Annotated in this window: 114 protein-coding genes and 2 pseudogenes (1 of these 116 cut by a window edge); 50 read left to right on the top strand and 66 right to left on the bottom strand. The window is 66.0% G+C overall.

Annotated elements, in window-relative coordinates; translation table 11 throughout:
- Positions 1–1565 carry the 3' portion of a glycoside hydrolase family 183 protein gene (locus tag ABQF13_RS21375; RefSeq protein ID WP_448394788.1) on the top strand. 580 nt of this gene lie to the left of the window's left edge, so 1565 of the gene's 2145 nt are visible here — the last part of the coding sequence; its start codon lies beyond the left edge, outside the window; it ends in the stop codon at positions 1563–1565.
- Positions 1566–1569: 4 nt separating this feature from the next.
- Positions 1570–2043 (top strand): hypothetical protein, encoded by a 474-nt coding sequence (locus ABQF13_RS21370; protein ID WP_448394787.1) that lies wholly within the window; start codon positions 1570–1572, stop codon positions 2041–2043.
- Here the strand turns inward: ABQF13_RS21370 and ABQF13_RS21365 are convergent.
- Positions 2040–2693, bottom strand: a complete 654-nt coding sequence (locus ABQF13_RS21365) for a M15 family metallopeptidase (RefSeq protein WP_448394786.1) — start codon at positions 2691–2693, stop codon at positions 2040–2042. The genes ABQF13_RS21370 and ABQF13_RS21365 overlap by 4 nt on opposite strands.
- 80 nt (positions 2694–2773) lie before the next feature.
- Here ABQF13_RS21365 and ABQF13_RS21360 point away from each other — a divergent pair, with 80 nt between their 5' ends.
- The 5 genes from ABQF13_RS21360 (at position 2774) to ABQF13_RS21340 (ending at position 8410) form a co-directional block, all read left to right on the top strand.
- The gene (locus ABQF13_RS21360) at positions 2774–3895 is read left to right on the top strand and encodes an XdhC family protein (RefSeq protein ID WP_448394785.1); all 1122 of its coding nucleotides are present in this window, start codon (positions 2774–2776) and stop codon (positions 3893–3895) included.
- Between the two features lie 97 nt (positions 3896–3992).
- Positions 3993–6362 (top strand): xanthine dehydrogenase family protein molybdopterin-binding subunit, encoded by a 2370-nt coding sequence (locus ABQF13_RS21355; RefSeq protein WP_448394784.1) that lies wholly within the window; start codon positions 3993–3995, stop codon positions 6360–6362.
- Between the two features lie 8 nt (positions 6363–6370).
- Positions 6371–7075 carry an SRPBCC family protein gene (locus ABQF13_RS21350; protein WP_448394783.1) on the top strand — a complete coding sequence of 235 codons (705 nt, stop codon included), beginning with the start codon at positions 6371–6373 and terminating at the stop codon, positions 7073–7075.
- Positions 7072–7947, top strand: a complete 876-nt coding sequence (locus tag ABQF13_RS21345; RefSeq protein ID WP_448394782.1) for an FAD binding domain-containing protein — start codon at positions 7072–7074, stop codon at positions 7945–7947. Before ABQF13_RS21350 ends, ABQF13_RS21345 begins: the two co-directional genes overlap by 4 nt.
- Positions 7940–8410 (top strand): (2Fe-2S)-binding protein, encoded by a 471-nt coding sequence (locus ABQF13_RS21340; RefSeq protein ID WP_448394781.1) that lies wholly within the window; start codon positions 7940–7942, stop codon positions 8408–8410. The genes ABQF13_RS21345 and ABQF13_RS21340 overlap by 8 nt, the downstream gene beginning before the upstream one ends.
- Positions 8411–8507: 97 nt before the next feature.
- Here ABQF13_RS21340 and ABQF13_RS21335 read toward each other — a convergent pair whose 3' ends face one another.
- Both ABQF13_RS21335 and ABQF13_RS21330 read right to left on the bottom strand, forming a co-directional pair.
- Entirely contained in the window at positions 8508–9332 is an 825-nt protein-coding gene (locus ABQF13_RS21335) for an SDR family oxidoreductase (protein WP_448394780.1), read from the bottom strand.
- 39 nt (positions 9333–9371) lie between these two features.
- Positions 9372–10292 (bottom strand): enoyl-CoA hydratase, encoded by a 921-nt coding sequence (locus tag ABQF13_RS21330; RefSeq protein ID WP_448394779.1) that lies wholly within the window; start codon positions 10290–10292, stop codon positions 9372–9374.
- A gap of 151 nt (positions 10293–10443) precedes the next feature.
- Here ABQF13_RS21330 and ABQF13_RS21325 point away from each other — a divergent pair, with 151 nt between their 5' ends.
- From ABQF13_RS21325 to ABQF13_RS21310, 4 genes are all read left to right on the top strand, one after another.
- Positions 10444–10791, top strand: coding sequence for an intersectin-EH binding protein Ibp1 (locus ABQF13_RS21325; RefSeq protein ID WP_448394778.1), 348 nt, complete (start codon positions 10444–10446; stop codon positions 10789–10791).
- 81 nt (positions 10792–10872) lie between these two features.
- A complete protein-coding gene (locus ABQF13_RS21320; RefSeq protein WP_448394777.1) occupies positions 10873–11250 on the top strand; it encodes a hypothetical protein in 378 nt (125 codons plus the stop codon).
- A gap of 34 nt (positions 11251–11284) precedes the next feature.
- Complete coding sequence (locus tag ABQF13_RS21315; protein WP_109747019.1) at positions 11285–11449, top strand: hypothetical protein; 165 nt, start codon at positions 11285–11287, stop codon at positions 11447–11449.
- Positions 11450–12892: an alpha,alpha-trehalose-phosphate synthase (UDP-forming) gene (locus ABQF13_RS21310; protein WP_448394776.1), complete on the top strand. Its 1443-nt coding sequence runs from the start codon at positions 11450–11452 to the stop codon at positions 12890–12892.
- 16 nt (positions 12893–12908) lie between these two features.
- Here the strand turns inward: ABQF13_RS21310 and ABQF13_RS21305 are convergent, their stop codons facing one another.
- The 12 genes from ABQF13_RS21305 to ABQF13_RS21250 all read right to left on the bottom strand — a co-directional run bounded on the left by ABQF13_RS21305 (position 12909) and on the right by ABQF13_RS21250 (position 24734).
- Positions 12909–13391, bottom strand: a complete 483-nt coding sequence (locus ABQF13_RS21305) for a mammalian cell entry protein (RefSeq protein ID WP_448394775.1) — start codon at positions 13389–13391, stop codon at positions 12909–12911.
- On the bottom strand, positions 13391–14083 hold the full coding sequence (locus ABQF13_RS21300) for an Rv1363c family protein (protein WP_448394774.1): 693 nt from the start codon (positions 14081–14083) through the stop codon (positions 13391–13393). Before ABQF13_RS21300 ends, ABQF13_RS21305 begins: the two co-directional genes overlap by 1 nt.
- Positions 14084–15808, bottom strand: coding sequence for a virulence factor Mce family protein (locus tag ABQF13_RS21295; RefSeq protein ID WP_448394773.1), 1725 nt, complete (start codon positions 15806–15808; stop codon positions 14084–14086).
- On the bottom strand, positions 15809–16969 hold the full coding sequence (locus ABQF13_RS21290; protein WP_448394772.1) for an MCE family protein: 1161 nt from the start codon (positions 16967–16969) through the stop codon (positions 15809–15811).
- On the bottom strand, positions 16966–18369 hold the full coding sequence (locus ABQF13_RS21285) for a virulence factor Mce family protein (RefSeq protein ID WP_448394771.1): 1404 nt from the start codon (positions 18367–18369) through the stop codon (positions 16966–16968). Before ABQF13_RS21285 ends, ABQF13_RS21290 begins: the two co-directional genes overlap by 4 nt.
- On the bottom strand, positions 18366–19424 hold the full coding sequence (locus ABQF13_RS21280; protein ID WP_448394770.1) for an MCE family protein: 1059 nt from the start codon (positions 19422–19424) through the stop codon (positions 18366–18368). The genes ABQF13_RS21285 and ABQF13_RS21280 overlap by 4 nt, the downstream gene beginning before the upstream one ends.
- Positions 19417–20454, bottom strand: coding sequence for an MCE family protein (locus ABQF13_RS21275; RefSeq protein ID WP_448394769.1), 1038 nt, complete (start codon positions 20452–20454; stop codon positions 19417–19419). Before ABQF13_RS21275 ends, ABQF13_RS21280 begins: the two co-directional genes overlap by 8 nt.
- Positions 20454–21653, bottom strand: a complete 1200-nt coding sequence (locus ABQF13_RS21270; RefSeq protein WP_448394768.1) for an MCE family protein — start codon at positions 21651–21653, stop codon at positions 20454–20456. The genes ABQF13_RS21275 and ABQF13_RS21270 overlap by 1 nt, the downstream gene beginning before the upstream one ends.
- A 10-nt stretch (positions 21654–21663) precedes the next feature.
- Positions 21664–22506 (bottom strand): MlaE family ABC transporter permease, encoded by an 843-nt coding sequence (locus ABQF13_RS21265; protein ID WP_448394767.1) that lies wholly within the window; start codon positions 22504–22506, stop codon positions 21664–21666.
- A gap of 52 nt (positions 22507–22558) precedes the next feature.
- A complete protein-coding gene (locus tag ABQF13_RS21260; protein ID WP_448394766.1) occupies positions 22559–23323 on the bottom strand; it encodes an MlaE family ABC transporter permease in 765 nt (254 codons plus the stop codon).
- 255 nt (positions 23324–23578) lie between these two features.
- Positions 23579–24529 (bottom strand): 3-oxoacyl-ACP reductase, encoded by a 951-nt coding sequence (locus ABQF13_RS21255; protein WP_448394765.1) that lies wholly within the window; start codon positions 24527–24529, stop codon positions 23579–23581.
- 13 nt (positions 24530–24542) lie between these two features.
- On the bottom strand, positions 24543–24734 hold the full coding sequence (locus tag ABQF13_RS21250; RefSeq protein ID WP_448394764.1) for a ferredoxin: 192 nt from the start codon (positions 24732–24734) through the stop codon (positions 24543–24545).
- 125 nt (positions 24735–24859) lie between these two features.
- On the opposite strand from ABQF13_RS21250, the gene ABQF13_RS21245 reads away from it, so the two are divergent.
- From ABQF13_RS21245 to ABQF13_RS21230, 4 genes and pseudogenes are all read left to right on the top strand, one after another.
- The gene (locus tag ABQF13_RS21245; protein WP_448394763.1) at positions 24860–26041 is read left to right on the top strand and encodes an acyl-CoA dehydrogenase; all 1182 of its coding nucleotides are present in this window, start codon (positions 24860–24862) and stop codon (positions 26039–26041) included.
- 12 nt (positions 26042–26053) lie between these two features.
- Complete coding sequence (locus ABQF13_RS21240; protein WP_448394762.1) at positions 26054–27154, top strand: acyl-CoA dehydrogenase family protein; 1101 nt, start codon at positions 26054–26056, stop codon at positions 27152–27154.
- A gap of 2 nt (positions 27155–27156) precedes the next feature.
- Complete coding sequence (fadD17, locus tag ABQF13_RS21235; protein ID WP_448394761.1) at positions 27157–28680, top strand: long-chain-fatty-acid--CoA ligase FadD17; 1524 nt, start codon at positions 27157–27159, stop codon at positions 28678–28680.
- Between the two features lie 77 nt (positions 28681–28757).
- Positions 28758–29051 (top strand): annotated as a pseudogene (locus tag ABQF13_RS21230) (3-ketosteroid-9-alpha-hydroxylase); the annotation flags it as partial.
- Between the two features lie 30 nt (positions 29052–29081).
- On the opposite strand, the gene ABQF13_RS21225 reads toward ABQF13_RS21230, so the two are convergent.
- Positions 29082–29873 carry an Lrp/AsnC ligand binding domain-containing protein gene (locus ABQF13_RS21225; protein WP_448394760.1) on the bottom strand — a complete coding sequence of 264 codons (792 nt, stop codon included), beginning with the start codon at positions 29871–29873 and terminating at the stop codon, positions 29082–29084.
- 523 nt (positions 29874–30396) lie between these two features.
- Here ABQF13_RS21225 and ABQF13_RS21220 point away from each other — a divergent pair.
- Positions 30397–31938 (top strand): GMC family oxidoreductase, encoded by a 1542-nt coding sequence (locus ABQF13_RS21220; protein WP_448394759.1) that lies wholly within the window; start codon positions 30397–30399, stop codon positions 31936–31938.
- Here ABQF13_RS21220 and ABQF13_RS21215 read toward each other — a convergent pair.
- The 18 genes from ABQF13_RS21215 to ABQF13_RS21130 form a co-directional block, all read right to left on the bottom strand.
- On the bottom strand, positions 31919–32416 hold the full coding sequence (locus ABQF13_RS21215) for a hypothetical protein (protein ID WP_448394758.1): 498 nt from the start codon (positions 32414–32416) through the stop codon (positions 31919–31921). The genes ABQF13_RS21220 and ABQF13_RS21215 overlap by 20 nt on opposite strands.
- 68 nt (positions 32417–32484) lie before the next feature.
- A complete protein-coding gene (locus ABQF13_RS21210) occupies positions 32485–32853 on the bottom strand; it encodes a hypothetical protein (RefSeq protein WP_448394757.1) in 369 nt (122 codons plus the stop codon).
- Positions 32854–32878: 25 nt separating this feature from the next.
- Positions 32879–33313: a hypothetical protein gene (locus tag ABQF13_RS21205; protein WP_448394756.1), complete on the bottom strand. Its 435-nt coding sequence runs from the start codon at positions 33311–33313 to the stop codon at positions 32879–32881.
- Positions 33314–33345: 32 nt separating this feature from the next.
- A complete protein-coding gene (locus tag ABQF13_RS21200) occupies positions 33346–33963 on the bottom strand; it encodes a hypothetical protein (protein WP_448394755.1) in 618 nt (205 codons plus the stop codon).
- A gap of 126 nt (positions 33964–34089) precedes the next feature.
- Entirely contained in the window at positions 34090–34725 is a 636-nt protein-coding gene (locus ABQF13_RS21195) for a hypothetical protein (protein WP_448394754.1), read from the bottom strand.
- A gap of 21 nt (positions 34726–34746) precedes the next feature.
- Positions 34747–35700 carry an MlaD family protein gene (locus ABQF13_RS21190; RefSeq protein ID WP_448394753.1) on the bottom strand — a complete coding sequence of 318 codons (954 nt, stop codon included), beginning with the start codon at positions 35698–35700 and terminating at the stop codon, positions 34747–34749.
- Positions 35697–36689: an MlaD family protein gene (locus tag ABQF13_RS21185; protein ID WP_448394752.1), complete on the bottom strand. Its 993-nt coding sequence runs from the start codon at positions 36687–36689 to the stop codon at positions 35697–35699. Before ABQF13_RS21185 ends, ABQF13_RS21190 begins: the two co-directional genes overlap by 4 nt.
- Positions 36686–37789 (bottom strand): MlaD family protein, encoded by a 1104-nt coding sequence (locus ABQF13_RS21180; RefSeq protein WP_448394751.1) that lies wholly within the window; start codon positions 37787–37789, stop codon positions 36686–36688. Before ABQF13_RS21180 ends, ABQF13_RS21185 begins: the two co-directional genes overlap by 4 nt.
- Complete coding sequence (locus ABQF13_RS21175) at positions 37783–38742, bottom strand: MlaD family protein (protein ID WP_448394750.1); 960 nt, start codon at positions 38740–38742, stop codon at positions 37783–37785. Before ABQF13_RS21175 ends, ABQF13_RS21180 begins: the two co-directional genes overlap by 7 nt.
- A complete protein-coding gene (locus ABQF13_RS21170) occupies positions 38739–39737 on the bottom strand; it encodes an MlaD family protein (protein ID WP_448394749.1) in 999 nt (332 codons plus the stop codon). Before ABQF13_RS21170 ends, ABQF13_RS21175 begins: the two co-directional genes overlap by 4 nt.
- Positions 39734–40648, bottom strand: coding sequence for an MlaD family protein (locus ABQF13_RS21165; protein WP_448394748.1), 915 nt, complete (start codon positions 40646–40648; stop codon positions 39734–39736). The genes ABQF13_RS21170 and ABQF13_RS21165 overlap by 4 nt, the downstream gene beginning before the upstream one ends.
- Before the next feature lie 140 nt (positions 40649–40788).
- Complete coding sequence (locus ABQF13_RS21160; RefSeq protein WP_448394747.1) at positions 40789–41604, bottom strand: ABC transporter permease; 816 nt, start codon at positions 41602–41604, stop codon at positions 40789–40791.
- Between the two features lie 44 nt (positions 41605–41648).
- Positions 41649–42476: an ABC transporter permease gene (locus tag ABQF13_RS21155; RefSeq protein ID WP_448394822.1), complete on the bottom strand. Its 828-nt coding sequence runs from the start codon at positions 42474–42476 to the stop codon at positions 41649–41651.
- 370 nt (positions 42477–42846) lie between these two features.
- Positions 42847–44118, bottom strand: coding sequence for a phosphotransferase family protein (locus tag ABQF13_RS21150; RefSeq protein ID WP_448394746.1), 1272 nt, complete (start codon positions 44116–44118; stop codon positions 42847–42849).
- Positions 44119–44183: 65 nt separating this feature from the next.
- Positions 44184–45917 (bottom strand): N-acyl-D-amino-acid deacylase family protein, encoded by a 1734-nt coding sequence (locus ABQF13_RS21145; RefSeq protein WP_448394745.1) that lies wholly within the window; start codon positions 45915–45917, stop codon positions 44184–44186.
- 31 nt (positions 45918–45948) lie between these two features.
- A complete protein-coding gene (locus ABQF13_RS21140; RefSeq protein WP_448394744.1) occupies positions 45949–46137 on the bottom strand; it encodes a ferredoxin in 189 nt (62 codons plus the stop codon).
- Complete coding sequence (locus ABQF13_RS21135) at positions 46134–47525, bottom strand: cytochrome P450 (RefSeq protein ID WP_448394743.1); 1392 nt, start codon at positions 47523–47525, stop codon at positions 46134–46136. The genes ABQF13_RS21140 and ABQF13_RS21135 overlap by 4 nt, the downstream gene beginning before the upstream one ends.
- A 184-nt stretch (positions 47526–47709) precedes the next feature.
- Positions 47710–49149: an aldehyde dehydrogenase gene (locus tag ABQF13_RS21130; protein WP_448394742.1), complete on the bottom strand. Its 1440-nt coding sequence runs from the start codon at positions 49147–49149 to the stop codon at positions 47710–47712.
- A 312-nt stretch (positions 49150–49461) separates the two neighbouring features.
- Here ABQF13_RS21130 and ABQF13_RS21125 point away from each other — a divergent pair, with 312 nt between their 5' ends.
- Complete coding sequence (locus ABQF13_RS21125; protein WP_448394741.1) at positions 49462–50163, top strand: envelope biogenesis lipoprotein LpqN; 702 nt, start codon at positions 49462–49464, stop codon at positions 50161–50163.
- 83 nt (positions 50164–50246) lie between these two features.
- On the opposite strand, the gene ABQF13_RS21120 is transcribed toward ABQF13_RS21125, so the two are convergent.
- A complete protein-coding gene (locus ABQF13_RS21120) occupies positions 50247–51368 on the bottom strand; it encodes an NAD(P)H-dependent flavin oxidoreductase (protein WP_448394740.1) in 1122 nt (373 codons plus the stop codon).
- Entirely contained in the window at positions 51368–53056 is a 1689-nt protein-coding gene (locus ABQF13_RS21115; RefSeq protein WP_448394739.1) for a medium/long-chain-fatty-acid--CoA/3-oxocholest-4-en-26-oate--CoA ligase, read from the bottom strand. Before ABQF13_RS21115 ends, ABQF13_RS21120 begins: the two co-directional genes overlap by 1 nt.
- A 35-nt stretch (positions 53057–53091) precedes the next feature.
- Between ABQF13_RS21115 and ABQF13_RS21110 the strand changes: the two genes are divergently transcribed.
- Both ABQF13_RS21110 and ABQF13_RS21105 read left to right on the top strand, forming a co-directional pair.
- On the top strand, positions 53092–53901 hold the full coding sequence (locus tag ABQF13_RS21110) for a crotonase/enoyl-CoA hydratase family protein (RefSeq protein WP_448394738.1): 810 nt from the start codon (positions 53092–53094) through the stop codon (positions 53899–53901).
- 70 nt (positions 53902–53971) lie between these two features.
- A complete protein-coding gene (locus ABQF13_RS21105) occupies positions 53972–56677 on the top strand; it encodes a cation-translocating P-type ATPase (protein WP_448394737.1) in 2706 nt (901 codons plus the stop codon).
- On the opposite strand, the gene ABQF13_RS21100 is transcribed toward ABQF13_RS21105, so the two are convergent.
- The 3 genes from ABQF13_RS21100 to ABQF13_RS21090 form a co-directional block, all read right to left on the bottom strand.
- Positions 56674–57867, bottom strand: a complete 1194-nt coding sequence (locus tag ABQF13_RS21100) for a cytochrome P450 (protein WP_448394736.1) — start codon at positions 57865–57867, stop codon at positions 56674–56676. The genes ABQF13_RS21105 and ABQF13_RS21100 overlap by 4 nt on opposite strands.
- Positions 57864–58583: an acetoacetate decarboxylase family protein gene (locus ABQF13_RS21095; protein ID WP_448394735.1), complete on the bottom strand. Its 720-nt coding sequence runs from the start codon at positions 58581–58583 to the stop codon at positions 57864–57866. Before ABQF13_RS21095 ends, ABQF13_RS21100 begins: the two co-directional genes overlap by 4 nt.
- Before the next feature lie 76 nt (positions 58584–58659).
- Positions 58660–59700: an LLM class F420-dependent oxidoreductase gene (locus ABQF13_RS21090; RefSeq protein WP_448394734.1), complete on the bottom strand. Its 1041-nt coding sequence runs from the start codon at positions 59698–59700 to the stop codon at positions 58660–58662.
- Positions 59701–59758: 58 nt separating this feature from the next.
- On the opposite strand from ABQF13_RS21090, the gene ABQF13_RS21085 reads away from it, so the two are divergent.
- Genes ABQF13_RS21085 through ABQF13_RS21070 form a run of 4 tightly spaced genes read left to right on the top strand, consistent with a single transcriptional unit; the run spans position 59759 to position 63891 of the window.
- The gene (locus ABQF13_RS21085) at positions 59759–60763 is read left to right on the top strand and encodes a Zn-ribbon domain-containing OB-fold protein (RefSeq protein WP_448394733.1); all 1005 of its coding nucleotides are present in this window, start codon (positions 59759–59761) and stop codon (positions 60761–60763) included.
- 10 nt (positions 60764–60773) lie between these two features.
- Complete coding sequence (locus tag ABQF13_RS21080; RefSeq protein ID WP_448394732.1) at positions 60774–61841, top strand: thiolase family protein; 1068 nt, start codon at positions 60774–60776, stop codon at positions 61839–61841.
- A complete protein-coding gene (locus tag ABQF13_RS21075; RefSeq protein WP_448394731.1) occupies positions 61838–63013 on the top strand; it encodes a thiolase family protein in 1176 nt (391 codons plus the stop codon). The genes ABQF13_RS21080 and ABQF13_RS21075 overlap by 4 nt, the downstream gene beginning before the upstream one ends.
- The gene (locus tag ABQF13_RS21070) at positions 63013–63891 is read left to right on the top strand and encodes a TIGR03619 family F420-dependent LLM class oxidoreductase (RefSeq protein ID WP_448394821.1); all 879 of its coding nucleotides are present in this window, start codon (positions 63013–63015) and stop codon (positions 63889–63891) included. The genes ABQF13_RS21075 and ABQF13_RS21070 overlap by 1 nt, the downstream gene beginning before the upstream one ends.
- Positions 63892–63893: 2 nt before the next feature.
- On the opposite strand, the gene ABQF13_RS21065 is transcribed toward ABQF13_RS21070, so the two are convergent.
- Positions 63894–64877 carry an MOSC domain-containing protein gene (locus ABQF13_RS21065; RefSeq protein WP_448394730.1) on the bottom strand — a complete coding sequence of 328 codons (984 nt, stop codon included), beginning with the start codon at positions 64875–64877 and terminating at the stop codon, positions 63894–63896.
- A gap of 55 nt (positions 64878–64932) precedes the next feature.
- On the opposite strand from ABQF13_RS21065, the gene ABQF13_RS21060 reads away from it, so the two are divergent.
- From ABQF13_RS21060 to ABQF13_RS21045, 4 genes are all read left to right on the top strand, one after another.
- Positions 64933–65568: a hypothetical protein gene (locus tag ABQF13_RS21060; protein WP_448394729.1), complete on the top strand. Its 636-nt coding sequence runs from the start codon at positions 64933–64935 to the stop codon at positions 65566–65568.
- Positions 65569–65681: 113 nt separating this feature from the next.
- Positions 65682–66836 (top strand): 3-ketosteroid-9-alpha-monooxygenase, oxygenase component, encoded by a 1155-nt coding sequence (locus ABQF13_RS21055; protein ID WP_448394728.1) that lies wholly within the window; start codon positions 65682–65684, stop codon positions 66834–66836.
- Between the two features lie 44 nt (positions 66837–66880).
- On the top strand, positions 66881–67288 hold the full coding sequence (locus ABQF13_RS21050) for a hypothetical protein (RefSeq protein WP_448394820.1): 408 nt from the start codon (positions 66881–66883) through the stop codon (positions 67286–67288).
- A 109-nt stretch (positions 67289–67397) separates the two neighbouring features.
- Positions 67398–68036: a sensor domain-containing protein gene (locus tag ABQF13_RS21045; RefSeq protein WP_448394727.1), complete on the top strand. Its 639-nt coding sequence runs from the start codon at positions 67398–67400 to the stop codon at positions 68034–68036.
- Positions 68037–68067: 31 nt separating this feature from the next.
- On the opposite strand, the gene ABQF13_RS21040 is transcribed toward ABQF13_RS21045, so the two are convergent.
- Genes ABQF13_RS21040 through ABQF13_RS21030 form a run of 3 tightly spaced genes read right to left on the bottom strand, consistent with a single transcriptional unit; the run spans position 68068 to position 71123 of the window.
- A complete protein-coding gene (locus ABQF13_RS21040; RefSeq protein WP_448394726.1) occupies positions 68068–69210 on the bottom strand; it encodes a sulfotransferase family protein in 1143 nt (380 codons plus the stop codon).
- Positions 69210–69995, bottom strand: coding sequence for an SDR family oxidoreductase (locus ABQF13_RS21035; protein WP_448394725.1), 786 nt, complete (start codon positions 69993–69995; stop codon positions 69210–69212). Before ABQF13_RS21035 ends, ABQF13_RS21040 begins: the two co-directional genes overlap by 1 nt.
- Positions 69996–71123: a hypothetical protein gene (locus ABQF13_RS21030; RefSeq protein ID WP_448394724.1), complete on the bottom strand. Its 1128-nt coding sequence runs from the start codon at positions 71121–71123 to the stop codon at positions 69996–69998.
- An 84-nt stretch (positions 71124–71207) separates the two neighbouring features.
- On the opposite strand from ABQF13_RS21030, the gene ABQF13_RS21025 reads away from it, so the two are divergent.
- Positions 71208–72125: an IclR family transcriptional regulator gene (locus ABQF13_RS21025; RefSeq protein WP_448394723.1), complete on the top strand. Its 918-nt coding sequence runs from the start codon at positions 71208–71210 to the stop codon at positions 72123–72125.
- A 55-nt stretch (positions 72126–72180) separates the two neighbouring features.
- On the opposite strand, the gene ABQF13_RS21020 is transcribed toward ABQF13_RS21025, so the two are convergent.
- From ABQF13_RS21020 to ABQF13_RS20995, 6 genes are all read right to left on the bottom strand, one after another.
- Positions 72181–72579, bottom strand: a complete 399-nt coding sequence (locus ABQF13_RS21020) for a hemophore-related protein (RefSeq protein ID WP_448394722.1) — start codon at positions 72577–72579, stop codon at positions 72181–72183.
- 84 nt (positions 72580–72663) lie between these two features.
- Positions 72664–74742, bottom strand: coding sequence for a RecQ family ATP-dependent DNA helicase (locus tag ABQF13_RS21015; RefSeq protein ID WP_448394721.1), 2079 nt, complete (start codon positions 74740–74742; stop codon positions 72664–72666).
- A 15-nt stretch (positions 74743–74757) separates the two neighbouring features.
- Entirely contained in the window at positions 74758–75435 is a 678-nt protein-coding gene (gene trhA / locus ABQF13_RS21010; RefSeq protein WP_448394819.1) for a PAQR family membrane homeostasis protein TrhA, read from the bottom strand.
- A 73-nt stretch (positions 75436–75508) separates the two neighbouring features.
- Complete coding sequence (gene dmpG, locus ABQF13_RS21005; RefSeq protein ID WP_448394720.1) at positions 75509–76567, bottom strand: 4-hydroxy-2-oxovalerate aldolase; 1059 nt, start codon at positions 76565–76567, stop codon at positions 75509–75511.
- Entirely contained in the window at positions 76564–77481 is a 918-nt protein-coding gene (locus tag ABQF13_RS21000) for an acetaldehyde dehydrogenase (acetylating) (RefSeq protein WP_448394719.1), read from the bottom strand. Before ABQF13_RS21000 ends, dmpG begins: the two co-directional genes overlap by 4 nt.
- A 14-nt stretch (positions 77482–77495) precedes the next feature.
- Positions 77496–78281, bottom strand: a complete 786-nt coding sequence (locus ABQF13_RS20995; protein ID WP_448394718.1) for a 2-keto-4-pentenoate hydratase — start codon at positions 78279–78281, stop codon at positions 77496–77498.
- 73 nt (positions 78282–78354) lie between these two features.
- Between ABQF13_RS20995 and kstD the strand changes: the two genes are divergently transcribed.
- The 3 genes from kstD (at position 78355) to ABQF13_RS20980 (ending at position 82013) form a co-directional block, all read left to right on the top strand.
- Positions 78355–80037, top strand: coding sequence for a 3-oxosteroid 1-dehydrogenase (gene kstD, locus ABQF13_RS20990; protein WP_448394716.1), 1683 nt, complete (start codon positions 78355–78357; stop codon positions 80035–80037).
- Positions 80037–80906 (top strand): enoyl-CoA hydratase ChsH3, encoded by an 870-nt coding sequence (locus tag ABQF13_RS20985; protein WP_448394715.1) that lies wholly within the window; start codon positions 80037–80039, stop codon positions 80904–80906. Before kstD ends, ABQF13_RS20985 begins: the two co-directional genes overlap by 1 nt.
- Before the next feature lie 243 nt (positions 80907–81149).
- The gene (locus tag ABQF13_RS20980) at positions 81150–82013 is read left to right on the top strand and encodes an MPT63 family protein (protein WP_448394714.1); all 864 of its coding nucleotides are present in this window, start codon (positions 81150–81152) and stop codon (positions 82011–82013) included.
- Positions 82014–82032: 19 nt separating this feature from the next.
- On the opposite strand, the gene ABQF13_RS20975 is transcribed toward ABQF13_RS20980, so the two are convergent.
- From ABQF13_RS20975 to ABQF13_RS20945, 7 genes are read right to left on the bottom strand one after another with little or no spacing between them, the layout of a single operon-like run.
- Positions 82033–82809 (bottom strand): hypothetical protein, encoded by a 777-nt coding sequence (locus ABQF13_RS20975; protein ID WP_448394713.1) that lies wholly within the window; start codon positions 82807–82809, stop codon positions 82033–82035.
- A 40-nt stretch (positions 82810–82849) separates the two neighbouring features.
- On the bottom strand, positions 82850–84016 hold the full coding sequence (locus tag ABQF13_RS20970) for a 17-hydroxy-3-oxo-4-pregnene-20-carboxyl-CoA lyase (RefSeq protein WP_448394712.1): 1167 nt from the start codon (positions 84014–84016) through the stop codon (positions 82850–82852).
- On the bottom strand, positions 84016–84417 hold the full coding sequence (locus ABQF13_RS20965) for a MaoC family dehydratase (protein ID WP_448394711.1): 402 nt from the start codon (positions 84415–84417) through the stop codon (positions 84016–84018). Before ABQF13_RS20965 ends, ABQF13_RS20970 begins: the two co-directional genes overlap by 1 nt.
- Positions 84414–85379 carry a bifunctional MaoC family dehydratase N-terminal/OB-fold nucleic acid binding domain-containing protein gene (locus tag ABQF13_RS20960; RefSeq protein ID WP_448394710.1) on the bottom strand — a complete coding sequence of 322 codons (966 nt, stop codon included), beginning with the start codon at positions 85377–85379 and terminating at the stop codon, positions 84414–84416. The genes ABQF13_RS20965 and ABQF13_RS20960 overlap by 4 nt, the downstream gene beginning before the upstream one ends.
- Positions 85376–86551 carry an acyl-CoA dehydrogenase FadE29 gene (gene fadE29 / locus ABQF13_RS20955; protein WP_448394709.1) on the bottom strand — a complete coding sequence of 392 codons (1176 nt, stop codon included), beginning with the start codon at positions 86549–86551 and terminating at the stop codon, positions 85376–85378. The genes ABQF13_RS20960 and fadE29 overlap by 4 nt, the downstream gene beginning before the upstream one ends.
- Positions 86552–86553: 2 nt before the next feature.
- Positions 86554–87591, bottom strand: coding sequence for an acyl-CoA dehydrogenase family protein (locus tag ABQF13_RS20950; protein WP_448394708.1), 1038 nt, complete (start codon positions 87589–87591; stop codon positions 86554–86556).
- 48 nt (positions 87592–87639) lie between these two features.
- The gene (locus tag ABQF13_RS20945; RefSeq protein WP_448394707.1) at positions 87640–88890 is read right to left on the bottom strand and encodes a cytochrome P450; all 1251 of its coding nucleotides are present in this window, start codon (positions 88888–88890) and stop codon (positions 87640–87642) included.
- A 130-nt stretch (positions 88891–89020) separates the two neighbouring features.
- Here ABQF13_RS20945 and ABQF13_RS20940 point away from each other — a divergent pair, with 130 nt between their 5' ends.
- Entirely contained in the window at positions 89021–90184 is a 1164-nt protein-coding gene (locus ABQF13_RS20940) for a steroid 3-ketoacyl-CoA thiolase (RefSeq protein ID WP_448394706.1), read from the top strand.
- Positions 90185–90236: 52 nt separating this feature from the next.
- On the opposite strand, the gene ABQF13_RS20935 is transcribed toward ABQF13_RS20940, so the two are convergent.
- Positions 90237–90623: a DUF8021 domain-containing protein gene (locus ABQF13_RS20935; RefSeq protein ID WP_448394818.1), complete on the bottom strand. Its 387-nt coding sequence runs from the start codon at positions 90621–90623 to the stop codon at positions 90237–90239.
- A 35-nt stretch (positions 90624–90658) separates the two neighbouring features.
- On the opposite strand from ABQF13_RS20935, the gene ABQF13_RS20930 reads away from it, so the two are divergent.
- Complete coding sequence (locus ABQF13_RS20930) at positions 90659–91114, top strand: nitroreductase family deazaflavin-dependent oxidoreductase (RefSeq protein ID WP_448394705.1); 456 nt, start codon at positions 90659–90661, stop codon at positions 91112–91114.
- A 92-nt stretch (positions 91115–91206) separates the two neighbouring features.
- On the top strand, positions 91207–92487 hold the full coding sequence (locus ABQF13_RS20925; RefSeq protein ID WP_448394704.1) for a histidine phosphatase family protein: 1281 nt from the start codon (positions 91207–91209) through the stop codon (positions 92485–92487).
- 16 nt (positions 92488–92503) lie between these two features.
- On the opposite strand, the gene ABQF13_RS20920 is transcribed toward ABQF13_RS20925, so the two are convergent.
- Together ABQF13_RS20920 and ABQF13_RS20915 are read right to left on the bottom strand one after the other, a co-directional pair.
- Positions 92504–93409 (bottom strand): SDR family oxidoreductase, encoded by a 906-nt coding sequence (locus ABQF13_RS20920; protein ID WP_448394703.1) that lies wholly within the window; start codon positions 93407–93409, stop codon positions 92504–92506.
- A gap of 14 nt (positions 93410–93423) precedes the next feature.
- On the bottom strand, positions 93424–94200 hold the full coding sequence (locus tag ABQF13_RS20915) for an SDR family oxidoreductase (protein ID WP_448394702.1): 777 nt from the start codon (positions 94198–94200) through the stop codon (positions 93424–93426).
- Between the two features lie 64 nt (positions 94201–94264).
- Between ABQF13_RS20915 and echA20 the strand changes: the two genes are divergently transcribed.
- The 10 genes and pseudogenes from echA20 (at position 94265) to ABQF13_RS20865 (ending at position 101920) form a co-directional block, all read left to right on the top strand.
- Positions 94265–95020 carry a (7aS)-7a-methyl-1,5-dioxo-2,3,5,6,7,7a-hexahydro-1H-indene-carboxyl-CoA hydrolase gene (gene echA20 / locus ABQF13_RS20910; protein WP_448394701.1) on the top strand — a complete coding sequence of 252 codons (756 nt, stop codon included), beginning with the start codon at positions 94265–94267 and terminating at the stop codon, positions 95018–95020.
- On the top strand, positions 95017–95910 hold the full coding sequence (gene ipdA, locus ABQF13_RS20905; protein ID WP_448394700.1) for a cholesterol ring-cleaving hydrolase subunit IpdA: 894 nt from the start codon (positions 95017–95019) through the stop codon (positions 95908–95910). Before echA20 ends, ipdA begins: the two co-directional genes overlap by 4 nt.
- An 8-nt stretch (positions 95911–95918) precedes the next feature.
- Positions 95919–96662, top strand: a complete 744-nt coding sequence (gene ipdB / locus ABQF13_RS20900; protein ID WP_448394817.1) for a cholesterol ring-cleaving hydrolase subunit IpdB — start codon at positions 95919–95921, stop codon at positions 96660–96662.
- A complete protein-coding gene (gene ipdC / locus ABQF13_RS20895) occupies positions 96659–97747 on the top strand; it encodes a (3aS,4S,5R,7aS)-5-hydroxy-7a-methyl-1-oxo-octahydro-1H-indene-4-carboxyl-CoA dehydrogenase (RefSeq protein WP_448394699.1) in 1089 nt (362 codons plus the stop codon). Before ipdB ends, ipdC begins: the two co-directional genes overlap by 4 nt.
- Before the next feature lie 45 nt (positions 97748–97792).
- Positions 97793–98014, top strand: coding sequence for an AbrB/MazE/SpoVT family DNA-binding domain-containing protein (locus ABQF13_RS20890; RefSeq protein ID WP_448394698.1), 222 nt, complete (start codon positions 97793–97795; stop codon positions 98012–98014).
- The gene (locus ABQF13_RS20885; protein ID WP_448394697.1) at positions 98011–98376 is read left to right on the top strand and encodes a PIN domain-containing protein; all 366 of its coding nucleotides are present in this window, start codon (positions 98011–98013) and stop codon (positions 98374–98376) included. Before ABQF13_RS20890 ends, ABQF13_RS20885 begins: the two co-directional genes overlap by 4 nt.
- Positions 98377–98469: 93 nt before the next feature.
- Entirely contained in the window at positions 98470–99120 is a 651-nt protein-coding gene (locus ABQF13_RS20880) for a SatD family protein (RefSeq protein ID WP_448394696.1), read from the top strand.
- Positions 99117–99854, top strand: a pseudogene (locus tag ABQF13_RS20875) (hypothetical protein). Before ABQF13_RS20880 ends, ABQF13_RS20875 begins: the two are co-directional and overlap by 4 nt.
- Positions 99855–99899: 45 nt before the next feature.
- Positions 99900–101015, top strand: coding sequence for an NDMA-dependent alcohol dehydrogenase (locus tag ABQF13_RS20870; RefSeq protein ID WP_448394695.1), 1116 nt, complete (start codon positions 99900–99902; stop codon positions 101013–101015).
- The gene (locus ABQF13_RS20865) at positions 101012–101920 is read left to right on the top strand and encodes a hypothetical protein (RefSeq protein ID WP_448394694.1); all 909 of its coding nucleotides are present in this window, start codon (positions 101012–101014) and stop codon (positions 101918–101920) included. Before ABQF13_RS20870 ends, ABQF13_RS20865 begins: the two co-directional genes overlap by 4 nt.
- On the opposite strand, the gene fadA6 is transcribed toward ABQF13_RS20865, so the two are convergent.
- Genes fadA6 through ipdE1 form a run of 4 tightly spaced genes read right to left on the bottom strand, consistent with a single transcriptional unit; the run spans position 101921 to position 105618 of the window.
- Positions 101921–103090, bottom strand: a complete 1170-nt coding sequence (gene fadA6 / locus ABQF13_RS20860) for a steroid 3-ketoacyl-CoA thiolase FadA6 (RefSeq protein ID WP_448394693.1) — start codon at positions 103088–103090, stop codon at positions 101921–101923. It lies immediately after the preceding gene.
- A 7-nt stretch (positions 103091–103097) separates the two neighbouring features.
- Positions 103098–103685, bottom strand: coding sequence for a TetR family transcriptional regulator KstR2 (kstR2, locus tag ABQF13_RS20855; protein WP_448394692.1), 588 nt, complete (start codon positions 103683–103685; stop codon positions 103098–103100).
- The gene (gene ipdF / locus ABQF13_RS20850) at positions 103682–104470 is read right to left on the bottom strand and encodes a (5R,7aS)-5-hydroxy-7a-methyl-1-oxo-2,3,5,6,7,7a-hexahydro-1H-indene-carboxyl-CoA reductase (RefSeq protein ID WP_448394691.1); all 789 of its coding nucleotides are present in this window, start codon (positions 104468–104470) and stop codon (positions 103682–103684) included. The genes kstR2 and ipdF overlap by 4 nt, the downstream gene beginning before the upstream one ends.
- On the bottom strand, positions 104467–105618 hold the full coding sequence (gene ipdE1 / locus ABQF13_RS20845; protein WP_448394690.1) for an acyl-CoA dehydrogenase IpdE1: 1152 nt from the start codon (positions 105616–105618) through the stop codon (positions 104467–104469). The genes ipdF and ipdE1 overlap by 4 nt, the downstream gene beginning before the upstream one ends.
- A 47-nt stretch (positions 105619–105665) precedes the next feature.
- Between ipdE1 and fadD3 the strand changes: the two genes are divergently transcribed.
- From fadD3 to ipdE2, 4 genes are read left to right on the top strand one after another with little or no spacing between them, the layout of a single operon-like run.
- Complete coding sequence (fadD3, locus tag ABQF13_RS20840) at positions 105666–107216, top strand: 3-((3aS,4S,7aS)-7a-methyl-1,5-dioxo-octahydro-1H-inden-4-yl)propanoate--CoA ligase FadD3 (protein ID WP_448394689.1); 1551 nt, start codon at positions 105666–105668, stop codon at positions 107214–107216.
- Positions 107216–108340, top strand: a complete 1125-nt coding sequence (locus ABQF13_RS20835; protein WP_448394688.1) for an acyl-CoA dehydrogenase family protein — start codon at positions 107216–107218, stop codon at positions 108338–108340. The genes fadD3 and ABQF13_RS20835 overlap by 1 nt, the downstream gene beginning before the upstream one ends.
- Positions 108341–108344: 4 nt before the next feature.
- Complete coding sequence (locus ABQF13_RS20830; RefSeq protein WP_448394687.1) at positions 108345–109310, top strand: acyl-CoA dehydrogenase family protein; 966 nt, start codon at positions 108345–108347, stop codon at positions 109308–109310.
- Complete coding sequence (gene ipdE2 / locus ABQF13_RS20825) at positions 109307–110248, top strand: acyl-CoA dehydrogenase IpdE2 (protein WP_448394686.1); 942 nt, start codon at positions 109307–109309, stop codon at positions 110246–110248. Before ABQF13_RS20830 ends, ipdE2 begins: the two co-directional genes overlap by 4 nt.
- A gap of 3 nt (positions 110249–110251) precedes the next feature.
- Here the strand turns inward: ipdE2 and ABQF13_RS20820 are convergent, their stop codons facing one another.
- Positions 110252–110644 carry a SpoIIAA family protein gene (locus ABQF13_RS20820; protein WP_448394685.1) on the bottom strand — a complete coding sequence of 131 codons (393 nt, stop codon included), beginning with the start codon at positions 110642–110644 and terminating at the stop codon, positions 110252–110254.
- Entirely contained in the window at positions 110641–110943 is a 303-nt protein-coding gene (locus ABQF13_RS20815) for a hypothetical protein (protein WP_448394684.1), read from the bottom strand. The genes ABQF13_RS20820 and ABQF13_RS20815 overlap by 4 nt, the downstream gene beginning before the upstream one ends.
- 56 nt (positions 110944–110999) lie before the next feature.
- Here ABQF13_RS20815 and ABQF13_RS20810 point away from each other — a divergent pair, with 56 nt between their 5' ends.
- Complete coding sequence (locus tag ABQF13_RS20810) at positions 111000–111431, top strand: MerR family transcriptional regulator (protein ID WP_448394683.1); 432 nt, start codon at positions 111000–111002, stop codon at positions 111429–111431.
- On the top strand, positions 111431–112591 hold the full coding sequence (locus ABQF13_RS20805) for a pyridoxal phosphate-dependent aminotransferase (RefSeq protein ID WP_448394682.1): 1161 nt from the start codon (positions 111431–111433) through the stop codon (positions 112589–112591). Before ABQF13_RS20810 ends, ABQF13_RS20805 begins: the two co-directional genes overlap by 1 nt.
- Before the next feature lie 11 nt (positions 112592–112602).
- Here ABQF13_RS20805 and ABQF13_RS20800 read toward each other — a convergent pair.
- Positions 112603–113644: HNH endonuclease signature motif containing protein (locus ABQF13_RS20800; protein WP_448394681.1), on the bottom strand; the 1042-nt coding region annotated here is incomplete at its 5' end.

Genomic DNA, 113644 nt, shown 5'->3' with positions numbered 1-113644 from the left:
CGTCGCTCGACGACCCGGCGTCAGCGGTCCGGCGCACCGAAGCGGTCGCCCAGTTCGTCGATGCGCGGGTGCTGGCTGCGGCCTCGCCGATGATGATGTCGCCGAAGATGGCCGCACAGTCGACCGACGTCACGGAGGTAGCCGCGCCGGCCCCGCCGGAGGATCTGCTCGCAACAGTGACGACCGTGGTCTCCAGCGTGGTCAACTGGGTGCTGAACCCGCTCGCGGGTACGGCGCCGACGGCGCCCACCCAGCCGATGTTCATGTGGGGCCTGCTCGCGTTCGCGCGCCGTGAGTTCGAGAGCTTCCTCACCGGTTTAAGCGGACAGACTTCGGCCGAATCGGCTATCGCCGCCCTGCCCACCACCAGCCTTGCCCTGGCCGCCGCGGCAGCCAACCCACGGCCGGGCTTTCCGAGGCCCGGTCAGCAGCTCAGCGGGTCCACCAAGTTCATCGACTGGGTCACGGGTAACTACCCGACGAACAACACCGCCGACCGGTTCGGCGTGTGGGGCACCGATGTCGGCGTCATGTGGGACAACGGCATGGTCGACGACCCGGAGACGCCGTGGAACGAGAACCAGGTGCTCATCGCGGTCGGCGACACGTTCAGCGGTCCCAACATGTCCGGAATATGGCGGCTCAACACGCTTTTCCGCAGTTCCGACGACGACCTTTCGGACGGCATGACGATTCCGGACGGCGAATGGTTCAACGGCAACATGTTCGGCGGTGCGCCGCTATCGAACCCCACGTTCGCCAGGCAGATCATCCATCCCGCCCCGGGGTTGCCGACCGGGGTGACGCTCATCCCGACTGCAGGCATCGCACTTCCGTCGGAAGGCACCCAGTTCGGCGTCACCCAGTACGTCAGCTTCATGTCGGTGTCCCAGTGGGGTTCACCGGGCCGGTGGACCACGAACTACTCGGCGATCGCGTATTCGACCGACAACGGCGAGAACTGGACCGTCGCACCGACTTCGGTGCGCTACAACGACCCCTGGAGCGGTCACAAGAACTTCCAGCAGTCGGCGTTCGTGCGAGGCGATGACGGTTACGTCTACGTGTACGGCACGCCGAACGGCCGTCAGGGCGCCGCACACCTGGCCCGCGTCGCCGAGGAGGACATCCTCGACGTCAGCCAGTACGAGTACTACAACAAGGGCCAGAAGGGCTGGTTCTGGAGCACCCCGGCCGGATGGTACAAGAACGATCCCGGCAAGGCGACCGCGGTGTTCGGGGTCGACAAGGGCGCCTGCGGAGTCGCCAAGGTGGGCAACCAGGTCAGCGAGATGTCGGTTCAGTACAACGAGCATCTCGGCAAGTACGTTGTGCTGCACGGTGACCAGTTCAACAATATCGTGATGCGCACGGCCGACCGCCCGGAGGGGACGTGGTCGAGCGCGAAAATCCTGATGGGCCAGCAGAACGGCGGCATCTACGCGCCGATGATGCACCCCTGGTCGCCGTCCACGCAGGGTACAGGTTCGGAGCTGTACTGGAACCTGTCGCTGTGGTCGGAGTACAACGTGATGTTGATGAGTACCGACCTCGACAAGGTGTAACCCGATGCGTGGCAGCGTTATCGCACTGGCCGCGGCGGCGACCTTATTGGCCGTACCCGCCGTCGCATCCGCGAATCCCTCTGAGCCGCAACCGAATACGCCATGCCCAAGCGACTTGGCCAACGTCGCCACCGTACCGCAGGACGCCCGTATGCCGTTGACCTGCCACGACGGGCAATGGCAGGCCGTCACCACCCCGCAACCGCCCAACGACAGGTGGTTGAGCTACGGGCCCCCGATAACGTTGCGCGGACAGGGCAAGCGCAACCCTCAAGTCGCTTCGGGCAGCTGGACGGGGACGCCGCAAGATCCGGACAGCCGGTGTAGCGCAGTGCTGTCGGATGTGGTCAGCGCCGGTGTGGTCGGACCCGCCCAGGAGGCCGAAAGCCAGCCCGGCCAACCGCTTTCGATCACGGTGCCGCCGAGGATGTTCGAGGCCACGCTCAGCGGTGAATGCCTGTGGGAGAAAACGGACTAGTTCACCGGCACGTCGAGGACGCGATGGTTGGCATGGGCGTCGGGGGCGTCGAAGTGCCACCACTCACCCGAGTACACCGAGAGCCCACCGATCTTCATCGCCTCGCGTAGCCGGGCTCGATTCTGCTGCGCGGCAGGCCTGACGCCCTCGGTCGCATACGCGTTGGCGCGCGGTGCGAAGTCGTCGAAGTCGGTGCCCATGTCCACGTACGCGCCGTCGCGCGCCAATGTGACGTCGACCGACAAACCGGCCTCGTGGCTGCGGGCGTAGCGTCCCGGCCGCGCCACCCAGCCCGGATCCGAGACCACGTCATACATCCGCTTCTGCACCTCGCGCGGGCGGTAGCAGTCCCAGAACACCAGCACGTCGGGCCGCAGCGCCTCGGCCGCCGCGGCAAGGCCCGCCGCAATCGACTGATGCACCAGACATCGCGCGTCGGACGGATAGAGCTGTTGGCCGACGAAGTTGTTCGGCGTCGCGTAGCGCAGGTCGATCACGGCGTCCGGCACAGCCGTGCGCACATCGAGCAGACCGGCCGCCTGGGCCGCGTCGGAAACCGGCGGCACCGGCTGCTGCGGTGACGCGGCGGCCACCGCAGGCGTCGCGCACACCACAGCCGCCGCGGCCAACGCTGTTACGACCCGTCGCATCGATACCTCCTACGCAGCAACCAGGTTAGCCCGCTGTGCATTTGCACAGCGGACGCGCGCATCCGCGGCATACTCATAGCGTGCGTGACGTACTCGACCAACTGCTATCGGTCTGGAAGGCGGGCGGCACCGCCGGGGTCGCCACCGTCGTGCGCACCATCCGGTCGGCACCGCGTCCACCCGGCGCCACGATGGTCGTCTCCCCCGACGGCACGGTCGCGGGTTCGGTGTCCGGCGGCTGCGTCGAGTCCGCGGTGTACGAACTGGCCAACGAGGTCGTGGCCTCGGGCCGCCCGGAACTGCAGCGCTACGGCTTCAGCGATGACGACGCGTTCGCCGTGGGCCTCACCTGCGGCGGCATCATCGACATCTTCGCCGAGCCGATGTCGCGCGACAATTTCCCACAGTTGCAGGCGATCGCCGACGACATCGCCGCGCACCGCCCGACCGCCGTCGCGACGGTCATCGCTCACCCCGACCCGCAGGTCCTCGGTCGCAGGCTGGTCATCTCGTCGGACTCGGCCGACGGTTCGCTGGGTTCGGCGCGCGCCGACGCCGCCGTCACCGACGACGCGCGCGGACTGCTCGCGGCGGGGCGGACCGCGGTGCTGTGCTACGGCCCCGACGGACAACGCCAGGAGTCCGGGATGGAGGTGTTCGTCGCCAGCCACGCCCCGCGGCCACGGATGCTGATCTTCGGGGCGATCGACTTCGCCAGCGCGCTCGCCGCGCAGGGCGCGCTGCTCGGCTACCGGGTGACCGTGTGCGACGCGCGTGCGGTGTTCGCGACGCCTGCCCGCTTCCCCGCAGCCGACGAGGTGATCGTCAAATGGCCCGACAAGTATCTGGCCGAGCAGGCCGAACAGGGCGCCATCGACGCGCGCACGGCGATCTGTGTGCTCACCCACGACCCGAAGTTCGACGTCCCGGTGCTGCAGGTCGCGCTGCGGCTACCCGAGGTCGGCTACATCGGGGTGATGGGTTCACGGCGCACCCACGACGACCGGACGGCCCGGTTGCGGGAGGGCGGGGTAACCGACGCCGAACTGGACCGGTTGGCCAGTCCGATCGGGCTCGACCTGGGCGCGCGCACGCCCGAGGAGACCGCGGTGTCGATCGCCGCGGAGATCATCGCCCAGCGGTGGGGCGGCGGCGGGCGCCCGCTGACCGAGACGACGGGTCGCATCCACCACGACGGATGAGACAGATCATCCGATAATGTCGTTCTCGTCTTTCGGCATTTTATTTACCGCAGTAGGATAACGAGACTCTTCAAGCCGTCGGATTGGAGCGCTAGCCGTGGCTTCCCCCGCAGGAGGAACCGTCGCGACCCGGTATGCGGGCACCCGCCTCGCACGTGTCGAGGACAATCGACTTCTCACTGGTCACGGCACATTTGTCGACGATGTGATCCGACCGGGCATGCTGCACGTGTGCTTCGTGCGCAGCCCCTTCGCGCGGGCGCGTATCAAGGGCATCGACGCGTCCGCGGCGCTGGCCATGCCCGGTGTGCATGCGGTGTTCACCGCCGCCGACCTCAACCACGAGGTCAAGGAGGCCTGGCATGCGGTGGCGGGCAAGGATATGCCCGACACCCCGCGCCCGCCGCTGGCCGAGGGTGAGGCGAAGTTCGTCGGTGACCCCGTCGCGCTCGTCGTCGCCGACAGCCGGTACCTCGCCGAGGACGCCGTCGAACTGGTCGACGTCGACTACGAACCGCTGCCTGCGGTCGCCGACTTCCGCAAGGCGATCGGCTCCGACGTGATCGTGCACGAGGCCTACCCCGACAACGTCGCCGGCGGGATGGGCGGTGCGCCGCCCGACGAAGAGGTGTTCGCCAACGCCGCATACGTGGCCGAGGCCGACATCTATCAGCAGATCCACGCGCCGGTGCCGATCGAGACACGCGGCCTGGTCGTCGAATGGGCGGCGTCCACCGGCGAGTTGACGATGTGGGCGTCCACGCAGACCCCGCACGAGCTGCGGGCGTTCTGCGCCCGACTGCTCGGCATCCCCGCGCAGAACGTGCGGGTCATCATGCGCGACACCGGCGGCGGCTTCGGGCAGAAGGTCGTACCGATGCGCGAGGACATGTGCATCATGTTGGCCGCGCGCAAGGTGACCGCGACGTCGAACGCGCCATCGGGCACAGGGACGTCGGGCGTAGCGCTGAAGTGGATCGAGGACCGCCGCGAGAACCTGATGTCGGCCGGGCAGGCCCGCCACGTCGACGGCAAGGCGCGCATGGCGTTCGACGAGGACGGCAAGATCCTGGCCGCCGACATCGACTTCACCTACGACGTCGGCGCCTATCCGACCCCGTATCCGGTGCTGACCACCGCCGCCGTCGGAATGTTCTTTCCCGGGCCGTACCGGGTGCCCAAGGCCAGCTTCAACTACAAGACGGTGTTCTCCAACACCGCGGGCCTGCACGCCTACCGCGGCCCGTGGCAGTACGAAACCCTGGCTCGGGAAATACTTTTCGACATCGCCGCACGCCAAATGGACATCGACCCGGTCGAGTTGCGCCGACGCAACATCCTGCGCGGCGACGAGATGCCGTACGTCAACCCCAACGGCATGCCCTACGACCACGTCGCGCCGGCGGACACCTTCGAGCAGGCCGTGAAAATCCTTGACCACGAAGGCTTTCGCAAGGAGCAGGCCGACGCGTTGGCCGCGGGCCGCTACCTCGGCCTGGGCTTCTCGGCCTACATCGAGCCGACGGGTGCGGCGACGGGTCACCTGGCCACCGAGGGCGCCACCATCCGGATGGAGCCGACCGGCAAGATCAACGTCTACGTCAACGGCGGCTCCACGGGTAACAGCCTGGAGACCACCGTCGTTCAGCTAACGGCCGACGCGCTCGGTGCCGACATCAACGACGTGTCCACGATCCAGGGCGATACCGCGGTCACCCCGTACGGCGCAGGCACCCAGGGCAGCCGCAGCGCGCCGATGACGGCAGGCGCCGTCGACGAGGCAGGCGCGATGTTGCGCAGCCAGATCCTCGCCATGGCCGCGCCGCGTCTCGAGGTCGACGAAGCCGACATCGAGCTCGCCGGGTCCCGCGCGGTCGTGCGCGACAACCCCGACAAGAGCGTGAGTTTCGCCGAGCTGGCGTACCGCGCGTACTACGAGCCCCAGCAGTTGCCGCCGGGGGTGTCCGCATCACTGGAGGCGACCGCGCGGTTCACCTCGGAGGCGCCCATCCACTGGGCCAACGCCACGCATGTCTGCTCCTGCGAGGTCGACGTGCAGACCGGACGGGTCACGTTGACGCGCTACATCGTCAGCGAGGACGTCGGTCCGATGATCAACCCCAACGTCGTGGAGGGCCAGATCGCCGGCGGCACGGTGCAGGGCATCGGCGGTGCGCTGCTCGAGGACATGGTCTACGACGACGACGGAAACCCCCTGTCGTCGACGTTCGTCGACTACCTGCTGCCGACGGCCACCGAGGTGCCCGTCATCGAGTACGGCCACGTCGAGATTCCCGGCCCGGGTGTCGGTGGATACAAGGGCTGCGGTGAGGGCGGCGCGATCGGGTCGACGCCCGCGGTGATCAATGCGATCAACGACGCGCTGGCGCCGCTGGGTGTGACGCTGACCAAACTGCCCGCCAGCCCCGCGGTGATCGTCGACCTCATCGAACAAGCCACGAAGTAAGGGAGAGAATGGAACTGAACAACGAGTTCCGCGTCGCGGTGCCCGCCGCGAAGACGTGGGAGTTCCTCACCGACGTCGAGCGGGTCGCGCCGTGTCTGCCCGGTGCGACCCTGCTGTCCGTCGACGGCGACGAGTTCACCGGCAAGGTCAAGGTGAAAGTTGGCCCGATCACCGTGTCGTATCAGGGCGAAGCGGCGTTCGTGGAAAAGGACGCCGCAGCGCAGCGGATGGTGCTGAAGGCCAACGGTAAGGAGACCAGGGGCAACGGCAACGCCGCGGCCGTCGTCACCGCGCAGCTCAAGAGCGAGGGCTCCGGCACCCAACCTGCAACCAGCGTGCTCATCAACACCGACCTGACCATCTCCGGTAAGGCCGCGCAGTTCGGCCGGGGCGTACTCGCCGATGTGGCAGGCCATCTGATCGCACAGTTCGCCAACAGCCTGGAGACCGAGCTGCTCGGCGGCGGCGCCCCCGTTGCTGCTGCCGAATCATCGACTCCCACAACGGATGCCGCATCAGGTGCCGAACAGGGCGACGTCATCGACTCCCTGGCACTGGCGAAGGCCGTGGCACCGGGGATGGCCAAGCGTTACGCCCCGGCGGCCGGCGCACTCGCGGCGGGTGTGCTGATCGGGTTCCTCGTCGGCCGCAGGCGCAACCGCGCCGGCGCCACCGAGGATCTGCAAACCCTGTTGGCCCGGCTGGTCTCATGAAGCCCGCCCCGTTCGCCTATCACCGGGCCGAATCGGTGAAGGATGCGGTGGAGATGCTCGCCGAGTACGGCGACGACGCCAAGGTGCTCGCCGGCGGGCAGAGTCTGGTGCCGATGCTGGCGATGCGGCTCACCCACTTCGAGAACCTCGTCGACATCTCCCGTATCGACGAGCTGCGCGGCATCGACCTGGTGGACGGCGCGGTGCGCATCGCCGCCGGCACCCCGCACTCCTATGTCGGCATGGATGACGAAGTGGCCGAGTCGGTTCCGCTGTTGACTCTGGCCACACCGCACATCGGCCACTTCCAAATCCGTACCCGCGGGACGCTCGGCGGGGCGATCGCCCACGCGGATCCGGCCGCCGAGTACGCGGCGGTGGCGCTGGCGCTCGACGCCCGGATGGATGCGGTGTCCCCGACCGGATCCCGCGAGATCGCCGCCAAAGATTTCTTCACCGGGCTGTGGGAGACCTCGCTGCAACCCGCGGAGATCCTGACCGCCGTGCACTTCCCGATCTGGGGTGCGCGCTCGGGTTTCGCGATGGAGGAGTTCGTGCGCCGCCACGGCGACTTCGCGATCGCGGGCGCGGCCGTCGCGGTGGAACTCGACGACGACAACCGGGTGAACCGCTGCGGCATAGGGCTTCTAGGCCTCGGCTCGACACCGCTGCGCGGCACACCGGCCGAAAAGGCGATCACCGGCCGACCGGTCAGTGAAATCAGCGCCGACGAGATCGGCGAACTCGCCCTGTCGGGTATCGACGAGATTCCGTCCGACCTGCAAGGTTCGGCCGCCTACCGCACCAGAATCGGCGCGACGATGGTGGCGCGCGCCTGGTCCAAAGCCACTACGGAGGCATTCGATGCATGAGCAACCGGTCGAATTGACGGTCAACGGACGCACGTACCGCGCCGTCGTCGAACCGCGGCTGACCCTCGCGGACTTCCTGCGCGAGAAGTGCGGCCTGACCGGCACACATCTGGGCTGTGAGCACGGAGCGTGCGGTGCGTGCACGGTGCTGCTCGACGGTGACGCGGTGCGGGCGTGCCTGGTCTTCGCCGTGCAGGCCGAGGACACCGAGGTGACGACGGTCGAGGGTATCGCGGGTCCCGACGGTGAACTGTCGCCGGTGCAGGCCGCGCTGCGGGACTGCCACGGGCTGCAATGCGGTTTCTGCACACCGGGATTCGTCACGAGCATCACGGCGCTGCTGCGCGAGAACCCCAAGCCCACCGACGACGAGATCCGCGAAGGGCTGTCGGGCAACTTCTGCCGCTGCACCGGCTACCAGGGCATCGTCAACGCCGTGCACCGCGCGGCGGAGATGAGCTAGGTTCCCTACTCCGCCGAGCGTGCGGTTGTGTCACGCTCAAGCGCCCGCAAGCGTGCGTCAATCCCACGCTCGCGGGAGTAAGGGCTAGCCGCAAGGGTTAGGAGACCACGCCGCGCAGCCCGTCGGCACCGAAGACCGGCTCGAGCATCGCCGACATGTCCGGTCCGCGGCGCAGGCCGTGGCCGCCGTCGACGTTGATCACCTGCCCGGTGATCCAACCGGCCGCATCGCTGAGCAAGAACACCGCCGCGTTCGCGATGTCCTCGACCTCACCGACCCGCGGCAACGGCGTACACGACGCGTAGTCGGCGCTGATTTCCGGTGAACTCATGATGGGCTCCACCAACTCGGTGCGGATCAGCCCGGGCCGGATGCAGTTCACCCGCACCCACGACGGGCCCAGTTCGTCGGCCGCCAGCATCATCAGATGGTCCACGGCCGACTTGCTCACACCGTAGGCGCCGAACCACCGGTGGGTGTTGCTGGCCGCGATCGAGGAGATACCGATGAACGATCCGCCGCCGCCGCGCACCATCTCGCGGGCCGCGTGCTTGAGCATGTACATGCTGCCGTTGACGTTTAGGTCCACCGTGCGCCGCCACGCCTCGGAGTCGATCTGGGTGATCGGGCCGATCGTCTCGCTGCCGCCTGCGCAGTGCACGACGCCATACAGTCGCCCGGTCCATGCCGTGGCGGCCGCCACCACGCGGGCCACTTCGTCCTCATTGGTGACGTCGGCGGGTTCGTAGCGCACCGCACCGGTGCGGTCGGCGGAGAGTTCCTCGACCGCGGCGGCCAACCGGTCGGCGTTGCGGCCGACGAGCATCGCGTTGCCGCCCGCCGCCACCACCGCGGCGGCCACACCCTTGCCGATCCCGGTACCACCACCGGTGACCAGTACTGTTCGACCCGCCAATGACACCGCAGACTCCTTCGCTGATCTAATTAGGATAGTTATACGTCACGGCTCGTCCCGGCGGGCGGGCTTGGGTGCGCCCAACGTGCGCCAGTCCGGAACGTTGGGCGGCAGCCCGACCGGATAGCGATTCTCGTTGTGCGCCGCCCAGTGCGCGTGCCCCAGTTCGTGAATGTGGAAGGCGTGCCGCAGGGCCTCGGTGAAGCCCATCGCGTCGGCTGCGGCGTTGACCGAATCCTTGACCAGCAGCGCCGCCATGGTAGGACGTTCGGCGATGCGCCTGGCGAATTGCAGCGTCTTGTCCTCGAGTTCGGCACGCGGGAACACCTTGGAAACCATGCCGAGGCGGTAGGCCTCCTCGGCGTCGATCGAATCACCGGTCAGTAGAAGCTCTTTGGCCTTACGCGCACCGAATTCCCATGGGTGCGCATAGTATTCGACGCCGGGCATGCCCATCCGGACGGCGACGACGTCGCTGAACTTCGCGTCGTCGGAGGCGACGATCAGATCACACGCCCAGACCAGCATCAGCCCCGCCGAAATCGCGTTGCCCTGCACCTGCGCGATGGTGATCTTGCGCAAATCACGCCAGCGGCGGGTGTTTTCGAAGAAGAAGTGCCACTCCTGCAGATAGGTCCGCTCGGCGATCGCCGGCCGGGTGGCACCGAACGCCTGAAACGTCGGATGTTGATCCGGCCCCGGTGTGCGCTCGAGCATCGCCTCTTCGGAACCGAGATCATGGCCAGCGGAAAAGTTCTTGCCGCGCGCGGCCAGGATCACCACCCGCACCTGGTCATCGGCCTCTGCCCGGGCGAATGCCTCGTCCAATTGCACCAGCAATGTGCGCGACTGGGCGTTCTGCGCATCGGGCCGATTCAGCCAGATCCGGGCGATCTGGCCGTCCTCCAGTGTTTCGTATGTGACCTGCTGGGACGCACCGTCAACAGCGGGTTTCGCGCTTGTCACGCAGACCACCTCGTTCGCTCTCGTTCGACTACGTGCACATTACGGTGCCTGTCGACGGCTTGTTTCGGCGGCTTCGCTCGAAATCCCAGGCGCCACTTAGCAAGCTCCGCGACGAACTACGCAAAAGCCACGAGCTCTCTAGAATCGCGAGATGACTTCATCGTTGGCCGTCCGACGGCAGTTCGTGATCGGCGTGTTCATCCTGGCGGCGGCCGCCGCGCCTGTCGTCGCGGCTCAGTCCGCGCCGCAGGCCGGTAATCCGCTGGCTGAATGCACTTCGGGGGAAGAGTCCGACACCTTCACCACCACGTGCGTGCCGTTCATGGTGCCCAAATCGCCACCGCTGTTCACCACCACCGCGGCCAATCCCGACGTGCCCGAGATCGACGGCATCCCCTGCATCGGGCACAACGGCGGAGGATGCATCGGTTTGGCCGAGGACGCGGAGATGGAAGGCCCGCCCGCGCAGCCGAAGGTCACCATCAGTTCCAGCCCGTAGCTCCCGTAAGTTGTGCAGAAAGCTCGCGGCTTCCATAGAATCTTGCCGACGACGCGATTGATCACCACAGAAAGCGTGACGATGGCAACCTTTCAGCTTTCAGCTCGACGACTGCTCCTTGCCGGTGGCTTTGCCGTCGCTGTTGCCGCCGCGCCAGTGATGGCCGTCGTTGCAGCGCCCGTGCCCACCATGACCCCGACCGCCCAGGACTGCCCCTCCGGCGAAGAGGCCGACCAGTTCACCGGCGTGTGCGTCCCCCATACCGTGCCTAACGCCGGTTCGCCGTTCACCACCACCGCGGCCAACCCGGACGTCCCCGAGGTGTTGGGTGTCCCCTGTCTCGGGCACAACTCCGGAGGGTGCATCGGCCTGGCCGAGGAAGCCGAAGCCATGACGGTGACGCCGCCACCGGATCCGGTGGTCGGCCACAGCCCGACGGTGACCGGCCATAGTCCCTGAGCAGCGGTGACGGCCGCGCAGCTAGAGTTGTCCTATGGCTGCTAAATCTGACCACTCCGAGCTCGGCGACGTCGAGCCGCTCGCCGACAGCACCGCGCGCCAAGCGCGGCGGGTTGTCGCCGCGTACGCAACCGACGCCGACGAGTGCCGGGTCTTTTTGTCCATGCTCGGTATTGGGCCCTCGAAGCTCGAGGCGTAAGTGAGTCCGCAGGCCGGCACGGGGAACTCTGACTTCGTCGTGGTGGCCAACCGGCTGCCGATCGACATGGAACGGCTGCCCGACGGCAGCACGACGTGGAAGCGGAGTCCGGGCGGTCTGGTCACGGCGTTGGAGCCGTTGCTACGAAGCCGTCGGGGCGCGTGGATCGGCTGGCCCGGCGTTCCCGACGCCGACGAAGATCCGATCGAGCAGGACGATATGGTCCTGTACCCGGTCACGCTGTCGGCCCACGAGGTCGCCGAATACTACGAGGGCTTCTCCAACGCCACCCTGTGGCCGCTGTACCACGACGTCATCGTCAAGCCGATCTACCACCGCAAATGGTGGGACTCCTACGTCGAGGTGAACCGGCGCTTCGCCGAGGCCACCGCCAAGGCCGCGGCCCAAGGCGCCACCGTGTGGGTCCAGGACTACCAGCTCCAGCTGGTACCGAAGATGCTGCGCACGCTGCGGCCCGATTTGACCATCGGCTTCTTCCTGCACATTCCCTTCCCGCCGATCGAGCTGTTCATGCAGCTGCCGTGGCGAAGCCAGATCGTCGACGGCCTGCTCGGCGCCGACCTGGTCGGCTTCCATCTGGCCGGCGGCGCACAAAACTTCCTGATCCTGGCCCGACGCCTGGCGGGTGCCAGCACGTCGCGCGGCTCGATCGGTGTGCGAGCGCGCTTCGGTGAAGCCCAACTCGAGGACCGCGTGGTGCGGGTCGGCGCCTTCCCGATCTCCATCGACTCGGCCTCGCTCGACCAGCAGGCGCGCAGCAAGGCGATCCGCAAACGCGCCCGCGAGATCCGCGCCGAGCTGGGCAACCCGCGCAAGATCCTGCTGGGTGTCGACCGGCTGGACTACACCAAGGGCATCGACGTTCGACTGCGGGCGCTCGCCGAACTGCTCGCCGAGAACCGGGCCAGCCGTGCGGACACCGTGCTGGTGCAGCTGGCGACCCCCAGCCGCGAACGCGTCGAGAGCTACATCGAGATGCGTGAAGACATCGAACGCCAGGTCGGGCACATCAACGGTGAGTACGCCGAGGTCGGTCAGCCGATCGTGCACTATGTGCACCGGCCGGTCCCCCGCGATGAGCTCATCGCGTTCTTCGTGGCCGCCGACGTCATGCTGGTGACCCCGCTGCGCGACGGCATGAACCTGGTCGCCAAGGAGTACGTCGCCTGCCGCAGCGATCTGGGCGGAGCGCTGGTGCTCAGCGAGTTCACCGGCGCCGCAGCCGAACTGCGTCAGGCCTACCTGGTCAACCCGCACCACCTCGAGGGCGTCAAGGACGCCATCGAGGAGGCGTTGACGCAGACGTCCGAGGAAGGTCGACGGCGGATGCGGGCCCTGCGCCGCCAGGTGCTCGCCCACGATGTCGACCGCTGGGCGCGGTCGTTTCTCGACGCGCTCGCCGCCACGAACACCAACGCGTGACGGCGGTCCGGCCGGCTCAGATCGGGGTGATGTACTCGATCAGCCACTTGCCGTCGATCTTTTGATAGTCGACGCGTAACCGGCTGCCGTCGTAGATCGGCTCCTCGGCTTTGTCGGTGATCGTGCGGTTCATGTAGACCATCACCGACGCCGAGTTGCGTTGTGCCTTCATGACCCCCACACCGACCACGTTGGCCTGGCTGACCAGTTGCCGTTCCCGGGCCTGCGGGATGATGTCCTTGGCGGCGCGATCCTGAAATTCCTGGCGGTAGGCCGGGGTCAGCATCGGGTACACCTCGTTGAGGCTGCGCTCGACGGTCTGATAGTCGTAGCCGAAGACCTGCGGAATCTGCTTCTCCGCCAACGGGGCGAGCTCGGCGCGGGCAGCTTGTTCACCGCGCAACTCCACCCGGTTCCAGTACATCGCGCCACCCACGCCGGCCGCCGTGACGAACGCGACCGCCAACAACCCACACAGCACACCGACCAGCCTGGGCATCAGTTGCCCCCATCGGGGTACTTGAGGTCATAGGCCGTCATGTGGCCGTTGCCGTCCTCGTGCACGATCACCCGCAACCGGTACGGCTGCGACGGTTGATTGTTGCCGTCGATGTCCGTCACGGTCACCCGCGCCGACACCAACACCGCGGCATTGTTCGCGATCTCGTCGATCTTCTCCAGCGCCGCACCGTTGATCACCGTTTCCGCACTGGCGTTGGTCTCGCGGAAAATCATCTTCAGGTTCTCGGTGTTGTTGCCTTCGGTCATCATCGCGCGCAGCGGGCCGCTGGTGCTGTTGACGAACCGTTCGACGCTTTCGTCGATGCTCTCCTGGTCGTAGCTGAACATGTTGACGACGAGTTGGGCGGCGGTGTCGACGAACCGCTGCTCTCGCGCGAAGACCTCTTCGGTGTCGCGCTGCTGGACGTACATCAGGGCGGTCAACCCGACCAGGACCATCACCGCCACCAACGCGGTGGCGGCGAAGATCGCGGCAACCAGCCGGCGGTTCGGTTGCCGCCGGGCCGGTGGACCGGGCTGCCGAGGCAGCCGAACCTTCATCGTGGGTGGCGCTTCCACCCGCACGGCTGTCGCCGTGGCACTACCGCTGGCCGGTCCGGCGGCGCGAGACGCGCGCCGACGCCCGGCGGGCCCCGGCGATCGTTCCGTCGAAGCCGTCTGTTCCGTCATCTACGCCTGCCTTGGAGCCAACATCAGATCAACCCAGTTCTCTGCTGGCGCCAGTGTGTCAGTTGCGTCCGCGAGCACGCCAGTTCCGCCGGCCGGATCGACGAACTTGCCGTCGTCGTCGTAGGTCGTGAACTGCGCACCTGAGGCCATGGGCACCTCCGCGGGCAGCGGCGGAGCGTTGGGGGGTGGCGGTGCCTGCGGCGCAGGGGCCGGCGCGCCCGCCGGCGGCGGCGGCGTTCTGCCGTACGGCGGCACCACGTGATCGGGCGGCGCGAAGAACGGCCACGCCGGCGGCAAGGTGGGCTGCACCTCATTCGGTGGCGTCGGCAGCGGGAACGGCGCATGCGGCGCCGGGCCGGGGCCAGGCGGAACACCCGGCGGCAGCTGCACCACCGGCGGACCCGGATCCGGATCGACCTGCGGCGGGATGTACGGGAACTTGTTGGGCGGCAAGATGTTGCGCCCGATCTCGGTGGTGTCGTCCTCGCGGGTGTCCATCGGCGTGCCGACCGGAACCGGCGGTCCGCGCCACGGGTTGTTGCCCAGCGGCACGTAACCCTGCGGGTCGCGGCAGAGTTGGACGGTCGGTGCCCGCTTACCCGGGTATTCCTGGCACGGGTAGTTACGCGCACCGCGCACGACGGCCGGATCGTTGTGCGGGGTCTTGCAGTACAGGTCCTTCGGCAGCTCACGCAGCGTCTCGTCAGCCGGTGAGCGCATCTGCGAGGGCGGGACGAACCCGGTCAGGCACGGCGGCGGATCCTGCAGGTGGATCTTGAAGTCGAGCTTGCCGCCCTCGTCGGCGGGGACCCCGCCGCCGACTGTCAGCAGCGCTGCCATCAGCGCCGGGAACACCACCAGGGCGTGTTCGATCGAATCGCGGTAGATCACCCCGATGCGGCCGAAGTTGGCCAGGTTGGCGGCCAGGATCGGAAACGACGGCCGGATCCCGCTGAACAGTTCGTTGGCCTCGGCCGTGGCGCCGGGCACCGTCTGCAGCGTGCTGCGCAACTGCGGGTCGGCGTTGGCGACCTCGGTGGTGAACCGGGCCAACCCGTCGGCGAGCGACCTGATGTCATCGCCGCTGCGGATCTGCGCATCCAGGAAGGGTCCGGCCTGGTCGATGAGTTGGTTGATCTGGCCGTAGTTGGCGTTGGCCTCGTCGATGAGAAGGCGCGCGGACGTGATCAGCCTGGCCAGTTCGGGCCCGGACCCGTTGAACGCCTTGAACGTTTCGTCCAGCAGATCCTGCATCCTGCTGTCGTCGACGCTGGAGACCAGAGCCTGGGCTTCAGCCAGCAGGCCGGCGATATCCTGGCCGACCGCGGTGCGCGACACGTCGATGTTGGCCCCGTTGCGCAGCTTCTCCTGCGACGCGTTCTCCGGAGGCACCAGGTCGACGTACTGTTCACCGACGGCCGAGACGCTCTTGACTGTCGCGGTGACGTTCTCCGGCACCGGCGTTCCGCTGTCGAGCCGCATGCGGGCGACCACGCTGTCGTCGGACAGCCCGACCGACTCCACCCGGCCGATGGTCACGCCGCGGTAGGTGACGTTGGCGTTCTGGTAAAGACCGCCTGCCACAACGAAATTCGCCGTCACATTGTAGACGCCGATGCCGAGCGCGGCAGGCACTCGCAGATAGAAGATCGATATCGCGCCGACAGTCAGCACCGTGACGATCGCGAAGATCCCGAGCTGGATTCGGGTGAGCCGGTCGATCATCTAGGGCCCCGCCTCGTGCTGGGTCGCCGTCCCCGGCGGGATCTCGAACGGGTCGGCGGCCTGGCCGGACAGATTCGCCAACGCCCCGGTGAGGAACTCTGGCGGGGTGATGATCTCGTGCATGCGCTTCATGTTCGGGTCCAGCCCCCACGAGGTGGTGAACACCGACTCGCCGGTGCGCCGCAGCGTCAGGTCGAAGGTGGTGTAGACGTTCAGGTAGTCACCGCGCACCGCATTACGCAGGTACTTGTAGTGGAACGGGAAGGTCGGCAACAACTCCAGGTCCTTGATGAGAAAGTCGACGTTGTCGTTGAGTGACTTGACCACCGGGTAGAGGTCGATGAAGTTGGCGGCGAAGTCGTCCTTGGTCTCCTGCAGGACGTGCGAGGCGACGGTGGCGAAGCTGCGCAGCGCGCCGAACGCGTCGACGATGTTGGCGCGGTTGTTGTTCAGGACGGTCAGCGCTTCGGGAAGGGTGTCGAGCGTGCGGCCGAGGCTGTCCTTGCTGCGCGCCAGGATGCCCGCGAAGCGGTTCAGCCCCTCCGCGGCAGCGATGATGTCGCCGGTTTGTTCTTCCAGGGAGCTGGTCAGCTCGGCCAGCCGCGGGACCAGATGTTCGAAGCTGCCCTGCCTGCCGGCTACCGCGTTGTAGGTCTCCTCGGTGATATCTTGCAGCGCACCGAGATTGCCCTTGTTGACGACGACACCCAGCGCGGACAGCACTTCCTCGGTGGTGGGATAGCGTCCGGCGCGGTCGATCGGGATGTTGTCGCCGTTCGCCAGCTTCCCGACGCCCGGCTCGCCGACGGGTTCGGCCAGCTCGATGTGCTGTGACCCCAGCAGCGAGGTCTGGGCCACCCGCACGACCGCGTTGGCGGGTAGCTCGACGTTGCGGTCCAGCGACAGTTGGACCGCGGCGTAGAACGTGCCGTCAGCGCGCTGCACGGCGTCGATGCCCGACACGCTGCCCACGGTGACGTCGTCGACCATCACCGGTGAGTTCTGCGGCAGCGTCGCCACATCGGGCAACTCCACGGTGACCTCATAGGAACCGGCTCCGTGGCCCGCGGTGCCGGGCATGTTCAGCGAGTTCAGACCGCCGTACTGACAGCCGGCCAAGAGCATGGCCAGCGACGAGATCGCCAACGCTCTGCGCATCATCGGCCCCCTGCCTCGGCGGGTAGCGATGCCTGCGGCCCGTGCGCTTCCGGTGCGGCGGGCGCCGCTTCGGGTCCACCGGCGTGCGATGACGAGGCGCCGGTCGCAGCGTCGGGCGTCGGCGGCACGAACAACGAGCTGAGGTCCATGTCGGCCGACACCGGCGGTGGTGTGACGCCCGGCGCAGATTCCCACTGCAGATACGGCACCGGGGTCTTGGCCTTGGCCTCGGTTTCCGGTGTGTCGTAGATGATCTGGCCCTTGTACGCGGTGATGCTGTTGATCGGGTGGAACATCACCGGCGGGTAGTTCATCGAGATGCGCTTGAACACCGGACCCATGCGCTGGCGGCAGATTTCGGTGCGTTTGTAGTTGTCCGTCGATGCCCCGGCCTCGAACGTGCCGCCGCAGATGAACTGCACCGGGTTGGCGAAGTTCGGCAGGGTCAGCAGGCCGCCGACGGTGCCCTGGGCCGGGTTGTAGATGTTGTAGAAGTTCGAAAGGCCGTTGGGCGTGATGTGCAGGATCTGCTCGATGTCCTCACTGCGCTCGGTGAGCAGGCTGGTGAAGTCGGTCAGCTTGGTCACCTGATCGATCAGCGCCTGGTTGGAGTCGTCGAGGAACCCGCGCACGTCGCCGAGCGCCTGGTTGAGCGTGCCCAGCGTGTTGTCCAGGTCGGCGGAGCTGTCGGCGAGCACCTGCGACACCGAGGCGACGTGGTTGGAGAACTGCACGATCTGCTCGTTGCTGTTGGACAGCGCGTCGACGAGCACCTGCAGATTGCGGATGGTGCCGAACAGGTCGGTGCGCGAGTCACCGAGCCGGCCAGCGGTCTGCGAGAGTTCCCGCAGCGCTTGGCGGAACGTGTCGCCGTTGCCGTCGAACGTGTCGGCGGCCTGGTTGACGAACTCGGTCAGCGGGCCCTGCACGGATCCTGGCTGCGGACCCAGTTGCGCGCTGAGGGCGGTGAGCTGTTCTTTGACGTCGTCCCATTCGACCGGCACCGCGGTGCGGTCCAGGCCGATCTGGGCGCCGTCGCCGAGTGCGGGACCGTCGGTGTATGCGGGGGTGAGCTGGATGAACCTGGCCGCCACCAGGTTCGGCGAGATGATGAGTGCCTTCGCGTCGGCGGGTACCTTGATGCCGTTGCGCAGGGTCATCGAGACCTTCACGTCGTTGGCGCGCGGTTCGATCGAGTCGATCTTGCCAACGGGCACCCCGACGATGCGCACGTCGTCGCCGGGATAGAGGCCGATGGCCGAGGTGAAGTAGGCGGTCAGCTTGTCGCCGGTGCGCGACGGCCACACCAGATACACACCGGCGACCAGCGTCACCGCCAGCAGCACGGCCAGCGTCACCCGCAGCCAGCGGCTGCGTTCCAGAATCGGGTTCGCGTCCGTCATGGTGACTTCGGCCTGATGATCAGTCGTTCGGAAATGTAGCCGCGCAGCATGTCAGACAGGCTGTCGGGCAGCTTGCCCGGCTGGAAGTAGACGTCCAAGAGCACCTCGGCGATCGGCGCGGGCGGCAGGCCGTACAGATTGATCTGGAACCCGGGTCCGGAACCGACCACCTCGCCCAGTGCCGTGGCATACGGGGGAAGCCGCTGAAGCGCCTCGCTGATGTGTTCGCGACGCTCGAGCAGGTTGTCCATCACCAGGTTGAGCTTCTCCATTGCGGGCTTGAACTCGCGGCGGTTATCTGCGACGAACCCCGAAAGTTGTTCGGACACATCGTCGATACCGGCGATCAGGTTGCTCAGCGCCTGGCGCTTCTCGTCGAGCGCGGCGAACAGCAGGTTGCCGTCGACGATGAGCTGGTTCACCTGGCCGGCCCGCTCCGCGAGCGTGTCGGAGACCCGTTTGGCATGGCCCAGCAGTTGATCGAGGGCCTCGTCGCGTTTGTTGATGGTGCGCGACAGGTTGGCGATGCCGTCGAGGGCGCCGCGCAACTGCGGGGTGGCTTCCTGCAGCGAGTCGGTCAACGTCTGCAGCGCCTGCTCGAAGCGTGGCTTGTCCAGGTCACCGACATTCTGGCCGAGATCCTGTAGCGCCGTGTTGAGCGTGTACGGAGTCGTGGTGCGGCCCAACGGGATCACCGTTGAATCACCGCCCCCTTGTGGCGTCACCGCCAGCGACTTCTCGCCGAGCACGGTGTCGGTCTTGATCGAGACCAGCGACTGGTCACCAACCCGGACAGCGCGGTCGACGGTGAAGGTCACCTTGGCCGCATCGCCCGCCAGCTCGACGCCGGTCACCTGACCGACCTTGATGCCCGACACGTTGACGTCGTTGCCGGGCGAAATCCCGCCGGCATCGGTGAAGTACGCCTCGTAGGGCTTGCCCTGCGGCCAGAACGGCAGGCTGGTGTAGCCGAACGACACCAGCACCAAACACGTCACCAGGAAGATGCCGAAGATCCCCGTCCGCAAGGGGTTCGACTCGTCGGGTCTACTCATCGACCGGTGCACACCTCCCCTTGGACGGATCAGGCGGTCCACCGAACGGGACCAGAATGTCGCTACCGGCAGGACCGTTGATCTTCAAGCGGGTCGAACAGTAGAAGATGTTGAAGAACGAACCGTAGGCGCCGAGCGCATTGAGCCGCAGGTAGTTTTCGGCGAGCGGCTCGATGACTTTGTTGACGTCGGCCTTGCGCTCGTCGAACCGCTGGGCGAACGGGCGGACGTTCTCGATCACGCCCTGTACCGGTCGGCGTGACTGCACCAGCATGTCGGTGAGGTCGTTCTCGGCGGTGGCAAGCGGTTGGATCGCGCCGGCGATCGGGTCACGGCCTTCGGCCAGACCGGTGATGAGCTTCTGCAGTTGGTCGACGCTGGCGTTGAACTGTGCCCCCTTCTCGTCGACGGTGGCGAGCACGGTGTTCAGATTCGTGATCACGTCGCCGATGAGCTGGTCTCGGGCGGCGATGTTCTGGGTGAACGCGCTGGTGCTCGACAGCAGGTTCGACAGTGCGCCGCCCTGGCCCTGCAGCAGTTCGATGACCGCGTTGCTCACCTCGTTGACCTTCTGGCCGTCGAGGCCCTTGAGCACCGGGCGCAGACCGCCGAGCAACGCGTCGAGGTCCAGCGCCGGCTGGGTGTTGGTCTTCGGAATGGTCGAGCCCGCAGGAAGTTTCTTCAGCTCGCCGGGTCCGGAGGTGATCTCGAGATAGCGGTCGCCGACGAGGTTCTCGTAGCGCACCACGGCGCGGGTGGAGGTGTAGAGCTGGTAGCGCTCGTCGACGTCGAACGCGACGTCGACGGTGTTGTCGGGGTTAAGCGTTACTTCGTTCACGTTGCCGACGGGCACACCCGCGATGCGCACATCCTGACCGGGCTTCAGCCGTGACGCGTTGGCGAACGTCGCGTGGTAGCCGGTTTCCGGCGCGAACCGGAACTCACCGAACACCACCACGAGACCCGCCGCGACCAACAGCATCACCACGGTGAAGATGCTGACGTTGAGCAGCGTGCGGTCGCGCCTCATCAGAAGTCGTCCCTCTCCGCGAACGCGCCGTTGAACAACCACTGCAGCGTCGAGGGTGCGTCGAACTGCACCTCGGTGTTCGGTTGGTACGGCACATAGGCGTTGTCGGTGACCAGGAACTTGGAGCGGTACCACGAGCCGCCGAACTGCTTGCTCGGGACGTTGGGCAGGCCACGGCAGTTGGGCCCGCCGGAGGCGTTCACGATCGGCAAGCTCTCCGGGTAGGTGTAGGCAGGCGAACCCGGAAGGAAGTTCGATGCGACGAACAGGCCCGGACGGATACCACCGATGACCGGCGCGAACCGGTCCACCGCCAGGGCCGTGCCCTCGAGGATGCAGCCGAACTCCGGCGAGTACTCGCCCGCCACGCTCAGCGGCGCGCGCAGCCGCTGCATCGCGGCGATGTAGTCTTCCGCGCCCGGCTCGAGGGTGGCGGTGCCGTTGTTGGCCAGACCCGTCGCGGCGAGCAGTGTCGCGTTGAGGTTGTCCTGTTCGTCGACGATCGTGTTGCTGATCGTCGGCGCGTTGTCGAGGATCCGTGCCACGTCGGGCCCGGCGTCGCCGTAGATGTTGGCCACCACCGCTGTCTTCTGCAGATCCTCCTGCAGCGTCGGCAGCTTCGGGTTCAGTTGCTCGAGATAGTAATTCAAGCCGGCCAGGGTAGCCCCGAGGTCATCGCCGTTACCGCGCAGCCCTTCTGCCAACGCGCTCAGCGTCGCGTTGAGGTGGATCGGGTCGATCTTCTGCAGCACCTTGTTCAAGGTCTGGAACAGCGTGTTGACCTCGAGTTGCACGTCTTTCGCGGCCACCGTCGCCCCGGATTTGAGGTGTCCGACCGGTTCCTCGGGTGGGAGGAACTCCACGGCCTTGGCACCGAAAACCGTTGTGCTCCCGATTCGTACCGGAGCGTTGGCCGGGATGTAGCGCATCTCGCTGCTGTCGATGGCCAGGGTCAGCTTCGCTTCGTCCCCGGTGTACTCGATCTTCTTGACCTTGCCGATCTGCACACCCCGGTACTTGACCTTGGCGTCGCGTTCCATCACCAAGCCGGCCCGCGGTGAGGTGACGCTCACGGTGTCGGTGGGCGTGAACGCGGCGGTGTAGGCCAGATAGGTGAAGACCGTCGCCGCCAACAGGATCGCAGCCAGGATCGCAGCAGCGATCCGTACGTGGCCGCGATTGGCGTCACCGTCTGACATCGAATCCCGCCTAGCCCGAGAGGTTGAAGTTGCCGGACGCGCCGTACACGGCGAGTGAGATGAACAACGTGATGGTGACGACGACGATCAGCGAGGTGCGCACGGCCTGGCCCACCGCAATACCGACGCCGACCGGACCGCCGGATGCGTTGTAACCGTAGTAGGTGTGCACCAGCATCACCGCGACCGCCATCACGATGGCTTGCAGAAAGGACCACAACAGGTCCGTCGGTATCAGGAACGTGTTGAAGTAGTGGTCGTAGAGGCCCGCCGACTGGTCGTTGATGAACACCGTGGTGAAGCGCGCTGCGAAGAACGACGCCAACACCGCCAGCGAGTACAGCGGGATGATCGCGACCATCCCGGCCATCAGCCTCGTGGAAACCAGGTAGGACACCGAGTGCACAGCCATCGACTCGACGGCGTCGATCTCCTCGGAAACCCGCATGGCGCCCAGTTGTGCTGTGGTGCCCGCGCCGATGGTCGCCGCCAGCGCGATGCCCGCGATGACCGGAGCGACGATGCGCACGTTGAGGAATGCCGAGAGGAACCCGGTCAGCGCCTCGATGCCGATGTTGCCGAGCGAGGAGTAACCCTGCACGGCGATGACGCCGCCCGAGGCCAGGGTGAGGAACGCCGCGACGCCGACGGTGCCGCCGATCATCACCAACGCGCCGGTGCCCATCGTCATCTCGGCAATGTTGCGGATGGTCTCCTTGCGATAGCGGGTGACCGCGTTGGGCAGGTAGCGAATCGTCTCGCCATAGAACAGCGCCTGCTCGCCGACGGTGTCGACGACCTTCGGCAGGCCGCGGAAAATCCGGCGGAAACGAAGCGTCGCGTCGTAGCTCATGATTGTCCGCTCTTCGCGCACGCGTCCCCCGCAAGCGGGCGGCACCCCCACATCATCGTTCCAGCACCCGGACCCCGACAGCCGTCATGATCACGTTGATCACGAACAGACAGATGAACGCATAGACGACCGTTTCGTTGACCGCAGTGCCCACCCCCTTCGGTCCGCCCTTGACCGTCAGGCCGCGGTAACAGCCGACCAGGCCGGCCACGACACCGAACAACAACGCCTTGATCTCGGCCATGACGAGCTCGCCGAGCCCGGTCAGCACCGTCAGGCCGTTGATGAACGCGCCGGGGTTCACGCCCTGCAGGAAGACGGAGAAGACGTAACCGCCGGACAAGCCGATCAGGCAGACCAGGCCGTTGAGCATCAGCGCGACGAACGTCGACGCCAACACGCGCGGCACCACCAGACGCTGAATCGGGTCGATGCCCAGCACCCGCATCGCGTCGATCTCCTCGCGGATCGTGCGCGCGCCGAGGTCGGCGCAGATCGCGGTGGCACCCGCGCCGGCCACCACCAACACCGTCACGACCGGGCCCAGCTGGGTGATGGTGCCGAACGCGGTACCGGCGCCGGAAAGGTCGGCGGCACCGATTTCGCGAAGCAGGATGTTGAGCGTGAACGCCACCAGCACGGTGAACGGTATGGCGACCAACAGGGTGGGCACCAGCGAGACCCGCGCGATCATCCACGTCTGATCGAGGAACTCGCGGAACTGAAAAGGTCGCCGGAAGATCTTGGCGAAGGTGTCGAACGACATTTCGACGAACCCGCCCACGGCCCGAGCCGGTGCCGCGAGCTGTTCGATCAACCTAGGCTCCTTTTCGGATAGGTGACTGCGGACTCTGTTGGCGAAGGATCCCGTAGTCCTTGCCGCGGAGGTCCGCCCACCCCTGGTCTAAGCGATGCTCTTAGTGAGCCGGCTCATCCTAACTAGAACAAGTTCGCAGTGTCAAAGAACGGCAGAAACAGACCAAAATGTTATAAACCCGCTGGTCAGAAGCACTGTGACCTGCGCCATTGTAGAACGTGTTCTAGTGCGTGCTGCGCTTTGGTCGACGCAGGCTCAGTCTGGCTGTTCCATCAGCTCCGTGGCCGAGAAACACCGTCCGGCGTCGCGATCAGCAAAGTAGTTTTGCAGCACCGCCGACAATTCGGTGGCTTCCCATGCATCGGACTCCGCATTGAACCGAGCTTCGACGGTAGGCGCGGCCACCAGCGTCACCGTGGGACCGTAGACGATGAACAGCTGCCCGTTGACCCTTTCCGATGCCGGCGAAGCGAGAAATCGAACAAGCTTTACCACGTGCTCGGGCGACAACGGATCGACCTGATCTTCGGCGAGCTCGGGCGCCTCGCCGAACACGTCGGCCGTCATCGCCGTGCGGGCGCGCGGTGCGATCGCGTTGGCGCGCACTCCGTAGCGCTCCAGCGCCCGTGCCATCGACAACGTGAGCGCGGTGATACCGGCTTTGGCCGCCCCGTAGTTGGCCTGCCCGACCGGACCGACCAGCCCCGCCTCCGATGAGGTGTTGATGACCCGGCCGTAGACCGAGCCGGCTTGCCCCGAGGTCGCCGACGGGTCGACTCCGGCCGCCTTGGCCTTCGCGCGCCAGTAGGTGGCGGCGTTGCGGGTCAGCAGGAAGTGCCCACGGAGGTGCACGGCGATCACCGCGTCCCAATCCTCGTCGGACATGTTGAACAGCATCCGGTCGCGGGTGATGCCGGCGTTGTTGACGACGATGCTCAACCCGCCGAGCCCGTCGGCGGTCTCGACCAGCTCGTCGGCCGTCGACCGCGCGGAGATGTCACCCGCGACTGCGACGGCCTTCGAGCCCGCCGCGACGATCTCGTCGATGACGTCGGATTTGTCCAGCGCGGCGGCGATATCGTTGACCACGACGGTCGCACCGGCTTGGGCGAGGCCGATGGCCTCGGCGCGGCCCAGCCCGGCGGCCGCGCCGGTCACCACCGCGACGCGTCCGGACAGATCGGTTGCGGTTTGCTCGGTCGTCACTTAATGAATACCTCTAGTCTTGGCGTTTCAGGGCTGCGCGAGGGCATTCCTCGATCGCGCGCTCGGCCCTCTCCACATGGTCGGCGGGCACCGGGTCAATTTTCACCACGGCGTAATCATCATCATCTAGCTCGAACAGTTCCGGGTCGATTCCTACGCAGATCGCGTTACCCTCGCACCGGTCCCGGTCCACTTCCACTCGCATGACAACCTCCTACCCCTCAGGCGTCTCCACCCTGGACCACCAGACTAGAACGTGTTACAACCGGAATTGGGCCCAGGGTGCACAGGCACCCAGACTACGGCGCGCAGATTAGTGAGGACGACGGAATGCGGATCGGCTACACCCCCGAACAGGAGGAGCTACGCCGCGAGCTGCGCGCGTACTTCACCAAGCTCATGACACCCGAGCGTGCCGAGGCGCTGGCATCCAACGACGGCGAGATGGGCCGCGGCAACGTCTACCGCGAGACGGTGGCCCAGATGGGCAAGGACGGGTGGCTGACGCTGAGCTGGCCCAAGGAGTTCGGCGGTCAGGGCCGCCCGCCGATGGACGGGCTGATCTTCAACGACGAGGCCGCCATCGCCAACGTTCCGGTGCCGTTCCTGACCATCAACAGCGTCGCGCCCACGATCATGGCGTTCGGCACCGACGAGCAGAAAAAGTTCTATCTGCCCAAGATCGCCTCGGGCGATCTACACTTCTCGATCGGCTACTCGGAGCCGGGTGCAGGCACCGACCTCGCCGCGCTGCGCACCACCGCCGTGCGCGACGGCGACGACTATGTGATCAACGGCCAGAAGATGTGGACCAGCCTGATCGCCTACGCCGACTACGTGTGGCTGGCGGTGCGGACGAACCCGGACGCCAAGAAGCACCGGGGGATCTCCATGCTGATCGTGCCCACGAACGCCGAGGGCTTCTCCTGGACCCCGGTGCACACCATGGCCGGCGTGGACACCAGCGCCACCTACTACTCCGATGTGCGGGTGCCCGTCTCCAACCTGGTCGGCGAGGAGAACGCCGGCTGGAAACTGGTCACCAACCAGCTCAACCACGAGCGGGTGGCCCTGGTGTCTGCACAGCCGATCTTCCTGGCGCTCAACGGGGTTCGCGAATGGGCGCAGAACACCAAGGATGTGCACGGCGACCGGCTGATCGACGCGGAATGGGTGCAGCTCAACCTCGCCCGGGTGCACGCCAAGGCCGAGGTGCTCAAGCTGATCAACTGGGAGCTGGCGTCCACCGAGGATGCCGCACCGTCCCCCGCTGACGCGTCGGCGGCCAAGGTCTACGGCACGGAACTGGCGACCGAGGCCTACCGGCTGCTGATGGAGGTGCTCGGTACCGCGGCCACACTGCGGCCGGGCTCGCCGGGCGCGCTGTTGCGGGGCCGGATCGAACGGATGCACCGCAGCTGCCTGATCCTGACCTTCGGCGGCGGTACCAATGAGATCCAGCGCGACATCATCGGGATGGTCGCGCTTGGCCTGCCCAGAGTGAACCGGTAAGGACGGCACCCAATGGATTTCAAGACGACGGAAGCCGCCGACGATCTCGGCGGGTTGGTCCGCACCATCACCGACTCGGTATGCACGCCCGAGCACCAGCGGAACCTCGACGGCCTCGACCACCGGTTCGACAAGACGCTGTGGGCCAAGCTGATCGAGGCCGATGTGCTCTCGGCCGCCGCGCCTGATGCGGTGGGCGGCGGCGGTTTCGGAGTGCTGGAGCAGGTCGCGGTGCTGGTGGCGCTGGGTCGGCAGCTGGCCGCGGTGCCCTACCTCGAGTCGATCGTCCTGGGCGCGGGCGCCCTGGCGACGTTCGGCTCCGAGGCACAGCAGCAGCAGTGGGCGGTGCCTGCGGTCAAGGGCGAGATGATCCTCACCGTCGCGCTCGACAGCGAGATGGGCGAGGGTCCGGTCAAGGCGCAGTCCTCCGGGGAGGGCGGATATCGGCTCACCGGGTCACGTACGCAGGTGCTCTACGGACCCGTCGCAGATGCGTTTCTACTCCCGGCCGACACCGACTCCGGAACAACGGTTTTCATCGTGGCAGCCGATGACGCCGGGGTGACGGTCGAGTCGCTGGACACCACCGGCCATGGCAGCGTCGGGCATCTTGCGCTGCACGGCGTGGAGTTGGGCGCCGATCGCGCGGTCGGCGGCGACGAGGTGCTGACCTGGTTGGCCACGCGGGCCTCGTTGGGCCGCAGCGCGTTCCAACTCGGCGTGGTCGAGCGTGCGCTCGAGCTCACCGCCACCTACGCGCGTGAGCGTGAGCAGTTCGACCGACCGATCGGTAGCTTCCAAGCGGTGTCGTCGCGGTTGGCCGACGGCTACATCGACGTCAAGGCGTTGCGGCTGACCGTGACCCAGGCGGCGTGGCGGCTCTCCGAGGGTCTTCCCGCCGTCATCGACGTCGGCACCGCGGCGTTCTGGGCCGCCGAGGCCGGGCACCGCGTCGCGCACACCACGGTGCACGTGCATGGCGGCGTCGGCATCGACATCGACCACCCGGTGCACCGGTACTTCCTGGCTGCCAAGCAGATCGAGTTCGCGGTCGGCAGCGCGACCGGGCAGTTGCTGCGCATCGGCAGGGAGTTGGCGGACTCGCCGGCGTAGCCGTGGACGCACTGCCCACCGTCGCGGCCCTGCTGACGCCGCTGGTCGACGTCGAGGACCGCGGGCTGTACTTCGAGAAGTCCTTCGTCTGCTGGCGCGATCACCTCAGCGAGAGTGCGGCGGTGGCGGCCGCACTGCGGGCGCGCATGGATCCCGACCGCCCACCTCATGTCGGCGTGCTGCTGCAGAACACCCCGGCATTCTCGGCAGTGCTGGTGGCCGCGGGGCTGACCGGCATCGTGCCGGTGGGGCTCAACCCGGTGCGCCGCGGCGCGGCGCTGCGCCGCGACATCACCCATGCGGATTGCCAAGTGGTGCTGGCCGATACGGCCTATGCCGACATCCTGGGCGACGTCGAACACGTCAACGTCGACTCGCCAGACTGGGCGCAGGAGGTGGCCACGCACGCCGACGAACCGGTCCGCCCATACGACGCCGAACCTGGCGATTTGTTCATGCTGATCTACACGTCGGGCACCAGCGGTGACCCCAAGGCGGTCAAGTGCAGCCACGGCAAGGTCGCGATCGCCGGGGTGACCATGACGGGGCGTTTCGACCTGGGACCCCGCGATGTCTGCTACGTCTCGATGCCGCTGTTCCACTCCAACGCGGTGCTGGTGGGCTGGTCGGTCGCGTTGGCGTCACAAGGCTCACTTGCGTTGCGCCGCAAGTTCTCCGCCTCGCAGTTCCTGCCCGACGTGCGTCGCTACGGGGCGACGTACGCCAACTATGTCGGCAAGCCGCTGTCCTACATCCTCGCCACCCCACAGCGTCCCGACGACGGCGACAACCCACTGCGGGCGGTGTACGGCAACGAGGGGGCACCCGCGGACGTCGAGAGGTTCGCCCGGCGGTTCGCCACCGTGGTGATGGACGGGTTCGGGTCGACCGAGGGCGGCATCGCGATCGCCAAGACACCCGACACGCCTCCGGGCGCGCTGGGCCCGCTGCCGCCGGGCACCGACATCGTCGACGTCGAAACCGGCGAACCGTGCCCACCGGGGGTGACCGGTGAGTTGGTGAATGTCTCGGGCGCTGGGCGTTTCGAGGGCTACTACAACGATCCGCAGGCCGACGCCGAGCGGATGCGCGACGGCGCGTACCACAGCGGCGACCTGGCCTACCGCGACGAGGACGGCTACGCGTACTTCGCCGGAAGGCTCGGCGACTGGATGCGGGTGGACGGGGAAAACCTCGGCGCGGCACCGATCGAGCGGGTGCTGCTGCGCCACCCCGACGTGGTGGAGGTGGCGGTGTACGGCATCCCGGCGCCCGACGTCGGCGATCAGGTGATGGCCGCGCTGACGTTGGCGGACGGTTCGACGTTCGATCCCGAGGCGTTCCGCCGGTTCCTGGCCGAACAACCCGACCTGAGCCCGAAGCAGTGGCCGTCGTTCGTCAGGATCAGCAACGCACTTCCGCGCACCGAGACGTTCAAGGTGATCAAGCGTCACCTGGCCGCCGAAGGCGTCGACTGCGCCGACCCGGTGTACCGGGTGCCCCGGCCACACTCCACCCGCCCATGACCGACACACGCCTTAGGCTCGACGCGCTAAACACCGACCCGGCCCTCGGCGCTGAAGGTGGTGGCCCACCTCGACGCGTCGACGACCAGCACTGCAGCACACCGGATCTCATGCTCGACAACGTCGTCGGCATGGCGCACTTCTTCTATATCCACCACACGTTCGCGACCTCTTCAAGAACGTGATCGACGGTCACACCGAGAGCCAGTACATGGAGTCACGATCTCGGCCCCGGCTTCACCGCCGAGGTGGTGCTGATCAACAGCCACGACCCCGTCACCCACGACTCGTTCGTGTTGCAGTGGGGGGTTACGGTGCAGCGGATTCCCGGCCTGCCCGCTCAGAACGCCGAGAAGCTGGCGGCGGCACTTAACCCGCGACGGGCGAATAGCCAAGCCGGATCAGACGATCCACGTCCACCCGTAGGTGTGCTTGATGCTGTCACACCCGTAGAAGATCTCCACCTTATCGACGCCAGGGTACTGGGCAATCTCGTCCATCGCGGCGGAGATAAGCGCGTCGTGGTCCGGGGCGATGAGCACCGCGATCAGGTCGAAGTCGTCGAGCACCCGGCTCAATTCCGGAACGTCGTCCCTCTTGGCCACCTTTGCCGCAACCGACTTCTGTTTGCCCGGCGCGGTCTTGATACCGATATAGCCGTGTGCCGCGAAGCCGAACGCTGCGACGTTCGACACCGCCTGAATCCGGAACACCCGGTCCGAGAGCATCCGCTTGATGCGCCCGCGCACCGTGCCTTCCGACACCCCCAACTCGGTGGCGATACTGCGGTTGCTGCGCCTCGCGTTCTGCTGCAGGAGTCGGATGATCTCCAGATCGGTCTCGTCGACGGTGTCACTCGGCTGCGCCTCGGGCATGGTGCCGGGATCCCGAAATGTGGCCCAGTTGCTGTCGAACTTGAGAACGTCGAGCGAGAGCGCACCGTGCACCGACGCGACCCCGCGAATCGACCGGAGTTGACCGCCGAACATTTCCGAGATGTGTTGACGGTCGCGGCACAGCACCGGGCCGATGACGTCATAGCGACCAGAGCAGATGGTCACCCCGATCGCCTCTGGAAGCTTCGCGAAATCGGCCGCAACGTCACGCGCGGGCCGTCCGGAGACGTTCAGCATCGCCAAAACCATTTCGCGGTGGCCGAAAAGGCGGATATCGGTGACCGCGACAACGCGCATCAGATTGGACTCCTCCAACCTACGCAAGTGGGCCGCGACCGTGACCTCATTGACTCTGAGGTGGGACGCCAGGGAGCGGTGGCCTTCCCGCCCATCGCGCCGCAGTCGCTCGATCAGGGCACGATCGAGATCGGTCAACTCCGATAGGGCGGACGGATCTACGACATCTGCCACGTCGCCACCATCAGCTTGATCGCCAACACGAGATCTTGCCTCGTCGCGAGCCACCCCACCGTCCTGTCACATCGAAGTCTGCGACATACAGCCGCTTCCGCAGCCTGCCCTCCGTACGCTATAACACGTCGGCGGGCAGGCGAGCCAACACGGCGTTGCACCGGTAGCGTGCACTGTCGCGCTAAAATGTGCGCCACGTGCGTCCCTTCCGTTGGGGCTTCGAACCCGTTATCCCGCAACCGATGAACTCGGTCCTCAATACGCCGAGGTGCGCATCGAAAGCCCAGAATGTTCTACGCATAGTTGATGCTATCAGTTGATACTAATCAAGTATGCCTATACTCATCGCGTGACCGATGCCGAAGTTCGAGTTACTCACGTTTCCGCTTCGCCCTCCGGGTCTCACCGTTCGGTGCTGATCGTCGGCGCGGGAACCTCCGGAAGCGTCCTGGCCGCACGGCTCAGTGAATCGCCCGCCCTGTCGGTGACGCTGCTGGAGGCCGGCGGTACCGACGACTACGGCGACGAGATCACCAATCCGGCTCGGGCGCATGAGGTTTGGTCGAGCCTCGCTAACTCGGACTTCGTCCCGATGAAAGGCCCGGCAGGTGACATCCCCATGCTACAGGGCCGAATCACGGGCGGTACTTCAGCGATCAACTATCTGGCGACGCTTCGCGGCCAGCCGCAGGATTACGACGCCTGGGAGGCGGCCGGCCTGGCTGGGTGGGGATGGTCAGACGTCCAGCGGTATTTCATTGCCGTCGAAAGCGACCTCGACTTCGGTCGGTCAGCTATTCACGGCAACGCGGGTCCGCTGACCGTCTCACGGTGGAAGCCCGGTGAACACAGCGCTTATCAAGCCGCGTTCGCCGAAGGACTGCGCCAGGTCGGGATCAAGCCGGTCGCAGACGTCAACGATCCAGCTCAGTTGCCCGGTATCGGTGTCTTCCCTGCCACCCTGAATGCGTCGCGCCAGCGCATGACAACCAGCACTGCGTATCTGACCACGGACGTCCGGAGCCGGCCGAACCTGCTCATCCGAACCGGCGCCACGGTGGCCCGGCTTTTCGTTGACGACGGGCGCACCAGGGGCGTGATGCTCGACACCGGCGAAGAACTCCATGCCGATGAAGTCATCGTCACGGCAGGGGCGGTCGAAACACCGACCCTGCTGCTGCGTTCCGGCATCGGCCCGCGTGAGCAGTTGACTGCTCGGGGCCTTCCCGTCCACGCGGACCTCCCGGTCGGCTCGACGATGAGCGACCATCTCGGCACTGCGCTGATCTATCACCACGACGCGCCCCGCGCCGGATCCGGTGGCCCCGCACAGTCCGTGCTGGTCGGCGCTTCGAACGGTAAAGACATTGACTACCATGCCTTTCCGACACCACTGCTGGGCAGCGATGACCCGTCGACGTTCATGATGCTGGTCTTTCTGCTGCGCTCCACCGGCCGTGGCGGCGTTGTCCTCGACGCCGATCCGGCTGCTCCGCCGCGGGTGACCGCTCCACCGCTGCCCGATGATGTCGGCGACCGACTCGGCCAGGCGTTCCGTCAGATCGCCGTCTGGGAACAATCCCCCGCCGCTCAAGCGATTGGCTGCCGGGCCGTCGAACCGCACGACCTGACCGCACCGACCGCAGTGGCCGATGCACTGTCCCGAATCACCGTGAGCTACGGGCACATGGTCGGGACCTGCCCGATGGGTCAGGTGCTCGACGCCCAGTGCAGGGTTCTGGGTGTCTCCGGATTGCGCGTGGCAGACGCGTCGGCGATGCCGACGATTCCAGCCGGCAATACCTATCTCGGTTGCGTGATGATCGCGGAGCGGATCGCCGCCCTGATCACGTCAGCAATCAGGCACACGGCTACTGCGCCGCACCGGTAGTCGGTCCCAGCACCTGCCAACTCAGGTCCATCCACGGCGCTGAAAGCCACGTCCGCGTCGGCTCGATCAGGAACCTCAACGGCCCTCGCTCACAATAGGTTCTGCTATCCGGGGTCACCGCGCAGGTGGTGCCTTCGTGGCGGATGAAACTTCGCGGTGGTATCGACTCGCGGGCTTGCGTGGGTGGAAACCTCACCGCCATCGACCAGTCGTAGTGCACGGCGCGGTCGCCGTTGATCCAACCGATATGCCTGACGTCAGGCGGGGCGCCGGGAATAACGCCGGTGCAGCCGAAGTTGCCTCGGCCCCAGATTCCGCAGTTCTGTCCGGTCGGCGCCACGAACCACAGACCGCCAGGCAGCATGAAGCGGTTGAGGTCGGCCTCCTCGTAGTAGCGGATGTCCGGCCACGGGTCAGCCGGCGAAACCGGCTCGGCGTGCACGGGGGCGACGGCACTCAGGGCGAAGGTTCCGACCATGGTGAGTGCGGCGCACAGAAGCAAACGTGATCCCCGAAAAGCCCTCGTGCCGATGGTTATTGCTGTGTCTAGGCGAAGTGTGGCGTGTTGCCGTAGCATGTCGCGTTCCCGATATCCAGCGTGCTCTGGCAGAGCACGTCACCTCGATGGACGATTCGTACCGTCACCCATTTGTTCGGCCAAGCTCCCGGTCGCCAGTCCGCGCGTACCTCGGCGCGGCCTGGACCGCCAGCCACGACCGTTTCGATCCGCCACGGAAGCGGTACGGAGGGAACAAGCGTCTTCCGGTCGCCGTCCCTGTACTCGATGTTCGTGGTGCGCACCACATTCGAGTAGATCTCATACGTCACGACGTCGTCGGCCGCCGCAGACGTCGCGGTCGACAGGGCTGGCGCGACAACGGCAGTCGCCATCATCAGCGGGGCAATGAGTTTCATCGCAGTCTCCGCCGGCACGTGGCGCTCACGGCCCGACCAGGACGACAGCGGTCAGCACTTTCGCCGCATCCGGATTGCGCGACATGCTCGTGCCGAACCCAGTGTAGGAGCAGTCTGGAATCGCCGCATACCCCTGCAGGATCAGACCTTTGATCGCGTCCGCCTCGTTATCGGCTGCGCCGCGCAGGATGTGAGTCTTTCCGCCTCCGCCGCCCAGATCATGAAGGATCGGCAAGGCGTCGCTGACCGGAACGTGCCTCGCGTTGTGACTGACGTAGGTGTCGGTCGACCGGTTGACGACCTTTGCAGTCGCGTCCGCGATCGGGTCGTGTGTGAGTGGACCGCATTGCCCGCCGGCGCGAAGCTGTGACACAGCGTCACTCAGGGCCGGAGCCGGGTCTGCGGCGGCGACGGCAAGACCCCCACCATCGATGATCAGCACAATCGTGTACGCCGCCACCAGCCGTGCCGTTCTTCCCGGGTATCGCATTGTCATGGGCCGTTCCCCTGATCACAGATGTGAGAGCGGTCGATCTTGCTGCCGAAGCGCATCGCATGCTGGAACGACGGCCCGGTGAACCAGGCCGGCTGCCGCCCCTTGATCCCGTCGCGCACGTTCGTCAGCTGTTCCCACAACCGGTAGAAGCTCTCCCCCTGGTAGACGGGGAAATAAAGGTCACCCACGTAGTTCCGGCTGATCGTTAGCGCGTTGGCGCGTGGGGTCAGAAAGTCCAACGACCGATCGAGGTTCGCCGCCACGGCGTCCGCCTGCGCCGCGATCCCGGGTGTCGCATAGTTCCCGTTCGCCTTGATCAGGTTGACGTTGATCCGGTCGATCTGGCCGTTCAGCTCGTCATACTGCGCGTTGTACCACTGGCACATCTCGCCCATGGCGGTAATGTCGGCCGGTGTCACCTCGTCACGCATCTGGTCGTAGGGGAGAGGGAACTGGGGTTCCCAGTTCGACGGCGTCGGTGTGATCACCGGCAGCGGGGCGGCCGGGGCGTCCTCGGATCGCCACGGATCCGAGTAGGGCACCTGCGTGAGCCCCGGCACCGGGTTCGGCGCGCTGCCCCCTGCCGGATCCGCGCCGGCGACACCGGTCAGCACGGCGGCCGCGGACGCGGCGATACTTGCGCAGGACGCCAGGACTCCCAACCACCGCAGGAGATCTCGTGGTCGGCGCGTTCGGGTCGGCTCAGTCACACACGAACACCTTTCTGTGGACGAAGTCGGTCAGTTCGGGGGCATGACGGCGTCGATGCCACCGACATCGGTGATCTGCCAGTTGTTGTTGCCGTCGAGCGTGATGCTGTAGGTCGCCGTCGACTGCAGCCCCTCGGGGGCCTGGACGGTCTTCGTCAGGACGCTGACGAACGCGTCGACCACATAGATGCCACCCTCCTGCGAGCGCACTTTCGCCACCAATGGCTTGGCTGTCGAGTTCCACTGCAGCGGAACGAGAATCTGCTCCATCGAGTCGGCGGCTTTCGACAGCTTCTCCTTCAGCTGGGGTGAGGTTCCCTCGACGAGCCGGGACTTCCAGGCGCCCAGATCTTTGAAGTCCATCGCGGCGGCGTTGACGGCATAGTCGAGCGCCACCTGCTCGGCATGCCGGTCGTTCGCCGCCTGGGCGGCGTTCGCGTCGAGTTCGGCTTCGGCGTCGTAGTACAGCCAACCCAGGACCGCGACAGCACCGATGAGGGCAACGAGAACGACGCCGACGACCACGGAGCGGACGCTGATAGACGCCGGTAGCCGGTGCACTCGGGTCGATGCCGTATCGGAGTCGGTCGATGGAGACTCGATCGTCTCCTCCTCGTCGGCGACCGTCGCGATTGCCGAGGTGTGTTCAGTGCGGTTTGTGGACATCGTTTGCCTTTCGTTTTTCGGTCACGGCGGCGGGATAGTGACACGCAGTGTTATCGCGCCGTCCTCGGGCACGGCCGCCAGCATGCTCGACAGCATCCGTCCGGTGTCGAAGTTCAGCAGCGATCCCGAGATGCCCTGCATCTTCGGCAGGAGCGCCTCGGTGACGACCTTCAGGTCGGGCGCCCGATCGTCGAGAAACTTCTGGATCCGGTTGAGGAAGGCCTGCAACAGCTCTAGGTTGTGTGGGTTGTTGGCGCGCACGATATCCATCGCTGCGTCGAAGTTCGCGTGAATCGTCGGGCCGAGCTTTCGGATATCCGGGGTGAGATCAGCCAGCGTCGGGCCGAGCCAGTCCGCGTTCTGGAGCAGGGTCTGCATGTTGTCGAGCAGTGCCTGCCCTCGGCCGTTCATATCGGCCGCGGCGTTGCGCAGCATAACGCTCGTCCGCCGCAGATTCGGCAGTACCCGTTGGGGGTCGGGTAAGGCGGCGTCGGCCTCGTCCACGATCCGCTTGAGTTGATCGGGCTCGAGCTGGTTGAGGACGCGCACGACGCTGGTGGCCAGTTCGGAAATGGAAGGGGGTTGCTCGACTGACTCGGTCGAGATGCGTTGGTTGTCCTGCAGCATCGGGCCATCCGACGTCCGCGGAAAGAGACCGATGTAGGTTTCGCCGAGCGCCGACAGGTTGTCGACGCGAACGATGGTGTCGACCGGGACCTCGTAGGTGCCGTCGACATAGAAGTCGACTGTCGCGTGGTCGACCGTCGCGTCGACGCGGGTGACCTTCCCTACGGGTACGCCGCGGAGCAGAACGCGCGAGTCCACCACAAGGCCGTTGATATCCGGGACTGTCATAAACAGGCTGACCCGGTCGGCCGGTGGTTTGAGCCGGATTCCCAGCGACGCGATATAGCCGATCGCCAAGACGCAGATGGCTCCGAAAACCAGAAATGACAACAGCGCTCGCTTCCTCACGGCATCGCTCCCAGTATTCGCAGCACGTCCTCGACGTTGTGGATCATCTCCTGCCCATCGGGACCGATGATCGAGGTGATGTTGATCGCGGGGTACTTGTCCACCGGCATGAAGTAGTCGGTGAACAGCTTTCGCCAGCGAGGGGCTTCGTCTTCGAAGGCCCACTTGCTCTGCTGGATGGCGCCGGCTGCGGTAGCCAGCGAATCGAGCATCGGCACCAGCCAGAATCCGCCGCTGTAGATGCTGCCGATTGAGGGCAGCAGGATCCCGATGTAGGAGGCCACCTCGAAGCCCCGGTCGAAGCCCAGCATGCCCGCGGGCGAGAACCAGTGCTCAAAGTAGGGCAGTTTGGTGTGCATCACGTCTACCGTGCCTGCGACTCCCTCGAGCCAGGTGTCGACGACGTCGATGTTGTCCGACAGCTCGGACAGGTCGGTGGCGAATCGCGCTGCAAGCCCACGGATCTCCGGCTCTGGCGGATTGATGCGGTTGAGCCGAATCACGGTGTCCTGTGCGCGCTGGATCGACCCGCTTGCGATGAAGTTCGCCAGGCCGGCGATAGTGTCTTCCAGCTGGGGCGGGGATGTGGTCTGCGCGAGCGGGATTCGCCCATCCGGCGGTAAGGCTTGTGCTGGTGTGTCGACAGTCGATGGACGTTCGAGGGCGACATAGATGTCTCCGAGCACGGTCGCCTGCTGCAACGTCGCGTGAACATCGGATGGCACCGCCACCTCGGGATCGATTCGAGAGGTGACATCGACGTGATCGCCGGCGAGCCGGATTCCGCTGACCGCGCCGATATTTCGGCCGTCCATCACCACCTTCGCCCGATCGGGCAGGTTGAGCACGTTGGAGAACTCCAGGACGAGCTCGTACCCATCGCGGTAGCTTGCGCCCGGTTCCGGCAATGAGTTGACGGTGATCGATGCACACGACGAGAGCAGCAGCGTGTAGATCAGCGCGAGCATCGAGGACCAGCGGCGCTTCATCGTTTCGCCTGCATCAGGACGTACTGAAGGAGCGCGACGTCGACCGCGTACGGTTGGCCGGCCACGTCGGCGCAACTACCGGGAACGGTGGTGTTCATGAAGCCACAGAGCGCAAGGCCGTCATGAGTGGGTATGCGGTACATGGGCGGACGCCAGGCGATCGTGAACTGCTGTTTGTTGAAGTGATTGGCGGCGGTGTTAATCCACCAGGGCACCGGGTTGAGTAGGTCGGCCATCGCGTTCGCGTGCGGGCTCATCTTCCGCAGCGCCATCGACAGCGAGTCCAGCGTGAGCTGTGTTTCCTCACCGAGGTTCTCCTCCAGATCGGCGACCGCCGTGATCACCTCCGGAAAGGCGTCCACAAACCGGGTACCTCCTTCGACGGCCCGAATGACTTCCGGAGTCGTCGTCTGCGCGTCGAGCAGGATCTGCTTCAGTGGGCCTCGCATCTCGGTCAGCATGGTGGTCAACTCGGCGAGATTCCGGATGATCGAACCCATGTCGCTGATCGCACCGTCGGGGCTGTCCAACAGGGCTGACGACGCGGTGAGAAGTTGATTGGCGGCCTGTCCGTTGTCCTGCATCATTTTGTCCAGCCCACTGACCGTGGCGGCGATGCTGGTCGCACCGTCCGGACTGATGGAGTTGACGAACTCGGTCGCCGACCCGATCACCGCCGACAGCGATTTCGGAGTGGCTGTCCGGTCCATCGGTATGCACTCACCGACGGCCAGTTGCGGACCGGACTCGTAGTTGCCGACCATTTCCAGCGCCCGGTCGGCAAGGATCGACGGGGACCGGGTGACCGCCCTGACATCGCTGGGCAGCGGCCGGTCCTCGGTCACGCTGAAATTGACCCGCACGTGGGTGGTCGAGGGTTCGACGGAAGTCACCTCTCCGATGGGATAACCCATCTGGGTAACCGGGTTGCCGACGTACAGACCGACGCTGTCGGACATGTGCGCACAGTAGGCGACGGATTCGGCGGGCCGCCCGGCGCTCGATGAGCAGGACAGCGTCGCCGCGGCGAGCCCCGTTGCAACGAGTCCGGTGACCGTGCCGCGTTCGCGACGACGCGGCAACATCTTCGGTGTCAACATGGGCTTTCCGGCATCGGTATGCAGATATCGGTTGCGAGTAATTCCGGGCGTGCGTTCTGGGCGTCCAGGACCCGATCGAGCTTGTTCCTGATTCGGCGGAGCCCTTTGACGACGGCACCGTTGCGGTCGGCCCAGGTGCGGAAGATCTCCTGCCAGTTGCGGATCTTCTCGATGAACTTCTCGCGGTGTTTCAGGTAGAACGGTGCCACCGGGACCAACGAGTCGCCGACCGCACCCAGCCCCTGCAGCGCCGCGGCGAACCCCTCCCCGTAGATCACCAGTGTCTGTTCGACGATCGAGATCTTCGAGATGATCGCCCTGAGTTGGCCCTTGAAGTTGCTCAAACTCTCGATGTACTCGTCGGAGAGGTTCAGGATCGCCGTGATCTGACCGCGCTGTCGCTCGCTGATCGAAGTCAATCTGTTCCCGGCCTCGATGACAGCGGTCAGCGCCTCGACGTTGGTACCGGTGAGCCCCTCCTGCATCTCGTCAAGCGATTCCCGGAGCGGCGTCGCGTCGATCTGTCCGGTGAGCTCAGTGGCATCGGTCAGAGTCTGCATGAGGTTGTACGGAACCGTCACCCGCTCAGCGGGAATCGCAGTGCGTCCCAGCGGCTTCTCGCCAAGCGAGGCGATGTTGACGTAGTAACCGCCGACGACGGTGAGCATCCGGATCTCTACCTGGGACTGGTCGCCCACGAAGGCTGACCCTTCGATCTTCGCGTTCACCTTGACCTGATCGCGTTCCATGGCGAGGTCGGTCACCTTGCCCACCGTGATCCCGGCGATCCGGACGGTGTCGCCGTGACTAATCGATGAGGCGTCCCTGGTGTAGAAGGCGATGTTCTGGGACCCGGGCGGGCTGATGTAGAGCATCGCGACGACCGTCGCCAGTGCACACAACAATGCCAGCGCGCCGACACCCCACGTGGTCGGGTTACGCAGGAGTTTCATCGGTTGCATAGCACCACCCTCTGCCCGTTGAGCAGTACGTCCATCGTCGGCGGCAGCTGTGCCGGCCCCCGCGAGCACGGCTTCGGTTCTCCGGTGGGTACCGGCGGGCCGATGTTCTCCCAGATAACAGGCACCACCTTGAAGGCCTGAATTGCGTTGTCCAGGTTCGTGAACGCCTTGTCGAGCGCAGCGTCGATATCGATGTCCTTCTGCAGACCGAGGTTGTGCAGTAGGCGCATAACCGGTGAGGTGAAGCCGGCACCGTAGAGATCTGACTTGCGGAATTCGTCGAGGATGCTCAGTATCTGGTCGAGGGGCCGGTTGAGCCAGTCCAGGATCTGCACCAGATCCTTGGAGTGACCGCCCATCTTCTCGGCGATCGCGTCGAGGTTCTGCATCAAGGTCGCGACAACTTGCTGGCGGTTGGACATGAAGTCGGTCAGCTTGCGCATGCTGTCGAGCATTGGGCCGAGTCCGCTGCCATCACCGGACAGGTAGGCGGCGGCATTCGCGGTGAAGATGTCAATCTCCTCGGGGCTCAGCGTGGCGAAAACCGGTTGCAGGCCGTTGAACAGAGTGGTGATGTCCAACGACGGCTGGGTCATCGACGTCGGAACGTGGCTGACTCCTGGGTCCAACGAGCTTTCGGCCGAATTCTCCACATCCACATAGCGCAACCCGGTGAGGGCCTGGTACTTGATGGCAAGCCGGGTCTTGGACGTCACGGTGTACTGCCGGTCCAACGTGAAGCCGACGGATGCGACGCTCTGTCCGCTCTGGCGCTTCAGCCCCAGCGACGTCACCTTGCCGACACGCACACCGCGCACGCGCACGTCGGCGTCGATCCGCAAACCGGCGGCATCGGCGAAATCCGCTGTATAGGACCGAGTCTCACTGGCGACGGGCTGCAGCATCACGTTCGCGAGCGCGATGAACAACACTAACGCGCCCGCTGCACTCAGCCCGAACCGCCACAATGCGGCAAAGGGCCTCACGGCGTGACTCCCATCGCGCCCAGCGGCGCCGCCACACCGGGCAGATTGTCGAGCACGATCCGCACCTGCAGTGCCCGCTGCTCCGGCGAACCGCCGTACATGTTCTCGAACCGCCGCCGCAACTCCGTCATCGTCTGAGCGAAGTCCTCCGGTCGGACGAGTCCCGGCACGGTGTCGGTCAGGGTCTTGACGATCTCCACGGCCGGCAATAGTTCCTCGACGTGCGACGACTCCAGCTTGCCGACCGCACCGAAAAGCCCGTACGTTGCGAGTTCGACAGTCGGGAGGTAGTGCTTCTGCCAGAATTCTTCAGTCACCTCTCCACCTGTGTGGTCGAAGACGACAAGCCCGGCGTTGTCGAACACGTGACCGCTTTCGGTGGCCGCATCGACGAAAAATGGGAACACGGCGCTCAATCCGGTTGCATTGGCCAGCAGCCGCGCAGTGCTCACGGTCTGCACGTTGTCGACCGCCTTCGTCACCATCAACATCGTCTCGATCAGTGGGTTTAGCCCGTCGACGTAGGCCGTCGACCGGTCGATCACCTGGACCAATTGCGGTGTCACCACCCCGTCGGTGATCTCGCCGAGCCGGGAGAGCAGCGTCTGCAGCGCGAAGTTCCCGCGGGGTGTCACCTGGATCCGCATGCCGTCTTCGAGGGGGCGGCCACCACCACCGCGCACCAGGTTGACGCCGGTCACGCCGAAGTAGTTCGCCGGGCGGAAATCGATCCCCAGTGTGTCCGTCAGTCCCGCCGCTGATGCGGCCTGCAGATCAGCACTGAGTCGAACCCCGCCGCCGGGCAGGCTGGACACGCCTGTCACCTGGCCGATCTCGACGCCGTGCATGATGACACCCGTCCCCACGTCGACGCCTTGACCCACGTATGGCGTCTCGATCACGACAGACATCAGAGCCATCGGGCGGTTCTGGAGCGGGTTGGCGATAACGATTGAGACGACAGCGAATACGCCGACAACCACGGCTAGGCCGATCAGCCTGAGCCGTCGCGCCTCTTCCTCCGGCGTTGCACGGAACAGCAATCTGATCCCTACCCTTTGAAGACGAATTCCGGTCGGAGGCCCCAGAGAACAACGGTCATCACGAAGTCGAGGACCATGATCGCGACGAGGCTCGCGCGGACTGCACGGCCGGACGCCTGGCCGACGCCGACCGGCCCACCTGACGCGAAATAGCCGTAGTAGCAGTGGATTATGGTCACCGCAGCGCAGAAGATCGTCGCCTTGATCAACGAGTAGAAGAGATCCTCTGGTGACAGGAACTGGACGAAGTAGTGCTCGTAGGTGCCGCCCGGCTGGTTGTAGACCACCCGGATCATCAAGTCCGAAACGGAGAAGCTGAGTATCAATGTCAGCAGGAACCCCGGTATGACACAGAGCATGCCGCCCATGAGGCGGGTGCCAACCACGAACGGCAGGGCCCGCAACCCCATCGCCTCGGTCGCGTCGATCTCCTCCGCGATACGCATCGAACCGATCTCGGCGGTCATTCGACAGCCAGCCTGCGTCGCAAAGGCGATGCCTGCGACCAGGGGCGCCATCTCGCGCACATTCGCCAGGCCGCCGACGATGCCCGACAGCGCCCCGAACCCGATGATGTTGAGGGTCGCGAAGGCTTCGATCGCGATCGACGCACCCACGGCCAGTCCGAGGATGACCAGCACGCTGAGAACACCGCCGTCGACGATGAGCGAACCCCGCCCCCACGCGAGGTTGTTCATCACCTGCAGTGTCTGCCGCCGGTACTTGGTGACTGTCAACGGCAGGAGCCACAAGGTCTGTGCGATGAACGCGACCCATTGCCCGGTGAGTCTCAACGCCTCCTGGGCAGCCCCGGTGGGCAGCAACCCGGGCAGATGCTTCGACGGCGTCGCGGACCGCCCCGCAGCCACTACGCCACCGCCATCGGGAAGAACATCGTCTGGAGTTGCGTGACAGCGAGATTCACGATGACGATACCGACGACATTCAGTACGACCGACGAGTTGACAGCGTCGGCGACGCCCCGTGGACCGCCGTTGGCCTCCATGCCGCGCAGCGAGGAGATCACTGCGACGATGCCGGCGAAGATCACGGCCTTACCCATGGCGAACCAGACGTCCACCATCTTCGCGAAGGACCCGAACGACATCCAGAAGCTGCCCGACGTGACGTCGCTGACCGTCACCGCAAGGATGTACGACGCCGCAACCGCGGACGTGATGATGATCGTGCAGAGGATCGGTGCGACAAGGATCAGCGCGACGAACCGCGGCACCACCAACCGCCGCACCGGATCGATCCCCAGAACGCGCATCGCGTCGAGCTCCTCGCGGATCTGCCGGGCACCGAGGTCCGACGCGATAGCCGAGGCCGCGGCACCGCCCATCAGCAGCCCAGCCGCGATCGGGGCGCCCTGGCGGATGACCCCGACGCCGCTGGCCGCCCCCACCAGCGAGCTCGCGCCGACCTGGTTGACAAGGCCTGATGTTTGGACCGACACCATCGCCCCGAACGGGATGGCCATCAGCACCGCGGGAATGGCGGTCACCTTCAGGAGGAACCAAGCCTGCAGGATCGTTTCGCCGAACGGTATCCGCAGGGAGGCCCCATCGGTGGCGAGATACCGGAGGACCTGGGCCGCCAACAGCACGCCCCGCCCGGTCGTCGCAGCGCTGCGCACAGGTACCGACAGGATCCGGTGCAGAGGTCGGCGAGCGGCCGCGCCGGCGAGCGGCAGGACCGACGCCCGGCTACCGACGTGGACGTCACCGACCACGTTTGCTCCCAGAACGCCGCACTGCACCACCTCGTGATAGCCCCGTTAACTACAAGGGAGATGTGTACCACACAATGCCCAACAGGATCCACTGTTTCACAATGAATACTTTTATCTATTGCCGCATTTTATGTACAGTATGCGTAATATTGTAGCTATTGCGCTGCGAGAATGCTGCAATGGCCGCGGGTGTTCGATCTTCGCTCGGGGGACTACACAGTCGCAGCGCCGCCCCCGATGACCCACCTGGCCAGAGCCGGCCTCCGCCTTGGCACTGCACGCGAAATCACCTGGTTTTCAGAGCATCCGGCCGTATGGGGCAAGAGTGAACTCAGCCATGGCCCAGCACGTCGTGATCGACGATCGCGGTGAGAATCCGACGCAGCATCTCGGCAGATGTCTGTTTGGGCTGCATGTCCGGGAGGAACTTCGGCGGGTGGAAGGTCGTCGTCCACATCGCCAGTGCACCCGGGAGCTGATGTCGGTACAACTCCATTGTGCGGGAAAGGGTTTCGGTGCTCCCTCCGGCAGTCGCGAGGTGATCGAGGTAGGACTCGATCAACTCGCACTCCCAGGCACGGCGTTGGTCGACAGTCAATGTCGAGGAGAGCGCATAAGCCAGGTCGCGCGACCAGTGGCCCGCCGAGACGCACTGCCAGTCACACAATCCCATGTGACCGGCCCCGTTGATGTACCAGTTGCCGAGATGTGTGTCGTTATGGATCAGGGTCGAGGGAAGCCTGCGATGCTCATCCACAGATGCCTCGAAGCTGCGCCACAACTCTTCACCGCGCCCGACGAGGCGACGGGGCGAAATTCCCTCCTCGTCCGCGAGACGTTGACCTCGCAGGTGGTAGCGGCGGATCATGGCGATGGAACCAGTCGCATCCCACCACTGCGGATAGGTGAACAACCAAGTCGGCCGCTGCTTTTCGAGATTTAGGCCGTTCGCCTGTCCGTGTAACAGTGCCAGTTGTTCCACGATCTGATCGGCCTGCTGGCGCGAGATCGACGTGGTGGGGTCGCAGAAGTCAGCGCCTCGGGTGGCCACAAGATCCTCGAGCAGGTGGATGGCCCGGCAGGTTCGCGGCTCCGCGGCGCTGTAGTAGCCGTATGGCGCTTCGAGATCGAAGTACTTGCGAAGCTCGTTGTAGAAGCCTGCTTCGGCGTAGGACGTCTTCGACAAACCGTTACCGATTCGGGTCACCAACGATGACGCGGTTTTCACGAAGACGGTGGACGGCGGCTGTTCGGCCTCAGCATCCGGGGAAGCGCCGTAGCTCAGGTGGATTCGGGCTCGTACCGAAGTTCCCGAGGAGTGGGATTCCACCCTGAAGGAGGCCACTCGCGTTCCGCGCAGGGTGGAAGCCATGATCCGGTTCAGCCATTCGGTGGTGATGTTTTCCACCCGCGCCGGCACGGGCGCGGAGGTCCGGACCCGCGTGCTGCGAAATCGGTCGAGCACCGCGGTGGCGATCACCGGCGCGAGTTCGCCTGCGAGCCGCACCGCCGTCGCGGCGGACGGGGGATTACCAATCCGGGGAGCCCGCGTCGTTGACGGCTGCACTGAACTCTTCACGAAACCTGACCTTTTCGACGTCATGGACATGATGCGGCGACCGGTCCGGTGTTGACCAGGGCCGGACCGGCCCGCCGCGGCGTTCTCAATCAGTTCGCCCCTGCGGGGACCAGGACGCGGCCCGGCGTCGCGCCGGTCGACTTCATCCCGCTCTCGAAGGTGACCTGGCCGTTGACGGTGACCATGTCGATACCGTACGCCGGGATCACCCGGCGGAACTCACCGCCGGGCAGGTCCCGCAGCACCTCGTACTGATCGGGGTATCCGAGTTCGTCGGGGTTGTAGACCATCACGTCCGCGGCGAAGCCCGGGAGGAGAGCGCCCCTGTCGTTGAAACCGAGGACCCGCGCGGGCAGCATGCTGAATTTGTGGTGCAGCTCCTCGAGAGTGAATCGCTTTTCCTCGAGCGCCAGCCACTGCAGTAGGTCGGTCGAGAAGTTGGCACCGCTGAAGAACCGGATGTGCGCGCCACCGTCGGAGGTACCGGCGATCACCCGCGGATGCTTGTACATCTTCTCGAACAGCGCGGGATTCTGGCTCATGGACTGGACGGTGCGGAAATCCATGTCGCACCGGGAGTCCACGACCGCGTCGAAAAACGCGTCGATCACGTCGATACCCCGTTCCGCGGCGATCTCCGAGAAGAACTTCCCGATCCGCGGATCACTCTCGTCCGGCATCGCGATCACCTTGAGGTTGTCCAACAGGCCACCACCGGCGGTCATGTTGTCGACGGTGTGCACCTCTTTCAGCCGTGCGCGCCAGTCGGGGTCGGCGGCTTTGGCCACCCGCGCATCGATGTCGTCTTCGAGTTCAGAGAACTCGGCGAAGACGGGGTGAATATCCCAGGTGTTCCAGTCCAGCAGCCGGGACTCTTGCCAGGTGCGGAATGCCAGCGCCTGCGAGTAGCAGTCCAGACCTTCGGCTTCACAGTGGTCGAGCCATTCGAGCACCCGGTCGACGTCGTCCGGAATGTGGTCGAACGGCACCAGGATGTTCTGCACCACGGGACGACCCGAGATCCGCGCCAGCTTCTCGGCGATGTGATTGTTGTCGATGGCCATCGGCAGATAGACCAAGGATTGGATGATGCCGTAGTCCATTTCGCGCAGCACCTCGGCCAGGGCGTACGCGGTCGACTCGTCCGCGGCGTCCGTCGGCATCGGCTTGCCGTGGTCCTTATGCGAGTTGAACTCGTTGAGCTTGGAGAACGCGAACCCGATCGCGCCGGCTTCCAGCGCCTCGCGCAGCAGCCGCTTCATCTCGGTGAGCTCAGTTTCGGTGGGCAGCCGGTCCCGGGCATCCTCGACCGATCCCATGACGTAGATCATCAGGGAGTTCAGCGGAACGTAGCTGGCGACGTTGATCCCCTTGTCGATACCCCGGACAACGTCGAGCCATTCGGGGAACGACTCCCAGTTGAACGGCAGCGCCTCACGCAACGCGGCGGTCGGAATCTGCTCCGTGGTCTCCATCATGCCCATGTAGCGTTCCTGGGTTGCCTTGTCCTGCTTGCACGGAGCAAAGCCGAACCCGCAGTTGGACACGATCGCGGTCGTCATGCCGTGGTAGCCAGACGGTGTGCAGTAGGGATCCCAGAAGATCGCCGCGTCGTAGTGGGTGTGAACGTCGATAACGCCCGGCGCGACGATACGACCCGACGCGTCGACGACTCGGGCGGCGGAAGCGCCGTTGAGTCTGCCGACCTTGGCGATTTTGCCGTTCCGGATGCCGATGTCGGTGACCTTGCGGGGCGTGTTCGTCCCGTCGATCAGGGTGCCGCCCTTGATGATGATGTCGTAGTCGGTGCCGTTGCCTGTCACTGTCTGCTCCTCTTTCGTTGGGTTCACGTGTTCAGTCGGTGATGACGGAGATCGCCATGGCGGGGCAGGACGACTCGAGCTGTGCGGCGGTCACCTCGTCGAGATCCGCGCCCGTCGGAGATGCGATACCGTTCTCATCGAATGTGACTGCATGAGCGGCTATTCCGGCGCACTCCTTTGATCCCATGCATAGATCGCCATCGATTTCGATGCGCGTCACTGGACTCCTTCGCGATGCCGATGGATGATCCGGCCGGGCAGCCCGTCCTTCAGCCCGACGCTGAGGTGGAACTGATGCCGCGGTGTCCAGCCGGGCCGGGGCTGAAGATGGAACCGCTTGGCGACCTTGGTGAGCACGAACTGCGCCTCCATGTAAGCCAACCCGACTCCGATGCAGTGCCGGGGACCGCCGCCGAACTGCACGAACTGGAACCGGTGTTGCTTGTCCTTTCGTTCGTCCAGCCAGCGCATCGGGTCATAGCGGTCCGGGTGGTCCCACAACGCAGGATGCCGGTTGATGGTGTAGGCGCTCACCCCGACCTGGCTGCCCCTCGGGATGTAGTAGCCACCAATCTCGTCCTCGTTGAGCGCCTGGCGCGTCAGCAGCAGCGCGCCCTGAATACGCTGTGCCTCATCGAAAGCGGCTCTGGCATAGGGCAAGTGGGTGAGCTCGGCGAAGGAGTCGAAGTCACCGGTGTAAGCATCGGCTTCTGCCCGAAGCGCCTCCATCGCGTCCGGATTCTGCGCCAGCATCGCGACGGTCCAGGCCAGTGCGGATGCGGTGGTGTCGAAACCGCCGAACCACAACCCCATCAGCTGATCGACCAGGTTCTCGTGTTCCATCGGAACCTCGAGAAGCGTGTTCATGATGTCGCTGGCCTCGCTCGGGTTGGCCCGCCGGTCGGCGATGGCCTGCTCGATGCGACGCCGGATCTTGGCCACCGCACGGCTTCCCGCGCGCGCACCGGGTACCGGAACCCACGACGGCGCCCAGAACGTGAGCATCAGACCGCCCATGTAGAGGGTCTGAACCCGGAAAAGGTCGATCAGTTCGGGCACCTCGTCGTCGGACACCGACGACGAGAACATCGATCGCTGCACCACAGTCATCGTGAGGATCGAGAGTTCGCGATAGAGGTCGACCTCCTCGCCGGCGTCGGCGAGTTTCTCCCACCCGGCCAGCACGTCATCTGCGGCCGCGGAGACTATCTTCGCGATTCCGTTCAGGTTCCGGCGGGCGAACGCGGGATTGAGTGCCTTGCGATTTTGCTTCCACGGCTCACCATCGGCGACCGGAATGCTCTCGCCCAGCGCGGGAACCAGGGCGCGGGACATGACGCCCTTGTGGAAGCTCCCATAGTCCAGCAGCCAACTGCCGACATATTCCGGATCGTTGACCACCGTCGTGCCACCGGGCCCCAGCGGCAGGGTGTAGATGTCGCCGTACCGGTCAACGCAAGCGGCAAGCAACTGAAACGGGTCGCGCGACCGTGCGAACATCAGCGCCAACCTGCCGACCCCCGGCCCGGGCGCCCGGCCGTCTGCCGAAGGTCGCGCCTTGCTCAGCCCCGCCGCGGCGGGGTGGCTCACCGGCTCCTTGATTGCCAACGAACTGTACCTACCTCACGTATTCAACTTTGTCTTGCGCATCAGTATGCCGAAAGCGCTTACGCAAAGTCTATCGCTTCTCGGAATTTGTAGTTATTTTTCGTAATAGAGTGCTCGAGTTCTCGCGGCCCAACAGAAAGCGGCGTCGTCTCCCATTGGGAATGCACCGCCGCAGGCCTCAAACTCACTTCAGGTAGATGGACTTCAACTGGTAGTAGGGCGCCAAACCTTCGGGCCCGAGTTCCCTGCCAAGGCCGCTGGCCTTGACGCCCCCGAACGGCGCACCCAGGTCGAGTTCGTAGAAGTTGACACCCACCGTGCCGGTCTCGACCCGCCGGGCGACCTCGAGCCCCTTCTCCGGGTCCGAAGTCCAAATAGTCCCGCCGAGACCGTATTCGGAGTCGTTGGCTATGCGTACGGCCTGCTCGAAGTCGTCATAGGGGATGACCGACAGCACCGGGCCGAAGATCTCCTCGCGTGCGATCCGGCTCGAGTTGTCGACATCGGCGAACACTGTCGGCTGCACGAACCAACCAACATCACGGTCCGGCCGACCACCACCGGTGACAAGTCGCGCGCCGGCACTTTTGCCCAGTTCGATGTAGTTCTCCACGCGCTCACGCTGGCGACTGGACACGAGGGGCCCGACATAGGTCGTCGGTTCCAGAGGATCACCGATCGGCAGCGACGACACCATCGCGGCCACGGCACCGACCACTTCGTCATATTGCGACCGCGGCGCCAGGATCCGCGTGGACAGGTAGCACGTCTGCCCGTTATTCAGCATGGCGGCGGTGGCCAGACCGGCGGCGGTGGCCTCGAGGTCCGCGTCGTCGAGGACGATGGCTGCCGACTTGCCGCCGAGTTCGAGAGTGACCGGGCGTAGCAGCTTGCCGCAGACCTCGCCGATCGCCCGGCCCGCCGCCGTCGACCCGGTGAAGGCCACCTTGTGCACGTTCGGGTGCGCAACCAGGTACGCACCGATGTCCGCACCACCGGTGACGACGTTAAGGGTGCCCGCCGGGAGTCCTGCCCGCTCTGCCGCTTCAACCAATTCCAGTGCGTCCAAGGTGGTTTCGGGCGCGGGCTTCAGCACCACGGTGCACCCGGCGGCGAGTGCCGGCGCCAGCTTGAACATGGTCAGAGCCTGCGGGTAGTTCCACGGCACGATCGCAGTCACCACGCCGACCGGCTCCCGTCGCACCACCGTCTCCCCCGCACCGCCGAGCCGCGGACGACGTTCCTCCAGCGGAAGCTGCGTCGCCAACGTCGCGTAGTAGCGCAGGATCGCGACCGGCGCGGCACCCTCGGCCTCCGTCGCGATCACGATCGGCATGCCGTTCTGCGTCGACGTCAGAGCGGCTCGCTCTTTGGCGTTGGCCTCGAGTTCGTCAGCCAACCGAAGCAGGATCTTGGCGCGCCCCTCGGCGCCGACGCCCGCCCAGTCGGGAGCGCTGAGCGCGCGGCCGGCTGCCGCGACGGCCCGGTCCACGTCACCTTTGGCCGCCCGCGGGATCGCGCCGATGCGTTGTTCGGTCGTCGGCGAGATCACGTCGATCGGCTCTCCACCGGAAGCCTCGACCCATGCGCCGTCGATGTAGAGCTCGGTGTGGTGGTGCATCATCCTCTTCCCTTCTGACCCGCTGAGACCTGCACCAGCGCTACATATGCCTTCGCATACACCGCGCAAACTCAGCACCATATCGAATGATGCGTTACAACTCTCGGTCATTGATACGCATACAGTAGACCCGCTGCTCTCATTGCCTGGACCGAGCGACCAGAAGGCTATCGGCTCGTCAGCACCTGACGCAGGCCCGACGCTGTGCAGTGGGGTTTGCTCAGATCGCATAAAGTAGATAAAAGTGGCCGATTTCATCGCCGAGCTTCTGCACTACTCTTCGCTGCAGCGATACTTGCGCAGATAGGAGTTCCGATGAAGCCCACCGTTATCTCGGGCGCAGCTGCGCTTGCCGCGACCGTCGCCCTCGTGCTGTCGGGCTGCGGCTCCGACACCAAGACCGAAGGCAGTGCCACGCCCACCACCTCGACGACGAGCACCGAGGCGGCGCCGACAACGGCCCGCATCGCACCGCGCGCAGAGGACGCGGCCGGCCCCCATCCGACGATCGCCGACTACATCGCCGAGAACAACATTCGCGAGACTCCGGTGCAGCAGGGCGATCCGGGGGCGCCCGTCCTGGATCTGCCGGTGCCCGAGGGATGGGCGCATGCAGCTGAGAACACCCCGGAGTGGGCGTACGGCGCCATCGTCTACACCGGGCCCGAAGCCAGCGAGTACACCCCGAGCATCGTCGCCCTGGTGTCGAAGCTGGCCGGAAACGTTGACCCGCAAGCGATCATCGACCTCGCGCCCGGTGAACTGCAGAACCTGCCTGGCTGGAATCCGTTGAACACCGGAGAGGTCAGCTCGCTCGGCGACTACCCGGCCTACCAACTCGCCGGCACATGGGAATCAGACGAGCAGACCAAGGTCGTCGCGCAGAAGACGGTCGTGATCCCCGGTGCCGACGGGCTTTACGTGTTGCAGCTCAACGCCGACGGGCTGGAGGCCCAAGCCGGAATCGTCGGCGCCGCAACCGACGTGATCGACGCGCAGACCACGATCGGCTTCTGAGCGGGCCGCCATTCTTGGCCGAGCAGACGCGAAACCCCCCAAATTTACTGCATTTTAGGGGTTTTCATGTCTGCTCGCGCTGGTTAGGTGTCCCGGATATCGTCGAGGCGGCGGGTGGCCTCGGTGAATCCGTCGACCAGCTCGGCGATGATGTCGGCGACCGGGCGGATCTCGTTCATCCGGCCGACGATCTGGCCGACGGGCATGGCGACGGTGTCGGGGTTGTCCGAGGCGTTCATTCGCTGATGAGCCTCGCTGACCAAGATGTTCTGCAGCGGCATCGGCAGCGGCTCCGGCGCGTCGGGTGCATCCCAGGCATCGGTCCACTTGCTCTTGAGCAGCCGTGCGGGCTTACCGGTGTAGATACGCCGGCGCACGGTGTCGCTGGACGCCGCACGCAGCAGCGCCTCCTGAATCGTCGACGTGCCACTGGGATTGCGGTGCCCAAGGTCGTATTCGGCTGAGGTAAGGAACGCCGAGCCCATCCAGACCCCGTGCGCGCCAAGAGCCAACGCCGCGGCGACCTGCCTGCCGGTGCCGATACCGCCGGCCGCCAGCACCGGCGCCTGACCGTCAAGGGCGTCGACGATCTCCGGCCACAACACCATCGAACCGATCTCGCCGGTGTGGCCGCCCGCCTCATGCCCCTGGGCGACCACGATGTCCACACCGTTCTCGACATGGCGCTGGGCGTGTTTGGCGCTGCCGGCCAACGCCGCCACCGGCACGCCGGCTGCATGCGCCTGCTCGATGACGTCGCGCGGTGGCGACCCCAGCGCGTTGGCGATCAGCTTGATCGGGTGCCGCAGCGCGACCTCCACGTGTGAGCGGGCCACCGAGTGCAGCCAGCCGAGCACCCCTTCATTGCCCGATTCTTCCTTGTCCAGTGGTGGAACTCCAAGTTCGACAATGGTTTTGGCGACGAAGTCACGGTGGCTCTGCGGGATGAGCTTGTCGATGTCGACCGCGGAGCCTTCCTGCGGCACCTTGGCGGGCATCACCACATCGACACCGTAGGGCTTGCCGTCGGTGTTCTCATCCATCCACTGCAGCACGCTCTCGAGGTCGTCGGCGTCGTTGAACCGCACGCAACCGAGCACGCCGAGTCCACCGGCCTTGCTGACCGCGGCTGCCACCTTCTCCGATGGGGTGAAAACGAAGATCGGGTAGTCGATGCCGAAGCGGTCGCACAGTTCGGTGCGCATCAAGTGGCGGTCCCTACGTGGTTGGCGTTGACCTCGTCGGCGGGCCGCTGCTCGGTTTGGTCCTTGGCCCACCGGTAGTCCGGCTTGCCCGCTGGCGAACGCTTCACCTCATCGACGAACCAGATACTGCGCGGCACTTTGTATCCCGCGATCTCGTTGCGGACGAACGTGTCCAGGTCGGCCAGCTTGGGCCGGGCCCCTTCGCGCGGTTGGATAACGGCGGCGACGTGCTGGCCGAACCGCGGATCGGGGACGCCGACCACCAGCGCGTCGAATACATCCGGGTGACCTTTGAGCGCGGCCTCCACCTCTTCGGGGTAGATCTTCTCACCGCCGCTGTTGATCGACACCGAACCGCGCCCGAGCATCGTCACGGTGCCGTCTTCCTCGACCGTCGCGTAGTCACCGGGGATGGCGTAGCGAATCCCGTTGAAGGTCTTGAAGGTTTCCGCGGTCTTCTTCTCGTCCTTGTAGTAGCCGACCGGAATGTTGCCCTTCTTGGCGATGACGCCGCGCACCCCGGAGCCGGGCTTGACCTCATTGCCGTCCTCATCGAGAACGACGGTGCGGTGGTCGATGGTCACCCGCGGCCCGCCGGCGTGCGGCTGGCCCTTGGCCACGATGCTGGTGCCGCCGAAACCGGTCTCCGAGGACCCGATCGAGTCGGTGATGATCCGGTTAGGCAGCAGTTCGAGGAACTTGTCCTTGATGCTGGTCGAGAACAGTGCGGCGGTGCTGGCCAGCAGGAACAACGCAGACAAGTCGTAGTCCTTGCCGTCGGCCTGGCGGGCGAGCAGCGCGTCGAGCAGCGGGCGCGCCATGGCGTCGCCGGTGAAGAACAACAGGTTCACCTTGTGCTTCTCGACGGTGGCCCAAACCTCAGCAGGATCGAATTCCGGTGCCAGCACGGTGGTTTGGCCAGAGAACAATGACATCCAGGTGGCCGACTGGGTGGCACCGTGGATCATCGGCGGGATCGGGTAGCGGATCATCGGCGCGTTCTCGGCCGCCGCCTTGGCCAGGTCGTACTCGTCCTTGACGAACTCGCCGGTGGCAAAGTCGGTGCCGCCGAACAACACCCGGTAGATGTCCTCGTGGCGCCACATCACGCCCTTGGGGAAACCGGTGGTGCCGCCGGTGTAGAGCAGGTAGATGTCGTCGGCGCTACGGGGGCCGAAGTCGCGCTCCGGTGACGCCTGGCTCAGTGCCTCGTTGAACTCCACGCCGCCGTAACGCTGGTAGTCCAGATCGCTGCCGTCTTCGACCACCAGCACGGTCTTGACCGCCGGGGTCTGGGGCAGCACGTTGGCGACGCGGTCGGCGTACTGGCGTTCGTGCACCAGCGCGACCATGTCGGAGTTCTCGAACAGATACTTCAGTTCCGCTTCGACGTAGCGGTAGTTGACGTTGACGAGGATGGCGCCCGCCTTCACGATGCCGAGCATCGCGATGACAATCTCGTTGCGGTTGCGGCAGTACAGGCCGACCTTGTCGTCCTTCTGGACGCCCTTGTCGATGAGGTAGTGGGCCAGCCGGTTGGCCTTCTCCTCGAGTTGGGCGTAGGTGAGTTCATCGTCGCCGCAGATCAGGGCAACGCGGTCAGGCACGGCGTCGACGGCGTGCTCGGCGAGATCAGCAATGTTCAGGGCCACAGCACCTAAACTAGAACGTGTTACATTTTCATTCAAGTCTGTGCTATTGATGCTGGAAGGGACGGCTGTTTGTGAGCGAAGCAGGAAATTCCGACAAGGACCCCGACGCCCTCATTGAGCAGCGCGGACACACCCTGATTCTGACGCTGAACCGGCCCGAGGCGCGCAACGCGCTGTCCACCGAGATGCTTTCGATCATGGTGGAGGCCTGGGACCGCGTCGACAACGACCCGGAGATCCGCACCTGCATCCTCACCGGCGCCGGCGGCTACTTCTGCGCGGGGATGGACCTCAAGGCCGCGACCGCCAAGCCGCCGGGCGACTCGTTCAAGGACGGCAGCTACGACCCGTCGCGCATCGACGCCCTGCTCAAGGGCCGCCGCCTCACGAAGCCGTTGATCGCCGCGGTCGAGGGCCCGGCGATCGCGGGCGGCACCGAGATCCTGCAGGGCACCGACATCCGCATCGCCGGTGAGAGCGCGAAGTTCGGCATCTCCGAGGCCAAGTGGAGCCTGTACCCGATGGGTGGCTCCGCGGTGCGACTGGTGCGTCAGATCCCCTACACCGTGGCCTGCGATCTGCTGCTGACCGGTCGGCACATCACCGCCGCCGAGGCGCGTGACATGGGCTTGATCGGCTACGTCGTGCCGGACGGATCCGCGCTGGACAAGGCGCTGGAGATCGCCGAGGTGATCAACAACAATGGCCCGCTCGCGGTGCAGGCCATCCTCAAGACCATCCGCGAGACCGAGGGTCTGCACGAGAACGAGGCCTTCAAGATCGACACCAAGATCGGTATTGAGGTGTTCCTTTCCGAGGACGCCAAGGAGGGCCCGCGGGCGTTCAAGGAGAAGCGCGCCCCGAACTTCAAGATGAAGTAGCCACCCTGATCCGGCACGAGGTGACGATGCGCCTGCCGGAGGCCCGGTGTCGTCGTTACGCTAGTGGCCGATGACCGAAAGCTCGGCCGGCGTAACCGAAGAAATCCCTTGGCACGCCACCGCGGTCGCCGACGTCGAAGAGTCATTGGCGACCTCACCGCACGGCCTGACGGCCGAAGACGCGGAAGCACGGTTTATGCGGTACGGCCCGAACCGCATTCGCGAGCAACCGCCACCGCGCGCGATCGTGGTGTTCCTGCGCCAGTTCTCGAGCACGTTCATCCTCATCCTCGTCGTCGCCGCCGTGGTGACCCTGGCGCTGGGTGAACTGCTCGACACCGCCCTGATCGCGATCGCGCTGCTGCTCAACGCGGTGATCGGGTTCCACGAGGAACGTCGCGCCGCCGACGCCGTGCAGGCGCTGATGCAGCTCGTGGTGCCGCACTGCCGGGTGGTGCGCGATGGGCAGGAATGGGAGATCGACAGCCGCGACGTCGTACCCGGCGATGTGGTCTTGCTGGAATCGGGTAGCCGGGTGCCCGCCGACATCCGGCTCAGCGCGGTGAACAGCCTCACGATCGACGAGTCGCTGCTCACCGGTGAATCGCTGCCGGTCACCAAGACGACCGCGCCGGTGCAGAAGAACGCGGGCGCGGCTGATCGCCACTCGATGGCGTTCACCGGCACCATCGTCGCCAACGGCCGCGGCCGCGGCTACGTCGTGGCCACCGGAGACGACACCGAGCTCGGATCGATCGCCGGGAGCATCCGCACCGAAGAGGCCGGGGAGTTGCCTCTGCAGGCGCGGATGGCGAAGTTCGCGCAGATCATCGGCGTCTCCGTCGTCGTCGCGGCGATCGTCGCGTTCGTATCCGGTGTGCTGCTCGGCGAGTCGGTCAGCCAGATGTTCCGTGTCGCCGTCGCGATGGCGGTGTCGGCCGTGCCCGAAGGCCTTCCGGTGGCGATGACCGTCACCTTCGCGATCGGGGTGACCCGGATGGCACGGCGAAACGCGGTGCTGCGCCGGCTGCCGGCATTGGAGACGCTGGGCAGCACGACGGTGGTGGGCTCGGACAAGACCGGCACCCTCACCGAGAACCGCATGACGGTGCAGGCGGTGTGGGCCGGCGGGCGCAACTACGACGCCCCCGAGCTGCGGGGCGCAGGCCCGACCGTGGAGATGTTGTTGACCACCGGCGTGCTCACCAACGAAGCCGATCTGGTCAAGACCGCCCAGGGCCCCGTCACGACCGGTGATCCCACCGAGGTCGCGCTGCTGGTGGCGGCGGACCGGGCGGGCATCGACCCCGGCGAACTCCGCGACAGCCACCGGGTCGTCGCCGAGATCCCGTTCGAGTCGCATCGCCGATACTCGGCCACCCTCCGCGAGTACGGCGGCGGGCACGCGGTGTTCGTCAAGGGCGCACCCGAGCGAATCATCTCGATGTGCACGGCGATGAACACCGACCAGGGACCGGTGCCCCTCGATCCGGAGACCGCGCACAAGGCGGTGCGCGAACTCGCCGCCCGCGGGATGCGGGTGCTCGGCATGGCCTATCGGAAACTCACCGCCGAGGCCGCACGCTCGCTGGCCGGGGACGGCGACGGGCCGCCTGGCGACTACACCGACCCGGACGACCTCGTGTTGGTGGGGTTCCAGGCGATGATGGATCCGCCGCGCGAGGGCGTACGGGAGGCGATCGAAGACTGCCACACCGCAGGCGTGCGGGTCGCGATGATCACCGGTGACCACTCGATCACCGCGCGGGCCATCGCACACGCGCTCGGCATCCTCGATGAGCCCGACGGACGGGTGCTGACCGGCGCCGAGATGCGCCATCTCGACGACGACGCGCTACGCGACCTGGTCGACGACGTCTCGGTGTACGCGCGGGTCTCACCCAACGACAAGCTTCGCATCGTGCGCGCCCTGCAGGACCGCGACCACGTCGTCGCGGTCACCGGCGACGGCGTCAACGACGCCCCGGCGCTGCGTGCGGCCGCCATCGGGGTATCGATGGGCCGGTCGGGCACCGACGTGGCACGGGAAGCCTCCGACATGGTGCTCTCCGACGACAACTTCGTCAGCATTGTCAGCGCTGTCGAAGAGGGCCGCATCGCCTTCGCCAACATCCGCAAAGTCGCGTTCTTCCTCATCTCCACCGCGGTAGCGGAAACCGCAGCCATCATGGTGTCGGTGTGGCTCGGTTGGCCGCTGCTGTTGGTTCCGGCCCAGATCCTGTGGCTCAACCTCGTCACCAACGGCGTGCAGGACTTGGCGCTGGCGTTCGAGCCGGGCAGCCGCGACGTGCTCAAGCGCCCACCTCGACCGCGCCGCGAAGGAATCCTGTCGGCGATGATGTGGGAACGCACCGTGCTCGTCGGCACCGTGATGGCCGCCGGAGCGCTGTACATGTTCCACTGGCAACTCGGCCGCGACGACTCGCTGATCGCAGCGCACAGCGTCGCATTGACGACATTGGTGATCTACAACGTCTTTCAGGCCGGCAACGCCCGCGCGGAGAACCGTTCGCTGTTCACCATCACCCCGTGGGGCAACCCGTTTTTGTTCTGGGCCACGCTCGGCGCCATCGGTCTACACGTGTCCGCGCTGTATCTCCCGCCCACCCAGTTCGTGCTCGGCGTCGAACCGATCAGCGCCGAGGCCTGGGTGCGGGCCATCGCCGTCGCGGTGTCGGTGCTGGTCGTCGTCGAGGCGCACAAGTGGGTGCGCCGCCGGTGGCCACTCGGCACCAGCCACGTGCACTGGGATTAGTTCACCGGCTTCGACGGGGTGAACTTGACCGGCATCTTCTCCAGCCCGCTGACGAAGTTCGCGGGCCGCAGCGGCAGTTCGGCGTCGGAGGCCAGCCGCATGTCGGGCAGCCGCTGCAGCAGGCGGGTCTGCATGATCGACAGTTCGAGCCTGGCCAACTGGTTGCCGAGGCAGAAGTGGGTGCCGAAGCCGAATGCCAGGTGGTTGTTCGGATAGCGCTCGATGTTAAAGGTGTCCGGGTCGTCGAACACGTCCTCGTCGAAGTTGGCCGACTCGAACAGCAGCAGCATCTTCTCGCCCTCCGCCAGCGCGGTGCCGTGGAATTCGGTGTCGGCGGTCAGCGTGCGCGCCATGTTCTTCACCGGCGCGGTCCAGCGCAGCATCTCCTCGATGGCGTTGGGCAGCAGGCTCAGATCGTTGGCGAGGCGCTGGTGCTGGTCGGGGTGCTCGAGCAACTGGCGGGTGCCGCCCGACAGCGTGTGGCGGGTGGTCTCGTCGCCGCCGATCAGTAGCAGCAGCACCTCGGTGACGATCTGATGGTCCTCCAGCTTGCTGCCTTCGACCTCGGCGTGCACCAGGATGCTCACCAGATCGTCGGTGGGCTGGTCCTTGCGGACATTGATCATGCCCATCATGTATTCGCTGTAGGCCGCGAACGCGTCCATGGTCAGCTGGAACTTCTCGGGGTCCGCGGTGCTGCTCAACGCGCCGACCAGATCGTCGGACCAGCGCAGGAACATCTCGCGTTCCTCGGGGCGCACGCCGAGCATGTCGCCAATGACCGCCATCGGCAGCGGCGCGGCCAGATCCCAGACGAAGTCGCACTCACCGCGCTCGCATACCGCATCGATCAGCGAATCACAGAGGGCCACAATCGATCCCTCGAGATCTTTCACCCGTTTGCGGGTGAAGCCCGAGTTGACGAGCTTGCGCCGCAACAGATGCTGCGGATCGTCCATCTCGATCATCATCTCGACACCCGGCTGGTCGGGCCGGATCCCGCCGGCGTTGGAGAACAACTCGGGGTTGCGCTCGGCCTCGATCACCGCGGCATAGGTTGCTGCGGCGGCCAACCCGTTGCGGTCGCGGAACACCGGTTCGTTCTCGCGCATCCACTTGTAGACCAAACGGGAGTCCCCGGCGTAGAAGTCGCCGTCGGTCAGATCGACGTCGGGTTTGGATTCTGTCACGGCTGCACCTCCTGCGCGTCTGCGAACGACATCTCCACGTTTCCTGCCGAACCCGAGAACAGCGCGCGTTTCGGGAAGCCGAGCGACGCAAGTTCTTTGGCGTAGGGATGTTGCCCGAGCCGCACCTTCGCACCGCCGGGGCGGTAGCGAACATCGTGCAGCATCATCTCGCCGAGCGTGCGGCGCACCACCCCGTCGCGGTAGGAGTAGGTGGGATGCGCCTGCGGCTTTGACGTGAACCGGGCCGGGACGGGCAACCCCTTCCCGAAGTCCATCCCGACAACGAACTGGCCGTCGATGGTCACGTCGAACGAGTACCTGTGGCCGTCGCGGATCGTGAAGTCCGCCATGACTTTCGGATAGCCCCAGATCTTGGTGCCCGCCTCGAGGGTGAACGCCTGGTCGACGGGAAGGTGGTGGATGAACGCACCCGCATCCTGCAGTGCGCGCGGGCCGGACGCCGTCGAACCGGGCGGGTTCACCATCAGGTTGGTGCCGTACTCGTAGTACTGGCCGAGGTCGCCGTCCTCGTACCGCATCAGCATCAGCACGGCGATCGCGCGCCCGGGAAGGTAACGGCAGACCGTCAGGCCGCTGTAGTCGATCAAGCGTTGCGCGGCCTCGGCGTCCACCGAGAACATCGCCATGTGCTGGTGTGCCTTGCGGATCCTCACCGGCATGGTGAGCACGGTGCCCGCGATGGTGTGCTGGGTCATTGCGTCAATCTAGAACGCGGGTAGACAACTATCAAGGAAGTGTCTAGTCGGGGTTGGATTGGCGGCTCGCCGCCGGCTACACCAGGGCCGCAAGATCCCGGATCTGCTCGGGCGAACGCGCACCCACCACCATCATCGTGACGCCCGCGGCTTCCCACGCCTTGATCTGTTCCTGCACGTAGCCGAGGTCGCCGACGATCGCGGAGTCGTCCACCAATTGGTCGGGAATGATCTTGGCCGCTTGCTCTTTGCCGTCCTTTTGACCAGAGCGGAACAGCTTGGTGACGTCCTCCACCACCTCGGCATAACCCATCCGGCGGTAGACGTCGGCGTGGAAGTTGGTGTCCTCGGCGCCCATACCGCCCATGTACAGCGCCAGGTGCGGCTTCATCAGCTCCATGATCTCAGCGCGGTCGTCGGTGACCACCACCTGAGCCGTCGCGCAGATCTCGAAGTTCTCGCGGCTGCGCCGCGCACCCGGGCGGGCGAAACCTTCGTCGAGCCACTCGTTGTACATGTCGGCGACGCGCGGCGAGTAGAAGATCGGCAGCCAACCGTCGCAGATCTCGGCGGCCAGCGCGACGTTCTTGGGTCCCTCCGCCCCCAGCATCACCGGGATGTCGGCGCGGCGCGGATGGGTGATCGGCTTGAGGTTCTTGCCCAGGCCCGTGGTGCCTTCGCCGGACAGCGGCAACGGGTAGTGCGGGCCGTCGCTGCGCACGGGCGCCTCCCGCGCCCACACCTGGCGCAGGATGTCGACGTATTCGCGAGTACGCGCCAACGGCTTCGGGAACTTCTGCCCATACCAACCCTCCACGACCTGCGGCCCGGACACCCCGAGACCGAGGATGTGGCGGCCGCCGGAGAGGTGGTCGAGCGTCAACGCCGCCATCGCGCAGGCCGTCGGTGTGCGCGCCGACAACTGCACCACCGACGTGCCCAGCCGCATCCGCTTGGTTTCGCGGCCCCACCAGGCCAGCGGCGTGTACGCGTCCGACCCCCAGGCCTCCGCAGTGAATACCGTGTCGAAACCGGCTTCCTCGGCGGCCGCGACCAGTTCGGCGTGGTTGTCCGGCGGCTGCGCGCCCCAATACCCCAGTTGAAGTCCCAACTTCATTAGCGAGCCTCTCGACCTGTTCTTGAAACCATTGTTAGAACCTGTTCTACTCGATGCCGTGACCACCAGCCATGGCAGCCCGGTGCAGATCGATACGCATGAGCCACCGCTTTCAGCACCGCTGAAGCTCTCGTTCGACTACACCCGTTCAGTAGGGCCACTCCTGTCCCAGTTCTTCACCGCTCTGCGTGAGCGACGCATCGTCGGCGTGCGCGGTTCCGACGGGCGAGTGCACGTGCCGCCTGCGGAGTTCGATCCCGTCACCTACGAACGATTGACGGAAATCGTACCCGTGAGCGCCGTAGGCACTGTGCTGTCGTGGACCTGGCAGCCGGCCCCGCTCCCGGGCCAGCCGCTGGACCGCCCGTTCGCGTGGGCGCTGATCAAACTCGACGGCGCCGACACCGCGCTGCTGCACGCGGTCGACGCCGGTTCCTCCGAATCCATCAGCACCGGCGCGCGGGTGCACGCGCACTGGGTCGACGAGCCCGTCGGCGCGATCACCGACATTGCGTACTTCAAGCTCGGCGCTCAGGCCGAACCTGAGGGCCCACCCGACGAGCGCGAGCCGGTCACCGTGCAGGTGAGCCCGTCGGAGATCGAGATCCAGCACACCGCATCGCTGCCCGAGAGCGTGTTCTTGCGCGCGCTCGAGGAGGGCAAGCTGCTGGGCGCCCGGACCAAGAGCGGCCGCGACGGCAAGCCGGGCAAGGTGTACTTCCCGCCCAAAGAAGCCGATCCCGCCACCGGCCTGGCGCTCGACGAGTTCGTCGAACTGCCCGACAAGGGCACCGTGACGACCTTTGCCGTCATCAACATCCCGTTCGCCGGACAGCGCATCAAACCCCCCTACGTCGCGGCCTACGTGTTGCTCGACGGAGCGGATATCGCGTTCTTGCATCTGGTCACCGAGATCGAGGCCGACGAGGTCCGGATGGGTATGCGCGTCGAGGCCGTGTGGAAGCCCCGCGAAGAGTGGGGTCTTGGCATCGACAACATCGACCATTTCCGGCCCACGGGTGAACCCGACGCCGACTACGACTCCTACAAGCACCATCTGTGAAGGGCTGGACGTGACTGGTTCAAGAGATGTAGCAGTGGTCGGCTTCGCACATGCACCGCATGTGCGCCGCACCGACGGCACCACCAACGGCGTGGAAATGCTGATGCCGTGCTTTCACGAGCTCTACGACGAACTGGGCCTGCAGCAGACCGATATTGGGTTCTGGTGCTCGGGTTCCTCGGATTACCTTGCCGGCCGGGCGTTTTCGTTTATCTCTGCGATCGACTCGATCGGCGCGGTGCCGCCGATCAACGAGTCGCACGTCGAGATGGATGCGGCATGGGCGCTGTATGAGGCCTACATCAAGATCCTGACCGGAGAGGTCGACACCGCGCTGGTGTACGGCTTTGGCAAATCCAGCGCGGGCGTGCTGCGCCGCATCCTGGCCCTGCAGACCGACCCGTACAGCGTGGCTCCGCTGTGGCCGGACTCGGTGTCGATCGCCGGCCTGCAGGCGCGGCTGGGGCTCGACGGGGGCAAGTGGACGGCCGAGCAGATGGCGCAGGTGGCGTTGGATTCGTTCGCCGTCGCCGAACGCACGGATTCGGAGAAGCCCGCCAAGAGCACCGCCGAACTGCTCGAGCGGCCCTACTTCGCGGATCCGTTGCGCCGCCACGACATCGCGCCGATCACCGACGGCGCGTCGGCGATCGTGCTCGCGGCCGGTGACCGGGCCCGCGAGTTGCGCGAGAACCCCGCGTGGATCACCGGTTTCGAGCACCGGATCGAGACACCGGTGCTGGGAGCGCGCGATCTCACCACTTCGCCGTCGACGACCGCGTCGGCGAAGGCGGCCACCGGCGGCGACGCCAGTTCGGTTGAGGTGGCCGAGATCTACGCGCCGTTCACCCACCAGCATCTGATCCTGACCGAGGCGATCGGGTTGCCGTCGTCGGCGAAGGTGAACCCCTCGGGCGGCACGCTGGCCGCCAACCCGATGTTCTCGGCCGGGCTGGAGCGCATCGGCTTCGCCGCGCAGCACATCTTCAACGGGTCCGCGCAGCGGGTCCTCGCGCACGCCACCAGTGGCCCTGCGCTGCAACAGAATCTGGTCGCGGTCCTGGAGGGACGGTCATGAGCAAGCAGTTGGCCGCGGTGCTGGGCACCGGGCAGACCAAGTACGTAGCCAAGCGCCACGACGTGTCGATGAGCGGTCTGGTGCGCGAGGCCATCGACCGGGCGCTGGCGGATTCGGGTGCGACGATGGACGATATCGACGCCGTGGTGGTCGGTAAGGCGCCGGACTTCTTCGAGGGCGTGATGATGCCCGAGCTGTTCATGGCCGACGCCGTGGGTGCCACCGGTAAACCGTTGATCCGGGTGCACACCGCCGGCTCGGTGGGCGGATCGACGGCCATCGTGGCGGCCAGCCTGGTGCAGTCAGGCAAGTACCGCCGCGTCTTGGCGATGGCGTGGGAGAAGCAGTCGGAGTCGAACGCCATGTGGGCGTTGAGCATTCCGGTGCCGTTCACCAAGCCCGTCGGCGCCGGGGCCGGCGGATACTTCGCACCGCATGTGCGCGCCTATATCCGCCGCTCGGGGGCGCCGACACACATCGGTGCGATGGTGGCGGTCAAGGATCGGCTCAACGGGGCTAAGAACCCGCTTGCGCATCTGCACCAACCCGACATCACGCTGGAGAAGGTGCTGTCCTCCCAGATGCTGTGGGATCCGATCCGCTTCGACGAGACGTGTCCGTCCTCGGACGGCGCCTGCGCGTTGGTGATTGGCGATGAGGAGATCGCCGACAAGCGGGCCGCCGAAGGCCATCCCGTCGCGTGGATTCACGCCACCGCGCTGCGCACCGAACCGTTGGCGTACTCCGGTCGTGACCAGGTCAACCCCGAGGCGGGCCGCGACGCCGCCAAGGCGTTGTGGCAGGCGGCGGGGATCACCAGCCCGATCGACGAGATCGACACCGCCGAGATCTACGTGCCGTTCTCCTGGTTCGAGCCGATGTGGCTGGAGAACCTCGGCTTCGCCCCCGAAGGTGAGGGCTGGAAGCTGACCGAGGCCGGTGAGACCGCGATCGGCGGGCGGCTTCCGGTCAACGCCTCGGGCGGTGTGCTGTCGTCGAACCCGATCGGCGCCTCAGGCATGATCCGGTTCGCCGAATCGGCGATTCAGGTGATGGGCAAGGCCGGCGACCACCAGGTCCCGAACGCCCGTAAGGCGTTGGGCCACGCCTACGGCGGCGGGTCACAGTACTACTCGATGTGGGTCGTCGGGGCGGACAAACCGGCCCGATGATGAAGTACACCTGCGCGGTGCCGATGTGCCAGATCGACCAGCTCATCGAGATCGCCAAGACCGCTGAGGAAGTCGGCTTTACCTCGATAGCGCTACCCGACTCGATCTTTTACATGGAGAAGCAGTCGGCGGATTACCCGTACACGCCGGACGGCTCGCGGATGTGGGACTCCGACACCCCGTGGATCGACCCGCTGATCGCCGCGGGCGCCATGGGGGCGGTGACCTCGACGCTGCGGTTCTACACCAACGTGATGAAGCTGGGCTCCCGCAATCCGCTGCTGCTGGCGCGCCAGGTCGGCTCGGTCGCCAACATCACTGGCAACCGGTTCGGTTTCGGAGTCGGAATCGGCTGGGCCCCAGAAGAGTTCGAGTGGTGCGGTCAACCCTACGCCAAACGCGGTAAACGCGTCGACGAGATGATCGAGGTGATCAAGCTCGTGCTCGGCGGCGGCATGGTGGAGTTCCACGGCGAGTTCTACGATTTCGACAAGCTGCAGATGAGCCCGGCGCCCAGCGAGCCGGTGCCGTTCTACGTCGGCGGGCACACCGACATCGCACTCAAGCGGGCCGCCCGTGTCGGCGACGGCTGGACCAGCGCGATGATGACGGCCGCCGAGCTGGCCGAAACCGTCGGCAAACTCAAGGCGTTGCTCGCCGAATTCGGCCGCGGGGACGACCCGTTCGAATTCCAGGCCGTGTGCATCGACAAGTTCGACGTCGACGGGCACCGCGAGCTGGCCGAGTCGGGGGTCACCGACAACATCGTGATGCCGTGGGTCTTCGAAGGGCTAGGCTTCGACGCGCCGCTGGACAAGAAGCAGGACGCGATGAAACGCTTCGCCGACACCTTCATCCACTCGGGCTGGCAGAACTAGCGCTAGTGTGAAAGCCGTTCCACCGCCGCGGTAGCCAGCCGGAACGCGAACCGCCTGGCGTGCCGCGCCGCGCCACCGAGCAGCCGCCGCGGGACCGCCACCTCACCGAGCGTCACGGGGTCACCGACGCGGACGGCCCCGGCGGCGCCGACCCAGCAGTACACGCCCAGGTTTCGGCCGGCCCGCCGCGCCACGGCCCGGGTGATCCTGCGGTCGACGTCCAGGCCCGGTTGCGCGCGGCTGGGCACCACGCAGCGGATCGTCGGGTTCGTCACGTCCAGAACCGCTCCGCCCAGCGTGAGCCGCGCGCCTAACCACTGCGATTCAGGTAGATCGTCATCGGGATCATCCAACGCCAGAAGAATATTCGGCCGGAACCGGCGCACGTCGAGTTCCGCGTCCAGCTCGGCGCCGATGGTCGCGATGCTGGTCGTGGACAGCACATGGACCGGCGCTAAGTCGACGAAGGCGCCCGGCGGTGTCGAGTAGCGCGCCTGTGTCGCCACATCAGACATCCGCAGTATCGAAAAGTCAGGCAGTTTCTCGCCGTCGGTGATGCCCAAGTCGTTGCGCACCGAGGCGATCGAGGTGTTGGCGCGTTCGGCGCGGCTCAACCGGTGCAGGCTGGTGTCGTCGGCGGGCGGCAATGGCGTCAACCGGACCTCGCGCCTGGCGAGCTCGGAGAGCTTGGCATGGACGGCGCCGTCGCTGCTGGACAGCACGGTGCCGTCGGCGAAGCTGATTTCGACTTCGGGCACGTTACCGGGGCCCGCGTCGGCGGGGACCGGGTCGACGTAGCGCGCCGTGGCGCTCAGCAGCGCCGGTATCCGTCGCGCGGACGCGGTGACGTCGCGGGCGACGTCACGCACCGCCCACAGCCGGTCGCCGTGCAGGCCGCGGGCGCTGATCTCGACCTGCTCGACCGGCCCTGCGCCCAGCGATTTGACCGGATAACGCCACAGTTGACAGACCCGGCCGATTGTCATCTCGACACCGTACCGTCAGTACCAGCGCATACGGCTTTTTCAGTACCGTGAGTGCGTGATCGCTGGCCGCCGACTGAAGTCGCTCTATGTCACCGCTGCAGCGGTGTTGATCTGTGCGGCCGCGGTCGGCTGTGAAACGACGGGCCCCGACCCGAACGGCAGCGGTGTGCAGGACCCCGCCGCCGCCCCGACGACCACGTCGGCGCAGGCCTCTCCAACGACGAGCCCAACCGATATCGCGCAGGACTACAGTCACCTGCTGCTTACCGCATCCGACCTCAGCGATGCCGAGGACACGTTCAGGGTTGCGTCGACCAACCCCGGGCCGGACGGGCTGCCCGGCGCCAGTGCCCTGTTCGTCAACCAGGGCGACACTCGGGCCATCTCGAACACGATCGTGATCTATCCCGACGCCGAGACGGCGTCCAAGACGCTGCGCGAGGCCCTACCCAGGATCGACACGGCGGTCTCGGCTGCGACACCGCAGTCCGTCCCGGTCGGCACCGACGGCACCATTGCCGTCGGTACGTCACCCGACGGCACCAAGGCGGCCACGCTGCTGCTGTTCACGCACGGTCCGGCCCTGGCGCGCCTGGAGTTCCAGAGCGCGCTGGGCGATGCCACCACGGATGGCTTCGTCATCAACATCGGCAAGATGCAACAAATCGCCCTGCGCACCGGCCTGCAGTGAGGGCCGACGAATCTTCACAGACTTTTTCCGCAGGTAGAGGGGTTTAGATTGCGCCCGACGCGGGGAAAACTGTAACGTGTTCTAGTTAGAGACACAGAAACGGGGAGGCCACCGTGAACACGGAAACCGCAGGAATCCGCGAGATAGATACCGGCACCCTGCCCGATCGGTATGCGCGCGGCTGGCACTGCCTGGGGCCGGTGCAGAACTATCTGGACGGCAAGCCACACGGCGTCGAGATCTTCGGCACGATGCTGGTCGTTTTCGCCGACTCGAAGGGCAACCTGAACGTGCTCGACGGGTACTGCCGGCACATGGGCGGAAACCTGGCCCAGGGCACCATCAAGGGCGACGAGGTCGCCTGCCCATTCCACGACTGGCGGTGGGGCGGCGACGGCAAATGCAAGCTGGTGCCCTACGCCAAGCGCACCCCCCGGCTGGCCCGCACCCGCGCATGGCACACCGACGTCCGCGGCGGCCTGCTGTTCGTCTGGCACGACCATGAAGGCAACCCGCCGCAGCCCGAGGTGCGCATCCCCGAGATCCCGGAGGTCGAGAACCCGGAGTGGACCGACTGGAAGTGGAACTCGATCCTGATCGAGAACGCCAACTGTCGCGAGATCATCGACAACGTCACCGACATGGCGCACTTCTTCTACATCCACTACGGGCTGCCGACGTACTTCAAGAACGTCTTCGAGGGCCACATCGCGTCGCAGTACCTGCACAACGTGGGCCGGCCTGACATCAGCGACATGGGCACGACTTACGGTGAGGCGCATCTCGATTCGGAGGCGTCGTACTTCGGTCCGTCGTTCATGATCAACTGGCTGCACAACAACTACGGCGGATACAAGGCTGAGTCGATCCTGATCAACTGCCACTATCCGGTCACGCAGAACTCGTTCATGCTGCAGTGGGGCGTCATCGTCGAGAAGCCCAAGGGCCTGGACGAGAAGATGACCGAGAAGCTGGCGAACACGTTCACCGACGGTGTCAGCAAGGGCTTCCTGCAGGACGTCGAGATCTGGAAGCACAAGACCCGCATCGACAACCCGCTGCTGGTCGAAGAGGACGGCGCCGTCTACCAGATGCGCCGGTGGTATCAGCAGTTCTACGTCGACGTCGCCGACGTCACACCGGAGATGACCGACCGCTTCGAGATCGAGGTCGACACCACGGCGGCCAACGAGAAGTGGAACGTCGAGGTCGAGGAGAACCTCAAGCGGCAGGCCGAGGAGAAGGAAAGGGCCGAGCAGAAGTCGTGACCGACGACCGCCAGGCACCCGACGTCGACCGGCTGGCCCGGGCGATGTTGATGCTGCACGGCGGTCATGACGACGACGAGCATCCGGTCGGCGACCGCGGTAGCGGTGGAACACGGTCCAAGGCAAGGGTTTTCAGTGCCGATCGGGCCGCGGCGCTGCGGGAGGCCACCCAACGCGACCGCGAACGGTATCTGACCTCGGGCCTGGTTTCGGTCGACTGCCGGTTCTGCCATGTGGCTGTCGATGTGAAGAAGCTCGGGCCGACGCACACGTCGGTGCAGTGGAACACCGAGGCGTCGAGGCGCTGCGCATACTTCAGCGAGATTCGACAGTCCGGTGGCGATCCGGCCCGCGTGCCGTCCTGTCCGAGGCTCACCGACAGCATCAAACACGCCGTCGCGGAGGGGTGTTTGGAGGAACCGTCCTCAGCCCCGTCCCCCGGCGACGGCTGAGCGCTTTGTTCTTCTTGGCCCAACGGGACAAACGGACGGGGAAGTGCGAGTAGACCTCGCCAAAACGTCGGTTTCGGCGCGAGGCGCAGCGGTCCTTACACTGCGGCATATGGGTGCACGCACGGCGGTGCTGGTGGCTGGCGTGGCGCTGGCCGGCTGCACCCGGGTCATCGACACGCCGCAACCGCAGCCCGCCCCGCCGGTGGCGCCCATCACCGCAGGTCAGGTCGGCGATCTGCTCAGCGACAAGGTCGACAAGACCGACGGCAACCTGTTCACCACCGTCGAACCCGACATGTGCAGCGGGGTTGCCAGGGAGGTGGATCCGCCGTTCCTGTTCGACTCCGGCCCGGCCGCCACCGACGGCGGCCACTGGACGGTCTATGAGAACAGCGCGGTGTACATCGAGGAGATGGTCGCCGTCTACCGCGCCGATTTCGATGCTCAAGAGGCAGTCACGCAGGCGAGGCACACCATCGAGACGTGCCGCGACACACCGTTCACCGTCACCGATATGAAGGGCCGCACATACCAGTTCGCGCTGTTACCGGAGGTGGCGTCCGGATCGCCCGACATCGTGCGGTGGTCCTTCGAGGCCTCCGACTGGGCGTGCGACAACACGTTCGTGGCTGCGCACAATGCGGCCGTCGAAATCTCGACGTGCGGGGCGGCCGGCGGTCTCGACGCGCTGCGATTGGCTGAGGATGCGTTGCAACGCATTCAGACGCTGGCCAATATGACGGCCTGACACCGCCCCTATAGCTGCTCGCCAAAAGAGGTTACAGTCCTCTGAACCGTTCCTTGACCTCGTCGGCGGTCAACCCGTAATCGGCCAGTGAATACGTGTGTTTGGGTGCGCGCGGACCCTGCTGGCTCTCGGCGTAACGCTGCTGCACCGCCGCGCGCGCCGCGTCGGTGAACTCGATGCCGAAGTGCCGGTAGATACCTTCGACACAAGCGACCGGGTCCGCAACGAATTCGGAGTAGTCGACATCGCAGAACTGCCCTGCATCGTGCTCGGCGCGAACGGCGTTGAACCGCCGCAGACCTCGTGACCACGTCTCCATGGCGTCTTCACCGATCTGGGCGCCGACAAACGAGTTCGACCAGCCCGCAGTGGTGTGCTGTGACAGCGAGCACATCGACGCCATGATGGTCTCGGCCGGCCGATGGCACTGCACGATCAACGCATCGGGATAGGTTTCGAACAACGCATCGAGCGCGAACAGGTGGCTGGGGTTCTTGAGCACCCAACGCTTTTCGGCGTCGTTGAGGCCGATCAGCTGCAGGTTGCGACGGTGCCGTTGGTACGGTTTGGTCCAATCCTGCTTGGCCAGCCACTGCGAGTACGTCGGCAGATGCGCCAACGTCTCATAGGACACCGAGTGCAGCGACTGCCGCAGCAGCTGCCAACATTCCTCGACCTCGTCAGCGGTCATGTAATGCAGCCCGGTGTAGTCCGGGTTCTCATCGTGGGCCTTCTTGAACCGCGCGTCCAGTCCGGCGAACGCCGGGTTGTCCGGCCAGGTTTCGCGTGGCGGCCGGGGTTGTGGGAACTCGGCGAGCCAGAGCTCCAGGCCCTGGTGCGACGGATCGGCAGTGAGCAGCCGGTGGATGGCGGTCGTGCCGGTGCGCGGCAGGCCGGTCACGAAAATGGGCCGTTCGATGACGACGTCGGCGTGCTGCGGGAACTGCCTCCACGCCGCCTCCGAAAGCAACCGGGCGACCAGCGCATTACGGACGAAGAACCGTTGCATCTTGCTGCCGAACTCAGTCAGGTCCGCATCGCGCTTATAGGACTCCAGCAGGACGGCCAGCGCCTCACGGTAGTTGTCGTCATCGGCACCGAAGTCGTCCAGCCCGCAGGCCTTGGTCGCTGACGCGTGCAGGTCTTCGACGGTACCCACATCGGTGCGTGCCATCAGGCTTTGTACTCCCCACAGTTGACGTCGAGGGCCTGGCCGGTGATACCACTGGACAGATCGCTGGCCATGAAGAGGATGGCCGAGGCGACCTCGTCCTCGGTGGGCAACCGCTTGAGGTCCGATGCGGCGGCGGTGGCGTTGTAGATCTCCTCAACCGTGGTGCCGTACTTGCCGGCCTGGTGGTTGAAGTAGCTCTCCAACGTGCCGCCCCAGATGTAGCCAGGGAGAACGGAGTTCACCCGGATGCCTTGTTCACCCAGTTCGGTGGCCAGCGACTGGGACATCGCCAGCAGCGCGGATTTGGCCATCTTGTAGGCGCCGTACTTGGCCTGCGAGTGACGCACCACCATCGAGTTCACGTTCACCACCGAACCGTTGGCCTCAGCCAGCCCCGGGGTGAAGCCCTGGATCAGCCGCAGTGCACCGAAGACGGTCAGCTCGATGGCGTCGCGCATGTGCTCGAACGTGGTGTTGGCCAGCGGCTTCATCGACGGCACCCGAAACGCGTTGTTGATCAACACGTCGACGCGGCCATAGGCCTTCATCGTCTCCTCGACGAGGTTGTTCACCTGAGTCTCGTCGGTGATGTCAGTGCCGACGGTCACGGCACGACGGCCGATGTCGGCGACCTGCTTGGCCACGTCGTCGAGGCGCTCGACGGTACGCGCGGCCAACACCAGATCGGCACCCGCCTCGGCGCACCGGCGCGCCAACGTGGTGCCCAGCGCCGGTCCGACGCCGCTGATGACCACGACTCGGTCTTTGAGCAGTTCCGCCGCCATTCAGCCCACCATCCTGTTCTGAATCTGCTGCTGGCGCAACGCGATCCGGGCACGCCAATCCTCATCGGATATTTTGTTCGATTCGTAGTACGGCAATGCGCTCGCCACCTTGTCGAGGTCGACCACTTCGGCGGTGGGCCCGTCGGCTTCGGTCAACGCCCGCGACAGCCGTTGCCACCGGAATTGCAGGTAGCCCTTGCGGCGCCCCAGCGTCTCGCACCAGTTCGTCACGCCCGGATTGCTGTCGGCGACGACAATGCGGACCTTGCCGTCCGGATCAGCTTGTGCCTGAGTACCGTTCAACGAAGTCTGATGGTTGATGTAGTCCAGCGAGATGTACCAGAGGCTGCCCAGCTGAAAGCCGATATACGGCGCGTCTGGCACCGGCAGCGTGATGACCATCGCCTGCTCCGGCGCCAGGTCGAAGTGCCCCACCGACGAGTACTGCGTGGCCAGTCCACCGGGGGTGAGCCTTGGCGCGGTCAGCGTGTTGACCGGCAGGTTGTCGTAGAACCACTGCGGAAACTGCAACCACGTCTTGACCCGCTGCACTAGCTGCTTTCCCGCGACGGCGTAACGCTTGTGGATCTTCTCGGGTGTCAGCGGAGGCGGCGCGGTGCCCGCGGTGTCGGTGCGCGTGATGCTGAGGTGTCCGCGCTGCGCCGCCCAGTCGTTGTACACCTCGCGAATGACCAACTGCGCTGGGCTGTTCGGCACCACCCGCCATTCGAACGTACCGTCGTCGGCGATGTCGAGCTCGCGGTCGTCGAACGCGGCCTGGCTGGGCGGGACGTTGTCGTCGGTGTACTCCCCGCCGATCATCTGAAACGCCAGATCGGTCGTGGTGCCGCGCTTTCCGGTGACGACGTACTCGTGGCTGGCCTGCACCCGGGTGCCGAAGTACAGCGCGTCGGGGTTGTCGAGGCCCATCTTGGTGAACGGCCCCGTCCCCGACTGCAGGAATGGATGGTCGCGTTCGTAGTCGAATGCCAGGTGCGTGCATGCGGAGATGCATCCGGCGAGGTATTGCAGACCTTCCAGTAGGTCGGCTTCGGATTCGATGAAGGGCGCCTCGGTGACCAGTCGCTCGGCCTCGGCGATGGCGTCGATCAGTGGCTGTGAGTACACGCCTTGAAACTAGAACCCGTTCTAGCCAGAGTCAATATTTCGACCGCAACGGTACATATATGGAACGAAGGGTACGCTGCTGACGTGTTGACTCCGACCGGCCGCACCTCACCGCCAACCGATCGGGTGGTACGCGTCCTGGACTACCTCGCGGACCGTCCCACGGAGCGCTTCGGTGTGTCGGACCTGGCTCGCCGCGTGGGTCTGAGCAAGCCGACCTGCCTGGGCATCGTCACCGCGTTGTGCGACGCCGGCTACCTGGTGCGCGACGTCGCCGATAAGACCTACCGGCTGGGTCCGTCGCTGATCACCCTCGGTCACCGGGCCCAGGAGTCGATGCGCGTCAACCCGGCCGCACGGGAGGAACTGCGTCGGCTCTCGGCACGGTTCGGCGTCACCGCGGCGCTCTCAGGCGTGGTCGACGACCGGATCACGGTCCTGGACCTGGTGGCGCCGCCCGGCTCCCGGCCCGGGGTCGAGGTCGGCCAGAGCTATCCGTTCGCCCCGCCGGTGGGCCTGATGTTCGTGCTGTGGGACGACGAGGCCGAACGCGAGTGGTTGGCCAAGGAGCCGACCGTGCCACTTCGGACGCCGTTGCGGACCAACACCGGACGCCTGAACCGGGTGGTCGAAGAGTGCCGCGCGGATGGATACCTCGTCGAGCGGCTGACGCCCGGTGGACGTCGGCTGTACTCCTTGATGGCCGGTATGTCGACAGACTTGCCCGACGAATTACGCGCTCTGCTGGGCGAATTGGTGTCCGACATCGGCGAGCGGGTGTATCTGCGCGACGAGAACACCGGCGCGCGCAAGCGCCATGACATCAGCGTGATCTCGGCACCGGTGTACGACCACTACCAACGGCAGGTCATGGTTGCCTCGATGCATATCGGAACGGCGCTGACCGACACCGAGATCACCGAGCGGGCACGCGCTTTGGTCGCGACGGCCGATTCCGTGACGGCGCAGCTCGGCGGGGTGAAGCCGAAGCGTCTCGGGTGAGTGAAACACGCTTGTGGCGCCGGTCGAAACCGGCGCCACAAGGTCGCGCTATGGGTTAGGCGTCAGTCAGCGCCTCGGAAAGCGGCGTCGGGTTCACCTCAACGCCACACTGGTTCGAGATTTCCGCGGCCGGCTGGTTGATCGCCTTCAGTTCCGACTCGACCTGGGGGTTCTGCTCAAAGTATGCGCTGAACGCCTCAGTCGGCTCGGCAGGCGACTGCGTCGTGATCTGCGTCAGCGCCTGATTCGCCTCCGGGTTGGCGGCGAGGTAGGTGCCGGTGGATGCCGCCACCGTGCTGGAGGTAGTGGCAATCGCGCTCACGCTGCAGTCAGTTTCCGGGGCCGGTTGTGCGTTGACGACCGGCGTGACGATCGCTGCGGACCCGAAAGCAAGCAGACCCCCGGCGAACATTCCGTACAGGCCGCGTCGAACGGTCGTTGCGGACATCTTCATGGATTTCTCTCCTTCGGTCTGCGACTCGGTGGTCGCTCCCCAAAGGCATAACCGGCGTCGGGGCAAGGCTAAACAAACCCCAGCTCAGCTCACGCTGGCCAGCGCAAACGGCAGCACCTGGGCCGCCCCCGCCGCCCTGACCAGCCGCGATGCCATCGTCAGCGTCCACCCCGTATCGGTCACGTCGTCCACCAGCAGCACCGGTCCCGTGTTCCCCACCAGGTCAGGCTGCTGCCACGCACCGTTCAGCGCGGCCACGCGATAGGCCGAATTCGCCGCGGTCACCGGCCTGCGCCCAGGCGCGTAGCGCAGTACACCCAGGTCGACCAGCCGGCCGAGGCGGGCGAGTTCGCGGGCCATCGACGTGATGAGCACGGGATGGGTGTCGGAATCCAGCGCCATCACCGCCGTCGGGCGGATCTCCCAGTCCCACGACGCCAACACCTGCACGCCGGCCTCGACCACCTCCCCCGGCACCTCCGCATCGGGTTCGTCGAGCAGACGGCGCAACCGTGCGCCCCATCCGAGGTCCGTCAACCGCCCGATGACCCGGCCGGCTTCCGGGCCGTCGGTGATTCGGCCACGCACGTCCAGCCCGACCTTGTCCAGCCCGGTCGGCCACTGCTTCCGCGGCGTCAGCTCGACACCGGGCCGCATGAGCCGGGCCCGGGTGTCCGCCACGGCCCCGGCGTCGACGACGGCGTCATAGCGCGAACCCGTGCAGTTGTCGCAGCGCCCGCACCGCTCACCCTCGGTGAGTTCGGGATCATCGAGTTGTGCTCGCAGGAACGCCATTCGGCAGCCATCGGTCGCTTGATAGTCGAGCATCGCCTGCTGTTCACGTTTGCGCGCCTCGTCGAGCTTGCGATAGCGGGCTTTGTCGTAGGTCCACTCCTGACCCGTCCCGACCCAACCGCCCTTGACGCGCCGCACCGCACCATCGACGTCGAGCACCTTCAGCACCATCTCCAGCCGCGTCCGATTCAGATCGACGAGGGGCTCCAAAGCGGCCGTCGACTGCGGGCGCGCCGGGTCGAGCTCCCGAATCACCTTTCGTACCAGCGCTTCCGCCGGGAACGCGACGGATGCGAAGTACCGCCAGACGTCCTGGTCCTCGCGGCCGGGCAGTAGCACCACCTCGGCGCTCTCGGTCGACCGGCCGGCGCGGCCGACCTGTTGGTAGTAGGCAATCGGCGAAGACGGGGCGCCCAGATGTACGACGAACCCGAGGTCGGGTTTGTCGAACCCCATGCCCAGCGCCGACGTCGCGATCAGCGCCTTCACCCGGTTGGCCAACAGATCCGCCTCGAGTTGCTCGCGTTCCGCCGCCTCGGTCGAACCGGTATAGGCCGCCACCGGATGTCCCTGCTCGCGCAGCAGTGCGGCGATGTCGTGTGCCTGCGCCACCGTCAACGTGTACACGATGCCCGAGCCGGGCAACGAATCCAGATGCGCCGCAAGCCAAGCCGCGCGTTGCGCGGGATTGCCGGCCTTCACCACCGACAGCCGCAGCGACTCGCGGTCCAGGCCGCCGCGCAGCACCAGCGTGTCACCGCCGCCGACGCCCAACTGCGCCGCGACATCGTCGACGACGCGGTCGTTGGCGGTCGCCGTCGTAGCGAGGACCGGGATGTCGGCGCCCAGTTCGGCGATCAGCGTGCGGATCCGCCGGTAATCGGGGCGGAAGTCGTGGCCCCAGTCGGAGACACAGTGCGCCTCGTCGACCACGACCAGCCCGGCGTCGTGCGCCAGTGCCGGTAACACCGCATCGCGAAAGTCCGGGTTGTTCAACCGCTCTGGGCTCACCAGCAGCACATCGAGGCCACCGGCGCGCACCCGGCGGTGGATGTCGTCCCACTCAGCGACGTTGCTCGAGTTGATGGTCGCGGCGTGCACGCCCGCCCGTTCGGCGGCGGCGACCTGGTTGCGCATCAGCGCCAGCAGCGGCGACACGATCACCGTCGGGCCATGCCCGTCGGTGCGCAGCAGTTTGGCGGCGATGAAGTAGACCGCGGACTTGCCCCAACCGGTGCGCTGGACCACCAACGCGCGCCGACGGTGCACGACCAACGCCTCGATCGCGGCCCATTGGTCGTCGCGCAACCGCGCCTGCGGGCCGGCCAACTGTTCGAGGATCGTTTGGGCTTGCTCTCGCGTTGTCATCGCTCCATCGTGCAACTAGGCAACGACAAGCCAGATCGCGACGAAGTGGCAGACCGCGGCAGCCACGGTGAATGCGTGGAAGAACTCATGGTGCCCGAACGTCTGCGGCCACGGGTTGGGCCACCGCACGCCGTAGACGACGGCACCGATGCTGTAGAGCACCGCGCCGGCGACCAGGAGCGCGACGACCGCCAGACCTGCTCCGTCAAGCAGGGTTTCGGCGAACCAGACGGCGACGTAGCCGAGCAGAAGATACAGCGGCACACCCACCCATCGAGGCGTCGACGGCCACACCATCTTGAGCGCAACGCCCAACCCGGCCCCCGTCCAGACGATGGCCAACATCTTCGATCCGATCTGCGGCGGCATCGCCACCACCGCCAGTGGCGTGTATGTGGCGGCGATGAATATGAACACCGTCGAGTGGTCGACGCGCATCATCCATCGGTGCGCGACCGCCGAAACCCAGCGGACCCGGTGATAGACGGCGCTGACGGCGAACATGGCGATGATGGCGGCCACGTAGACCAGCGCCGACCATCCGGCGCGCGGTGTGCCCGAACTCCACGCAACGGGCACCATCGCCGCACCGGCGACGACGGCCACTACCGCGAAGACGAGATGGATCCAGCCCCGTGCGCGCGGGGTGCCGGTGGGGTCCCCGACGCGGACGACGTTTGCGCCTGCTGCCAGTAGCTGGTCCGTCAGATCCCCCCGATGTCGTGGGGCAGTCGAAAACCCACGCCGAGGGTACCGGCCGGATGCGCTAGCCGGCCGTCGACGCGGCGTCCAGTTCGCGCTTGATCTCCAGCGCGATGTCGATGAGCTGGTCCTCCTGGCCGCCGATCAGCTTGCGCTGGCCCGCGCGGTGCAGCAGTTGGTGGGCGGGCACGCCGTAGCGCTCCGACTGCCGGATCGCGTGCTTGAGAAAGCTCGAGTACACCCCGGAGTAGCCCATGATCAGCGCGTTGCGGTCCAGCAAGCACTCGGCGGGCATCGCAGGTGCGACGACCTCTTCAGCCGCGTCGGCGATATCGAAGAAGTCGATGCCGGTCTTTACGCCGATCTTGTCGAACACCCCGATCAGCGCCTCGACGGGTGCGTTGCCCGCGCCCGCGCCGAACCGGCGGCAGGAGCCGTCGATCTGCTTGGCCCCCGCGCGCACCGCTTCGATCGAGTTCGCGACGCCGAGCCCGAGGTTCTCATGACCATGGAACCCCACTTGCGCGTCGTCGCCGAGTTCGGCCACCAACGCGGCCACCCGGTCCCGGACGCCCTCGAGCACCAGCGCGCCGGCGGAGTCGACGACGTAGACGCACTGGCAGCCGGCGTCGGCCATGATGCGGGCCTGGGCGGCCAGCTTCTCCGGCGGAATCGTGTGGCTCATCATCAAGAAACCGACGGTCTCCAGACCCAGCTCGCGCGCCAGCCCGAAATGCTGAATCGACACGTCGGCTTCGGTGCAGTGCGTGGCGATCCGGCAGATCGACCCGCCGTTGTGCTGGGCCTCCTTGATGTCTTCCTTGGTGCCCACCCCGGGCAGCATCAGGAACGCGATCTTGGATTCCGTGGCCGTCTCGGCGGCCAGCTTGATCAGCTCCTGCTCGGGGGTCTTGGAGAAGCCGTAGTTGAAGCTCGAACCGCCCAGCCCGTCACCGTGGGTCACCTCGATGACCGGCACACCGGCGGCGTCCAGCGCAGCGACGATCGCGTGTACCTCGTCCTTGGTGAACTGGTGCCGCTTGTGGTGGCTGCCGTCGCGCAGCGACGTGTCCGTCATCCGGACGTCCCAGATCGGGTTGAAGTAGATTTCCTGCGTGCTCATGCCTGGCCTCCTGCTGTCGTAGCGAGGCTCTCTTTCGCGATCTCCTCGCCGACCTTGGCCGCCGCGGCGGTCATGATGTCCAGATTTCCAGCGTAGGGCGGTAAGTAATCGCCCGCACCCTCCACTTCGATGAACGTGGTAACGAGGTGGTTGCCGCCGTTGACCACCGACGGTTCGTCGAACTGCGGGTCGTTGAGCAGCCGGTATCCGGGCACGTACGTCTGCACCTCGGCGACGACGTCGCGGATGGATTGCGTGATCGCGTCGTGGTCGGCATCCTCTGGAATCGCGCAGAAGATGGTGTCGCGCATGATCATCGGCGGTTCGGCCGGGTTGAGGATGATGATGGCCTTGCCGCGCTGGGCGCCGCCGATCACCTCCACCCCGGCCGCGGTGGTCTTGGTGAACTCGTCGATGTTGGCGCGGGTTCCGGGTCCGGCCGAGGCCGACGACACCGACGCGACGATCTCGGCGTAGGGCACCTCCACCGCGCGGGAGACCGCGTACACGATCGGGATGGTCGCCTGCCCGCCGCAGGTGACCATGTTTACGTTGGGTGCCTCGAGGTGCTCGCGCAGGTTGGCCGGCGGGATCACGCCGGGGCCGATCGCCGCGGGCGTGAGGTCGATCGCGCGGATACCCGCCTCGGCGTACTTCGGGGCCGCGTCACGGTGCACGTAGGCGCTGGTGGCCTCGAAGACCATGTCGGGCTTCTCGCTCTGGGCCAGCAGCCAGTCCACGCCCTCGTGCGAGGTCTCCAGGCCCAGCTTGCGGGCCCGCGCCAGGCCCTCGCTCTCCGGATCGATGCCGATCATCCACCGCGGCTCCAACCACTCCGAGCGCAGCAGCTTGTAGAGCAGGTCGGTGCTGATGTTGCCCGATCCGACGATCGCGACCGAAACCTTGTTCGGCATAACTAGCTCCTCGACTATTCGAAATTCAAATGCACCGAGCCGAGCCCGGCGAAATCGGCGACGTATGCGGCGCCGGGGGTGGCGTCGAACGCCTTGGTACACGACCCGGGCAACACGATGTCACCTGCCTTGAGCCGGACCCCGAAACTCTCCACCTTGCGGGCCAGCCACGCCACCGCCGTCACCGGGTTGCCCAGCACCGCATCGCTGCGGCCCTTGGCCACCACCTCGCCGTTGCGGGTCAGCACGGCCTCGATCGCGGTGATGTCGATGTCGCTGGGTGAGACCCGGTTCTTCCCGAGCACCCAGCCCGCCGAGGAAGCGTTGTCGGCGATGGTGTCGCAGAGCTTGATCTTCCAGTCCTTGATCCGGGTGTCGATCAACTCGATGGCCGGCGCGAACGCCGCCGTCGCGGCCAGCACGTCCTCCTCGGTGCAGTCAGCACCCGGAAGGTCCTCGGCGAGGATGAACCCGACCTCCACCTCGACGCGCGGATAGAGGTAGTCGGCGGATTTCACGGGCTTGTCCTCGAACACCGCCATCTCGTCGAGCAGGTGTCCGTAGTCGGGTTCGTCGACGTTCATCATCTGCTGCATCGCCTTCGACGACAGCCCGACCTTGTGGCCGATGACCTTCGCCCCTTCGGCGACCCGCTGCCGGATGTTGATCAGCTGGATCTCGTAGGCATCAACAACGTCGATACCCGGGTAGCCGTCGGTCAACGGCGCGACCGGAACCCGGGTGCGCTCGGCCTCGGCCAGATCGGCGGCCAGTCGCTCACGAACCTCGGAACTAAGCATTTACGTGAAGTCCCCTCGTTTCGTCGACCGGCGCAGTTGTAGGTCGGCCGGGCAATTCTATAACGTGTTCTACATGACCGGACAGCAGTATGACGTCGTGGTGGTGGGCAGCGGCGCCGCCGGCATGGTCGCCGCCCTCACCGCTGCTCACCAGGGACTCTCGACGATAGTCGTTGAGAAGGCGCCGCACTACGGTGGTTCCACTGCGCGGTCAGGCGGCGGCGTGTGGATTCCGAACAACGAGGTGCTCAAACGCGACGGGGTCAAGGACACACCCGAGGCCGCCCGCACCTACCTGCACAACATCATCGGCGACGTCGTGCCCGCCGAGAAGATCGACACCTACCTCGCGCGCGGCCCGGAGATGCTGTCCTTCGTGCTCCGAAATTCGCCGCTGAAGCTGTGCTGGGTGCCCGGCTACTCCGACTACTACCCGGAGACTCCCGGCGGCAAGCCCACCGGGCGGTCCGTGGAGCCCAAGCCGTTCAACGCCAACAAGCTGGGCCCCGACCTGCCGGGGCTGGAGCCGCCCTACGGCAAGGTTCCGATGAACATGGTCGTCATGCAGCAGGACTACGTGCGGCTCAACCAGCTCAAGCGCCACCCCCGCGGGTTGCTCCGCAGCCTCAAGGTCGGCGTGCGCGCCACCTGGGGCAAGGTCACCGGCAAGAACCTGGTCGGCATGGGCCGCGCGCTGATCGCGCCGCTGCGCATCGGGCTGCGGAAAGCTGGCGTGCCGGTGCGGCTGAACACCGCGCTGACCGACCTCTACATCGAGGACGGTGTCGTTCGTGGAATCTATGTCCGCGACACCAACGCCCCGGAATCCACTGAGCCCGAGCTCATCAGAGCCCGCCGCGGCGTGATTCTCGGCTCGGGTGGCTTTGAGCACAACGAGCAGATGCGGGTGAAGTACCAGCGGGCGCCGATCAGCACCGAGTGGACGGTGGGCGCGGTGGCCAATACCGGCGACGGCATCCTGGCTGCCGAAAAGCTGGGCGCCGCACTGGACGTCATGGAAGACGCCTGGTGGGGTCCGACGGTGCCGCTGGTCGGTGCGCCGTGGTTTGCGTTGTCGGAGCGCAATTCGCCGGGCTCGATCATCGTGAACATGGCGGGTAAGCGGTTCATGAACGAATCGATGCCCTATGTCGAGGCCTGCCACCACATGTACGGCGGGCAGTACGGACAGGGGCCCGGTCCGGGCGAGAACATCCCGGCCTGGCTGGTGTTCGACCAGCAGTACCGCGACCGCTACATCTTCGCCGGGCTACAACCCGGACAACGCATCCCGAGCAAATGGCTCGAGTCGGGGGTCATCGTCAAGGCCGACACTCTCGACGAGCTGGCAGCGAAGGCGGGCCTGCCCGCCGACGCGTTCAAGGCGACGGTCGAGCGGTTCAACGGTTTCGCGCGCACCGGCGTCGACGAGGACTTCAGGCGCGGCGAAAGCGCCTACGACCGCTACTACGGCGATCCCACCAACAAGCCCAACCCCAACCTCGGTGAAATCAGCCATGCGCCGTATTACGCCGCCAAGATGGTGCCGGGCGATCTGGGCACCAAGGGCGGTATTCGCACCGACGTGCACGGCCGCGCGCTACGCGACGACGGCTCGATCATCGAAGGGCTCTATGCTGCGGGCAATGTCAGCGCCCCGGTGATGGGACACACCTATCCCGGTCCGGGCGGGACCATCGGCCCGGCGATGACGTTCGGTTACCTGGCGGCTCTCCACTTGGCAGGAAAGAACTAATGCCCATCAATCTCGACGAGGCCCTCGGCGCGGAACTTCCCGCCGCCGAATTCTCTTGGTCCAGCAGCGATATCCAGCTCTACCATCTCGGCCTCGGCGCCGGGATGGACCCGATGGACAGGCGCGAGCTGCGGTACCTGACCGACGAAACCCCGCAGGTGTTGCCGACGTTCGGCAATGTCGCACAGAGTTTTCACATGACCGAGCCCCCGACGGTGAAGTTCCCGGGTATCGACATCGAGCTGTCCAAGGTGCTGCACGCCAGCGAGGCGGTGTCGGCGCCCGGCCCGATCCCCGCGTCGGGCACCGGGCGCGCGGTCACGCGGTTCACCGACATCTGGGACAAGGGCAAGGCCGCGGTGATCTGGTCGGAGACAACGGTCACCGCACCGGACGGCACGCTGCTGTGGACGCAGAAGCGGTCGATCTTCGCCCGCGGTGAGGGCGGTTTCGGCGGCGAGCGAGGTCCGTCTGGATCTTCGTTGTCCTCGGGCCACACGCAGCGCGCGGCCGACTTCGAACTGGCGATCCCGACGTCGCCGCAGCAGGCCCTGCTCTACCGCATGTGCGGAGACCGCAACCCGCTGCACTCCGATCCGGATTTCGCGGCGGCCGCAGGCTTTCCGAGGCCGATCCTGCACGGGTTGTGCACCTACGGCATGACGTGTAAGGCGATGGTGGACGCCCTGCTCGACGGTGACACCGCCCGGGTCGCAAGTTACGGTGCGCGTTTCGCCGGAGTTGTGTTCCCTGGCGAAACGCTGAAGGCGCGCATCTGGAAAGAGGGTGACGGCTTCGTCGCGATGGTTACCGCGCCGGAGCGTGACGACGCCGTGGCGCTGGCCGGAGTGGAACTGATTCCGGCCTGACAAATGGCATTGGCCTAGCTACTTTGCCAGCAGAACCCAGTTCCGGTGTCTACGTAGGTGTTCGCCCATACCATCGGTTACAACGCGTTGCTCAACGCATGCTCGCAGAACGTATTTCGCGTCCCGATGCACTACCGACCGGGCATGACGGCCTACCGACCTGCTACTTTCGGTTTGGGAAACCGTCCCCGCGGGTAAGGGGATGCCGAATTTCGGACGACCAGGAGCATCACTTTGAACAAGATGAGCAAGATCACGATCTCGGCAACCGCCACATTCGCTGCGGCCGGAGTCATCGGCGTTTTCGCCGCGCCGGTCGCAGGCGCGGACCCGGAAGCCGAAGCCACCACACAGACACCAACTCAGCCACAAATCCAAGTTCAGACACTGACGCTGGGCGATCAGGGAAAGTTGGTTGACGGAAACGTCATTCAGGGTTGGACGGTCGACAACCTTCAGCCGAGTTCCGACCCGATTCCCTACAACGTACAAGGAACCCTGTGGGAGATCACCGCCAACGATCAAGCGATCCAAGGCACCGTGATCCCGATCGTGTCGAACCTCAACGCCCGGGCCGCCAACGGCGAGGCGTATCGCGCGCTGTTCGGTGTCGCCACCCCACAGGGCGTCAACCCGGCCGCGATACCGCAAGGCGAACAGACCACGGGCAAGGTGTATTTCGACGTCACCGGCGCCGAGCCGAACAGCATCGTCTACAACGCGGGCGGCCAGGACCTGATCGTCTGGGTCGAGGCCCCTGAATCCACGTCGAGCGGCGCTGCGTCGACGTCGTACCCGTCGACGGGGTCGCAGAGCCCGGCCCAGGCGCCGGCAACCGAGGCCGCGCCCGCGGCAGTCGGAACCGAGGCACCCGAGGGCAGCCAGGGCACCCCGCTGCCGGAGGGCACCGAGCAGGTGCCGGCAGGTTCGGCGGGAACGCCGCTGCCGCCGGCTGAGGGCGCTCCTGCCGCACCTCCGGCCGAGGGTGCGCCGACCCAAGCGACCGCGGAGGGGACGCCGCAGCCCGCGGGCAGCCAGGGAACTCCGGTGCCCGCCGATGACCAGGCGCCGACGCCGGCCACCTACACGCCGGCTCCGACGCCCTGATCGCAGCGGCCAGCGGCTGTCACGAGTGGGATGACCACCACGCGTACAGCTGCGGGAAGGTCGGCCCCTGCGGGCCGCTTTCGACGGCGCTGACCACAAGTCGGTCGTCGTCGGTCCAGATCACCGTGGGCTGACCTTCCCGAAGGCCGCAGAACAACGTGCCGCTTACCTTGTCCGGGGTGGCATTACGTCGCCACGGCCCAGGTGACTGGATGTTGCCGGGACAGACCACCTGGGTCGCGGTCCGCATCCCGTTGTTGAACACGGCGTCGAGTGCAGCCCTGTCTTCGACCAACGTGTAGACGGCTGACTGCGGGCCGTCCGGGTCCACGTTCTGTGTGCAGTTGACCTGTGCCAGAACGTTTTCCGGCGCGTCGACCGCTTCACACGCGCCCGGCGGGTAGCCGCGTGGAAGCATCTGCATGAGGCGTGGCGCGTCGTCGGGCCGGATTGTCGTCGCCGGCGTTGTTGGCGGCGTTGTTGTTGGATCCGATGTCGGCGGCGCGGCGACGGCGGGCGCATCGTCCTGCGGTGACGGACGCAGCAGCCAGAACCCCAACCCGCCAATCGCGGCGACGGCAATGACCGCAGCCACCGCAACTGGCACCGCTTTGGGCACCGAACGCGGCTGCACCGGCCGCGGTGTCACGGAGAGCGGGGCGTCAAAGCGCCTCATCTGGGTGTCTGGTGCGCGCGGCACAGCGCGCACCGGCCCGGTGTCGTCGTCGTTGGGGCCAGGACTGTGGAAGTCGTCGTGCGGCGTCGACGACGGGTCCGGTGGCTGCGGCGAACTCACGGCTCCGAGGGTAGTAGCAGCGGCACCCGCCGTGGCGGGGTCAGCCCAGGATCAGACCCGATGTCGGCACACCGGTGCCCGCGGTGACGAGCACGTGCTCGACGTCCGGCACCGGGTTCACCGATGTGCCGCGCAGTTGGCGTACCCCTTCGGCAATGCCGTTCATGCCGTGGATGTAGGCCTCACCCAACTGGCCGCCGTGGGTGTTGATCGGCAGCCGCCCACCGATCTCGATGGCGCCGTCGGCGACGAAGTCCTTGGCATCGCCCTTGTCGCAGAAGCCCAGCTCCTCCAACTGGATCAGCGTGAACGGCGTGAAGTGGTCGTAGAGGACGGCGGTCTGGATGTCGGTTGGCTTGAGCCCTGACTGCTCCCACAACTGCCTGCCCACCAGCCCCATCTCCGGCAGGCCGAGTTCGGGCCGGTAGTAGCTGACCATCGAATACTGGTCGGCGCTGGAACCCTGCGACGCCGCCTCGATGACCGCGGGCCGGTGTTTGAGGTCTTTGGCCCGCTCGGCGGACGTGATCACCAACGCCACACCACCATCGGTTTCCTGGCAGCAATCCAGCAGCCGCAACGGCTCGGCGATCCACCGCGAATTCTGGTGGTCCTCAATAGTGATCGGCTTCTCGTAGAAGTACGCCTTCGGGTTCTTGGCCGCGTGCTTGCGGTCGGCCACCGATACCGCGCCGAAGTCCTTGCTGGTGGCACCGGACAGGTGCATGTAGCGCCTGGCGATCATCGCCACCTGCGCAGCGGGGGTGGACAGCCCGTGCGGATACGAGAACGAGTTGTCCACGCCGGTGGAGTCGGCGTTCTCCACCAGCCGCATCTGCACCTGTCCGAAGCGGGTTCCCGAGCGCTCGTTGAAAGCCCGGTATGCCACAACGCAATCCGCGACTCCGGTCGCCACCGCGATCGCGGCTTGCTGGACCGTGGCGCAGGCCGCGCCGCCGCCGTGGTGGATCTTGGAAAAGAACTTCAACTCAGGGATGCCGATCGCGCGCGAGATCGCCACCTCGGTGTTGGAGTCCATCGTGAACGTGACCATGCCGTCGACGTCGGCAGGGGTCAGACCCGCGTCGTCGAGCGCGTCCAGAACGGCTTCAGAGGCGAGCCGAAGCTCGCTGCGACCGGAGTTCTTGGAGAAGTCGGTGGCGCCGATCCCGACGATCGCCGCCTTGCCGGACAACTCGCCGGGCATCAGTTACCTCCGAGGGTTAGCGTCGCGTTGGCGATCACGTGATCACCCAGGCTGTTGCTGCCAGTGATTTTCAGGCTGATGAGACCGTCTTCTATCGCGGTGACCTCACCCTTGAACGTCACGGTGTCGTAGGCATACCACGGCACCCCGAGGCGCAGACCGATCGACTTGATGACCGCGGTAGGCCCGGCCCAGTCGGTGATGTAGCGCTGAACCAGCCCAGTGTCGGTGAGGATGTTGACGAAGATGTCCTTCGACCCTTTGGCCTGCGCCTTGTCGCGGTCGTGGTGGACGTCCTGGTAGTCCCTGGTGGCGATCGCCGTCGACACGATGAACGTCGGGTCGCCGTACAGCGCCAGTTCGGGCAGCTTGGTGCCTACTTCGACAGTGGGTGTGCTCACGTGTCCGGCTCCCATGCGTACAGTGTCCAGGCTGGGCCTGAATCGCCTTCTGGAAAGTCGATAAACGTTGCGCGGACCGGCATTCCGATCTCCACGGCGGTGGGTTCGGCATTGCGCAGCTCCCCGAGCATCCGGACGCCCTCCTCGAGTTCGACGAGCGCGATGACGAACGGCAGTGTGCGACCGGGCACCTTCGGGGCGTGGTGCACCACGAAGCTGAACACCGTGCCCTTGCCGCTTGCCACGACGTAGTCGGTGGGCTGCTCTTTGTCCTGCCACAGCGCGGGCACCGGCGGATGCTGCAGCGTGCCGTCGGGACGCTTTTGGATCCGCAGTTCGTGCGCGTTGACGCCGTCCCAGAAGAACTTGGTGTCCCGCGACGACGCCGGCCGCATCATCGAATCAGCATCCAGATCCTCGGGCACCTGGGTTCGCGCACCGCTGTCGGCGGGTCTGAACTTCATGATGCGCCACATCATCTCGGCCACTGGATCATCGCGGTCGTCGCCACTGAGCCAGGTGATCTTCTGCGTGATGAAGAAACCCTCACCCAGCGCGGTGTTCTTCGGCCCGATGACGTCGGTCAGTTCGGCGGTGACGCTGACCTGTTCGCTGACCCGCAGATATCGGTGATAGGTCTGTTCGCAGTTGGTGGCGACCACACCGATATAGCCTGCGTCGTCGAACAATTCGATGATCTTGCCCAATGGGTCGTCGTCGGGGCGCACACCGCCCAGACCCATCATCGTCCACACCTGGATCATCGCGGGCGGCGCGACGGCGCCCGGGTGACCGGCCGCCTTCGCCGCGGCCTCGTCGACGTAGATCGGGTTCTTGTCGCCCATCGCATCGACCCAGTGGTCGATCATCGGCTGGTTGACCGGGTGGCGGCCCACACGGGGCTTGCTCTTGCCTTCCGCCTTGACCCGCTCGGCGGCGGCCTTGATGTCGTCGATACTCACCGGGGGACCCTTGGAACCTTCAGTCCCGCAGCCGCAATCATCTCCCGCATTACCTCGTTGACACCTCCGCCGAACGTGATCACCAAGTTCCGTTTGGTCTGGCTGTCGAGCCACTCCAGCAGCTCCGCGGTTTCCGGATCCGCCGGATCCCCGTACTTGCCGACGATCTCCTCGGCCAGCCGGCCCGCGTACTGGATGCGTTCGGTGCCAAACACCTTGGTCGCTGCTGCGTCGGCAACGTCGATGGTCTCACCGGACGCGGCGACCTGCCAGTTGAGCAGCTCGTTGATGCGCCACATCGCCTTGAGCTCACCCAGCGAACGCTTGACGTCGTCATGTTCGAGCGGGGCGACGCCGTTACTGCCCGGCTTGGATGCCCACGCGTGTACGTGGTCGTAGAGCGAGGCGAACCGGCCTGCCGGGCCGAGCATCACGCGCTCGTTGTTGAGCTGAGTGGTGATCAGCTTCCAACCGCCGTTCTCCTCGCCGACGAGCATGTCGGCGGGGACCCGGACGTCGTTGTAATAGGTGGCGTTGGTGTGGTGTGCGCCGTCGGACAGAATCATCGGCGTCCAGGAGTAGCCGGGGTCCTTGGTGTCGACGATCAGGATCGAGATGCCCTTGTGCTTCACCGCTTCTGGGTCTGTACGGCACGCCAGCCAGATGTAGTCGGCGTCGTGCCCGCCGGTGGTGAACACCTTCTGCCCGTTGACTAGGTAGTATTCGGCGGACCCTTCCCTGCGTCGCACCGCCGTGGTGCGCAGCGACGCCAGGTCGGTGCCGGCTTCGGGCTCGGTGTAGCCGATCGCGAAGTGCACCTCGCCGGCGAGGATGGCGGGCAGAAACTTCTTCTTCTGCTCCGCAGTGCCGTACTGCTGCAGCGTGGGCCCCACGGTCTGCAACGTGACGGCCGGCAGCGGCACGTCCGCCCGCTGCGCCTCGTTGACGAAGATCGACTGCTCGATCGGACCGAAGCCCAGACCGCCGAACTCCTTGGGCCACCCGACGCCGAGCTTGCCGTCGGAGCCCATCCGCTTGATGACGGCACGATACGCCTCGCCGTGGCGGTCCTTCTCCATCTCCTTGGCCTCTTCTGGAGAGATGAGGTTGGAAAAGTACGCCCGCAGTTGCGCCTGCAGCTGTTTCTGTTCGGGCGTCAGGTCGATGAACACTGCTATCTCCCGTCGCTTCGCTCGCCCAATGCGGCTCCCACCAGGTCGAGCCGGTGTGCCGGACCACCCACCAGTCGGGTGAGGTCTTTGATCGTGGAGTAGTAGCGGTCCATCGGGTAGGCGATATCCATACCCATCCCGCCGTGCAGGTGGTGACAGAGTTGCATCACCGGAGGTGCCTGCGATGCGAGCCAGTAGCCGAGGACGTCGAGATCCTCTTGAGTTTGTGGGCTGGCGTCGCGCCCCTCGGAGAGCCGCCAAACCACCGACGTGGCCGCCAACGTCAAAGTGCGAGAAGCGATGTAGACCTCGGCCAGCTGTGCGGCCACCGTCTGAAACGTCGACAACGGCTTACCGAACTGCTCGCGGTTGGCGACGTAGTCCGCGGTGAGCCGCAGTGCGCCGGCGACCAGACCGGCCGCGAAGGCCCCGATCGCGGCCAGCGCCAACTGGTTGACGCGGCGCGGTGTCGCGCCGTCCAGTACCGCGTCGACATGCGCGTCGGTGAACGTGACGGTGTACTCATCGCCTCCGTTGGAGGTCGGGGTCTTGGTCACCTGGACGCCGTCGACCTTCGGCGATACGACGGCGACCCCGTTGTCGGCGGTCACCAGCAGCCATTCCGCTTGTCCCGCATAAGGAACCGCGATCTTGGTGCCGGAGATCTTGCCGTCGGTGAGTGTCGTGGCCGGCCGGTCGGGCAGCGGCGCACCGGGTTCGTTGAGCGCGGCCGTCAGCACCGCCCCCTTGGGAACTCCCGAGAGGTAGCGGTCCTGCTGCTCGTCGGAGGCCAGATCCCGCAGCGTCAACAGCCCAAGACCCAGCGTGGCCAGCGCCGGGCTGACGGTGCCGTGCCGACCGATCTCGGTCAGTGCCGTGGCCACCTCGGGCAGCCCGACACCGTCACCGCCGAGGCGCTCGGGCACCGCCAGGGCGGCCACTCCGCCGGCGACCAGTGCTTCCCAGCTGTTGTCTCGGTCGAGCACGGATGTCACCACGTCGGCGACAGCCTGCTGCTCCGGGTTGGGCGTGAAATCCACCCGTCCTCCTTATTGCAAACGACGCGCCCCGCGCGGGTTCGGTACCGATCAGTGCTTGACGGGGCACTTACCGGTGTAGTCAACCTGCCAGTGCTTGATGCCGTTGAGCCACCCCGACTTCAGCCGTTCGGGGTCGCCGATCGGCTTGAGGTCGGGCATATGGTCCGCGATCGCGTTGAAGATCAGGTTGATGGTCATGCGCGCCAGGTTGGTGCCGATGCAGTAATGCGCACCGGTGCCGCCGAAGCCGACGTGCGGGTTCGGGTCGCGCAGGATATTAAAGGTGTGCGGGTCTTCGAAGACCTCTTCGTCGAAGTTGGCCGACCGGTAGGACATCACCACCCGCTCGCCCTTCTTGATCTTCACTCCGCCAAGCTCGACATCCTCGAGGGCGGTGCGTTGGAACGCCGAAACCGGGGTGGCCCAGCGCACGATCTCGTCGGCGGCGGTCTCGGGACGTTCCTTCTTGTAAAGCTCCCACTGGTCGGGGTTTTGAGAGAACGCGATCATGCCGTGGGTGATCGAGTTGCGCGTGGTCTCGTTGCCCGCCACCGCCAGCATCACCACGAAGAAGCCGAACTCGTCGTCGGTGAGCTTCTCGCCGTCGATGTCGGCCTCGATCAGCTTGGTGACGATGTCCTCGGTCGGGTTCTTGGCCCGCTCCTCGGCCATCTGCATGGCGTACTGGATCAGCTCGACCGACGACATCGCGGGGTCGACATGGGCGTACTCGGGATCCTCACCAGCGGTCATCTCGTTGGACCAGCGGAAGATCTTGTCGCGGTCCTCCTGCGGAACACCGAGCAGCTCGGCGATGGCCTGCAGCGGCAGCTCACACGACACCTGTTCGACGAAGTCGCCGCTTTCCTGCGCAGCAGCGGTCTCGGCGATCTTCTGCGCGCGGGCGCGCAGTTCGTCCTCGAGGCGCCCGATCGCGCGGGGGGTGAAGCCGCGGGAGATGATCTTGCGCAGCCGGGTGTGCTGCGGGGCGTCCATGTTGAGCAGCACATTGCGCTGCAGATCAATGGCGTCGCGGGTCATGTCCTGCGGCCAGACGGGAATGGCGCCGTCGGGCGAGCTGCCGAAGACATCGTTGCGCCGAGAGACTTCCTTGACGTCGGCGTGCTTGGTGACGAGCCAGTACCCTTTGTCTCCAAAGCCGCCGGTGCCACCGGGTACGTCGACCCAGTGGATGGGGTCGGAATCGCGCAGTTCGGCGAGCTCAGCGACGGGGAGACCCTTGAGGTTCAAATCGGCGTCGAGGGGATCGAATCCCTTGGGCAGGTTCGGACCAGACATGCGGTGAGCTCCTTTGCGCAACACTTCTGCAACGTGTTCTAGTGCCAGTAAAACATGCCTTCTGCGCAGATGAAAGGCAGGTAACCATCCTCGCTTGTCAGGGTAATGAAACGTGTTCTAGCCTGACGTAATGGGTAACCCTGTCATTGTTGAAGCCACTCGTAGCCCCATCGGAAAGCGCAACGGTTGGTTGTCCGGCCTGCACGCCACGGAGTTGCTGGGCGCCACGCAGAAGGCTCTTGTCGAGAAGGCCGGGATCGACGCCGGTGAAGTCGAGCAGGTCATCGGCGGCTGCGTCACCCAGTTCGGTGAGCAGTCCAACAACATCACCCGGGTGAGCTGGCTGGTCGCCGGGCTGCCGGACCACGTCGGCGCGATGACCGTGGACTGCCAGTGCGGCAGCGGGCAGCAGGCCAACGGGTTGATCGCGGGCCTCATCGCGGCCGGCGCCATCGACATCGGCATCGCCTGCGGCATCGAGGCGATGAGCCGGGTGGGGCTGGGCGCGAACGCCGGACCCGACCGCAGCATCCTGCGGCCGTCATCCTGGGACATTGACCTGCCCGACCAGTTCACCGCCGCCGAGCGGATCGCCAAACGCCGCGGCATCACCCGCGAGGACATCGACCAGTTCGGTTTCCAGTCGCAGGCCAAGGCCAAGCAGGCATGGGCCGAAGGCCGGTTCGACCGCGAGATCAGCGGTATCGAGGCGCCGGTGCTCGACGACCAGAAGCAGCCGACCAGCGAGCGCCACGTCGTCACCCGCGATCAGGGGTTGCGCGACACCACAGTGGAGGGCCTCGGCGCGCTCAAGCCGGTGATCGAGGGCGGTATCCATACCGCGGGTACGTCGTCCCAGATCTCCGACGGCGCGGCCGCGGTGCTGTGGATGGACGAAGACAAGGCTCGCGCGCTGGGACTGAAGCCGCGCGCGCGGATCGTCAGCCAGGCGCTCGTCGGCGCCGAGCCCTACTACCACCTCGACGGACCCGTGCAGTCCACTGCCAAGGTGCTTGAGAAGGCCGGGATGAAGATGGGCGACATCGACATCACCGAGATCAACGAGGCGTTCGCGTCGGTCGTGCTGTCGTGGGCCCGGGTGCACAACCCCGATATGGACAAGGTCAACGTCAACGGCGGGGCGATCGCGCTGGGGCACCCGGTGGGCAGCACCGGTAGCCGGCTGATCACCACCGCCCTGCACGAGCTCGAACGCACCGACAAGAGCACGGCGCTGATCACCATGTGCGCAGGTGGTGCACTGTCCACCGGCACGATCATCGAGCGGATTTAATTCTCGGCGAGCAGCTGCAGAAGGCCGCGATTCGGAGTCTGAGAACGGCCTTCTATGCCTGCTCGCGCCGGATGCGCGGACGGATCCGCGCCCTGATGTGGTGGATCTTGCCGTCGGCGGCTGGGATCAAAAAGGTTTCGTCGACGTCGGCGACGACGCGACGCCCGCCCAGCGCCGCCTTGGTGACCACGGTGAACGTCGCGTGCACGTCGTCGCCGTCGACGCGGAACTCGCGATCGGTGGTCGCGTCGATGACGCGGTACTGCGGGCCGCGGTTCAGGCTGCGCCGCAGATGATTTGCGGAGAAACCGGTCTTGAGGCCCACCTCGATCCGGACACAGCCCGGCGCGAACTGCACCTGCTCGGCGCGATGGCTGGCGAGCGCGTCGATGTACGCGTCAGCGGCCGCGATACGGTCGGTGTCCGACACGGTGCCCATTTCCTGGTCCATTTCCCCAGCATAGGATGACCGCCATGGCAAAGTCGCGCCCGCGTTTCATGGACACCAAGCCAGCGGACTTCTTCATCAAGTGGATGGCGAAGGTCAACACCTACATGTACCGCCGCAGCGACGGCGAGGGCTTCGGCAGCGACTTTCAGGGCATCCCCGTGGCGCTGCTGACCACCACCGGTCGCAAAACGGGCCAGCCGCGGATCAGCCCGTTGTACTTCCACCGCGACGGCGACATCGTCGTGGTGGCCGCGTCCAAAGGCGGCAGCGACAAGCACCCGATGTGGTACCTCAACCTCAAGGCCAATCCGAAGGTCCAGGTGCAGATCAAGAAGGAGGTCCTCGAGCTGACCGCGCGTGACGCGACCGACGCCGAACGCGCGAAGTACTGGCCCAAGCTGGTCGAGATGTACCCGACCTACGAGGATTACCAGTCCTGGACCGACCGGGTCATCCCGCTCGTCGTCTGCGAACCCTGATCGGTATTGCGAGTTAACGTATCCCGGCCTTCTTGGTAGGCCATCGGGCTACTGTCTGAGCCGTCGAGGTGGCTGCACCAAAGGAGCGGTCGATGCGGGATCGGCGGATACTTCGGGCTTTGTTCACCGTACTGACGGCGGCGCTGCTGTTCGTCATATCGGCGATCCCGGCCTGGTCGATGACGGTGACGTTCGTGCGACACGGCGAATCGCAGGCCAACGCCGACCACATCATCGAAACCGACATCCCGGGCCGTGGGCTCACCGAGCAGGGCCACGCAGAGGCGGCGGCCATCGCCGCGGTGCTCGCTGGCCAGGACTTCGACGCCATTTATTCGTCGCCGCTGCAGCGGACCATGGAAACCGCAGCGGCCCTGGCCGCCCTCACCGGCCAGGACATCGAACAACTGGTGAGCCTGCGCGAGATTCCGGGCGGCTGGTTGGAGGGCTCCTCGGATGCCGACGGCATCGGGCGGCTCCTCTACGGCCTACCGGCGATGGCGTGGACGCTCGGGTTGCGCTTCGTCCCGGTGCTCGGATCCGAGGACGGCAATGCATTCGATGCCCGGGTCGACGGCGCGCTGCGCCAGATGTACGCAGACGGCGTCGAGAATCCGGTGGTGTTCGGCCACGGTGCGACCATCATGTTCTGGACGTTGATGAACGTCGACAACCCCAACATCATGTTGATGCTCACCCACACCTTGGACAACACCGACACGGTCGTGATCGAGGGCAGCCCGGAGGAGGGCTGGACTTTGGTGAACTGGGCCGGCGTGGACGTGAACCCCAATCCACCGCTGCTCACCAAACTCTTCGTCCACACGCGCGATCTGATCGTCGCGCCGCAGACCGCGCTGTACAACATCGGCCAGGCATTCGCCAGCGGGGACATCGCCGCGTTGGCGAACGCGGTGCGAGACGGGGTGATCGACGTCGTCAAGACCGCGGTCGAGTTCGTGCCCAACGTGATTCGAGACATCGTCGACGAGTTCCGCGGTCCGTCCGCGCAGACGGTCGACGAACCGGTGAACATCAATGCCGTCGATATCAGCTCGCTGGACGTGGAAGTCGACGCGACGACAATCGAATCGGAGACAACGGCTGTTGCTGAGACGACGGACGAGGCCGACGCCACGCCGCTGCTGACCAAGGTCAGGAACCGCGCCGGGGCAACGGATCTGACGGATGGCAACAAGGTCAAGCCCGGTGACACCATCGAATCCGCCGATGTCGACGTGGACACTGACGCCGACGCGGACTCCGATGCCGAGCCTCGCAATCTCAAGGGCTTCGTCACAGCGATCACCGACCGCCTCGGTGGCACCGATAAGGCCGACGCCGACGCGGGATCGGAGCAGGCCGCCGCTTAGCCCCTGGCTGGTGTGCTCAGGCCCCGTAGACGGGAACCGGCGGACGGGCCTTGGCCAGCAGGTCCTTGACGACCGGACCCAGCTCGGCGGGATCCCACCGCGCGCCCTTGTCGACCTGTGGACCGTGCGCCCAGCCCTCGGCGACCCGGATATTGCCGCCCTCGACCTCGAACATCTTGCCGGTGATGTCCTTGGACTCGGCGCTGCCGAGCCAAACCACCAGCGGCGAAACGTTCTCCGGCGCCATCGCGTCGAAGTCCTTGTCCTGCGTCGCCATCATTTCGGCGAACACGGTCTCGGTCATCCGGGTTCGCGCCGACGGCGCGATCGCATTGACAGTGACGCCGTAGCGGCCCATCTCCGCCGACGCCACCAACGTCAGGGCGGCGATCCCGGCTTTGGCGGCGCTGTAGTTCGCCTGTCCCACGCTGCCCTGCAGCCCGGCGCCGGAACTGGTGTTGATGATGCGGGCATCCACGGCCTCGCCCGCCTTGGACTTGGTGCGCCAGTACGACCCGGCGTGGCGCATGGTGGCGAAGTGGCCCTTGAGATGTACGGCGACGACGGAGTCGAACTCCTCTTCACTGGTGTTGGCCAACATCCGGTCGCGCACGATGCCGGCGTTGTTGACCAACACATCGAGCCCGCCGAAGGTTTCGACCGCCGATTGGATCAGCCCTTCCGCCTGTGCCCAGTCAGCCACATTGGCCCCGTTCGCCACGGCTTCGCCTCCGGCAGCGGTGATTTCGTCGACGACGCCCTGCGCGGCGCTGCCACCGCCGGCGGGTGAGCCGTCCAGGCCGACACCGATGTCGTTTACCACGACGCGCGCCCCCTCGGCGGCGAACGCCAGCGCGTGCGCCCGGCCGATACCGCCGCCTGCACCCGTCACGATGACCACGCGACCGTCGAGCAGTCCCATATCCGTTGTCTCCTTTATTGTTTGATGTCCGCCGTCGTAGTGGCCAGATAGTGCGGAGGCTCGCCGCCGCCGTGCACTTCCAGGGACGCCCCGCTGATGTAGGACGCGGCGTCCGACGCCAGGAACGCTGCGGCCCAGCCGACGTCGGCCGGGGTGGCGAGTCTCCCCAGCGGGACGTTCTTCGAGATCGCCGCGATCGAATCCGCGTCACCGTAGAACAATTCCGACTGCTCGGTCTCGACCATCCCGACCACCACGGAGTTGACGCGCACCTTCGGCGCCCACTCCACCGCGAGGGTGCTGGTGATGCTCTCCATGCCTGCCTTGGCCGCACCGTAGGCGACCGTGCCGGGAGTCGGCCGCCTGCCGCTGACGCTTGCCACGTTGACGATCGTGCCGCCACGGTCTTGGTTCTGCATGACGGCGTTGGCATGGGTGGAAACCGAAAGCGGCCCAAGCAGGTTGAGCTCGACGATTTTGGTGCTGAATTTCGCCGACGCCTCTGAGGCCGGAACGTAGGGTGAACCGCCGGCGTTGTTCACCACCACGTCGAGGCGGCCGTGGCGCTCGACGATTGTCTCGATCATGGCCGCCACCGACGCGTCGTCGCGTACGTCGCAGCTGTGGAACTCATACGGCGAACCTTCGACAGGTCTGCGCGCGCAGGCGACGACGGTCGCGCCCTGAGCGGCGAAGACGGCGCTGATACCGGCGCCGACGCCGCGGACGCCGCCGGTCACCAGCACGACCTTGTCGTGAAGTCCGAGCTTGATCTCTGGCCGGTCGGTCACTGTGCTAGCGTACCAAGCAAGTGCTTGCTTTCCTACCGGACCCAGGAAGTGCTCGGAGGCTTAGATGACCATCACGCATACCGTCACCGAACCGGGCATCGTCTCGGTCACGGTCGACTATCCGCCCGTCAACGCGATTCCCTCGCGCGGCTGGTTCGAACTCGCCGATGTCCTCACCAAGGCCGGCCAGGACCCGACCACGCACGTCGTGATCCTGCGCGCCGAAGGCCGCGGGTTCAACGCCGGTGTGGATATCAAAGAGATGCAGCGAACCGAGGGCTTCACCGCGCTGATCGACGCGAACCGCGGTTGCTATGCCGCCTTCAAGGCCGTCTACGAATGCGCGGTTCCCGTGGTGGCCGCGGTCAACGGCTTCTGCGTGGGCGGCGGCATCGGCCTGGTCGGCAACGCCGACGTCATCGTCGCCTCTGACGACGCGACGTTCGGACTTCCGGAAGTCGAGCGCGGCGCGCTCGGCGCGGCCACGCACCTATCTCGGCTGGTGCCGCAACACGTGATGCGACGGATGTTCTTCACCGCCGCCACCGTGGATGCCGCGACGCTGCACCACTACGGTTCGGTGCACGAAGTGGTGCCGCGCGACGGCTTGGACGAGGCGGCGCTGCGCGTGGCCCGCGACATCGCCGCCAAGGACACTCGGGTGATCCGCGCGGCCAAGGAAGCGCTGAACTTCATCGACGTGCAACCGGTAAACGCGAGATACCGCATGGAGCAGGGTTTCACATTCGAGCTGAACCTCGCCGGTGTGTCCGACGAGCACCGTGATGCCTTCGCCGGAACCGACAAGGGGTCGAAATGACCGATAAGAGAACAACTCTGGATGAGGCCGTGTCCTCGATCCAGAGCGGTATGACCATCGGTATCGGCGGCTGGGGCTCCCGTCGCAAGCCAATGGCGTTCGTGCGGGCACTGCTGCGCACCGACGTCACCGACCTGACCGTGGTCACCTACGGCGGTCCCGACCTGGGCTTGCTGTGCTCTGCGGGCAAGGTGCGGCGCGCGTATTACGGTTTCGTGTCATTGGACTCGCCACCGTTCTACGACCCGTGGTTCGGCAAGGCACGTAAGGCGGGCACGATCGAGGCACGCGAGATGGACGAGGGCATGCTGCGGTGCGGTCTGCAGGCGGCCGCACAGCGGTTGCCTTTCCTGCCAATTCGGGCGGGACTGGGCAGCGATGTGCGGTCCTTCTGGGGTGATGAGCTCACGACCGTGCGATCGCCTTACCCGACCGGTGAGGAGTATGAGGAGCTCATCGCGATGCCCGCGCTGACGCTGGACGCCGCGTTCGTGCACATGAACCTCGGTGACGCACAAGGCAACGCCGCCTACACCGGCATCGACCCGTATTTCGACGACCTGTACCTGATGGCCGCCGAGAAGCGGTTCCTGTCGGTCGAACGGGTGGTGTCCACCGAGGAACTGGTCAAAGCCGTTCCGCCGCAGGCGCTGCTGATCAACCGGATGATGGTAGACAACGTCGTGGAAGCACCCAACGGCGCCCACTTCACCACGGCCGAACCCGATTACCGGCGCGACGAGAAGTTCCAGCGGCACTACGCCGAGGCGGCCGCATCCGACGAGTCGTGGCAGCAGTTCATCCAGACGTATCTGTCCGGCAGCGAATCCGACTATCAGGCCGCAGTACGCAAGTTCCAGACCGCGGACGCGAGGAGCGAAAAGGCATGAGCGCAGTGATGTCCGCGAGCCGTCCCGAAGTGTGCGTGGTGGCGTGTGCGGAACTGTTCCGCGACGCCGGCGAGATCATGGTGAGCCCGATGACCACGATGGTGGCCATCGGCGCGCGGCTGGCGAGGTTGACGTTCTCCCCCGACATCTTGCTCACCGACGGCGAGGCACGCCTGCTGGCCGATACCCCCGCGGTCGGCGCCGCTGGCGCTATCGAGGGCTGGATGCCGTTCGGCCGCGTGTTCGAGACCCTGGCATGGGGCCGACGCCATGTCGTCATGGGCGCCAACCAAATTGACCGCTACGGCAACCAGAACCTGTCGGCCTTCGGGCCGTTGCAACAACCCACCCGCCAGATGTTCGGCGTGCGCGGCGCCCCCGGCAACACCATCAACCACGCCACCAGTTACTGGGTAGGCAACCATTCCAAGCGGGTGTTCGGCGAGGCCGTTGACGTCGTGTCGGGCATCGGTTGGGACAAGGTGGATCCGGACAACCCGGCGTTCCGGTTCGTCAACGTGTTCCGGGTGGTGACCAACCTAGGGGTGTTCGACTTCAACGGCCCCGACCATCAGATGCGGGCGGTTTCGCTGCATCCCGGCATCAGGCCCGAAGAGGTAGCCGAGAACACCTCATTCGAAATCCACGATCTCGATAGAGCCGAACCGACCCGACTGCCGACCGAACGTGAACTGGATCTGATCCGCACGGTTATCGATCCGAAAGGCCTGCGGGACAAGGAGATAAAGTGAGCACTCCGTCGCACCGGCTGCGCACCCCGCTGACCGATCTCATCGGCATCGACCATCCGGTGGTCCAGACCGGGATGGGCTGGGTGGCAGGTGCACGGCTGGTGTCGGCGACCTCCAACGCCGGCGGCCTCGGCATCCTGGCGTCGGCGACCATGACGCTCGACGAACTGCAGGCCGCGGTCACCAAGGTCAAGAGCTCGACCGACAAACCGTTCGGCATCAACATCCGCGCCGACGCCGGCGACGCAGGTGAGCGCATCGACCTGCTGATCCGCGAAGGGGTCAAGGTCGCGTCGTTTGCGTTGGCGCCCAAGCCGGATCTGATCGCCAAACTCAAAGAGGCCGGCGTGGTGGTGATTCCGTCGGTCGGGCTGGCCAAGCATGCCAAGAAGGTCGCTGGCTGGGGCGCCGACGCGGTGATCGTTCAAGGCGGCGAGGGCGGCGGCCACACCGGTCCGATCGCGACGACGCTGCTGCTGCCGTCGGTGCTTGATGCCGTCGATATCCCGGTGGTCGCTGCGGGCGGCTTCTTCGACGGCCGTGGCCTGGCGGCGGCGCTCTCCTACGGCGCCGCAGGCGTCGCGATGGGCACGCGATTTCTGCTGACGTCGGACTCGACGGTGCCCGATGCGGTCAAACGGCGCTACCTGGAGGCCGGGTTGGACGGCACCGTCGTCTCCACCCGTGTCGACGGCATGCCGCACCGGGTATTGCGCACCGGGCTCGTCGAGAAGCTCGAAAGCGGGTCACGGCTTCGCGGCTTCGCCGCCGCAGTGCGCAACGCCCAGAAGTTCAAGAAGATGTCCGGCATGACCTGGCGGTCGATGATCAAGGACGGCCTGGAGATGCGCCACGGCAAGGAGCTGACGTGGTCGCAGGTCGTGATGGCCGCCAACACCCCGATGCTGCTGAAGGCCGGCCTGGTGGAAGGCAACACCGATGCGGGCGTGTTGGCGTCGGGCCAAGTCGCGGGCATCTTGGGTGATCTGCCGACGTGCGCGGAGTTGGTCGAGACGATTGTCGGCGACGCGGTCAAGCACCTACAAGCCGCGGCCGCGCTGATCGAGTCCAGACCCACTACATGACGTGAGTGGTACAGTGTGTCCGTGAGTGGGACATACGCTGTCAGCATGGGCGATCGCGGCCGTCTCGTCATCCCTGCAAGCCTCCGCGAACAGGCAGGTCTTGTCGAAGGCAGGCCAGTGGTGCTGTTCGAAACTCCAAAGGGAATCGTGCTGCTCACCCGCGAGCAGCTCAAGGAGCTCGTGCGCGCCGACCTGAAGGGACTCGACCTGGTGGCTGAGTTACTGAGCGAACGCCGTCGCGACGCGGCTGCAGAGGATGTCGCTTGAACGTCTTCGACGCCTCGGCGTTACTCGCCTTCCTGCAAGGTGAGCCCGGCGCTTCGACCGTTGAGCACGAACTCGACGCGGGTGGGCACTGCGGAGCCGCGAATTGGTCTGAGGTCGCGCAGAAGGTGCTCGCGCATGGACGCGATTGGGATCTGGCCAAAGCGCTACTTCTCAGCTACGAACTCGCTGTCACCGATGTCACCGCGGCCGACGCCGAATGGGCCGCCCACCAGTGGCGTCGCGGCGAGGGACTATCGGTGGCCGACCGGCTCTGTCTCGCGTTGGGTGAACGGCTCGATGCGGCGGTGTGGACAGCGGACACCAGTTGGGAATCCAACGAGAGAATCAAGCAGATTCGCTGACCCTGCAACACCTCCTCGGTAGCGATCCGCCCCCGGCTGTCCTGAGTGAAGAGCATGCCTTAACTTCCCATTATATGAAGCTATAATCTTCATATGGCTAAGATGAAGCCACTTGCTTCACCAGATGTGTGCGCGACGTTGATCGGCGATGTGGTCGGCTCACGCCGCGTCGCCGACCGCAGTGCCGCACACCGCGCGCTCAACAGCGCGTTGGCCGAGGCGGCGGGCGGGGCGATCGATCCGCCCGCCTTCACCGTCGGCGACGAGTTTCAGGGCAGCTATCCGACCATCGGCGCGGCGATCGACGCGGCGCTGACCATCCGGCTGGCCGTCGCACCGGACATCGACGTGCGGTTCGGCATCGGCTGGGGCGCCGTCACGGTGCTCGACCCCACCACAGGCATACAAGACGGACCGGGCTGGTGGACCGCCCGCGAGGCGATCACCTGGACCGCCACCGCACAGCGGCAACCGGGCTTGGCGCTGGTGCGCACATCGTTTCGGGCCGGCGATGCTCGCGGCGATGCCGACGCGATCAACGCCGCACTGATTTGTCGGGACCATCTGCTTGGATCGCTCGATGACCGCTCACTACGGATTGTGAAGGGACTGTTGAGCGAGCACACCAAGAAGGACATCGCCGCAGCCGAGGGCATCAGCGCCTCGGCCGTTTCGCAACGCGCAGGACGTGACGGGCTGGACCTGATCGTGGTGGCCTCCGACTATTTGAGAAGTATCCCGTGAGCGCGCTTGCGGTGATGTTTCTCGCGATGGGTGTCGCCGACATCGTGCGACGGCTGACGCCCCGGCTCTAGGCGCCGGTGCTGACCGCACCCGTGGTCGTCGCGGGGTGCGCCGCACTGGCCGCGCTGTGGCACCTCGGCGACATCGTGCTGTTGACCATCGCGGCGGTGGCCAGCGTGTGCTGGGTGGTGCTGTGCGCGCGCGCCGAGCGGAGCGGTGAGCGGGAGTTGACCCCGCTGGTGGTGTTCGGTGTGGCCGTCGGGCTACTGCTTCTGTTGTCGGGCTTGGGTTCTGACGTGACCGGACTGATGCAGCGCTGGTTCGCGTGGGTCGGTCTGCCTGACATCCGCGGCGTGGACGCCGACCGGCTGCTGATGATCGTCGGCGTTGTGCTGCTACAGGTGGTCACCGGAAACCAGCTGGTGCGTCTGGTCCTCGGTGCGATCGGCGCGGTGAAACCGACCGGCGAGCCGCAGCCGTCGGACCGGTTGAAGGGCGGCCGACTGCTGGGCCCGATGGAGCGACTGCTGATCCTCGGGCTCGGGCTGGCCGGTCAACTCATGGCGGTCTCGGTTGTCATCGCCGCCAAGAGCATCATCCGGTTCCCGGAAATCAACGCCCAGAAGGCCCGGGAGAACGGCAACATCGGCATCGGGGATGTCGTCGAGTACTTCCTGGTGGGTAGCTTCGCCAGTTGGATCGTCGCGCTGGGCGGGCTGGCCCTCGCGCAGTAAGTCGATTCCCCGGTTTCTGTCGCCGCCCGTTCCTACACTCGGCGCATGAAGACCAAGGCAGCGGTGTTGTGGGAGTTCGGCGCGGACTGGAGCGTCGAGGAGATCGACCTGGATCCGCCCCAGGCTGGCGAGGTGCTGGTGTCGTGGGAAGCCACCGGACTGTGCCATTCCGACGAACACGTCCATCGGGGTGATCTGCCTGCGCCGCTCCCGCTCATCGGCGGCCACGAAGGCGCGGGCGTCGTGCAGGAAGTGGGGCCCGGCGTACCGGGTTTGGCGCCCGGCGACCACGTAGTTGCGTCGTTCCTACCCGCGTGCGGTCGCTGCCGATGGTGCTCCACGGGCCAGCAGAACCTCTGCGATCTCGGCGCGATGATCATGACCGGCACCCAGTTGGACGGCACGTACCGCCGCCACCTCAACGGCACGGACATCGGGGCGATGGCGCTCGTCGGCACCTTCTCCCAATTCGGCACGGTGCCGGAGGCCTCGGTGGTCAAGATCGACGACGACTTTCCGCTGTCGCGGGCCTGCCTGCTGGGCTGCGGGGTGACGACCGGCTGGGGGTCGGCGGTCAACACCGCCAAGGTGCGCCCCGGCGACACCGTGGTGGTGATCGGATGCGGCGGTATCGGCAGCGGCGCGATCCAGGGTGCACGGCTGGCCGGTGCGGAGAAGATCGTCGTGGTCGATCTCGTGGAAAGCAAGCGGGACAAGGCATTTCTGTTCGGCGCCACCCACTTCGTGACATCGGCGGCCGAAGCGATGGAGCTCGTCGGCGACCTCACCCGCGGGGTGATGGCCGACTCGGTGTTGTTGACCGTGGGCCTGCTGGAGGGCCCGATGATCGACGAGGCGCTCAACCTCGTGCGCAAGGGCGGCGCGGTGGTGGTGACCGCGATCGCGGCGATGACCGACGTGACGCCGACCCTGCCGATGATGATGTTCACGCTCTTCCAGAAGCGTTTGCTGGGCAGCCTCTACGGCGAGGCCAACCCCCGCGCCGACATCCCGCGGCTGCTCAACCTCTACCGCGACGGACAGTTGCTCCTCGATGAGACGGTGACCGCCGAGTACAAGCTCGACGAAGTCAACGAGGCCTATGACGACATGCTCGCGGGCCGCAACATCCGCGGCGTGGTCATCCACGATCATCCTTGACCGGCAACGGTAGGAAGCGGCCGCGCTGGCTGTCGCATCTGCGGTCGGTGCTGCGCGCCGAGATCGATACGGTTCGTCATCGCGAGATCGATTTGAACCCAGCCGATCTCACCCGGTTCACTTTTCCGCTGCTGCTGCGAGTGGTGGGTGTGCTCGCATTCGGGGCGGTGCCGTTGTTGGTGATCCGCACCGGCGTGGACACCGACGACGTGCTGGTTCCGATGCTCGGGTCGGTGGCGCTGACGGCCGTGGGCACGGCGGTGGTCACCTGGATGGTCGCCACCGCGGTCTCGGGGCTGGTGCTCGTGGTGTTCTACCGAACCGGCCCGGCGGAATCGTCGCGGCTGGTGGTCCGCACCGTCGTCGACTCGTTCGACCGCGTCGCCGACACCACCGCCCGGCTGGCGACCCTTGCGCTGCTGGCCGGCGTCGTCGCGCTCGCGATCGGGCTGCCGACGCGTCGTGACACTGGACTGGCATACTCGGTGCTCGACGATCTGCTGGCCGCGCAGATCGGTGTGCTGCTGACCGCCCTGGGGTTTGCCTTCCTCGCCGAGACGGTGCGGTGCTCGGCGGAGGTGGTGGACAAGCAGTCGCTGCTGCTGGCGTGGCCGTGGTCGCTCGGAATCGGCTGGGCCAGCTGGATTATTGCGACCACCGTCGGACCGTTCGAGACCACCCGACTGCTGCAGACGTTGCTCAACGACTGGCTGCCGGCCACCGTGAACGGGAGGCCGCGGGCCGACGTGATCGCCGAGTTGCTACCGGCGGGCGTGAACTGGTGGGCGGCGCTGGCGCCGCTTCCGGTGATCGCCGCGATTTGGGTGCTGGAAGCCCAGCGGCACAACGGGTTCGCCCAGTTGCGCCGGCTCGGCGCTACCGAAAATCAACCTTCTGCGAGCTGATCAGAGGCGCTCGATGATCGTGACGTTGGCAGTGCCGCCGCCCTCGCACATGGTCTGAAGACCATAGCGACCACCGGTGCGCTCCAGCGTGTTCAACATGGTTGCGAACAGCTTGGCGCCGGTGGCGCCGAGCGGGTGGCCGAGCGCGATCGCCCCGCCGCTGGGATTGACCTTCGCCGGGTCGGCACCGGTCTCCTTCAGCCAGGCCATCACCACCGGGGCGAAGGCTTCGTTGATCTCGACGGTGTCGATGTCGTCGACCGAAAGACCGGTCTTCTTCAGGGCGTACTCGGTGGCAGGAATCGGCCCGGTCAGCATGAACACCGGGTCCGCGCCGCGGGCGCTGATGTGGTGGATGCGGGCGCGAGGCTTCAGTCCGTGCTCTTTGACTGCCTGCTCAGAGGCCAGCAGCACCGCGCTGGCACCGTCGGAGATCTGGCTGGCCATCGCGGCGGTCAGCCGTCCGCCTTCGATGAGCGTCTTGAGCCCAGCCATCTTCTCCAGCGACGTGTCGCGCGGGCCCTCGTCGGTGACGAAGGTGCCGCCGTCGACCTCGACCGGGATGATCTCGTTCTCGAAGTACCCGGCGCGGATCGCCTCCTGGGCGCGCTGGTGGCTGGTCAGGGAGAACTGCTCCATCTCTTCGCGGGAGAGGTTCCACTTCTCCGCGATCAGCTCCGCGCCGCGGAACTGGGAAATTTCCTGGTCGCCGTAGCGGTGCAGCCAGCTCTTGGATTCGTTGGTGGGCGAGGTGAACCCGAACTGTTCGGCGACCGTCATCGCCGACGAGATCGGGATCTGGCTCATGTTCTGCATGCCACCGGCCACGATCAGATCGGCGGTGCCGGACATGATCGCTTGGGCGCCAAAGGAGATCGCCTGCTGGCTGGAGCCGCACTGCCGGTCGACGGTGACGCCGGGAACCTCTTCGGGAAAGCCCGCCGCCAGCCACGACAACCGGGCGATGTTGCCGGCTTGGGGCCCGATGGTGTCGAGGCAGCCGGCGATGACGTCGTCGACCGCCCCGGGGTCGACGTCGTTGCGATCGAACAGCCCGCGCCACCCGGTCGCGCCGAGGTCGACCGGGTGCACTCCGGCCAGCGATCCGTTGCGTTTGCCGACGGCGGTGCGCACGGCGTCGATGACGTATGCCTGCGATGTTGGAGTCATTGATTCCTCATTTTTTCGTGATGCCACCAAGAACGATAGCGAGGTACTGACGACCGACTTGTTCGGCCGTCAGCGGTCCGCCCGGCTGATACCAGCGGACAGAAACCCAGGTGGTGTCCCGGATGAACCGGTACACCAGGTCGACGTCGATGTCGGGCCGGAAGTATCCCTCCTCAACGCCCTGGTGAAGCAGGTCCAGCCACATTTTGCGCTGCTGGCGGTTGCGCTCTTCGACGTAAGAGAACCGGTCCTGACCGGACAGCCGTTTGGCCTCGTCCTGGTAGATGACCACCTGCGAGTGCCGATGTTCGATCGCCTCGAACGACGCCATGAATAGGCCCTTGAGCCGCTCGAGCGGGTTGGGCTCGGTGTCGACGATCTCCTGGTAGCGGGTGAACAACCAATCCAGGAACCCGCGCAGCACCTCGTCGACCATCTCTTCCTTGGAGGCGAAGTGGTGGTACAGGCTGCCGGACAGGATCCCCGCGCTGTCCGCGATGTCGCGCACTGTGGTGGCGCGCAGACCGCGCTCGGCGAACATGGACGCGGCGAGCTCGAGTAGCTCATCGCGTCTGCTCACCGGTTGGCTGCTCATGGGTGCTGGCTCGACACCGAAATCACTTCTCCAGTCAGGTAACTGGAGTACTCACTGGCTAGAAACGCGATGGTGGCCGCCACTTCCCACGGTTCGGCGGCCCGGCCGAACGCCTCGCCCTCCGAGAGCCGGTCCAGCAAGTCCGAGCTGCTGGTCTTCTCCAGGAACTTGTGCCGCGCGATGCTCGGCGACACCGCGTTGATGCGCACGCCGTGCTCGACGGCCTCGATGGCGCTGCACCGCGTCAGCGCCATCACCCCGGCCTTGGCCGCCGCATAGTGCGACTGTGAATGCTGTGCGCGCCAACCCAATACGCTGGCGTTGTTGACGATCGCACCGCCGTGGCCGGCGTCGCGGAAGTAGCGCAGCGCCGCGCGTGTCGCACGCATCACCGACGTCAGCGTGACGTTGAGGACGCGGTCCCACTCCTCGTCGGTCATGTCGATCACCGGCGTCTGCCCGCCGAGGCCCGCGTTGTTGACCAGCACGTCCAGCCGTCCCATCCGGGCTGTCGTCGACGCGATCAGCGCGTCGACCTGCGCGGTGGAGGTTACATCGCACACCACACTCTCAACCCGGCCCAGGCCGAGTTCGCTGAGCTGGTCGCGGGTTTCGGCCAGTCGGCGCTCATGGTGGTCGGAGACCACGACGTCGGCGCCCTCGGCCAGTGCCCGACGCGCGACGGCCGATCCGATTCCGGTGCCGGCCGCGGCCGTGACGACGACGACCTTTCCGGTCAGAAGTCCATGGCCGGGAATCTCTTTGGGGGCTTCGGACAGGTTCACGAAGGCCTGACCTCCCTCGGTAGGCCGAGCACGCGCTCGGCGATGATGTTGCGTTGGATTTCGTTGGAGCCGCCGTAGATCGTGTCGGCCCGCGAGAACAGGTACAGCCGCTGCCACTCGTCGAAGTCACCGTCGGTGAGCGTCAGCCCGTCACGGCCGAGCACATCCATCGCGATCTCGCCGAGCTCACGATGCCAGTTGGCCCACAACAACTTCGACACGTTATCTTGCCCTGGTTGCTCCACATCCATGGTCGCCAGCGCATACGACCGCATCGCGCGCAGCCCCACCCAGGACCGGGTCAGCCGCTCGCGGATCAGCGGATCATCGGCCGCGCCAGTCTGTTTCGCTAACTCGGCCACACCGGACAGTTCGCGCGCGTACTCGATCTGCTGGCCGAGCGTCGACACCCCGCGTTCGAACGTCAACGTGCCCATCGCCACCCGCCAGCCGTCCCCGGGGTCGCCCACCACCAGCGACGCCTCGGTGCGGGCGTCGTCGAAGAACACCTCGTTGAACTCCGAGTCACCGGTGAGCTGCACGATCGGGCGGATCTCTACACCCGGCTGATCCAGCGGCACCAGCAGATACGACAGGCCGGCATGCCGTTTGGAGCCCTTCTCGGTGCGCGCGACAACAAAGCACCACTGCGCCCAGTGCGCCAGCGACGTCCACACCTTCTGCCCGTTGATGACCCACTGATCGCCGTCGAGTTCGGCGGTCGTCGACACGTTGGCGAGGTCACTGCCCGCGCCGGGCTCCGAATAACCCTGGCACCACAGCTCGGTCACATCGAGGATCTTCGGCAGAAACCGCTTCTGCTGGTCGGGGGTGCCGTAGGCGATCAGTGTCGGCCCGAGCAATTCCTCGCCGAAGTGGTTGACCTTGGCGGGGGCATTGGCGATCGCGTACTCCTCGTAGAACGCCACCCGGTGGGCCACCGATAGGCCGCGCCCGCCGTGCTCCTCCGGCCACCCCAGACAAGTCAGACCGGCGGCGGCCAGATGCTGATTCCACGCCCGTCGTTCTTCGAACGCCTCATGCTCGCGACCGGGCCCGCCCAAGCCCTTGAGCGCGGCATACTCACCGACCAGGTTGGCGGCCAGCCAGTCGCGGACCTCGGCCCGGAACGCCTCGACCTCAATCACCCTTGTAGGCTAACCTACCAAGCACTTGCTTTGTTAAGGGAGCGTCGATGAGTTCCGATCCAAGGACCATTCCGCAGGTCTTGGACGACATTGCCGACCGATTCGGTGACCATCCCGCGCTGGTCACCCACGACCGCACGTTCACATTCACCCAACTGCGCGACGAGGTCCGCACGGCCGCCGCAGCCATGATCGACCTCGGCATCGCGGCTGGCGACCGGGTGGCGATCTGGTCGCCCAACACCTGGCACTGGGTGGTGGCGTGTCTGGCCACCCACTACGCCGGCGGCGTCCTGGTCCCGCTGAATACCCGCTACACGGCCAGCGAGGCCGCCGACGTGATCGGCCGCACCGGCGCACCGTTGTTGTTCGCCTCGGGTGAGTTCCTCGGTGCCGACAAAGCCGCTTCGCTCGACCGAAACGCGCTGCCGCGGCTACGCGACATCGTGCGGGTGCCGATCGAAAAGGACGACGGCACCTGGGACGAGTTCGTCGCGCGCGGAACGGACCTGGCGACCGTCGACGCCCGCGCCGTGGCCGTCACACCCAACGACGTGTCCGACATCCTGTTCACGTCCGGAACCACCGGCCGCAGCAAGGGCGCGCTGTGCGCACACCGGCAGTCGCTGGCCGCCCCCGCAGCGTGGGCCGAGTGCGGCCAGCTCACCAGCGCCGACCGCTACCTTTGCATCAACCCGTTCTTTCACAACTTCGGCTACAAGGCCGGCATCCTCGCCTGCCTGCAGACCGGTGCGACGCTCATCCCCCAGCTCACCTTCGATCCCGAGCAGGCGATGCAAGCCGTTGCCCAGCACAAGATCACCGTGCTGCCTGGGCCGCCGACCATCTACCAAAGCCTGCTGGACCACCCGCGCCGCGGCGACTACGACCTGACGTCGCTGCGGTTCGCGGTCACCGGCGCCGCGACGATTCCAGTGGTGCTGATCGAACGCATGCAGGACGAGTTGGACATCGACATCGTGCTGACCGCCTACGGGCTCACCGAGGCCAGCGGCTTCGGCACCATGTGCCGCGCCGACGACGACGCGGTCACCGTCGCCACCACCTGCGGACGCCCGATCGCCGACTTCGAACTGCGCATCGACGCACCCGATGACGACGGCGCCGGTGAGGTGCTGTTACGCGGCCCCAACGTCATGCTGGGCTATCTCGACGACCCCGAGGCCACCGCCGCGGCCATCGACGCCGACGGTTGGCTGCACACCGGCGATGTGGGACGCGTGGACGACCGAGGCAACCTGCAGATCACCGACCGCCTCAAGGACATGTACATCTGCGGCGGGTTCAACGTCTATCCCGCCGAGGTCGAGCAGGTGCTGGCCCGGCTCGACGGCGTCGCCGAATCCGCGGTCATCGGTGTGCCCGACGAACGCCTCGGTGAGGTCGGCAAGGCTTTCCTGGTCACCAAACCCGGTGTCGACCTGGACGAAGAGACGGTAATCGCTTACACACGGCAGCATTTGGCCAACTTCAAGGTACCGAGGTCGGTGGAGTTCCTCGATGGGCTGCCGCGCAACCCGGGCGGCAAGGTGGTCAAGCCAGTTCTTCGCGGGACGATGAGACAGGAAAAAGCTTGATGGATCTGAGTTTCGACGACGTGACGCTCGAGTTCCAGGCCGAGGTGCGCGAATTCCTTGCCGCCAACCGGGACTCGTTCCCGACGAAGTCCTACGACACCGCCGAGGGGTTCGAGCAGCACCGGCGCTGGGACCGGGTGTTGTTCGACGCGGGTCTGTCGGTGATCACCTGGCCCGAAAAGTACGGCGGCCGTGACGCTTCGCTGCTGCAGTGGGTGGCGTTCGAGGAGGAGTACTTTCGCGCCGGCGCCCCCGGGCGGGCCAGCGCCAACGGGACGTCCATGCTGGCGCCGACCTTGTTCGCACACGGCACCGAGGAGCAGCTCGACCGGGTGCTGCCGAAAATGGCCAGCGGTGAGGAGATCTGGGCGCAGGCCTGGTCCGAGCCCGAGTCCGGAAGCGATCTCGCGTCGTTGCGTTCGACGGCGACCCGCACTGATGGCGGCTGGCTGCTCAACGGACAGAAGATCTGGAGCTCACGGGCACCGTTCGGGGAGCGGGCGTTCGGGCTGTTCCGGTCCGATCCGGAGGCCGAACGGCACCGTGGCCTGACCTATTTCATGTTCGACCTCAAGGCCGACGGTGTGACCGTGCGGCCCATCGCCCAGCTCGGCGGCGATACCGGCTTCGGCGAGATCTTTCTCGACGACGTGTTCGTGCCTGACGACGACGTCATCGGCGACGTCAACGACGGATGGCGTGCCGCGATGAGCACGTCGAGCAATGAGCGCGGCATGTCGCTGCGCAGCCCGGCGCGCTTCCTGGCGCCGGCGGAACGTCTTGTCGCGCAATGGAAAGACAACCCCGATCCCGCCTACGCCGACCGGGTGGCCGACGCGTGGATCAAGGCGCAAGCCTACCGGCTGCACACCTTCGGCACCGTGACACGGGTGGCTGCGGGCGGTGAGCTGGGCGCCGAGTCGAGCGTGACCAAGGTGTTTTGGTCTGATCTCGACGTCGCGCTGCACCAGACCGCGCTGGACATGCGCGGTGCCGACGGCGAGCTGACCGATTCCTGGACAGACGGGCTGCTGTTCGCACTCGGGGGCCCGATCTACGCCGGCACGAACGAGATTCAGCGCAACATCATCGCCGAGCGCCTGCTGGGTCTGCCGAGAAAGTAGACATATGAACTTCGAACTGGACGAACAGCAGCGCGACTTCGCCGCGAGTATCGACGCGGCGCTCGGTGCGGCCGATCTGCCCGGCGCGATACGGGCGTGGGCGGCCGGTGACACCGCACCGGGCCGCAAGGTGTGGTCGCAGCTGGCTGAGCTCGGCGTCACCGCGCTGAACGTGGCGGAGAAATACGATGGCATCGAGGCGCATCCGGTCGACCTGGTGGTCGCCGCCGAACGGCTCGGCCGCTGGTGTGTGCCCGGGCCGGTCACCGAATCGATTGCGGTGGCACCGGTTTTGCTTGCGGACGACGACCGTGCCGCCGGGTTGGCCGCCGGTGAACTGATCGCCACCGTCGCGCTGCCGCCGCACGTCCCACGCGCTGTCGATGCCGACAACGCCGGGCTGGTCTTGATGGCGGCCGACGGCGAGGTACGCGACGCGAGCGCCGACGCCCAGCACGAATCCGTCGACCCGAGCCGAAAGTTGTTCGACGTCACCGCATCCGGTGACGGGCGGCCGGCCGATGTGGTGCGGGCCTACGAGTTCGGGGCGCTGGCCACGGCCGCCCAACTGGTCGGGGCGGGGCAGGCGATGCTGGACATGTCGGTCGAATACGCCAAGCAGCGCAGCCAGTTCGGCAAGGTGATCGGCACCTATCAGGCCATCAAACACAAGCTCGCCGACGTGCACATCGCCGTCGAGCTGGCGCGCCCGCTGGTGTACGGGGCGGCGCTGGCTCTAGCCGATCAAGGGGCCGGGGGCCCCTCCGACACCGCACGCGATGTCAGCGCCGCCAAGGTCGCCGCCGCTGACGCCGCGCTGCTGTCGGCGCGTTCGGCGCTGCAGACCCACGGCGCGATCGGCTTCACTCAGGAACACGACCTATCGCTGTGGTTGCTGCGGGTGCAGGCGCTGCGCTCGGCCTGGGGTGATCCGACCGTGCACCGGCGACGGGTATTGGAGGCGCTGTGACCGAAGAACGTCAATTGCTCCGGCAGACCGTCGCGGCGTTGATCGACAAGCACGCGGCACCGGCCGCCGTGCGCGACGCGATGGCATCCGAGCGCGGCTACGACGAGACGCTATGGCAGCTGTTGTGCGAGCAGGTCGGCGCCGCGGCGCTGGTGGTGCCCGAGGAGTTGGGCGGGGCAGGCGGTGAGCTCGCCGACGCCGCCGTCGTCCTCGAGGAGCTGGGTAAGGCGCTGGTACCCACACCGCTGCTCGGCACGACGCTCGCCGAGTTGGCCCTGCTGGCCGCCGATGAACCCGACACCGCGGCGCTCGAGGGGCTGACCGAGGGCACCCGTCTGGGTGCCGTCGTGTTCGACGCGGACTACGTGATCAACGGCGACGTCGCCGACGTCGTGATCGCCGCCGACGGTGAGCGGCTGACCCGCTGGACCGATTTCAGCGCCGAGCACGTCGAAACCATGGACCTCACCCGCCGGCTGGCACGGATTCAGCCACGCGACACCGCCGACGTCGGCGCCGATCCCGGCCTGGCCGACACCGCGGCGATCCTGTTGGCGGCCGAGCAGATCGGCGCAGCGTCGCGCTGTCTCGACCTGACCGTGCAGTACACCAAGGAGCGGGTACAGTTCGGCCGTCCGATCGGCAGCTTCCAGGCGCTCAAGCACCGGATGGCCGATCTGTATGTCACGGTGCAGTCGGCGCGTGCGGTCGTCGACGAGGCGATCAGCGCACCGTCGGCGACGTCGGCGGCGCTGGCGCGGGTGACGGCCAGCGAGGGGTTCTCCAAGGTGGCCGCCGAGGCGGTGCAGATGCACGGCGGTATCGCGATTACCTGGGAGCACGACATCCAGCTGTACTTCAAGCGTGCGCACGGCAGCTCCCAGCTGCTCGGGGCGCCCCGCGAGCATTTGCGCCGACTTGAACCCGAGGTGCTGTAAAGCTCAGGCGTACAGCCACTTCCACGCCTGCGCACGTTTGTCGAGCGGAAACGTCGCCAGCTGGCCTCTCATCAGCAGGGCGGCCGCCACTTTGACGCACCACTCCTCCCATTTCGGCGCCCCCACCATCGCCACTTTCTCGAAGTCGCGGCGGTGTTTGATATCCAACAGCGTGTTCTCCCATGCGGCGCCGAGAGTCCATCCCTCGAAGGTGTCGTCCATCACCAACATCACCCGCAGCGTGCCGGACTGTTCGAGCAGCGACTGCACCCGCGGCGCGAGGACGTCGCGGTAGTCGTGCCGGGTCAACCTCCCTCGCGCGTGGACGACAAGGACGTCGGCGGCTTCGGTGGCCTCGGTGGCCTCGGTGGCCTCGGTGGCCTCGAATTCGATCATGACGCGGTATAGGGCGCGAACAGCTCGTCAGCGGCATGGCGCAGATCGTCGGGCACCTCGATGCGCACCACGACCGCGTCGCGGTTTTCGTGCACGCTGAAGCCGAGAAACGGGCAGCATTCGCGCTCACCGCGGACGAATTCGTGCACGCGGTCGATGGCGCTCGGGTGATATTCGAGCTGGATCTCCCGGCTTTCGCGGCGGTAGCCGCGCAAGGCTGTGGAGTTGAGCTCACGGATCCATGCGAGGCGTTTCTGATAGTCGGCCGCCGGCAGGTTACATGCTGGGGACGGTTCCATATCCTCGATGATGATCCTTCACGTCGCTTGAGGTTCAAGAGAGCGAGATGTTTTCGATGGCTCGGACGGAATTGAAGATCGGGGAACTGGCGCGGGCGGCCGGCACATCGCCGTCCACCATCCGCTACTACGAGGACATCGGTCTGTTGCCACCGCCGGGCCGGGCGGGAGGTCAGCGACGCTACCGTCACGACGCCATCGGGCGGGTGACGTTCATCAGGCATTGCCGGGAGTTCGGCTTTCCGATCGACCAGGTGCGCACGCTGGCGTCGCTGATGCAAGACACCGACCGCTCCTGCAGCGAGGCCCGCGAGGTGGCCGAGACGCATCTGGCTTCGATCCGCGAAAGGCTGGCGGAACTGCATGCGCTCGAGCGCAACATCGCGGGGTTTCTCGACGCAGCCGACGGCGTCTGCGACGGCGGCCCGGGTGCGGACTGTGCCGTGCTGCGCGGCCTCGCCGAGCCGGCGTGCGAGGATCACGGGTGATGAGCGGGAAGATCGCGTTGCGGGCGGGTATTCCGCCGTTCTATGTGATGGACGTGTGGCTGGCTGCCGCCGAGCGCCAGCGCAGCCACGGCGACCTGGTGAACCTGTCGGCGGGCCAGCCCAGCGCCGGAGCGCCCGCGGCGGTGCGGGCCGCGGCCAAGGACGCACTCGACAACACCGCGCTCGGATACACCGTCGCGCTGGGGATTCCGGAACTGCGCAACGCCATCGCCCAGTCCTATGCCGCGCGACGCGGGGTGACCATCAACCCGGACGACGTGGTGATCACCACCGGTTCGTCGGGTGGGTTTTTGTTGGCGTTCCTGGCCTGTTTCGACGTCGGCGACCGGGTCGCGATCGCCAGCCCCGGCTACCCGTGTTATCGCAACATCCTTTCGGCGTTGGGCTGTGAAGTCGTCGAGATCCCGTGCGGACCCGAGACGCGGTTCCAGCCGACCGCGCAGATGCTCGCCGAACTGGACCCACCGGTGCATGGCGTCATCGTCGCGAGCCCGGCCAACCCCACCGGCACGGTGATCCCGCCTGAGGAGCTGGCCGCGATCGCATCCTGGTGCGAGTGGTCGGGCGTGCGGCTGATCAGCGACGAGGTCTACCACGGCCTGGTCTACGAAGGCGCGCCCGCGACCAGCTGCGCCTGGGCGACATCCCGGGAAGCCGTTGTGGTGAACAGCTTTTCGAAGTACTTCGCGATGACGGGTTGGCGGCTGGGCTGGCTGCTGGTGCCCAAGGAGCTGCAGCGCGCGGTCGACTGCCTGACCGGAAACTTCACCATCTGCCCGCCGGCGCTGGCGCAGGTCGCGGCCGTCGCGGCGTTCACGCCGGAGTCGGTCGTCGAGGCCGATGCGCTGCTGGAGCACTACGCCGCCAACCGTCGCCGACTGCTCGACGGGTTGCGCGGTATCGGCATCGACCGGCTGGCACCGACCGACGGTGCGTTCTACGTGTACGCCGATGTGTCCCATCTGACCACCGACTCGCTGTCGTTCTGCTCAAAGCTGCTGAACGACACCGGTGTTGCCATCGCACCCGGCATCGACTTCGACCCCACACGCGGTGGTTCTTACGTGCGGTTGTCGTTCGCCGGGCCAACCAGTGATATCGATGAGGCGTTGCGCCGTATCGGCTCCTGGTTGGGCTAGGCCCCCTGCCCTTAGAAGGGTGGTGGTTGTTCGTTGGCGGCGAGCCAGGCTTGGTGTTGGCGTTTTTGTTCGGCGATGATTTCGGCGCGTTCGCGGCGTTCGGCGTTGATGCGGGCTTGGCGGTCTTGGTCGCGGGTGCGTTTGCGTCGCGGCATCATCGCCAGCCGGTCGGGGTGCGGCGGTGGCGGTTCGGTGGGCAGGTTCAGCTCTCCGGTGCACCGGCCCAGCGTGGAAAGCATCGTCGCGCCGTGGGCCTCGCTGAGGTAGGTGTGTCCGGTCGGGGAGGTCAACACGATGGTTCCGTCCGGGCGCTGCTGCTCGCTCCAGCCACCGGGCCCGCTGAAAAACGTTTTGATCAAATGATGGGTGCGGCAATAGAGCTTGGTGTTCGACGGGTGCGTGGGCCCGGCCGGCCACGGCAGCGTGTGGTCAACGTCGCAGCGTTGTGCGGGCCGGTCGCACCCGGGCCAGCGACAGGTCAGATCACGAAAGCCGATGAACTCCACCGTCTTGGCGCTGGGCCGATACCCCGGATCCGGCGCGGCGTCGGTGGGTACCTGCAGCGGTGTGACCGTCGCGCTCTGGGCCAGCTCACGCACCGACTCGGCCGGCAACACCCCAAAACCGGGCAGATAACCCGGGGTGTCGGCGCTGCCGTCGAGGGTGCCTTGTTCCGCCAGCACATGGATCACCGCCGCCGTTGCAGCGTGTCGTGATGCTTGTGCCGGACAATCTGGGGATCCGCATTGGCACGCCAGCACCGCTTCACCGCGGACCGCCGGTGCGCAGGCATCGGCGCGACGCTGGCGTTTGGTGCGCGGATCGTTCTCACAGACCGTGTCAGCCAAAGCATCCAGCCGCTGATCGACCGCGGCGGCATCGGCAGAATGCAGGGTGCCCCACAAGATCGCCATACCCGCGGTATCGCCAGGATGAATCTCCACGCAGCGATCCTCATCGACTTTCGGCGGCACCCGCACCGCGGCCCGATCGAATTTGGCCACCCACATATCCAGCCGATCACGCAGCTTGGGCGTGGACAGCTTCATCCAC

It is taken from the genome of Mycolicibacterium sp. XJ879 (genome assembly GCF_053483935.1).
The sequence above is the reverse complement of the archived record's forward strand: the minus strand, read 5'-3'. Positions and strand labels throughout refer to the sequence as shown.

What these genes read in the sequence shown, in the direction of transcription:
- ABQF13_RS21370 (WP_448394787.1), top strand. Translation starts at nt 1,570, where the DNA reads ATGCGTGGCAGCGTTATCGCACTGGCCGCGGCGGCGACCTTATTGGCC.
- ABQF13_RS21365 (WP_448394786.1), bottom strand. Translation starts at nt 2,693, where the DNA reads ATGCGACGGGTCGTAACAGCGTTGGCCGCGGCGGCTGTGGTGTGCGCG.
- ABQF13_RS21350 (WP_448394783.1), top strand. Translation starts at nt 6,371, where the DNA reads ATGGAACTGAACAACGAGTTCCGCGTCGCGGTGCCCGCCGCGAAGACG.
- ABQF13_RS21345 (WP_448394782.1), top strand. Translation starts at nt 7,072, where the DNA reads ATGAAGCCCGCCCCGTTCGCCTATCACCGGGCCGAATCGGTGAAGGAT.
- ABQF13_RS21340 (WP_448394781.1), top strand. Translation starts at nt 7,940, where the DNA reads ATGCATGAGCAACCGGTCGAATTGACGGTCAACGGACGCACGTACCGC.
- ABQF13_RS21325 (WP_448394778.1), top strand. Translation starts at nt 10,444, where the DNA reads ATGACTTCATCGTTGGCCGTCCGACGGCAGTTCGTGATCGGCGTGTTC.
- ABQF13_RS21320 (WP_448394777.1), top strand. Translation starts at nt 10,873, where the DNA reads ATGGCAACCTTTCAGCTTTCAGCTCGACGACTGCTCCTTGCCGGTGGC.
- ABQF13_RS21315 (WP_109747019.1), top strand. Translation starts at nt 11,285, where the DNA reads ATGGCTGCTAAATCTGACCACTCCGAGCTCGGCGACGTCGAGCCGCTC.
- ABQF13_RS21305 (WP_448394775.1), bottom strand. Translation starts at nt 13,391, where the DNA reads ATGCCCAGGCTGGTCGGTGTGCTGTGTGGGTTGTTGGCGGTCGCGTTC.
- ABQF13_RS21300 (WP_448394774.1), bottom strand. Translation starts at nt 14,083, where the DNA reads ATGACGGAACAGACGGCTTCGACGGAACGATCGCCGGGGCCCGCCGGG.
- ABQF13_RS21295 (WP_448394773.1), bottom strand. Translation starts at nt 15,808, where the DNA reads ATGATCGACCGGCTCACCCGAATCCAGCTCGGGATCTTCGCGATCGTC.
- ABQF13_RS21290 (WP_448394772.1), bottom strand. Translation starts at nt 16,969, where the DNA reads ATGATGCGCAGAGCGTTGGCGATCTCGTCGCTGGCCATGCTCTTGGCC.
- ABQF13_RS21285 (WP_448394771.1), bottom strand. Translation starts at nt 18,369, where the DNA reads ATGACGGACGCGAACCCGATTCTGGAACGCAGCCGCTGGCTGCGGGTG.
- ABQF13_RS21280 (WP_448394770.1), bottom strand. Translation starts at nt 19,424, where the DNA reads ATGAGTAGACCCGACGAGTCGAACCCCTTGCGGACGGGGATCTTCGGC.
- ABQF13_RS21275 (WP_448394769.1), bottom strand. Translation starts at nt 20,454, where the DNA reads ATGAGGCGCGACCGCACGCTGCTCAACGTCAGCATCTTCACCGTGGTG.
- ABQF13_RS21270 (WP_448394768.1), bottom strand. Translation starts at nt 21,653, where the DNA reads ATGTCAGACGGTGACGCCAATCGCGGCCACGTACGGATCGCTGCTGCG.
- ABQF13_RS21265 (WP_448394767.1), bottom strand. Translation starts at nt 22,506, where the DNA reads ATGAGCTACGACGCGACGCTTCGTTTCCGCCGGATTTTCCGCGGCCTG.
- ABQF13_RS21250 (WP_448394764.1), bottom strand. Translation starts at nt 24,734, where the DNA reads ATGCGAGTGGAAGTGGACCGGGACCGGTGCGAGGGTAACGCGATCTGC.
- ABQF13_RS21245 (WP_448394763.1), top strand. Translation starts at nt 24,860, where the DNA reads ATGCGGATCGGCTACACCCCCGAACAGGAGGAGCTACGCCGCGAGCTG.
- ABQF13_RS21240 (WP_448394762.1), top strand. Translation starts at nt 26,054, where the DNA reads ATGGATTTCAAGACGACGGAAGCCGCCGACGATCTCGGCGGGTTGGTC.
- ABQF13_RS21225 (WP_448394760.1), bottom strand. Translation starts at nt 29,873, where the DNA reads ATGCGCGTTGTCGCGGTCACCGATATCCGCCTTTTCGGCCACCGCGAA.
- ABQF13_RS21215 (WP_448394758.1), bottom strand. Translation starts at nt 32,416, where the DNA reads ATGGTCGGAACCTTCGCCCTGAGTGCCGTCGCCCCCGTGCACGCCGAG.
- ABQF13_RS21210 (WP_448394757.1), bottom strand. Translation starts at nt 32,853, where the DNA reads ATGAAACTCATTGCCCCGCTGATGATGGCGACTGCCGTTGTCGCGCCA.
- ABQF13_RS21195 (WP_448394754.1), bottom strand. Translation starts at nt 34,725, where the DNA reads ATGTCCACAAACCGCACTGAACACACCTCGGCAATCGCGACGGTCGCC.
- ABQF13_RS21185 (WP_448394752.1), bottom strand. Translation starts at nt 36,689, where the DNA reads ATGAAGCGCCGCTGGTCCTCGATGCTCGCGCTGATCTACACGCTGCTG.
- ABQF13_RS21180 (WP_448394751.1), bottom strand. Translation starts at nt 37,789, where the DNA reads ATGTTGACACCGAAGATGTTGCCGCGTCGTCGCGAACGCGGCACGGTC.
- ABQF13_RS21175 (WP_448394750.1), bottom strand. Translation starts at nt 38,742, where the DNA reads ATGAAACTCCTGCGTAACCCGACCACGTGGGGTGTCGGCGCGCTGGCA.
- ABQF13_RS21165 (WP_448394748.1), bottom strand. Translation starts at nt 40,648, where the DNA reads ATGTCTGTCGTGATCGAGACGCCATACGTGGGTCAAGGCGTCGACGTG.
- ABQF13_RS21150 (WP_448394746.1), bottom strand. Translation starts at nt 44,118, where the DNA reads ATGACGTCGAAAAGGTCAGGTTTCGTGAAGAGTTCAGTGCAGCCGTCA.
- ABQF13_RS21130 (WP_448394742.1), bottom strand. Translation starts at nt 49,149, where the DNA reads ATGATGCACCACCACACCGAGCTCTACATCGACGGCGCATGGGTCGAG.
- ABQF13_RS21125 (WP_448394741.1), top strand. Translation starts at nt 49,462, where the DNA reads ATGAAGCCCACCGTTATCTCGGGCGCAGCTGCGCTTGCCGCGACCGTC.
- ABQF13_RS21120 (WP_448394740.1), bottom strand. Translation starts at nt 51,368, where the DNA reads ATGCGCACCGAACTGTGCGACCGCTTCGGCATCGACTACCCGATCTTC.
- ABQF13_RS21105 (WP_448394737.1), top strand. Translation starts at nt 53,972, where the DNA reads ATGACCGAAAGCTCGGCCGGCGTAACCGAAGAAATCCCTTGGCACGCC.
- ABQF13_RS21095 (WP_448394735.1), bottom strand. Translation starts at nt 58,583, where the DNA reads ATGACCCAGCACACCATCGCGGGCACCGTGCTCACCATGCCGGTGAGG.
- ABQF13_RS21090 (WP_448394734.1), bottom strand. Translation starts at nt 59,700, where the DNA reads ATGAAGTTGGGACTTCAACTGGGGTATTGGGGCGCGCAGCCGCCGGAC.
- ABQF13_RS21075 (WP_448394731.1), top strand. Translation starts at nt 61,838, where the DNA reads ATGAGCAAGCAGTTGGCCGCGGTGCTGGGCACCGGGCAGACCAAGTAC.
- ABQF13_RS21070 (WP_448394821.1), top strand. Translation starts at nt 63,013, where the DNA reads ATGAAGTACACCTGCGCGGTGCCGATGTGCCAGATCGACCAGCTCATC.
- ABQF13_RS21065 (WP_448394730.1), bottom strand. Translation starts at nt 64,877, where the DNA reads ATGACAATCGGCCGGGTCTGTCAACTGTGGCGTTATCCGGTCAAATCG.
- ABQF13_RS21050 (WP_448394820.1), top strand. Translation starts at nt 66,881, where the DNA reads ATGTTGATGCTGCACGGCGGTCATGACGACGACGAGCATCCGGTCGGC.
- ABQF13_RS21045 (WP_448394727.1), top strand. Translation starts at nt 67,398, where the DNA reads ATGGGTGCACGCACGGCGGTGCTGGTGGCTGGCGTGGCGCTGGCCGGC.
- ABQF13_RS21040 (WP_448394726.1), bottom strand. Translation starts at nt 69,210, where the DNA reads ATGGCACGCACCGATGTGGGTACCGTCGAAGACCTGCACGCGTCAGCG.
- ABQF13_RS21035 (WP_448394725.1), bottom strand. Translation starts at nt 69,995, where the DNA reads ATGGCGGCGGAACTGCTCAAAGACCGAGTCGTGGTCATCAGCGGCGTC.
- ABQF13_RS21020 (WP_448394722.1), bottom strand. Translation starts at nt 72,579, where the DNA reads ATGAAGATGTCCGCAACGACCGTTCGACGCGGCCTGTACGGAATGTTC.
- ABQF13_RS21015 (WP_448394721.1), bottom strand. Translation starts at nt 74,742, where the DNA reads ATGACAACGCGAGAGCAAGCCCAAACGATCCTCGAACAGTTGGCCGGC.
- dmpG (WP_448394720.1), bottom strand. Translation starts at nt 76,567, where the DNA reads ATGAGCACGCAGGAAATCTACTTCAACCCGATCTGGGACGTCCGGATG.
- ABQF13_RS21000 (WP_448394719.1), bottom strand. Translation starts at nt 77,481, where the DNA reads ATGCCGAACAAGGTTTCGGTCGCGATCGTCGGATCGGGCAACATCAGC.
- ABQF13_RS20995 (WP_448394718.1), bottom strand. Translation starts at nt 78,281, where the DNA reads ATGCTTAGTTCCGAGGTTCGTGAGCGACTGGCCGCCGATCTGGCCGAG.
- kstD (WP_448394716.1), top strand. Translation starts at nt 78,355, where the DNA reads ATGACCGGACAGCAGTATGACGTCGTGGTGGTGGGCAGCGGCGCCGCC.
- ABQF13_RS20985 (WP_448394715.1), top strand. Translation starts at nt 80,037, where the DNA reads ATGCCCATCAATCTCGACGAGGCCCTCGGCGCGGAACTTCCCGCCGCC.
- ABQF13_RS20980 (WP_448394714.1), top strand. Translation starts at nt 81,150, where the DNA reads ATGAGCAAGATCACGATCTCGGCAACCGCCACATTCGCTGCGGCCGGA.
- ABQF13_RS20970 (WP_448394712.1), bottom strand. Translation starts at nt 84,016, where the DNA reads ATGCCCGGCGAGTTGTCCGGCAAGGCGGCGATCGTCGGGATCGGCGCC.
- ABQF13_RS20945 (WP_448394707.1), bottom strand. Translation starts at nt 88,890, where the DNA reads ATGTCTGGTCCGAACCTGCCCAAGGGATTCGATCCCCTCGACGCCGAT.
- ABQF13_RS20940 (WP_448394706.1), top strand. Translation starts at nt 89,021, where the DNA reads ATGGGTAACCCTGTCATTGTTGAAGCCACTCGTAGCCCCATCGGAAAG.
- ABQF13_RS20935 (WP_448394818.1), bottom strand. Translation starts at nt 90,623, where the DNA reads ATGGGCACCGTGTCGGACACCGACCGTATCGCGGCCGCTGACGCGTAC.
- ABQF13_RS20930 (WP_448394705.1), top strand. Translation starts at nt 90,659, where the DNA reads ATGGCAAAGTCGCGCCCGCGTTTCATGGACACCAAGCCAGCGGACTTC.
- ABQF13_RS20925 (WP_448394704.1), top strand. Translation starts at nt 91,207, where the DNA reads ATGCGGGATCGGCGGATACTTCGGGCTTTGTTCACCGTACTGACGGCG.
- ABQF13_RS20920 (WP_448394703.1), bottom strand. Translation starts at nt 93,409, where the DNA reads ATGGGACTGCTCGACGGTCGCGTGGTCATCGTGACGGGTGCAGGCGGC.
- echA20 (WP_448394701.1), top strand. Translation starts at nt 94,265, where the DNA reads ATGACCATCACGCATACCGTCACCGAACCGGGCATCGTCTCGGTCACG.
- ipdA (WP_448394700.1), top strand. Translation starts at nt 95,017, where the DNA reads ATGACCGATAAGAGAACAACTCTGGATGAGGCCGTGTCCTCGATCCAG.
- ipdB (WP_448394817.1), top strand. Translation starts at nt 95,919, where the DNA reads ATGTCCGCGAGCCGTCCCGAAGTGTGCGTGGTGGCGTGTGCGGAACTG.
- ABQF13_RS20890 (WP_448394698.1), top strand. Translation starts at nt 97,793, where the DNA reads ATGGGCGATCGCGGCCGTCTCGTCATCCCTGCAAGCCTCCGCGAACAG.
- ABQF13_RS20880 (WP_448394696.1), top strand. Translation starts at nt 98,470, where the DNA reads ATGGCTAAGATGAAGCCACTTGCTTCACCAGATGTGTGCGCGACGTTG.
- ABQF13_RS20870 (WP_448394695.1), top strand. Translation starts at nt 99,900, where the DNA reads ATGAAGACCAAGGCAGCGGTGTTGTGGGAGTTCGGCGCGGACTGGAGC.
- fadA6 (WP_448394693.1), bottom strand. Translation starts at nt 103,090, where the DNA reads ATGACTCCAACATCGCAGGCATACGTCATCGACGCCGTGCGCACCGCC.
- kstR2 (WP_448394692.1), bottom strand. Translation starts at nt 103,685, where the DNA reads ATGAGCAGCCAACCGGTGAGCAGACGCGATGAGCTACTCGAGCTCGCC.
- fadD3 (WP_448394689.1), top strand. Translation starts at nt 105,666, where the DNA reads ATGAGTTCCGATCCAAGGACCATTCCGCAGGTCTTGGACGACATTGCC.
- ABQF13_RS20835 (WP_448394688.1), top strand. Translation starts at nt 107,216, where the DNA reads ATGGATCTGAGTTTCGACGACGTGACGCTCGAGTTCCAGGCCGAGGTG.
- ABQF13_RS20830 (WP_448394687.1), top strand. Translation starts at nt 108,345, where the DNA reads ATGAACTTCGAACTGGACGAACAGCAGCGCGACTTCGCCGCGAGTATC.
- ABQF13_RS20820 (WP_448394685.1), bottom strand. Translation starts at nt 110,644, where the DNA reads ATGATCGAATTCGAGGCCACCGAGGCCACCGAGGCCACCGAGGCCACC.
- ABQF13_RS20815 (WP_448394684.1), bottom strand. Translation starts at nt 110,943, where the DNA reads ATGGAACCGTCCCCAGCATGTAACCTGCCGGCGGCCGACTATCAGAAA.
- ABQF13_RS20810 (WP_448394683.1), top strand. Translation starts at nt 111,000, where the DNA reads ATGGCTCGGACGGAATTGAAGATCGGGGAACTGGCGCGGGCGGCCGGC.
- ABQF13_RS20805 (WP_448394682.1), top strand. Translation starts at nt 111,431, where the DNA reads ATGAGCGGGAAGATCGCGTTGCGGGCGGGTATTCCGCCGTTCTATGTG.